We start from the raw sequence: 110714 nt of genomic DNA on the forward strand, positions 1-110714 counted from the left end.
CCGCGCCGGACGCGGTCGCCGTCCTCAGTCCTCGTGCCGGAACGGCAGGTGCTCGCCGAGTTGCTCGACGGCGCTCTCCACATAGGCCCGCTCGTGGTCGAGATAGTCGCCGATGGCGGCGGCGAGCCGCGAATCGGCGATGTCGTGGACCGAATAGGTCGTGGTGGGACGATAGCCGCGGGCCAGTTTGTGCTCGCCCTGGGCGCCGGCCTCGACGCGCTTCAACCCCCGCGCCAGCGCGAAGTCGATCGCCTGGTAGTAGCAGACCTCGAAATGCAGGAACGGGTGCTCCTCGATGCAGCCCCAGTTGCGGCCGTAGAGGGCATCGTCGCCGATGAAGTTGATGGCGCCCGCCACGTAGCGCCCGGCGCGCTTGGCCATCACGAGCAGGATGCGGTCCGCCATTGCGGCGCCGATCTCCGAGAAGAAGCGGCGGTTGAGATAGGGCCGGCCCCACTTGCGGGATCCGGTGTCCATGTAGAAGGCGTAGAAGGCGTCCCAGTGGTCCTCGCGGATGTCGGACCCCGTCAGTTGCTCGATGGTGATGCCTTCCCCCAGGGCGTCCTTGCGCTCCTTGCGGATGTTCTTGCGCTTGCGCGAGGCGAGGGCGGCGAGGAAGTCGTCGAAGCCGGCGTAGCCCTCGTTGACGAAATGGAACTGCTGGTCGGTGCGCTGCAGCCAGCCCAGGGCGCCGAAGCTGTCCCACTCGGCCTTGGTCAGGAAGGTGGCGTGCGTCGACGAGGCCTTGACCTCCTTGCGCAGCGCCCGGAGCCCGGCCGCGAGGGCGGCGTGGAGCGCCTCGGTGTCCTGGCCGGGCGCCACCAGGAAGCGGCGGCCGGTCGCCGGCGTGAAGGGCACGGCGACCTGGAGCTTGGGATAGTAGCGCCCGCCGGCGCGGCTGTAGGCCTCGGCCCAGGAATGGTCGAAGACATATTCGCCCTGCGAATGGGTCTTGATGTAGGTGGGCGCCGCCGCGACGAGGCGCCCTGCCTCGTGCACCGTCACATGGGCCGGGGACCAGCCGGTGCGGCCGCCCACGGTGCCCGACGTCTCCAGCGCCTTGAGGAAGGCGTGGGCCAGGAAGGGGTTGAAGCGCTCGCCGGACCGGTCGGCGGCCCCGTCCGTGGCCGGCGCGGGCGGGTTGGCGCAGAGGTCCCAGTCGGCGGCCGGGATGGCGGCGATGGACGTCGCGACCTGGATGGTGATCGGTGAGGTCATGAGCGCCTTCGATCTCTTGGCGGGCGATCCCCGGCGCGGGGCGGGTGCGGCGACGCCGTCGCGGCACCGGCACCCCGGCCCGGAGGAGGCCGGCCGCCGCGCATGCGGACGGCCGACCCCGCCATCATGGTCCCGCCGAACGGCCGGGCGTCAAGGCACGAAGCCCTCGAACACCATCTGATCGGCCCAGTTTGCGGCGCGTTGCCGCTGCTCGGGCGTGCGCACCGTCCAGGTCATCACCGGCAGGCCGACCGCGACGCGGCACAGGTGAGGCACGGCATGGGGCAGGTCGCCGACCCGGTAGGACAGGAAGTCCGGCCTCGTCTCGGCGAAATGCAGCATGGCGGCGAGGTCGCGCTTGAGAGCCGGGGACAGAGCCGCCCAGTCCGGATCGTCGTAGTCGGCCTCCGCCACGATGCCGAGCGGGTTCTGCAGGCCGCGCCCGCGCAGATGGGCGACGACGGCGGGGTCGAAGCTCTTGAAGGCGAGGGGACCCGCAGTCTCCGCCGCCACGGCGGCGGCCCGGTCGGCGAGGCGCATGTCGCCGTCGAACCGGCTCTTGATCTCGCAGATCACCGGCACCCGGCCGGCGACGAGGGCGAGGAAGGCGGCCAGTGTCGGGATCGTGTCGCGGCTGCCGGCGAGAGGCAGGGCGCCGAGTTCAGCGGCGCCGTGCTCCCCGATCGGCCCCGAAGCCTCGGTCAGCCGATCGAGGGTGAAGTCGTGGAACACCACGGCCTCCCCGTCCGCCGTGAGCTGAACGTCGCATTCGACGGCGAATCCCTGCGCGACGGCGGCCAGGGCCGACGCGGGCGCATTCTCGATCCGCCCGGCCGCCCGGTCGTGCAGGCCCCGATGCGCGATGGGGCGCCGGACCAGCCACTCGGGCGCGGGGCGGCGCTCCGTCACGGCCGGACGCTGAACAGCGCTTCCACCTCGACGGCGCAGCCGAGCGGCAGCGAGGCGACGCCGACCGTGGAGCGCGCGTGGCGTCCCTTGTCGCCCAGCACCTCGACCATCAGGTCCGAGGCGCCGTTCATGATGAGCGCGAGGTCGGTGAAATCGGGGGCGGCATTGATGAAGCCGCCGAGCCGCACGCAGCGCTCGATCCGGTCGAGGTCGCCGAGGGCGGCCTTGGCCTGGGCCAGCACGTTGACGGCGCAGTTGCGGGCCGCCGCGCGGCCGGCGTCGCCCGAAACGTCGGCGCCGAGCTTGCCCCGGTGGGCGGAATCGAGCTTGCCGTCGGCGCCGAGCGCGAGTTGGCCGGAGATCACCAGCGTGTCGCGTCCCAGGACATAGGCGACGTAATTGGCCACCGGCGCCGCCGCCTGCGGCAGCGTGATGCCGAGTTCGGCCAGTCGGGCTTCGATCGTCCCCATGATGCGTCTCCTGCATGGCCCTCCGCGGGCCGCTGACGGCTCCCCTCTAGAGCTTTATGGTGGGGAGGGGAACGGCCACGTGGGCCGACGCCGCCGGGCGCCACGCCATCTCAGTTCCGCCACGTCCCGCCCCGATGCTCGGGGACCCCGATGGAGAGTCCAGCGTGAACCGCCTTTCGTCCGCCAGCCTGACTGCCCTCGCCGCCTGGGCGATCCTCGCCGGCGCCGCCCGCGCCGAGGATGCGCCCGTGACGATGGCGGTGCACCACGCGGTCTACAAGCTCTCGCTCCTGTCCGGGAAGGGCAGCAACGCTCCCGCGTCGGCCTCCGGCGTGATCGACTTCGACTTCACCGGGTCGCGCTGCGACGGCTACACGTCCAACCTGCGCCAGCTCGTCGAACTGCAGCCGGCGGAGGGCGACTCGAAGCTGAACGACGTCCGCAACAACACCTTCGAGGACGCGGCCGCCACGCAGTTCACGTTCAAGACCACGTCGTCGACCGACGGCGATGCCGCCAGCGACGTGGCGGGCCGGGCGGAGCGGGACGCGGACGGCAAGATCGCCGTGACGCTGAAGACCCCGGCGGGCCACGCGAGCTTCCCCGCCGAAGCGCTCTTCCCCATCCAGCACATGCGCAGGATCATCGCGGCGGCGGAACACGGCGACAAGATCCTCTCGGCCGAGGTCTACGACGGCTCCGATACCGGGCTGAAGCTTTATCACACGCTCACCGTGATCGGTGCCCCCATCACCAAGGCGCCCGACGACGCCGCCGCCAAGGTGGCCAGCCTGAAGGACGTGCGGCGCTGGCCGGTGGTGATCAGCTATTTCGCCGGCGACAAGGACCAGCCCGACTACGTGCTCTCGTCGGACCTCTACGAGAATGGCATCTCGCGGGCGCTGAAGCTCGACTACGGCGATTTCGTGCTGTCCGGCGTGCTCGACCAGCTGACTGTGGGGGCGCCGGCGGCCTGTGACAAGTGACGGGCGATCAGCGTCGGGACAGGCGGTCGTGCGCCGCCACGACGGCTTCGGGAGCGAGGCCTGCATCGGCGGCGAAGAGCAGCAGCAGCGGTTCGTCCGCCACGAGGTAGTCCATGACGCCGAGCAGGAAGGCGGGATCCGCCGCCGCCCCGCGCAGGTCGCCCGGACCGAGGCCGGACAGCGCGAGGAACCGCTCGGCGTGTTCGGGATTACTCGCAATGAATGTTAAGGCTTGAATGGCAAGCAAGTCGGGGTCGACGCCCGGCGACGTGCGCCGTGTGTGACCGTGGTGGCTGTTTGTCATGATTGCGCTTTTCCAGTGCTCGATTGATTCACGATAGGCTATCGCTGTCAGACCGGAACCGGCCCTTCGGCGAGGTTCGTCCCACAACGCGCAGGCGTGAAGCCAGCGAGGCGCCGAGACCCATGTCGAAAACGGTTCTGATCGTCGAAGACAACGAACTCAACATGAAACTCTTCAGCGACCTGCTGGAGGCGAACGGCTACGCCACGGTCCAGACCCGGAACGGCGTGGAAGCCGTGGGGTTGGCCCGCCAGCACCGGCCCGACCTGATCCTCATGGACATCCAGCTGCCGGAAGTGTCCGGCCTGCAGGTCACGCAATGGTTGAAGGACGACGACGACCTGCGCGCCATCCCGGTCATCGCCATCACGGCCTTCGCCATGAAGGGCGACGAGGAGAAGATCCGGCAGGGGGGCTGCGAGGCCTATCTGTCGAAGCCGATCTCGGTCGTCAAGTTCCTCGAAACGGTGCGCAACTACCTCGGCGACGCTTGAAAGGCTCTCCTTTATGACGGCGCGAATCCTGGTCGTCGACGACGTCCCCGCCAACGTGAAGCTGCTCGAAGCGCGCCTGTCGGCCGAGTATTTCGAGGTGCGGACGGCGGCCAACGGCTTCGACGCGCTGCAGCTCGCCGGGCGGAGCGGCTTCGACGTCATCCTGCTCGACGTGATGATGCCGGGGCTGGACGGGTTCGAGGTCTGCCGACGGCTGAAGTCCGATCCCGTCACCGCCCACGTCCCCGTGGTGCTGGTGACGGCGCTCGACCACACGGCGGACCGCGTGCGGGGGCTCGAGGCCGGCGCCGACGACTTCCTCACCAAGCCGGTGGACGAGCTCGCCCTCGTGGCGCGCGTGCGCTCGCTGGCGCGGTTCAAGCAGGTGGTCGACGAGTTGCGCCGGCAGGTCGAGGCTTCGGGCACGCTGGGCCTGCAGCCAGGGTCGAAACTCGGCGCGCTGGTCGAGGAGGGCGGCCGGGGCCGCGTGCTGCTCGTCGAGGACCGGGCGGCCTCCGCCGAGCGGCTCGTCGCCTCCCTGTCGCAGAGCCACACGGTCGACCTCGCCGGCGAGCCCGACGATGCCCTATTCCGGGCGGCGACGGGCGGCTACGACCTCGTCGTCATCAGTTCCGCGCTCAAGGGCTACGACGCGCTGCGGATCTGCAGCCAGATCCGCTCGCTCGAACGCACCCGTGACCTGCCGATCCTCCTGCTGGCGGAGCCCGACGATCGGGCCCGGATCGTGCGCGGGCTCGACCTCGGCGTGAACGACTACCTGCTGCGCCCCGTCGACCGCGACGAGCTGATGGCGCGCGTGCGGAGCCAGCTGCGCCGCAAGCGCTACGCGGACCGCCTGCGGGAGATCATGCAGGCCTCGCTGCAGATGGCCGTCACCGACCCGCTCACCGGCCTGCACAACCGGCGCTACCTCGAATCGCATCTCGGCGGCCTCATCGATGCCGCGGCGGACGGCGACAAGCCGCTGTCCCTGATGATCCTCGACATCGACCACTTCAAGTCGGTCAACGACACCTACGGCCACGACGCCGGCGACGAGGTCCTCAAGGCCTTCGCCGAGCGCGTCAAGACCGTGATCCGCGGGGTGGACGTGCTGTGCCGCCTCGGCGGAGAGGAGTTCATCATCGTCATGCCCGACACGAGCCTCGAGGTCGCCGGCCGGGTCGCCGAGCGCGTGCGCCAGAGCGTGGGCGGGACCGCGTTTCCCATCGACAAGGGCGGCCGGCACATCCCCGTCACGGTGTCGATCGGCATCTCCGAACGCCGCAACGGGCGTGAAGCGGATGCCATGATGAAGCGGGCCGACCGGGCTCTCTATCAATCGAAGGCCCTGGGACGCAACCGCGTGTCGGCGGACGCGGCCTGATGCACCCCTCGGCCGTGCCGGATCACACCGGCTCGGGTTTTTCCACCCCGAATTCCCCGTCGCGCCAGAGACTTCTTGACTCCCGGTCAGATCGTGTAAAGGTTTAGCCCGTATTCTCCTGAATGTCGCCGGACGGGCTCGATGCCGCAGCGAGGCGGGTGAGGTTGACGGTGGCGACGCCGTCTTCGAATACCCTACGGAGTGCTCAGGTCCGCCGCATCTCCTGGGTCCGTGGGGTCGGCCGGTTCGGAAGTGGCTAGAGTGGCCTCCTCGTATGCCACTTCCGACCGGCCACCAGTTTTCAGCGCATGGAAAAAGCCGCCCGAACCATCGGGCGGCTTTTTTCATGCGCGGCGATCGGCGGTGCGGAAGCACGCCGATGTGGTCGACGGTCGCCGCCCCGATCCGGCAGGGCCGGACCGGAGAGACGAGAGCCGTATCGGCTTTCTCCGAGTCGCCTCGGCGACTCCAAGCCGATGAAACCGCTCTCGATTCGAAGTTGGAGCGAATTCGCCGAAGGCGAAAACGCTCAAGGAGTCACTTGATCTTGGTTTCCTTGAACTCGACGTGCTTGCGCACGACGGGGTCGTACTTCTTGAAGGTGAACTTGTCCGTCTTGGTGCGGGCGTTCTTTTCGGTGACGTAGAAGAAGCCGGTGTCGGCGGTCGACAGCAGCTTGATCTTGATGGTGGCGGCCTTGGCCATGACTCGTCCTCGCGCGGTGCCGTCACCGGGGCGACGGGAGATGGATTTCGAACAACAGAGAGAGCCGCGCCGGCCCTCAAGCCACGCGGATCATCCGGCCGACACTAGTCGGTGAAGCCGCGATGTCAACCGCGACTCGGCCGGCGGCCGGGCCGGCACTTCACCGGGTGCGGCGCGACTTCCGCCGCCAGGGCAGGGGTTCGCCGGCCGCCGCACCGCTCGGCCGGCGCGGCGCTCCACCGTCCCGCGGGCCGCGGCGTCCCCGCTGACCGCCCCCCACGATCTCGAACCGAAGGGCGCCCGCCACGGGCGCGGCCTCGACGAGGCGGACCTCGACCGTGTCGCCGAGCCGGAAGGTGGTGCCGGTGCGGGTGCCCACCATGGCGCGGCCGGGCTCGTCGAAGGAGAAGAACTCGTCGCCGAGATGGGCCGCCGGCACGAACCCGTCGGCGCCCGTGTCGACGAGGCGCACGAAGAGCCCCGCCCGGGTGACGCCGGACAAGCGGGCGTCGAAGACCGCCCCGATCTTCTCGGACAGGAACCCGGCGATCAGCCGGTCCGTCGTCTCGCGCTCCGCCGCCATGGCGCGGCGCTCGGCCGCCGAGATCCGCGCCGCGACCTCGCCGAGCTCCTTCGCCGTCATGTCGGGCAGGCCGTCCCGCCCGAACCCCAGGGCACGGATCAGTGCGCGATGCACGACGAGGTCGGCGTAGCGACGGATGGGCGAGGTGAAATGGGCGTAGCGGCGCAGGTTCAGGCCGAAATGCCCGTAGTTCTCGACCGCATATTCCGCCTGGGCCTGGGACCGCAGCACGACCTCGTTGACGAGGTGCTCGTGCTCGGTGTCCTTCACGCGCCCGAGGATGCCGTTGAACTGCGCCGGGCGCAGCACCTGCCCCTTGGCGAGCTTGATGCCCATGGTCTGCAGGAACTCCGACAGGGCGTTCAGCTTGGTCAGTGAGGGCTCGTCGTGGACCCGGTAGACCAGAACCTGGCGCTTCTCCTCCAGCGTTTCCGCCGCCGCCACGTTGGCGAGGATCATGAACTCCTCGATCAGCCGGTGCGCGTCGAGGCGCTCCGGCACGACGACGCGGTCGACCGTGCCGTCGGGCTTGAGCACGAGCTTGCGCTCGGGCAGGTCGAGGTCGAGCGGCGAGCGCTCCTGCCGGGCCCGGGTGGCGAGGCGATAGGCGTCCCAGAGCGGCTTCAGCACCGGTTCGAGCAGCGGCGCCGTGGTGTCGTCCGTCGCACCGTCGATGGCGGCCTGGGCCTGGGCGTAGCTCAGCTTCGCCGCCGACCGGATCATGACGCGGTGGAAGGTGTGACGCCGCTTGTGCCCATCGGCCGACAGGACCAGCCGCACCGCCAGGGCGGGCCTGTCCTCCAGCGGCCTCAGCGACCCGAGGTCGGTCGAGACGCGCTCCGGCAGCATGGGAACCACACGGTCGGGGAAATACACCGAATTGCCCCGCTCCACGGCCTCACGGTCCATGGCGGAGCGCGGTGCGACGAGGCTGGCGACATCGGCGATCGCCACCGTCACCACGGTGCCGCCGACATTGTCGGGTGCCGTGTCGGCGGCCGCGTGGACGGCGTCGTCGTGGTCCTTGGCGTCGGGCGGATCGATGGTGATCAGCGGCAGGTCGCGCCAGTCCTCGCGACCCTCGAGGCCGGGCGCCTGCACGGCCGCGGCTTCCGCCAGCGTGTCGGGCCGGAACACGTGCGGGATGCCGTGTGTGAGGATCGCGATGGTGCTGACGGCCTTCTCGCCGCTGAGCGAGCCCAGGCGTTCCGTGACCCGAACGGCCTGCAGCCCCTGAACCCGCTGGCGCCCGATCGGCTCGATCGAGACGAGCTCGCCGTCCTGAGCGCCCTGGGCGTCCTCGATCGGCAGGAAATAGACCTCGGACGCGTTCTTCTTGTCGACGGCCTGCACGCGGAGGCTGTCGTCGCGGCCGACCCGCACCATGCCGAGCAGGCGGGCGCGGTCGCGCGCGATCATCTTGACGACGCGGCCCGTGAAGGCCGGATCGTCCGGGCCGGCATCCGGCGTGGGCTCGAGCCTGAGCAGGGCGCGTTCGCCGACACCGGGGACAGGGTGGCCGGGCCGGTGCAACTTCGGCACGTGGACCAGGATGCGGGGCGCCGGCCCGTTCTCCGCCACGTCCCACTCGATCGGCTGGGCGACGAGGTCGCCGTCGGTGTCGCGCGTCACGATGTCGGCCACCACCATCGTGGGCATGGCCCCGCCGGCCCGCTTGGCGGACCGGCGCCGCTCGATCTGGCCCTCGTCTTCCAGCTCGCGCAGCATGCGCTTCAGCTCGACGCGGTCGCTGCCCTTGATGTTGAAGGCGCGGGCCACCTCGCGCTTGCGGCTCTTGACGACGGATCCCTTGCCCTCGGCGATCAGCGCCGCCTCGCTCGCCATGAAGGCGAGGATCTCGGCCTTGCTGGGCAGGGCTGGGCCCGTGCTGGTCTTGGTCTTGGGCATCGGGTCGCGGTCTGTCTCGGTGTTCACTGCCACCAAGATAGGGGCGGCGGCCCGGAAAAACGAGCCGGGGGACGCCACGCCGCGCCGCCGCCGTCCCCGGGCGCGCCGGTCACGCCGACTTCTTGGCCCGCGCGGGAGCCGCGGCCTTGGCGGCAGCTGCGGCTTTGGCCGGTGCCTTCTTGGCCGGAGCCTTCTTGGACGTAGCCGTCTTGGATGCGGTTTTCTTGGCTGCACCCTTCTCGGCGACGCCTTCGGTGGCGCCGTCCGCCGCCACCGGCTTGGCGGCAGCCTTCTTGGCGGGCGCCTTCGTCGCGACCTTCTTCTTGCCGGGCGAGAGGCCGTTCTGTTCTGCCTTGGCGGCGATGAGCCGGAGGGCGTCGTCGAGCGTCAGGGCCGCCGGGTCGGAGCCCTTGGGCAGAGTCGCGTTGACCTTGCCGGCATTGACATAAGGGCCGAAGCGCCCCTCGCGCAGCGTCACCGAGCCGCCGTCGGGATGCTCGCCCAGCACCGTGCCGGAGGGCGCGGCGCCACCGCGCCGGCCGCCGCGGCCCTCCTCCTTGGCCACGATGAGGTCGATGGCGCGGTTGGCGCCGATCGTCAGCACGTCGTCCTCGCCGTCGAGGTTGGCGTAGGTCTTGCCGTGCTGAACGTATGGGCCGTAGCGCCCGATGCCGGCCAGGATCGGCTCCCCGGTGGCCGGGTGCTTGGCGACCGGGCGCGGCAGCGACAGGAGGGTCAGCGCCGTCTCGAGGTCGACGTCGGCCGGCTTCATGCCCTTGGGCAGCGACGAGCGTTTCGGTTTCTCGCCCTCGCCGAGTTGCAGGTAGGGGCCGAAGCGCCCGTCCCGCAGCGTGACCTCGAGGCCGGATTCGAGGTCGGTCCCCAGCAGCCGCTGCCCGGGCTTGTCGCCGTCGCCCAGCGTCGTGGCGTTCGGGTCGGCCGACAGGGTGCGGGTGAACTTGCACTCGGGATAGTTCGAGCAGCCCACGAAGGAGCCGAACTTGCCGAGCTTCAACGACAGGCGGCCGTCGGCGCAGACCGGGCAGGCCCGCGGGTCCGAACCGTCCGCCTTGGGCGGGAACACGAGCGGCGCCAGCACCTCGTTGAGGTTGTCGAGAACCTCCGTGGTGCGCAGCTCCTTGGTGTCGCCGATCGCGGCCGAGAAGTCGCGCCAGAAGTCGCGCAGCACCTGGCGCCAGTCGATCTCGTCGTTGGAAACGCGATCGAGGCTTTCCTCCAGCCCGGCCGTGAAATCGTAATCGACCCAGCGCTCGAAGAAGGATTCGAGGAAGGCCGTCACCAGCCGACCCTTGTCCTCGGGGATGAGCTTCTTCTTCTCGAGCCGGACGTATTCGCGGTCGCGCAGCACGGCGAGCGTCGCCGCGTAGGTGGAGGGCCGGCCGATGCCGAGCTCCTCCATGCGCTTGATCAGCCCTTCCTCCGCGTAGCGCGGCGGCGGCTCGGTGAAGTGCTGGTCGGCGGCGATGCGCTCCCGGCCGAGCGTTTCCCCGGCCGCCATGGCGGGCAGCTTGCCGTCCTGGTCCTCGTCGTCGTCGTCGACGCCGTAGAGCGTGAGGAAGCCGTCGAAGCGCACCACCTGGCCGCTGGCCCGCAGGTCGAGCTTGCGGCCGCCCACTTCGGCGGCGATGTCCACCGTGGTGCGCTCGAGCTCCGCCGATTCCATCTGGCTCGCCACCGTGCGCTTCCACACGAGCTCGTAGAGCTTCAGCTGTTCGGCATCGAGATAGGCCGCCATGTCGCGCGGCAGGCGCGACAGGTCGGTCGGCCGGATGGCCTCGTGCGCCTCCTGGGCGTTCTTGGCCTTGACGGTGTATTTGCGCGGCACCTGCGGCAGGTAGCGCTCGCCGTAATTGTCGCCGATGACGCGGCGCGTGCCCGCGATGGCCTCGGGCGCCATGTCGACGCCGTCGGTCCGCATGTAGGTGATGAGGCCGGTGGTCTCGCCCCGGATCGTCACGCCCTCGTAGAGCTTCTGGGCGATCTGCATGGTGCGGGCGGGCGACAGGCCGAGCTTGCGCGACGCATCCTGCTGCAGCGTCGAGGTGCGGAAGGGCGGGAAGGGGTGGCGCTTGACGGGCTTGGCCTCGACGCTCGCCACCGTGTAGCGGGCGGCTTCCAGCGCGGCGCGGAAGTCCTGCGCCTCGCTGCCGGTGCCGATGTCGAGCCGGGTGATCTTGCGGCCGTCGGCGCCCACCAGCCGCGCCTCGAAGGCCACGCCGGCGGCGGTGCGCAGATGCGCCACCACCGACCAATATTCACGCGCCCGGAACTCCTCGATCTCGCGCTCGCGGGCGCAGACGAGCCGCAGCGCCACCGACTGGACGCGGCCGGCCGAGCGGGATCCCGGCAGCTTGCGCCACAGGACCGGCGACAGGTTGAAGCCCACGAGGTAGTCGAGCGCGCGGCGCGCCAGGTAGGCGTCGACCAGGGGCTGGTCGAGGTCGCGCGGGTGCAGCATGGCATCGCGCACCGCCGATTTGGTGATGGCGTTGAAGACGACGCGCTCGACCTTCTTGTCCTTCAGCACCTTGCGGGCGCGCAGCACTTCCAGCACGTGCCACGAGATGGCTTCGCCCTCGCGGTCCGGATCGGTGGCGAGGATGACCTTGTCGGAGCCCTTCACGGCCCGGACGATCTCCGACAGGCGCTTGGCGGCCTTGTCGTCGACCTCCCATTGCATGGCGAAGTCCTGCTCGGGATCGACGGAACCATCCTTGGCGGGCAGGTCGCGCACGTGGCCGAAAGAGGCCAGCACCTCGTAGTCGCTGCCGAGATAGCCGTTGATGGTCTTCGCTTTCGCCGGGGACTCGACGATGACGACGTTCATGGATGGGGGATCCTCGGTGGTCCGCGGGGCGGGCATGCGGGGCGGCGGCGGCGCGGTCGGCGAAAATGGGCGAGGGGTTCGTCCAAGTCAAACCGGGCCGGGGCACGGTCCGCAGATGGGAGCCTCAGCCTGGAGTGGCAATCCCGCCCCGATCACGACCGGTGCGGCGCCGCGGGGACCTCGGGCAGGATGGGGCGCGTCGCCGGCCCGGCGAAGCGGCTGCGACGCTGCAGCCAATCCGTCATCGGCCGCTCCACGCCGCGGTGCAGCGCCAGCGCCGTGCCCAGGGCCGCCGCGCAGGCGAGCCCGAGGTAGAGCCCGGGCGCGACGCCCGCCGGCATCAGCCCGACCCAGGCGCTCCGCAACAGGCGCACCGCGAAAGGGTGCGACAGGTACAGGCTGTAGGAGGCGTCGCCCACCACGGCCAGCGCCAAGACCGGCCCGCTGCGCCTCCACGGCGGCCCGAGCACGCAGCCGGCGACGACGAGGGCGGCGGGCAGGCCGGCCGAGGCCCAGGCGGGCAGCAGGGCCTCGGCCCCGGCCAAGGGGCCGAGCGCCACCGCGCCGGCGGCGCCCAGCGCCACCGTGGCGGCGGCCTGGCGGGCCGTGAGCGCGAGGCCGCGCTCGGCCGCGAGGCCGAGCCCCAGCCCGAACAGGAACTCCAGCAGCAGGCCGTCGGTCCACACCGCGACGGCGGCCACCGGCGCCGGCACGAGTCGCCCCAAGGCGACGAGGCCGACCATCGCGCCGGCCAGGACCGGCAGCGCGCGCCGCCGCGGCAGCAGCATGGCGAGCGCGAACAGGAGATAGAAGAACATCTCGTAGTCGAGCGTCCAGCCCTGGCCCAGGACGGGACGGATTTCGCCCCCGGCCCGCGCGACGGGCACGAACAGGTAGCTGCCGAGGACGACGGCCGGCCCGCCCGGCGGCGTGTTGAGCAGCCCGGGCGCGACCGCGGCGCCGATGAGGACCAGGCTGGTCAGGAGCCAGTAGAGCGGCACCACGCGGATCAGGCGGCGCACCGCGAAGGTCGCGGCACCCCGGGCCGAGCCGAAGCCGCGGGCCGTGCGCAGCATGATGAAGCCCGAGATGACGAAGAAGATGTGGATGCCGAAGCCGAAGTCGAAGAAGCGTTCCGGGGCCGGCACCGGCAGGCCCGCCCGGGCCGCGATCGCGCCGGCGTCGTAGGCGGCGTGATGCACCAGCACGAGCAGCGCCGCGACGGCGCGGAGCACCTGCAGGGACAGCAGCGGCGTGCGGGGCTGAAGGGGGGGTGGTGCGGCGATGGTGGCCTCGCGCTGCGGTGTCGGCTCGGCGGGTCCGAGCCGCGCCGTCGCGCACCGCCCCGTGCGGTGCGCGTTGCCGTACCGTGGAATGCCCCATAAGATCCAGTCGGCAGAGTGTCGGGAACGCGCGATGAACGAACCGGGTCTAGCTGAACTCGCGTCCCTGGTGCTGGGCTACGGCCTGGGTTCGATCCCGTTCGGCCTGCTCATCACGCGCGGCGCCGGCACCGCCGACATCCGATCGATCGGGTCGGGGAACATCGGCGCCACCAACGTGCTGCGCACCGGGCGCAAGGACCTCGCCGCGCTCACGCTGGTGCTCGATGCGCTGAAGGGCACGCTCGCCGTGCTGCTGGCGCGCCATCTGGCCGGCGACGCAGCCGCCATCTTCGCCGGCATCGGGGCCTTCCTGGGCCACATCGTCCCGGTCTGGCTCGGCTTCAAGGGCGGCAAGGGGGTCGCCACCTACCTCGGTTGCCTCATCGGCCTGTGGTGGCCGGCGGCGCTGGCCTTCGCCGCCGTGTGGCTCGGCGTGGCCTTCGCCACCCGCTTCTCCTCGGCGGCGGCGCTGGTGGCGTCGGCGGTCGCCCCGCTGCTCTTCTTCCTGACGGGCCAGATCACGGACGGCGCTGCCCTCGGCCTGATGACGCTGCTGCTGTGGTGGAAGCACCGGGCCAACCTGTCGCGCCTGCTGCAGGGCACCGAGAGCCGCATCGGCGCCAAGGCGTGACGGCCGGGCGCACCGTCCGGGTCCGTCGGTGACGCCGGGCCGGCGCGACCTCGACGAGGCGGAGGCGCTCGATTGGCTGCGCCTCATCCGCAGCGAGAATGTGGGGCCGCGCACCTTCAAGACGCTGCTCGACCGCTACGGTTCGGCCGGCGCCGCCTTGAAGGCGCTGCCCGGGCTGGCCAAAAAGGCGACGTCGCGCGCCATCACCGTCTGCTCGGCCGCCGAGGCCGAGGCCGAATGGCTGCGGGCGCGCAAGCTGAACATCCGCTTCGTGGCGCTGTGCGAGGACGCCTATCCCGAAGCGCTCCGCGCCATCGACGCGCCGCCCCCACTGCTGGCGGTGGCGGGCCGGGTCGACGTCCTCGCAAGGCCCATCGTCGGCATCGTCGGGTCGCGCAACGCGTCGGCGACCGGGCTGATCCTCACCGAGCGGCTGGCGCGGGGCGTCGCCGAGGCCGGCTATGTCGTGGCCTCCGGGCTCGCCCGGGGCATCGACGTGAAGGCCCATATGGCGACGCTGGACACCGGAACCGTCGCGGTGCTGGCGGGCGGGCACCTCCACATCTACCCGAGCGAACACGAGGGCCTGGCGCGGCGCATCTGCGAGCACGGGGCCCTCGTGTCCGAGATGCCGCTCGGCTGGGAGCCGCGCGCGCGGGACTTCCCGCGCCGCAACCGCATCGTCGCCGGCCTCGGGCTCGGCGTCATCGTGGTCGAGGCGAGCCGGCGCTCGGGCTCGCTCATCACGGCGCGGTTCGCCAACGAGCAGGGCCGCGACGTGTTCGCCGTCCCCGGCTCGCCGCTGGACCCGCGTTCGGAGGGGACCAACGACCTCATTCGGCAGGGCGCGACGCTCTGCACCTCGGCCGAGGACGTGGTGGCCGCCCTGGCGCCGCGCCGCGACGCGAGCCCCGAAGCCCTGGGCGAAGCGGACCGGGCCGAGCCCGAGGGCGAGCCGCTCTGGGACGAACTGGACCTCTTCGGCGACGCAGCGCCCGAGGCGGCGGGCGGCCGGGCCCAAGCCTTCGCGGAAGCCGATCCGCCCCGGCGGCCCGAGCCCAGGGCCGGCGACGGAGCCGACGCCGGGGCCGGCACCGACGCCACGGGCCGGCTGGCGGCGCTGCTCGGCCCGGCTCCGGTCTCGGTCGACGAGCTCATCCGCGCCTCCGGGTTGCCGCCCCGCGCCGTACAGGCGGCGCTGGTGGAACTCGAACTCGCCGGCACGGTGGCGCGCCACGAGGGCAACCGCGTCGCCCGCCGCATCGAGCCGGCGGCGTGACCCCCGGGGCGACGCGCCCCCCTAGGCCCCGGACCGCAGGGCCTTGGCCATCCGCTCGGCTTCGACGCGCGCCATGTCGAGCAGGTAGCTGATCGTCCGGAACTGCGGCCGGCGGGCGAGGTGCCGCAGCTCCCCGCACATGTCGGCGATGTAGTCGCAGAGCTGCTCATCCGTGGGCGGTCCCGAGGCGGAAGGCGGGGTGACCGGGGGGCGAGCGTTCATCGCAGGCTGTCTCACGCAATCAGAGGCTGTGTTCATCGCGTTCACTAACGCGATGATATACGCAACCTTTTAGTGCGTCGATCTTCGTGTGCAACGTCTATTTTCGTAGACGCAGGTCGGGATTTCAAGAAGGAGTTGTGGTGCGGCCGAGGCTGGCGAGGCGGTCCAGGACACCTTGAAGGATGTAGGCGGCCGCCATCCGGTCCACGACCTCGGCACGCCGCGCCCGCGAAGCGTCCTGGTCGATGAGGGCCCGGGTAACGGCGGCGGTGGACAGCCTCTCGTCCCAGAAGGCGAAGGGCAGGCCCAGGATCGGATGCGCCTGCCGCACGAAGGCGCGCGTCGACTGGGATCGCGGCCCCTCGGACCCGTCCATGTTGAGCGGCAGGCCGATCACCAGGGCGACGACGGCGTTCTTGACCATCGCGCCGCGCAGTTCCTCAACGTCGCGGGTGAACTTGGTGCGCCGGATGGTGTGGAGCGGCGAGGCGATCCGGCGCTCGACGTCGGACACCGCGATCCCGATGGTCTTGGTGCCGAGGTCGAGCCCCATGAGGCGCTGGTTGCGGCCCAGCAGGGCGGGAAGATCCCGGATCTCGATGACGGCACTCATGGGGCTCCCTCCGGCGGCTCCGCGCCGCGCCGCCGTCCTAACCCGGCGCGCGCCGGGCGCCATCGTTGATTCACGCCTCCGCGCGGTGATAGAAGCACGCCCTGATCCTTCTCCACCGCGGAACCAGCATGTCCATCGATCAGGCGACCGTCCGCCGCGTCGCCCAACTCGCCCGCATCACGCTTGCGGAGGGCGAAGTGGCGCATCTCCAGGGCGAGATCAACGCCATCCTGTCCTTCGTGGCGGAACTCGACGGCGTGGACGTGACCGGCGTCGAGCCCATGACCTCCGTGCTGCCGATGCGGTTGAAGCGGCGGGCCGACGCCGTCACGGACGGGGGCATCGCGCCGCTGATCGTGGCCAACGCCACCGCGAGCGAGGACCACCTCTTCGCCGTGCCCAAGGTCATCGAGTGAAACCCGGGCGGGGCTCGGCCGCCGCCCGTCTCCGCCACCCGCCGCCGAACCCCGTCCCCACCGCCGGTCGCGTGGCCGCCACACCAGAGATCCCATGTCCGACCTGACCAGCCTGACCCTCGCCGAGGCGCGCGACGCCGTGAGGTCCAAGCGCCTGTCCTCCCGCGAACTGACCGAGGCGCATCTCGCCGCCATGGCGGCGGCGCGCCCGCTCAACGCCTTCATCACCGAGACGCCCGACCGCGCTCTCGCCATGGCGGACAGAGCCGACGCCCGGGTGGCGCGGGGCGAGGCGGGCCCGCTCGAAGGACTGCCGCTCGGCATCAAGGACCTCTACTGCACGGAAGGCGTCCAGACCACGGCCGGCAGCCGCATCCTCGAAGGCTTCGTGCCGCCCTACGAGTCCACGGTGTCGTCGCAGCTGTGGCGCGACGGCGCCGTCATGCTGGGCAAGCTGAACCTCGACGAATTCGCCATGGGCTCGTCCAACGAGACCTCGTATTTCGGGCCGGCCGTGTCCCCCTGGCGCAAGCCGGGCTCCAATGCCGGGCTGGTTCCGGGCGGCTCGTCGGGCGGCTCGGCGGCTGCGGTCGCGGCGCGCCTGTGCCTCGCCGCCACCGCCACCGACACGGGCGGCTCGATCCGCCAGCCCGCGGCCTTCACCGGAACGGTCGGCATCAAGCCCACCTACGGCCGCTGCTCGCGCTGGGGGGTGGTGGCCTTCGCATCCTCGCTGGACCAGGCCGGCCCGATCACCCGCACGGTGCGCGACGCCGCCATCATGCTGGGGTCGATGGCGGGCCACGACCCGAAGGACTCGACCTCCGTCGACATCGCCGTGCCCGACTACGAGGCCGCCGTCGGGGCGTCGGTGGCCGGCAAGGTGATCGGCATCCCGCGCGAATACCGCATCGACGGCATGCCGGCCGAGATCGACGCGCTCTGGGCCGAGGGCATCGCCTGGCTCAAGGCGGCGGGCGCCCGGGTCGTCGACATCGCGCTGCCCCACACGAAATACGCGCTTCCCGCCTACTACATCGTGGCGCCGGCGGAAGCCTCCTCGAACCTCGCCCGCTACGACGGCGTGCGCTACGGGTTGCGCGTCCCCGGCCGCGACATCGCCGAGATGTACGGCAACACCCGTGCGGCCGGCTTCGGCGCCGAAGTGCGGCGCCGCATCATGATCGGGACCTACGTGCTCTCGGCCGGCTATTACGACGCCTACTACCTCAAGGCGCAGAAGATCCGGACCCTGGTGCGCCGCGACTTCGAGACCGCCTTCGCCGACGGCGTCGACGCCATCCTGACGCCTGCCACCCCCTCGGCCGCCTTCGGGCTCGGCGAGAAGGGCGGCGACGACCCGATCGCCATGTATCTCAACGACGCCTTCACCGTGACGGTGAACATGGCGGGCCTGCCGGGGCTCTCGGTGCCGGCCGGCCTTTCGGCCGACAAGCTGCCCCTCGGCCTCCAACTCATCGGCCGTCCCTTCGAGGAAGAGACGCTCTTCGCGCTCGCCGAAGTCATCGCGCGTTCGGCGCCGGCGATCGACCTGCCGTCCGCCTGGTGGTCCGCCACCGCTCCCGCCGCCCATCGATAGGCCGCCCGCCATGGCAACTGCATCCGACTCGAAGCTCATCAAGGGCGCGACCGGCGATTGGGAGATCGTCGTCGGCATGGAGATCCATGCCCAGGTGGCGTCGCGCTCGAAGCTCTTCTCCGGCGCCTCCACGGGCTTCGGCGCGGAGCCGAACAGCCAGGTCTCGTTCGTCGACGCCGCCATGCCGGGCATGCTGCCGGTCATCAATGAGTTCTGCGTCGCCCAGGCGGTGCGGACCGGCCTCGGCCTGAAGGCCCAGATCAACCACCGCTCGGTCTTCGACCGCAAGAACTACTTCTACCCGGACCTGCCGCAGGGCTACCAGATCTCGCAATTCAAGCACCCGATCGTGGGCGAAGGCGAGGTGCTGGTCGACGTGACGCCGGAGCGGCAGATCCGGGTCGGCATCGAGCGGCTGCATCTCGAGCAGGATGCCGGCAAGTCGACCCACGACCAGTCGCCCAACCAGAGCTTCGTCGATCTCAACCGGTCGGGCGTCGCCCTGATGGAGATCGTGTCGCGGCCCGACATCCGCTCGGCCGACGAGGCCAAGGCCTATGTGGGCAAGCTGCGCACCATCCTGCGCTACCTCGGCACCTGCGACGGCGACATGGAGAAGGGGAGCCTGCGCGCCGACGTGAACGTGTCGGTGCGCAGGCCGGGCGAGCCGCTTGGCACCCGCTGCGAGATCAAGAACGTCAATTCCATCCGCTTCATCGGCCAGGCGGTCGACACCGAAGCCCGGCGCCAGATCGGCATCCTCGAGGACGGCGGCGTCATCCAGCAGGAGACGCGGCTCTTCGATCCCGGCCGGGGCGAGACGCGCAGCATGCGCTCCAAGGAGGAAGCGCACGACTACCGCTACTTCCCGGACCCGGACCTGCTGCCGCTGGAGTTCGACCAGGCCTATGTCGACGCGCTCGCGGCGGACCTGCCCGAGCTGCCCGACGCCAAGAAGGCCCGGTTCGTGGCGGATTACGGCCTGTCGCCCTACGACGCGACCGTGCTGGTGGCCGAGCGGGACCTCGCCGCCTTCTACGAGCGCGCCGTCGCGGTCGGCGAGGGGCGCGACCCCAAGCTGGTGGCCAACTGGGTCACGGGCGACATCGCCGCCTATGCCAACGCCGTCGGGCTGCCGGTGCATGCGACCGAGATCACGCCCGAGCAGGTGGCGGGCCTCGTCGACCTCATCGTGGACGGCACGATCTCGGGCAAGATCGCCAAGGACGTGCTGGCGCTGATGGTGGGCGAGGAACGCGGCGCCGCACCCCGCGACATCGTCGAGCGACACGGGCTGCGCCAGGTCACCGACACGGGCGCCATCGAGGCCGCGGTCGACGCCATCATGGCGGCCAACCCCGACAAGGTCGCCCAGGTGCAGGCCAAACCCACCATGCTGGGCTGGTTCGTCGGACAGGCCATGAAGGCCACGGGCGGCAAGGCCAACCCGCAGGCCGTCAACGCCGTCCTGAAGGGCAAGCTCGGGATCTGACGGCGCGGCGGCCGGCAAGGGCCGTACCGGCTTTCTGCGAGCCGCCTCGGCGACTCCGCGCCGACGGAACTGCTCTCGATCCGAAGGCGGAGCGCCTCCGCAGAAGGCGGAACCGCTCTAGCTCCGCCGCGGCACGGACCGCCGGAGCCCAACGGCAAAGCGGCCGGGGAAAGCCCCGGCCGCGTGAGTTGGATTGAAGGGCAGGGGGCCGCCGGGCGGCGTCACTTCTGCGCGAGGCAGTTCCGCGAGAACTCTTTCCAGGTGCCCGAAGCGGTGCCGGCCCGCTTTATGTTGTTCCACTGGTGGCCGCATTCGTTCATGCGCGCCCGGGCGGCGACGCTACGCGACCCTGCATCTCCGTCCTGGCCGGCGGCAGGCGCACGTGGCGCCGCGGCGGGAGCTTCCGGGGATCGGGTCGGCACCGGGGCGCCATGCGGCGTGCCTGGCCCGGAGGCAGGCCCGGGCGAGGCGGCCCGACCCTGGCCCACCATGAGGGCCAGCGCGACGACAGCGACGGCTCCGACCTGGCCCCATCCGGACGCGGCGCGGGACGGCGCTGCGTCCCACGACGGATCGGACGACGTCATCATTCAGACGGCGCTGCGGGGACGGGGGCCGAAGCCTTGTGGGCGGCCGGGATGCCGGTGCCGCCATGAGCGGCGTCGGGCTTGATGGTCGCGGCCTTGCCGACCCCGGTCTCCGAGGTATTGGCGGTCTTGGCATCCTCGCGCGTCCATTTCTGGCCGCCGCACAGGATATAGGCCACGCAACCCTTCAGCTCGACCTGATTCTTGCTCAGGATCTTCAGCGTGGCGTCGTAGGTCTTGCCATTGGTGGGGTTGTACACCGTCCCCTTCCAATAGTCGTCCTCGGGCTTCATGTTGATGAGCTGGAGGCCGAGCAGGGGCCGCTTGCGCTTGACCTCGTCCTCGTTCTCCTTGTCGAGCCTGAGCGCGCCCTTGGCGTCGTTCGGCTCCTTCATCCAGAAGATGTTGCCGCAGAGCTTGTCACCGCAATGGGTGATGTGGATCTGAGATTCGTTCTTCTCGGTGGCCCAATAGCCGGTCGGATCTTCGGCCGCCCTGGCCTGGCTGATCCCCATGAGGCTCATGCCGAGCAGCCCGAGAACGGAAAGATAATTCGCCCTGACCATCATCACCCTGTCACTCTTCAGCGGGACCCACGACGCTGGCGGAGACGGAGGGATTCGAACCCTCGATAGGGCTTTACAACCCTATAACGGTTTAGCAAACCGCCGCCTTCAGCCTCTCGGCCACATCTCCGTCTTGCCCGTCTAAGGACAATCTTCGCGCTCGCTGGAGCGAGGCCACCTATGCCCCACCCTGCCGCGCTTTGCAAGGTTGGTCTTCGATTCGGGCGAAAGCAGGAAGGCGACGTGGAGCCGGTGAGGCAGGCTATCGCCTCCGCGGCGCCGTGCAGGCCGGGCGCCCGGGGCCGCCCGGCCCGTCCGGACATGCCGGGGATCCGGGGCCGCCCAGGCCCGATCCGCCGCCCGGCCCGCGCCGTCCGGAGCGGCCCGCCGCAAAAGCCCCACGCAAGTTCGCCTTCTCCCGTTCCTGAACTGCCCTAACGGAAGCATTTCCTTTCCCTAAGTGTAATCGTTGCGAGAATGTCACATGATGGGCTCAAAGCCCCCTTGAGGCGGTTTCGAGGCAATCTTGCGTTTGTCGAATCTCGGGGCCCGAGTATGTTGGCTCGGCGGAGGGGAAACGCCCCACGCATTCGAAGGCCCGAGGGTTAACGCTGGTCGCCTCAAACGGACGACCGATAAAAGGCGAGTGACGCGGGTCCAGAATCAGGGAGCACGGGGCGCTAAAGGTTCGATGCGGCTTTGGAGACAGTCTGATCTCGAGAGTGCTGCGGGTCACGAAGCAACACCATTCCCGTTGGGTCATTCATACTGGAGGTTTGACGATGAAGCTCGGTAAGAGCCTTCTTCTCGGTTCGGCGGCCGCATTCGCTGTCACCGTTGGCGCCCAGGCTGCCGATCTTCCCGTTCGGAAGGCAGCGCCTGTTGATTACGTCCGTGTCTGCGATTGGACCGGCGCAGGCTTCTTCTACATCCCTGGCACTGATACCTGCCTTCAGATCAGCGGCTTGATCCGCGTCGAAGGTGCGTTCATCAACAACTCCCGTCAGTTCTACCCGACCGCCACCATCGGCCAGGCCACCCGCCTCGTCGCTGCCGGCTCGATCATCCCGGGCCGCAACGAGGACACGTCGGGCTTCTTCGCCCGTGGCCGTCTCGCCGCCGACGCCCGCACGCAGACCGCCTACGGCACGCTGCGCACCTACGTCCGCTACCAGATCGATCGCCTCCAGGGCGTGTATCAGGGCGGCGGCTCGGCCGGCGGCGCCAACACCTTCGCCAACCAGGGCGGCAACCTCGCCTATCTGGACAAGGGCTTCATCCAGTTCGCCGGCATCACGGCCGGTCGCGTCCAGTCGTTCTTCGACTTCTACGCCGACAACTACAACTACGAAGGCATTGCCAACTCCGACTTGAGCAACAACGTCTTCGCCTACACCTACACGGGCGCCGGCGGCTTCTCGGCCACGTTCGCCGTCGAGGATCACAACCAGCGTAACGACGGCATCGGCTCGGTCACGGGCGGCACCTTCGGCGTGGCTTCGGCGGCGCAGTACGGCGGCGAGACCATCCCCGACCTCGTCGGCCAGATCCGCTTCGACCAGGCCTGGGGTGCGGCTCAGCTGAGCGCCGCCTACCACCAGATCAACACCGTGGCGGGCGCCTTCGCCGGCACCAACGGCCAGGGCTTCGCCAGCAAGGACGACGACGGCTTCGCCGTGCAGGGCGGCATCCAGCTCAAGCTGCCGATGCTCGCCGCCGGCGACGACCTGTGGATCCAGGGTGCCTACCAGAACGGCGCGTACCTCTACCAGGACTCGGTCGGCTACGCGAACGCCGGCTTCCAGTCGCGCTTCCTCGGCGGCTTCCAGCACATCGACCATGACGCCATCGCCATCGGCGTCCCGGGCAGCACCACCGGAGCCTACACGCTGGCCAAGAGCGAAGGCTTCTCGGTCATGGCTGCCATCAACCACTACTTCACGCCCAACTTCCACGACGTGCTGTTCGCCTCCTACGAGCAGTCCAGCTACGGCCGCGCGAAGAACATCGACTGGACGCTCGGTGGCCTCGGCGACATGAGCGAATATCGCATCGGCAACCAGTTCCTCTGGGATCCCGTGAAGAACCTCGAGTTCGGCGTCGAGGTGTTCTACGCCCATATCGACCAGACGCTCGCCCACAACCCGGGCCAGGCCGCGACGGCCCTGCCGGTCGGCATCAGCAAGAACCCCGACGGGTTTGAGGCTCGCCTCCGCGTCGAGCGCGACTTCTAAGATCCCATCGGATCGACGACACGAAGCCCGGCGGTGCGAACCGCCGGGCTTCGCCGTTTGGGCGGCCCATCGCGGCCGGGCCCGCGAGACCCTGCAGGTCGCGTTCGAGCTCGCGCGGGGTGCCTCGCCGTCGGGCCTCGAGCCGTCGTTCCTTTGTTTCCGCAACGAGAGGCGGTCTCCTGGCGCATTTGAGCGAAATGCGCAGCCGACCCTTCACCTCCGGCCTGTTCATTCTCTGAGATGGCCATGCCCGGAGAGGACTCCGCCGACCGTTCCACCGAGGACGGCCGGTTTCGCGTGCCGAAGCCGAAAGCCAACACCGTGACCCACCTGTTCGGGCGGAGATCCGTCGTCGTGGCGGCGGTCCTCGGCACCTGCGCCCTGTTCCCCGCCCGGGCCCAGGAGGCCCAGGACGACGGCAACCGCATGCTGGTCCAGCAATGTCCGACGGTGAAGGCGAAGCTCGACCGGGCCTTCTCGCGGCGCCCCGATTTCGCCTCGATCGGCGACGCGGCGAACGAGCGCATCGCCGAATGCCAATATTACCGGGAGCTCGGCGAAGCGGTCGAGGAGGGCTACACGGCCTTCGGGCTGTGCCGGGACGCCGGAGCCGCCGGCATCGCGGCGAAGAAGTCGGAGCTCAGGGCGATCCTGTCCCGGATCCGGCAGGCTGCCGTCCACACCTGCGACGGCTGACGCCGGCTTGTCGCCCCCCGACGCCTCCGGTACCGTCCCGCCGCATCCTCCGAAGGGACATCATGCGCGTTCTGGGCATCGAGACCACCTGTGACGAATCCGCCGCGAGTGTCGTCGCCTGGCGCGAGGACGGCAGGGGCGACATCCTGTCGAACGAGGTGATGAGCCAGATCGCCGACCATGCCGCCTTCGGGGGCGTCGTGCCCGAGATCGCGGCCCGTGCCCACGTCGAGGTGATCGACCGGCTGGTGGAGCGCGCGGTGGACAAGGCGGGCCTGAGCCTCGAGGACGTCGACGGCATCGCCGCCGCCGCCGGGCCCGGTCTCGTCGGCGGCGTCATGGTGGGCCTCACCACCGCCAAGGCGCTGGCGCTGGCGCTGCGCAAGCCGCTCATCGCCGTGAACCACCTCGAAGGCCATGCCCTGACGGCGCGGCTTACCGACGGCGTGGCCTTCCCCTATCTCCTGCTGCTCGTGTCGGGCGGCCACACGCAGCTCATCGCGGTGCGGGGCGTCGGCGACTATCGCCGCCTCGGCACCACCGTGGACGACGCCGTCGGGGAAGCCTTCGACAAGACCGCCAAGCTCCTCGGGCTGCCCTATCCGGGTGGACCGTCGGTCGAGCGCGCCGCCGAGACCGGCGACCCGGCCCGCTTCGCGCTGCCCCGCCCCATGCTGGGACGCGCCAAGCCCGACTTCTCCCTGTCCGGACTGAAGACCGCCGTGCGCCTCGAAGCGGAGCGCGCGGCACCGCTGAAGCCGCGCGACGTGTCCGACCTCTGCGCCTCCTTCCAGGCGGCGGCCGTCGACGTCCTGATCGACCGGACGCGGGCCGCCCTGCGGCTGTTCCGGGACGTCGCCGGCCACCCCAACGCCATCGTGGTGGCGGGTGGCGTCGCCTCGAACCTGTCGATCCGCAGCGCCTTCGTGCGTTTCGCGGGCGAAAGCGGCATCCGCCTCGTGCTGCCGCCGGCGATCCTGTGCACCGACAACGGCGCCATGATCGCCTGGGCCGGGATCGAACGGCTGCAGCTCGGTCTCGTCGACGACCTGACGGTGCCGCCACGGCCACGCTGGCCGTTGGACCCGACGGCCGAACGGGTCGGTGGCGGACGCGCCTGATGGGGTTCCGGCACGTCGCCGTCCTGGGCGCCGGCGCCTGGGGCACCGCGCTGGCCAATGTGGCGGCCCGCCCGGGCCGGGCCGTGACGCTGTGGTCGCGCGATGCCGCACTCGCCGCCGAGATGGAAGCATCACGCGAGAACCGGCGCTCCCTGCCGGGCGTCGGGCTCGCCGACGGCGTCCTGCCCCGTGCCGATCCTGCCGAAGCGCTGGCCGAGGCCGACCTCGTGCTGATGGTGGTGCCGGCTCAACACCTGCGCGCCACGCTGGCAGCCCTGCCGCCGTTCCCGCCGGACCTGCCCGTCGTGCTCTGCGCCAAGGGGATCGAGGCCGCGACGGGGCTGCTGATGAGCGAGGTGCTGGCGGCGGCCCGGCCCGGCCAGCCGGTGGCGGCCCTTTCGGGCCCGAGCTTCGCCGCCGACGTCGGCCGCCGGCGCCCCACGGCCGTGACGGTCGCGGCCGCCGAGGCCGAACTCTCGCGCAGCATCGCCGAGGGGCTGTCCGGCCCCGCCTTCCGCCTCTACCATACCGACGACCTCCTCGGCGTCGAGATCGGGGGGGCCGCCAAGAACGTGCTCGCCATCGCCTGCGGCGTCGCGGCCGGCATGGAGCTCGGCGCCAGCGCGGCGGCGGCCCTGACCGCCCGCGGCTTCGCCGAACTCACCCGTTTCGGCCGCGCCAGCGGCGCCCGGTCCGAGACGCTGATGGGGCTTTCGGGCCTGGGCGACCTCGTCCTGACCTGTGCGTCGGTGCAGTCGCGCAATTTCGCCTTCGGCCACGCTCTGGGGGCGGGTGCCTCCCTGGCGGCGGCCGCGGCGGGGCGCCTGGCCGAGGGCGTCGCCACCGCGCCGGTGCTGTGCCGGCTCGCGCGGCAGCGGGGGGTCGACATGCCGGTGGCCGAGGCCGTCGCCGCCCTCGTCGCCGGGCGGACGACGCCGGGCGCGGCCCTGGACGCCCTGATGGCCCGCCCGGCGCGCGCCGAAGGCGACGCCTGACCCCGTCCCGCCGATTTCCGGAGAGAGTTCCCCCATGGCGCATTGGCTGGTGAAGAGCGAACCCGCGAGCTGGTCCTTCGCCCGGCAGGTCGAGGCCGGTGCCGCCGGCACCTTCTGGAACGGCGTCCGCAACCACGTCGCCAAGCAGTATCTCATGGCCATGCAGGTCGGCGAGCAGGCGTTCTTCTACCATTCCAACGAGGGCAAGGCCGTCGTCGGCATCGTCGAGGTGATCAAGCCCTATTACCCGGACCACACCGACGAGAGCGGCAAGTTTGGCATGGTGGACCTGCGGGCCGTGCGGGACCTGCCGCCCGTCTCGCTTGACCGCATCAAGCGCGAGCCGCGCCTCGCCGAGATGGTGCTGGTCAAGAACTCGCGCCTGTCGGTGCAGCCCGTGACCGATGTCGAATGGGACGTGGTGCTGGAGATGGCAGGCGAGAGCAGATCCGAGGAACAGGCGGAGCGGTGAAGCCGTTCCCCGTCGCGTGCCCCCGCACGCGGGTGCAGGAGTGGCTTTCCCTGGCTCGCCTCGGCGAGTCGAAGCTGCTGAAACTGTTCTCGATTCTGAGTCGGAGCCGAATCGCCGGACGCGAAAGCGCTCCAGCCGGGAGTGAGGCGATGGCGACGATGTCCAACAGACTGGCGCTCTGCGCCTGCATCATGCTGCTGGCGGCTCCGGCGGCCGGCGCCGACATCGACAGGGTCCCGCACGGGGCTCGGGTCCGCCGCCTGACCGTGCATCCGAGCGCCGTGGTCCCGCCGGCGGCGCCCCTCGGCGTCGCGGTCGCGCCCGGCATCGTGGTCCAGACGCCCTTCACGCTCGTGGTGGGAGACCCGGACCGCGTCGTCCGCCTGCCGCATGAACTCGGCCCGGACGGGACCTACGACGACGCGGCGGGCCTCGTGCGCTCCATCGACGGCACGCCCTGCGGCGAGGCCTGCACGCGGCGCGCCCTGGTGCGTTGGGGCTACGCGCCCGCCGACTGACGCCGCCGTGGCGCCGTCGAGGAGCGGGCCCGCCGCGCCGCGGCACCGGCCCCGTGGTCCCGTCGGAGACGGCCTCGACCGCCTCAGATGAACTTCAGCGCCTTGAGGCTGCTGTGGCCGTGCCGCCCCACGATGAGGTGGTCGTGGATGGCGATGCCCATCGGCTTGGCGATGGCGATGATCTCGTGGGTCATGCGGATGTCGGCGGTCGAGGGGGTCGGGTCTCCCGACGGGTGGTTATGGACCAGGACGAGGGCGGTGGCGCCGAGTTCCAGCGCACGGCGCACGACCTCGCGGGGGTAGACGGGCGTGTGGTCGACCGTGCCGCGTCCCTGGACCTCGTCGCCGATCAGCATGTTGCGCTTGTCGAGGAACAGGATGCGGAACTCCTCCTGCTCGTTGAACGCCATGGCGGCGCGGCAATAGTCCAGCACCTCGGTCCAGGAGCCGAGCGTGGGGCGGGCCTTGACGATGCCGCGGGTCAGGCGCCGGGCCGCCGCTTCGACGACCTTGAGGTCCGTGATGGCGGATTCGCCGAGGCCCGGGATCTCGCGCAGCCGCTCGGGCCGGGCCGCGATCGTCTCGGCGAAGGAGCCGAAGCGCGCGATCATGGCCTTGGCGAGGGGCTTGACGTCGCGGCGTGGGATGGCCCGGAACAGGATCAGTTCCAGGAGTTCGTAATCCGCCACGCCGGCGTCGCCGACCGCATTGAACCGCTCGCGCAGCCTGTCGCGGTGGCCGGCATGGGGCTGGTCCTCCGGCCGGGCGTCGGCGCGTGCGGCGCCGTCGCCTCGGCTCATGCGGTGGCGCTGGCGCCGGCCTCGGCATAGGGGGGATGGTGCAGGCCGGCCGGCGACAGGGTGAAGATTTCGCAGCCCGTCTCCGTCACCCCCACGGTGTGCTCGAACTGGGCCGACAGCGACCGGTCCCGCGTCACCGCGGTCCACCCGTCGCCCAGGACCTTCACGTGCGGGCGGCCGAGGTTCACCATGGGCTCCACGGTGAAGAACATGCCGGGCTTGAGCACCACGCCCTCGCCGCGCCGGCCGTAATGCAGGATGTTGGGCTCGTCGTGGAACAGCCGGCCGATGCCGTGCCCGCAGAACTCCCGCACGATGGTGCAGCGTTCCGCCTCGGCGAAGTCCTGGATGAGGGCGCCGATGTCGCCCGTGGTCGCGCCGGGCTTGACGGCCGCGACGCCGATCATCAGCGCCTCGTAGGTGACCTCGATGAGCCGCTCGGCACGGCGCGGGACCTCGCCGACCGTGTACATGCGGGACGAATCGCCGTGCCAGCCGTCGACGATCAGGGTCACGTCGATGTTGAGGATGTCGCCCGAGCGCAGCGGCTTGTCGTCCGGGATGCCGTGGCACACGACGTGGTTCAGCGACGTGCAGATGCTCTTGGTGAAGCCGCGGTAGTCGAGCGGCGCCGGATAGGCGCCGTGCGCCACGGCGAAGTCGAACACCAGCTTGTCCAGCGCCGCCGTCGTGACGCCGGGGCGCACCTCCGGCACGAGGAGGTCCAGTGCTTCCGCGCAGAGACGCCCGGCACGCCGCATGCCCTCGAAGGCGGCGGCGTCGTGGATCTTGATCTGGCCGTTCTTGCGGCCCGGCGATGTCGAAGCTTCGACGAAGGTCATGGAGTCCCGAGCGCGTGGGGGAGGTGAGCCCGAAGGCGTTGGCGGCGACGATAGCCAATCGCGATGCCGACTTCAAACGCCGATAGCCCGGGACGACGGGGGGAGGGGCGGGCGGGATGCGCCGGGCTTGCCAAGGCCGCCGGGTTGCGTGAGACAGGGCCGATGACGCCCAGAGCCTCGAACGACCTTTCCGCCTTCGGGCGCCACGCGCCCCGGGGCTGGCTGGCCGGCCTGGTGCGGACGGCGCGGCTGTGCGGCACCGACTGGGCCGGCAAGCGCCTCGCCTTCGCGCTCCGGGCCGTCGGCGTCCGCGCCCTCGGCGGCCAGCCGCTCGACGTCGAGACGCTGGGGGCCCGCATGCGGCTCTATCCCGGCCACAACGTCGCCGAGAAGAACCTGCTCTTCACGCCGCAATATTTCGACCCCCAGGAGCGCCGCTTCCTCGCCGCACGCCTCGGAGCCGACTTCGTCTTCATCGACATCGGCGCCAACGTCGGCGGCTACGCGCTCTTCGTCGCCACGCTGGCCGGCCCGGGCGCCAGGGTCCTCGCCATCGAGCCGCAGGGCGACATCTTCGAGCGCCTGTCCTTCAACATCCGGCAGAACAGCTTCCCGTCGATCAAGGCGCTCGAACTCGCTGTTGCGGACTGCGACGGCGACGTGACGCTGTTCATCGATGCCAAGAACAAGGGCGAGACTTCCATGCGGCTCGTCGGCACGCACGGGCTCGGCGCCTCGGTGCGTGTGCCCGCCAAGGCGCTCGCCAGCATCGTGGCCGAGGAAGGCTTCGCGCGCATCGACGCCATCAAGCTCGACGTCGAGGGCGCCGAGGATCTCATCCTCGAGGCCTTCTTCCGCGACGTCGCGGCGCGGCTCTGGCCGCGGCTGCTCATCGTCGAGGACGCGCCGGGCCGCTGGGCCATCGACCTGCCGGCGCTCATCGCCCGGCAAGGCTACGCCGTCGCGCTGAAGACCCGCACCAACGTCATCTACGAGCGCCCCTGGACCAGCGGAGACTGAACCATGTCCACCCCCGTGACGGCCGCCATCCTAGTGATCGGCGACGAGATCCTGTCGGGCCGCACCAAGGACAAGAACATCGGCACCATCGCCGACGTCCTCATGGCCATGGGCATCGACCTGCGCGAGGTGCGGATCGTGCCGGATGTCGAGGAGGAGATCGTCGCGGCGGCGAATGCGCTGCGCCGCCGCTACACCTACCTGTTCACCACCGGCGGCATCGGTCCCACCCACGACGACATCACCGCCGACAGCATCGCCAAGGCCTTCGGCGTCGGCATCTCGGAGCGGCCCGACGCGATCGCCATGCTGCTGGAACGCATCAAGCCCGAGGACCTGAACGAGGCCCGCCGCCGCATGGCCCGGATCCCCGACGGGGCGGACCTGATCCGCAACGACGTGTCGAAGGCGCCCGGCTTCATGCTGGACAACGTCGTCGTGATGGCGGGCGTACCGGCCATCATGCAGAACATGCTGGACAATGTGGCGCCGCGTCTCGCCGGCGGCACCCGCATGGTGTCGCGCTCCATCGACGCCGCGGGCCTGCCCGAGGGGGCCTATGCGGCGGGGCTCGGCGCGCTGGCCAAGGCCCATGCCGAGGTGTCGATCGGCTCCTACCCGTCCTTCTCGCCGGACGGCTTCCGCAACCAGATCGTGGTGCGCGGCCGGGACGAGGCGCGCGTCGCCGCCGCCGCGGCCGCCGTGGAAACCCTGCTGGCGGACTTGCGGGGCGACGCGGTTCCGGTGTAGCGCCCACGCTTCGCCGCGGGACCGAGACGGAGGGCCGACGATGAGTGACCACGCCAGCAAGGCTTTCCCGGTCTCCTGGGACCAGTTCCATCGCGACTGCCGGGCGCTGGCCTGGCGGCTGTCGGCGGCCGGGCCCTTCGACGCCCTGGTGGCGATCACCCGCGGCGGCCTCGTGCCGGCCGCCATCGTGGCGCGCGAGCTCGGCATCCGCACCATCGAGACGGTCTGCATCGCCAGCTACCACGACTACGAAACGCAGGGCGGCCTGCAGGTGCTGAAGGGCGTGTCCGACGCCGTGCTGAACCTCGGCGATGGCGCCAAGGTGCTGGTCATCGACGACCTCGTCGACACCGGCAAGACCGCCAAGGAGGTGCGCGACATGCTGCCCAACGCGCATTTCGCCACCATCTACGCCAAGCCGCTCGGCCGCCCCCTGGTCGACACCTACGTCACCGAGGTGAGCCAGGACACCTGGATCTATTTCCCCTGGGACATGGGCCTCGCCTTCCAGGAGCCGCTCGCCACGGGGCAACGCGGCTGAGGCCGGTCCCGCATCCCGACCGGAGCTGGCGCGCTTCAGCGACGGCATGACACGCGCCGGCTCAGGCGAGCCGGACGGGGACGGGCGGGGTCCGACCCGTCGGCGCGTCCTCGGCGAAATCCCCCGGCTCACGCCGCCGGACGGCGGCTTCGCCACAGCCTCGAGGCCGAGACGGGGCGCCGCCTGCCATCCACCGCCGCGAGATGGCCCGTCCGTCTATCTCCCGTCAGCACCCGATGGTAATGGGCACCCAGGTACCACCGGCGTTGATTCGGCTGGAGATGGGCAGTGACGAAGATCTCAAATCGTAACTTCAATCCACAGGTCGACTACAGGCCTGTTTTCATCCCGGTCTGTGTCGTTGTCTCCGTCATCATCAGCATTCTCGCTTGGGTTCATTTCACGCCTGTATTGCCGGCGACCGACCTGGATAGCTCCTGGCGATGGGGCATCGACGACGCATCGTTGCGGCACCTGTCCTTCGGTCGAGATATCGTCTTCACCTTCGGGCCACTCGGCTTCCTATATGCAGGCCTGCACGATCCAGGCCACGATACGCTCTATGTCGTCCTGTCGTCGCTGTTCTGTTCGGGGCTGGTCTCGGGGTTCGTGCTGACGGCCACGCGAGGCCGCAAGCCCTATCTCCTTCTTCTCCCGGTGCTGATCGCGAACCTCGCCGTGAGGGATGCGGCACTGTTCGCCGTGCCCATCTCCCTCGTGTTCGCGTCCTGCCGCGGCAACCCACCGACGCTGGCTTGGGCGATCGGCATCATCCTCGTCGCCCTGGTGGACGGCCTGCTGCCGCTCATCAAGGGGACCGCCACACTGCCGGTGGGCTTCTGCACGGCGCTTGCCGTCGTGGCTCTCTTCCCCCGCAGGCCCGGTTGGGCCGTCGCCCTTCCGGCGATCACGGCCGCCACGACCCTCCTCGCCTGGGTCGGCTCCGGGCAGGCTCTGGCGAACCTGCCCGTCTACCTGTCGCGCCAGTCGGAGATCGCCCGCGGCTACACGGAAGCGATGTCGGTCTGGGGAAACGCCGCGGACCTCGTCGTCTACATCCCCGTGGCGCTCCTCCTGGCCACCCTGGCCTATCGCGCGAATCCGGAGCACCGTCTCGTCAGGGCCCTCGCGGTCCTCGGGATCTGCACCGTGGTGCTCAAGGCCGCCTTCGTGCGCCATGACGGCCACGGCTTCATCGCCGGCTCCAGCCTGGGCCTGATCGGGCTCCTGGTGTTCCTCCACGACGACGCGCGCGGGGCCGCGCTGGGACTCGCCTCCGGGCTCCTGGCCTGGGCCATGATCGCCGGCACCTATGTTCCGGCGGATGTCCGCACGGTGCTATCCACCTTCGCCACGGTGGTCTCCGACTCGGCTTCGGGCCTCGCGATGCGGGTCGGCCATCCCGACAGGCTCTTTGCCGACTACAGCGCCCGCAAGGCTGCCCTGAAGCAAGCGCTCAACCTCCCGCAGCTGTCCGGGACGGTCGACATCTACCCGACCGACACCGGCGCCCTGCTGGCCTCAGACCTCGACTGGCATCCTCGCCCGGTGATCCAAAGCTATTCCGCCTACACTCCGACCCTGGCGGCGCTCAATGCCCGCCACCTGGAAGGCAAGGACGCACCCGACACCGTCCTGTTCAGCGTGGGCCCCATCGACGGCCACTACCCCAACCTCGAGGATGGCGCCAGTTGGCCGGGGCTGCTGTCCCACTACGACATTAAGGGCCGCGCCGACGCCTACGTCGTCCTGCAGCGCTCGTCGACCGACCACCATGCCAGGATCGGGACGGAGATCTCGCGCGGCACTTATGCCTTCGACACGCCGATCAGTCTTCCCGGGGCGGTGCCCGACATCTGGGCCACGTTCAAGTTCCACCCGTTGAAGACCGGGCAGCTTCTTTCGGTCGTCTTCAAGCGCCCGTCCCTGTTCATGGACGTGACCTTCGTGACGGGGGACCACGAACGTTTCAGAATGGTCGCCGGGATGGCGGAAGGCTTCCTGCTGTCGCCCTCGATACGCTCTGCCGACGACTTCGTGGCGCTGGCGGCCGGTGACGAGGAGAGCCTGCACGACCTCGAGGTCCAGTCGATCAGCCTGCACCAGGCTTCCACGTACCCCTTCTGGGGCGCCACCTTCGATCTCGTGCTGGCGCCGCTGACCGTCGAGCCGCACCCCGAAGAGGGGCATTGACAATGTGGCCGCCGGGCCGTCGTCGCGCCGGTGGTGCGCGCTGGGGGACTCGAACCCCCAAGCCCGGAGGCGGGGGATTTTAAGTCCCCTGCGGCTACCAATTTCGCCAAGCGCGCTGAAGCGCCGCGAGGAGTAGCACGGCCGTCCCGAGGCGGGAAACCACTTTCCAGGTCACGGGCGCCGACAGCGCCGACGGTGGTGTTGCGGGTTGCCGGCCGGACACGCCTAAGGCGGGCGCCGGCCTTGAGTCGAGACGTCGGCCCCACGGGGGAGGGCGGCCCTCCTAAGGCGTAGCGCCCGTCACTTCAGCCAGCCTTTGGCGCGTCCGTCCGCCAGGAGGGCGCGGGCGTAGTCCTCGGAGGACAGGCGGAAGCTGCCGTGCTTGCGGAAGGCGCGCCCGTCGGCCTCGGCCTGGGCGTAGGCCGCGCAGATGGCGACCTCGTCGCCGTCGTGCAGGCGGTGCAAGGTCCGCATCAACTCGCGCTGGTGCTCTGTGGCTGTCGCTGGCATGGGGGTCAGATATCTTATGATGATGGCGAGCGCCATCCTGACCGTGGGTTCCGCCGTCGGCGGCGGCACTCGGCCCGATGACCGCCAAGCAACGCGGGGCCGGGCCGGTCGGTTCGCCCGGAGGCACGCCGGCGCGGCAGCCGCGGATCCGGCATTTCCCCGCACGTCTCTCCTTCCGCCCGTCGGGATCCGTAGCCGAGCTGAGGGCAGCCTCGGTACACCGACGGCCCATCGCAACATCCCCTCGCCACTCGCCAGGATACATCGTCGGACGCGCGGCGTTTGACAGTCCGAGATCGGCGTTGTTTTCTGGGATCGTCGTCTCGACGATAGGGATCACCCGCGACACTCGGCGGAGGGCACATGGGCTACGCTTCCTACGGCGGCTACTACGGCTATGGTGGAGCCTACAGCTACTACGGCTATGGCGGCTCTTACGGCTACGGTGGTTATTACGGGTACTATGGCTACGGCGGCTACCTCGGCTATTACGGCTACGGTGGTTACCTCGGCTACTATGGCTATGGTGGCTATCTCGGCTACTACGGCTACGGTGGCTATTATGGATATGGTGGCTACTACGGTTACGGCGGCTACTACGGCTATGGTGGCTACTTCGGCTACTACAGCGGGTTCCTCGGGTACTACGGCGGCTATGGCGGCTACGGAGGCTATTACGGCTTCGGCGGCTACGGAGCCTATGGCTACTACTGAAGCCCGGACGGGGTCGGGCAGCTTCGCCTGACCGTCGAACACCAGCGCGACGCCTCCGCCTCGGGCGGACGCGTCGTGGCGAGCGCAGAGGGACGTCGCGGAGGATGTGCCGCGACGTCCCGGCGGGTTGCGGCTATTCCGCCGCCGCGAGGTAGAGTTCGTCCCAGATCCGGGCGAGGTCGTCCTTGGGCACGCCGACGAGATCGATGCGGTCGTGGGCCATCAGCCTCACGCCCGGCACGTTGTATTTGACCGCCACCTCGGCGATGCGCAGCAGCTGCGCGGGCGTGCAATGGCCGTCCGCGGTGTCGGGCACCAGCGAAAAGGTGCCGTCCTCCAGGATGCGGGCCTGGACGTGGCCGTCGAGGCGCGACGGCTCGTCCGGGACCTCGGGCGCGACGGCCAGCGGGGGCGCCTGGTCGGCGAAATAGGCCGTCAGCGCCTCGACCTGCCCCCTGCAGGACCCGCAGCCCATGCCGGCCCGGGTCGCCGCCATGACGGCGGCGGCGTCGCGGTGCCCGCACGCGACCGCGGCCCCGATGGCGCCCTTGGACACGCCGTTGCAGTTGCAGACGCGCGCCTCGGCCGGCATCTCCTCGGGCGACACCGCCTGGGGCGCGGCGCCGAGGTCGAAGAGCAGCGCCAGGCGCTCCTCGGGCAGGGGGGCGTCGCGGTCGAAGGCCTGCATCAGGTAGGCGGCTTTGGAGATCTCCCCCATCAGGATGCCGCCGACGAGCCGCCCGTCGCGCACGATGAGCTTCTTGTAGGTGCCGCGCTTCGGCTCGGCGAACTGGATCACCTCGTCGTGCTCGTCCTTGGGCTCGGTGATGCCCATGGAGGCGAGTTCGACGCCCATCACCTTCAGCTTGGTGGCGAGCTTGGAGCCCTGGTAGGCGGCCTGCGCGTCGTGGCCCGTGACGTGGTCGGCGAAGACCTTGGCCTGGTCCCACAGGGGGGCGACGAGGCCGTAGACCTTGCCGCGGTGCTGGGCGCATTCGCCGACCGCGTAGACGGAGCGGTCGTCGATGGACTGCATGTGGTCGTTGACCACGATGGCGCGCTCGACGGTCAGTCCCGCCCGCAGGCCGATCTCGCTGTTGGGCCGCACCCCGGCCGCCACCACCACCATGTCGCAGTCGATCGTCGTCCCGTCCTTGAAGGCGAGGCCCGACACGCGGTCCTCGCCGAGGATCTCGGTCGTGGCCTTGCCGGTGTGGACGTGCAGGCCGAAGCCTTCCATCGTCCGGCGCAGCATGCCGCCGCCGGTGGCGTCGAGCTGCAGTTCGAGGAGGTGGCCGGCGAGGTGCACGACGTGCGATTCGCAGCCGAGGCCGCCGAGCGCCCGCGCGGCCTCGAGGCCGAGGAGCCCGCCGCCGATCGTCACGGCCTTGCGGGCCGTCCGGGCGAAGGCCGCGATGCCGTGGCAGTCGTCCAGCGTCCGGTAGGCGAAGAGGCCCGGCTTCATCCGCCCGTCGGCGTCCATCGCCCCCTTGAAGGGCGGCACGAAGGCCTTGCTGCCCGTGGCGATCAACAGCACGTCGTAGGGTTCCACCGTGCCGGCCGCCGACCGCACCGTCTTGGCGGCGCGGTCGATCTCCACGACGCGGTCGCCGCTGTGCAGTTTGACGCCAGTCTCTGCGTACCAGGCGGGCGTGTTGATGAGGATGTCGTCGGCCGTCTTGGATCCGTTGAGGATGCCGGAGAGCAGGATGCGGTTGTAATTGCCGTAGGGCTCGTCGCCGAACATGACGATGTCGAACAGGGCATCGCCGCCGCGCGCCAGCACGTCCTCCACGGCCCGCGCTCCGGCCATGCCGTTGCCGACCACCACAAGCTTGCGTTTCGTCATCGGATGCGCGGTCCCGGGCCTGGATGGTCGCCGAGCGGGATTTTGCGAAACTCGTGCCAGGGCGGGTGCGGCTTCAGGGCGGCGGAGCGTCGCGCACGATCCGCACGGCGCAGACCTTGAACTCGGGCATGCGCGAGATGGGGTCGAGCGCCGCATGGGTGAGGGCGTTCGCCGACTGCCCGTCGCCCCAGTGGAAGGGCACGAAGAGCGTGTCGAGCCGGATGGCGGGCGTGAGCCGCGTCCGAACCGCGATGGAGCCCCGGCGCGTCGTCAGCCGCGCCATGTCGCCTTCGGCGAGCCCGAGGCCGCGCGCCGTTTGCGGATGGATCTCGACGAAGGCGGAGGGCTCGGCGGCGGCCAGCTCCGGCACCCGGCGGGTCTGGGTGCCGGACTGGTACTGGCCCATGACGCGCCCGGTGGTCAGCCAGTAGGGGAAGTCGTCGTCCGGCACTTCGGCGGCCGGGCGAGGCTGCACGGCGGCGAAGCGCGCCCGCCCGTCCGGCGTGGCGAATCCGTCGAGGAACAGCCGCGGCGTGCCCGGATGGTCGTCGTCGGGGCAGGGCCAGAAGACGCCGTCCTCGGCGGCGATCCGCGCGTAGGAGATGCCGGCATAGTCGGCGAGGCCGCCGCGGCTGGCACGGCGCAGTTCCGCGAAGCCCGTCTCGGCGTCGGCGGAGAAGTCGGCCGCGCAGCCGAGGCGGCGTGCCAACGCCTGGAGAACCTCGGCATCGGTCCTGACCCCCGGGGGGGGCGCCTGGGCCCGGGCGCGGCGCAGCACGCGCCCCTCGAGGTTCGTCATGGTGCCGTCCTCCTCGGCCCATTGCGCCGTGGGCAGCACCACGTCGGCGAGCGCCGCCGTCTCGGACAGGAACAGGTCCGACACCACCAGGAGTTCGAGGCCGCGCAGGTTCTCCGCCACGCGGGCCGCGGCCGGCGACGACACGACGACGTTCGACGCCAGCACCATCAGGGCCTTGACGGCGCCGCCCGGCGCCGTGGCGTCGAGGAGTTCGGTGGCCGAAAGGCCGGGGCCGGGCAGGGATGCGGGATCGACGCCCCAGACGGCGGCGACCTCGGCGCGGTGCCGGGGGTCGGCGATCTTGCGGTAGCCGGGCAGCTGGTCGGCCTTCTGGCCGTGCTCGCGCCCGCCCTGGCCGTTGCCCTGTCCCGTCAGCGTCCCCCAGCCGCACAGGGGCCGGCCGGCCTTGCCGAGCGCCAGCGCGAGGTTGATGAAGGCCGACACGTTGTCGACCCCCTGGCTCTGCTGTTCGGGCCCGCGCCCGGTCAGCACCATGGCGGTGGCGGCCTCGCCGAGGATGTGGGCCGCCTCGACGATCTGGCGTTCCGGCACGCCGGTGATGCGCTCGACGCGGTCGGGCCAGTGCTGGGCGGCGATGCGCCTCACCGCCTCGAACCCGCTGGTCCGCGCCGCGATGAAGTCCGGGTCTGTCAGCCCGTCGCGGATCGCGACGTGGAGGAGGCCCGCCGCCAGGGCACCGTCGGTGCCGGGCGTCGTCTGCAGGTGCAGCGTCGCGCGCTGGGCCGTGGCGCTGCGGCGGGGGTCCACCACGATCAGCCGCCCGCCGCGCGCCCGCTGCGCGTCGAAATACTGCATCAGGGGCGGCATCGTCTCGGCGGGGTTGCTGCCCGCCACCAGGATCGCGTCGGTCTCGGCGATGTCGGCCATGGGGAAGGGGAGCCCGCGATCGATGCCGAAGGCGCGGCTTCCGGCCGCGGCGGCCGACGACATGCAGTAGCGGCCGTTGTAATCGATGTTGGCGGTGCCGAGCGCCACGCGGGCGAACTTGCCCAGGAGATAGGCTTTCTCGTTCGTCAGCCCGCCGCCGCCGAACACGCCCACGGCGTCGGCGCCGTGACGGGCCCGGATGTCGCGGAACCGCGCCGCGACGAGGTCCAGCGCCTCGTCCCAGCCGGCGGCCCGCAAGGGCCCGCCCTTGGTGTCGCGGATCAGCGGCGTCGTCAGGCGCTCGGGCGAAACCAGAAGCGCCGCCGCCGTCCAACCCTTGCGGCAGAGGCCGCCCTTGTTGGTCGGGAAATCCCGGGCCGCGACGCTGAAGCGCCCTTCGGCGTCGGGCACCAGCGTCATCCCGCACTGCAGCGCGCAATAGGGACAATGGGTGTCGACCGGCACCGGGGCGGGGTCGTTGAGGGCTGCGGCCTGCGAGGGGGCCGGCGCGCCGGGATGATGGTTCATGGGCCTGCCGTTGTCGGGGCGCGACGCCCGCCCGCGCACCGCTGCAACGGCCGTGCCATGCGCCGCCCTGCCCGAGGCCGGCGAGACCGGCGACACCCGCCCCGGCGGCGTGCTATCCCGGTCCCATGGCACTCAGACCTTCGGCTCGGTCGAGCCCCCGCGGCAGGACCGCCGCCCCCACCATCTTCGACGCGCCGACCGGCGGGGCGCCGGACGAAGCCGCCGCCGGCGAGGGCGGCCGCCTGTCGAACGCCCCGGAAGTCAGCGTCTCCGAACTCTCCGGTGCGTTGAAGCGCACCGTCGAGGAGCGGTTCGGATACGTCAGGGTGCGGGGCGAGGTGTCGAACTACCGGGGACCGCATTCCTCCGGCCACGCCTATTTCTCCCTCAAGGACGAGGGCGCCCGCATCGACGCCGTCGTGTGGCGCACGAGTTTCTCGCGCATGCGCGTCAAGCCCGAAGAGGGCATGGAGGTGGTGGCGACCGGCAAGATCACGACCTTTCCGGGCAAGTCCGCCTACCAGATCGTCATCGAATCGCTCGAACCCGCCGGCGTCGGCGCCCTCATGGCCATGGTGGAGGAGCGGCGCCGCCGCTTCGCCGCCGAAGGATTGTTCGATCCCGCCCGCAAGCGCGCCCTGCCGTTCCTGCCGGGCGTGGTCGGGGTCGTCACCTCGCCGACCGGCGCCGTCATCCGCGACATCCTGCACCGCATCGCGGACCGGTTCCCCCGGCGCGTGCTGGTGTGGCCCGTGCGGGTGCAGGGAGACGGCAGCGCCGAAGAGGTGGCCCGCGCCATCCGGGGCTTCGACGCGCTCGGCCCCGGCGACCCGCTGCCGCGCCCCGACGTGCTCATCGTGGCGCGCGGCGGCGGCTCGCTCGAAGACCTGTGGGGGTTCAACGACGAGGCCGTGGTCCGGGCCGCCGCCGCCTGCGGCATCCCGCTCGTCTCCGCCGTCGGCCACGAGACCGACTGGACGCTGCTCGACCACGTCGCCGACCTCCGCGCCCCCACGCCGACCGGCGCCGCCGAGATCTGCGTGCCGGTGCGGGCCGAACTCGCCGTCGGGCTCGACCGGCTCGGCGCCCGCCACGGGTCGGCCATGCTGCGGCGGATCGCGTCCGGGCGCGACGCGCTCCGGGCCAGCGCCCGCGCCCTGCCGTCCGGGCCGGACCTCCTGGCCGAGCCGCGCCAAAGGCTCGATCGGGCCGCCAGCCTGCTGCCGGCCGCCCTGCGCCGGGGCGCCGACGCCCGGCGGCTCGCTGTGGCCCGCGCCGGCACTCGCCTCGCCGGCCAATCCCCGGGGGCGCGGCTGGCGCGGGCGACCGAGCGGCTGTCCGGCCTCGATGCCCGCCTGGCGCGCGCCGCGGCCCTGCTGCAGGAGCGTCGGCGCCAGCGGCTCGAGACCGTGGCGGCGCGGCTCGGCGCCGCGTTGAAGGGCCGCGCCGCCCTGGCCCTGCAGGAAAACCGGAGCCGCAGCCTGCGCGTCGGCGTGCTGGGCGAGCGCCTTCGCGGCGCGGCGGCCCGCGGCAACGAGCGCCGCGTCACCCGCCTCGGGGGCCTGGGACAGCTGCTCGGATCTCTGGGCTACCGGTCGGTCCTGGAGCGCGGCTTCGCCCTCGTGCGCGACGAGGCCGGCCAGCCGCTGCGGTCCGCCGCCGGCGTGGCACCGGGAGCGCGGCTCCGCATCGACTTTGCCGAGGATGCGCTGGCGGTGACGGCGCTGGGGCCGGGCGGGGCGGAACCCCGGCGGGACGGCGGCGGCGGGCGCGGAAGCGGCGGCGGAGGGCCCGGCGGCGGCGGCGAGGTCGAACCCCCCGGGCCGGCCGCTCCGGAGCGGCCGGCGGCGCGCGTCCGGCGACCCAAGCCTCCGGCCGCACCCCGCCAGGTCCGGCCGGCACCGCCGGGGCAGGGAAGCCTGTTCTGACGACGCTGCCGCGGCGGGCGTGCGGCGGTCGCCCCGCGGGCGGCCTCGTCACTCGGGCGCGATGATCTCGTCCTCGCGATGCACCGTGGCCAGGGCCTCGGGCCGCACGGCCCGGCGGGTCACGATGCCGGGGCGGAGCCGGCGCTTCGTGCGCCGGCCATGGCTGTCGGCGGAGCCCGCGGCCGCGCCCCAGGCTTCCGGCCCGTCGTTGCGCTCGATGAGGGCGGGCAGGCCGAAGAAACCGGCCGAGGCCCGCCATTCCGCCCAGATGCGGCTTTCGTCCAGGGCTTCGTCGAGCAACACCGACAGATCCGGGTCGCGGTGCGCCAGGCGCAGCTCGTAGACGAAGCCGCCGTTCTCCCCGGACCTCACCCCGACGCAGACGCCGCGGTAGGCGGACACCGGCACGGACAGCCGCATGGCGATGCCCCGGTAGCTCCGGTCGATGGTGACGCGGTCGCGGGACAGCAGCACGCTGCGCCGGCGGTTGTCGGCGCGGCTGTCGCAGGCCTGCAGGACTTCGGGAGCCGGGGCGGCCGCGCCGCGGGCGTCGATGCTGGCGGCGATCCGCGCGAAGATTCCGGCAGTGGCAGGACTGGTCATGGGACGTCTCGCATGGCTACGGCCGCCTCGGCGGCACCTGTTCGATGAGCCCGAGTGTTCGCCGCAGCGTTACCGGACCGTTATTCGAAGTTTACTGAAACTGTGGTGGGTCAGTGCCCTCCGTTGCAGTCAGACTAGGTTCATGGCGGCCCGCAAAGCCCTAACGGGCGTGCTTAAGCTTCAGTGAAACGGCACTGATCGAGGTGGATCGGCCGGGATGGTGTCGAAATCGTCGACGCGATCGCCCGGATTGCGCTGTTCGGGGGAAGGTCCACGCAGGGGCTGCCCCGCGCGCTTGCACGCCCCCGTCCCCCCGCGCTATGCCTCGCGGGAGGCCGACCGGCCCGTCCCTCCCCGCAGCAACGCGATCGGCGCCGTGGCTTCCATCTCACCTTCCGACTCGCGCGCCGTCCTCGAACTCCTGCGCGACGCCGCGCGCGTGGCCGGCGACATGGCGATGGACTTCTTCCGCCACGGGGCCGCGACGGCGGCGCGGGTCGATTTCAAGGCCGGAGGATCGCCCGTCACCGAGGCCGACCTCGCGGTGGACCGCTACCTGCACGACCGGCTGCGGGCGGCCGTGCCCGGCGCCTCCTGGCTGTCGGAGGAGACGGCCGACGACCTCGACCGGCTGCTGCACGACCACGTGATCGTGGTCGACCCGATCGACGGCACCCGCTCCTTCGCCGCCGGGGACCCGCATTGGGCGGTGTCGGTGGCGCTAGTCAGCCACGGCCGCCCGGTGGTGGGCGTCGTGCACGCGCCGGCCCTCGCCCAAACCTATGCGGGGGCGCTCGGCCTCGGCGCCTGGGTCAACGACAGGCCCGCCAGGGCGTCGGACCGGGCCGAGCTCGCCGGAGCCAGCCTGTCGGCCCCCAACGGCTTCATCAAGCCCCTGGCCCGGGCCGTGCCGGTGGCGCTCGTGCCGCGCATCCCCTCGCTCGCCTGCCGCTTCGCCGCCGTGGCGGGCGGCGGCCTCGACGCCGCGGTGGCGTCGCCCGATTCGCACGATTGGGACCTCGCCGGCGTCGACATCGTGCTGCACGAGGCCGGCGCCCAGCTCACCGCCGCCGACGGGCGGCCGCTGCTCTACAACCAGCGCGTCCCGCGCCACCGCACGCTCTACGCGGCGGGGCCGAACCTCCACGCGGCGCTGCTGGCCGCCGGGCGGCGCACGCTCGGCGGCGCCGGCTGAGCCGCGCCCGCATCCGCTCCCAACCCCGGAGGCCACCCATGGACCAGCAGACCAAGCCCTTGCTCCACCTCGTCTTCGGCGGAGAACTCGTCGACATCGGCGGGACGGAGTTCCGCGATTCCGCCAAGCTCGACATCGTCGGCATCTTCCCCAACTACGCCGCCGCCGTCGTGGCCTGGCGCGCCAAGGCCCAGGCCAGCGTCGACAACGCCAACATGCGCTACTTCGTCGTGCACCTGCACCGCTTCCTCGACCCGTCGGCGATCGCGGGCGCCAAGCCCTGAAGACGCCGACGCTCCTCAAGACGGCCGGGCGCGCCCGGCCCGTCATCGAGACCGCGGGCGCGCTCGCCAGCGCCTACCTGCGCCTCGTCCGGCGCACCAACAGCTTCGTCCAGGAGCCGCCCGGCTTCGTCGACGCCATCGCGCCGGAGCTCCCCGCCATCGTGGCCATGTGGCACGGCCAGCACTTCATGGTGCATTACGCCTGGCCGCCGCGGGCGCGGGTCGCCGCGCTGATCTCGCGCCACGAGGACGGGGAGATCAATGCCGCCATCCTGCGGCGCATGCGGGTCGAGCCCATCCGGGGTTCCGGCGGCAAGGGTGCCGTGAAGACGCGCCTGCACGGCGGCGCCGCGGCCCTGCGCGCGATGGCGCGCAGCCTCGGGCAGGGGCGCACCGTGGTGATGACGGCCGACGTGCCGAAGGTGTCGCGCCGCGCCGGCCTCGGCATCGTCACGCTGGCCCGCCTCACCGGGCGGCCCATCTACCCGATCGCCGTGGTGACGAGCCGCCGCTTCGATTTCCGCTCCTGGGACCGGGCCAGCATGGGCAAGCCCTTCGGCCGCGGCGCCATGGTGCTGGGCGATGCCGTCCGGGTCGCCCGCGACGCCGACGACGCGGCCCTCGAGGTGGCGCGTTGCGCCGTCGAGACGGGCCTCGACGCCGTCCACGCCCGCGCCTACGCGCTGGTGGGAGCGCGGGACCCGGGAGCGCGGGATCCCGATGCCATCGATCCCGAGGCCATCGATCCCGAGGTTTGGGATCGCGCCTCGCCATGACGGCTTCGCCGCTCTTCGCCGCCTACCGGGCCGCCACCGTCGCGCTGGAGCCGGCGGGCCGCCCCTTCCTCGCCTGGCGGCTCGGCCGCGGCAAGGAGGATGCGGCGCGCGTCGGCGAGCGCCTCGGCCATGCCGGCCGGCCACGCCCGCCCGGGCGCCTGGTCTGGCTCCATGGCGCCAGCGTGGGCGAGGGCGTCTCGCTGCTGCCGCTGATCGACGCCCTCATGGCGCGGGGCTGCAACATCCTGCTCACCACCGGGACGGTGAACTCCGCCCGCGTGCTGGCGGGGCGCCTGCCGGGCGGTGTCATCCACCAGTTCGCCCCGCTCGACCTGCCGGGGCCGGTGCGGCGCTTCCTCGGCCACTGGCGCCCGGACCTCGCCGTCCTGGCCGAATCCGAACTCTGGCCCAACCTGGTCGATGGGCTGCACCGGGCGGCGGTGCCGCTGGTGATGGTCAACGCCCGCATGTCGGAGCGCTCGGCGCGGCGCTGGTCCCGGGCGCCGGGCTTCATCGGCGCCCTGCTGGGCCGCACGGCGCTGTGCCTGTGCCAGTCGGAGGCCGATGCCGCCCGCTACCGCGCGCTCGGCGCCGCGCGGGTCGCGGTGGCGGGGCTGCTGAAATACGACGTGCCCGCCCCCGCCGCCGATCCCGAGGCGGTGGCGCGCTTCACCGCCGCGGTCGGGCCGCGCCCGGTTTGGGTCGCGGCCTCGACCCATGCCGACGAGGAAGCGGCGCTGTTCGACGCGGAGGCGGCGCTCCGGCGCGACGTGCCGGACGTGCTCACCGTGGTGGCGCCGCGCCAGCCGAACCGCGGCGCCCCGCTGCTCGCCGAGGCGCACCGGCGCGGCATCACGGCGGCCCTGCGGTCCCGCGGCGACGCGATCCACGCCGGCACCGCCTTCTACATCGCCGACACGCTGGGGGAACTCGGCCTGTGGTACCGCGCCGCCGACCTCGTCTTCGTCGGCAACTCGCTGGCGGCGCCCGGCGGTGGCCAGAACCCGATCGAGGCGGCCCGGCTCGGCTGCGCGGTGCTGCACGGCCCGCACGTGGCCAATTTCGCCGACGTCTATCCGGCGCTCGATGCGGCGGGCGGGGCCGCGCCGGTGCTGGATGCCGGGCACCTCGCCGAGGCCGTGGCGACGCTGCTGGGCGACCCGGCCCGCCTCCGCACCATGGCCCGCGCCGCCGCCGAAGCCGTCGAGGGGCGGGGCGGGGCGACGGCGCGCACCGCGGAAGCGCTGGCCCCCTATCTCGGGGTGGCGGCGTGAGGCCCGGCCGCGCGCCCGCCTTCTGGTGGCGCGCCCGCCCCGGCGCCCTCGCCCTCGCGCTGGCCCCGGCGGCGGCGCTCTATGGCGCGGTCGCGGCCCGCCGCATGGGGGGGGCCGGCACCCCGGTGGGCCTGCCCGTGGTGTGCATCGGCAACTTCGTCGCCGGCGGGGCCGGCAAGACCCCGGTGGCGATCGAGATCGCCCAGCAGCTTCTCGCGGCCGGCCACGAGCCGGCCTTCGTGTCGCGGGGCTACGGGGGCCGAGGCGCGCCCGGCCCGGTGCGGGTCGATCCGGCCCGGCACGCCGCGGCGGAGGTCGGCGACGAGCCCCTGCTTCTGGCCCGGACGGCGCCCTGCTTCGTGGCCCGGGACCGCGTGGCGGCGGCGCGCGCCGCCGCCGCGGCGGGCGCCACGATCGTGCTGATGGACGACGGGCTGCAGAATCCCGCCCTCGCCCGGAACCTCGCCGTGGCGGTGGTGGACGGCGCCGTCGGTGTCGGCAACGGGCTGTGCCTGCCGGCCGGACCGCTGCGGGCGCCGCTCGACCGTCAATGGCCGGCGGTGGACCTCGTCGTGGTGGTCGGCGCCGGCCATGCCGGCGAAAGCGTCGCGGCCGAGGCGGCCCGGCGTCGCAAGCCTGTGCTCCGCGCCAGCGTCGCACCGGACACGCGCGCCCTGCGGCGGCTCGCCGGCCGGCCGCTCCTCGCCTTTTCGGGCATCGGGCGGCCCGGCAAGTTCTTCGACACGCTCGCCGAGGCCGGGCTGCGGACCGTGGACAGGATCGCCTTCCCGGACCACCACGCCTTTTCGGCGCGGGACCGCGAGCGTCTCCTCGCGGCGGCGGCGGCGGCCGGTGCCACCCTGGTGACGACCGAGAAGGACCGGATGCGGCTGCCGGACGGCTTCGCCACCGAGGTCCTGCCCATCAGGCTGGCCTTCGACGATCCCGAAACCCTCGGCGAAACCTTGGGCCGCCTGGTGTCGGCGCCCGGCTGAGCGTGGGGCCGGAGCGGCCTCCGGATCCTATCGGACTCGTGCCTGCAAACCGTCAGGGCAGGGCGATGCCGAGCCGGGTCATCTTGGCCTGCGGGGACGCGTAGGCTTCCTGCAGGGCGACGTTCCAGTAGCGGAGATCGTCGAGCGGGATGGGGACGCCGGTGACGGCGCAGCGGACGAAGGAGCCCGGGCGGATCACCCGGAACTCTCCGTCGCCGTATTCGAGCTCGGCTTCGGTGGCGGCGACGGGGCGGCGCTCGTAGCGATTCATGAGACCAGGGGGTTAGGATCGGGACGTCGACGGTGCTTACGCCGATTGGATTCGCTTGAACAGGGTCGGGTCGGGGCTTGACGTTAGGTCATTTTGAACGCTGTCGCCGGCTCCTCGTCACCCGGACGGCGGGGCTGAGCGTGCAGGCTCGACCGCTCCGATACGACGGTGGCACGAGGGTGGACGTCCCGCTTGCCGAGGTTTCCCGAGTTGCCGGAGCCGTCGCTCCTGCAAGGAACCGGTCGGCGCCGTCCTCCTCTCCTGGCGCGTCAGCGCCGACATGGTGGCGGCACCGCGCCGGGGAACACCTTTCGGGACGGACCGGGGCCGACCCGGAGGTGCGGGCGCCGCCATCGCTCTTCCGGTGGCGCCCGCACCCGCGACGGCTACTCGAGCACCCGTTCAGCCTGTGCCTTGTCGAACGCATTCTCCCACTTCGCCACCACGACCGTCGCGACGCAGTTGCCGATGATGTTGGTGATGGCCCGGGCCGCGTTGGTGAACCGATCGACCCCGAGCAGGAGGACGATGCCGGCCACCGGGATCTGGTTCATGGAGGCGAGCGTCGCCGCCAGGGTCACGAAGCCCGCACCGGCGACGCCCGCCGATCCTTTGGACGTCAGCATCAACGTCAGCAGGATGACGACCTCCTGCCCGATGGTCAGCGGGGTGTTGGTGGCCTGTGCGATGAAGATGGCGCACATGCCGAGATAGATCGACGTGCCGTCCGCGTTGAAGGTGTAGCCGGCCGGCATGACCATGCCGACGACGGATTTGGCGCAGCCGAGACGCTCCATCTTGACCAGAAGCGGCGCCAGGACCGCTTCCGACGACGCGGTTCCGAGCGTGATCAGGATCTCCTCGCGGATGTACCGCATCAACTTGAAGATGTTGACCCCGGCCGACTTCGAGATGCCGCCCAGCACGACGACCACGAAGAGAATGGACACCCCCCACACTTCCCCGGTGAGCTGCGCCAGCTGAACCAGGCTGCCGATGCCGTACCGGCCGATCGTGTAGGCGATGGCGCCGAGCGTCCCGAGGGGCGCCAGCTTCATCACCATCCGGACGATGCCGAACAGCCCGTGCAGGACGAGGTCGAGCATGTCGACCAGCGGCTTCGCCCGGTCACGGAAGCCGGCGAGCGACAGTCCGAACAGGACGCCGAACAGGATGATCTGGAGGATGTTGCCGCGGGCGAAGGCGCCGACGACGCTCGTCGGGATGATGTTGAGCAGGAAGTCGACGGCGGACAGGTGCTGGGCCGTCGTCGCGTATCCGGCGACCGCCTTGGCGTCGAGCGTCGCGGCGTTGACGTTCATGCCGGCCCCGGGTCGGAGGAGGTCGACCGCGACGAGCCCCATGATCAGCGAGACCGTCGAGACGACCTCGAAATAGAGGAGCGCCTTGGCGCCGACCCGGCCGACCTCGTGGATGTCGCCCATGCGGGCGATGCCCACCACCACGGTTCCGAAGATGATGGGCGCCAGCGCCATCCGGATCAGCATCACGAAGCCGTCGCCGAGCGGCTTCAGGGCTGCGGCGGTATCGGGCAGCCAGACGCCCAGGACGACGCCCAGGACGACGGCGACCAGCACCTGCAACCAGAGGGGTCCGAACCGGCTGCGCCGGACAGGACGCATGGTGCTGATGTCGTCTTCAGCCCCCGCGGGAGGGCGTGCATCGCCGAGCGATGCCGACGCGGTGTCTGTGATGGCCATGACGCATCACGCTGCCAGGTCGCGCATGACCTTGATCAGGTCACTCTTGCCCTCGAAGCCGATGCCGGCCAGTTCCGGCATGACGATGTGGCCGTTCTCGACCCGCACCCCGTCCGGGAAGCCACCATAGGGCTGGAACAGGTCGGGATAGCTCTCGTTGCCGCCGAGCCCGAGGCCCGCCGCGATGTTCAGCGACATCTGGTGGCCGCCATGCGGGATGCAGCGCGACGGCGACCACCCCGCCACCTCCAGGCATGCGAGCGTGCGTTGGTATTCGCACAGTCCATAGGACAGGGCGCAGTCGAATTGGAGCCAGTCGCGGTCCGGCCGCATGCCGCCGTAGCGCAGCAGGTTGCGGGCGTCCTGGTGGCTGAACAGGTTCTCGCCCGTCGCCATCGCGCCCGGGTAGAACTCGGCGAGCGCGGCCTGGAGCGCGTAGTCGAGCGGGTCGCCCACCTCCTCGTACCAGAACAGCGGATAGTCCCTCAGCATCTTGGCGTAGGCGATGCCCTGCTCCAGCGTGAGGCGGCCGTTGGCGTCGACGGCTAGCTGCCCTTTGCCGTCCAACTCCTTCAACACGCCCTCGATGCGCGGCTGGTCCTCGGCGATGCCGTTGCCGATCTTCATCTTCACGACGGTGTAGCCGCGGTCCAGATAGGAACGCATCTCGGCCCGGAGTTGCTCGATGCCCTTGCCCGGGTAGTAGTAGCCGCCGGCCGCATAGACGAAGACCCTGGGATCCGCCTCCCGCCCATGGCGCTCCGCCAAGAGGCGGAACAGGGGCTTGCCGGCGATCTTGGCGACGGCGTCCCACACCGCCATGTCGATGGTGCCGACCGCGACCGAGCGTTCGCCGTGACCCCCCGGCTTCTCGTTGCGCATCAGGGTGGCCCAGATCCGGTCGGGATCGAGGTTGTCGCCTCCGTCGTTCAGCAGGCTCCTGGGATCGGCGTCCAGCAGTCGAGGCGCGAAACGCTCTCGGATCAGGCCGCCCTGGCCGTAGCGCCCGTTGGAGTTGAAGCCGTAGCCGATCACGGTCCGCCCGTCGCGCACGACGTCGGTCACGACCGCCACGAGCGACAGCGTCATCTTCGAAAAGTCGATGTAGGCATTGGCGATGGACGAAGCGATGGGCGCCGTCACTTCACGGACGTCGACGATCCTCATGGCATTTGCTCCCTTTGACTGTTGCCCCGACCTTGCCTTTCACCCGGCCCCATGGGCCAATGCCGATCTCCTTGAAATGCATGCGCGTCCGGCATGACCCTCGATCTGGCCTACCTCCTCGACTTCAAGGCGCTGGTCGAGACCGGCAGCTTCTCGCGCGCCGCCTCCATCCGGAACGTGACCCAGCCCGCCTTCAGCCGCCGCATTCGCGCGCTCGAGGACTGGACGGGCACGCCGCTGTTCCATCGGGGGAGCACCCCCGTCACCCTCACCCAGGCAGGCCAGGCCATCGCGCCCGCCTTCGAGACCGGTCTGCGGGCGTTGATGCAGGGGCAGGCCGACGCGCGTGCGGCCGCCGCACGAGCGACGACGGCGCTCCACTTCGCCGCCACCCACGTCCTGTCCTTCAGTTTCTTTCCTGTCTGGCTCCGCAGCCTCGAAGGGGGGCAGCCCCTCGAAGCGGTCCAACTGTCGTCCGACAGCTTGAGCGCCTGCGAGGCCCTGATCCAGGAGGGACGGGTCCAGTTCCTCCTGTGCCACCGGCACGAAGCCGTCCCGGTCCGGCTGGATCCGTCGCGCTTCCGATCGGTCCGGATCGGGGCCGACACGCTGTCCCTGGTCGCGTCTCCCGACCTCGGACGGGGATCCGAGGTCGGGTCGTCGGATGGCGATCCCGGATCGGTGCCGTATCTGAGCTACAGCGAGCAGTCCGGCCTCGGACGGATCGTGGCGTCGGCTCGGCCGGAGCTCAATGCCGGGTTGGTCCGGCATTCGGTGTTCAGCTCCCACCTGGCAGCGTCGCTGAGAAGCATGGCCCTGACCGGGCGCGGGGTGGCGTGGTTGCCGCGCAGCCTGATCGAGGAGGATCTCGTCGAAGGGCGGCTGCGTCTGGCGGGGGCGCCGTCGCTCGACATCGACGTCGACATCGTCCTGTTTCGCGCGGCACATGGGATCGGCAAGGCCGCCGAGCATTTCTGGGCGCGCATGGTGTGACGGCGGCTTCGCAGTGACGGCGTGCTGTGGCGCGATGCCCGTGTCGCGCCCCGTCTCCGACCGGGCGCTCCAGGGTGGAACGACCTCGGTCGTTCCGGGGGTGACGCCGGTCATCCGATGGGGAGGCGACGTCGTCGTCCACGCCGCGCCACCCCGCTCGCTGGCAGCGCCACGCGGGTGACGGTCGCGCGTCACCGTTACCCTTTGGTGTGAGATCTCGTGGTTGTCTCAGCGCCAGGGACCGGGTCCGCTCGATCTCGGGTCGCGGCGACCTTCGACGGAGCGGGCATGGAACACGAGAAAAAGATCGAGGCGAGCGCTGGGCGCGTCGAGGACAGTGCCGACCGGCGGACCATCCTCGCCGCCAATCGCACCGTGTTCGCGGCGGAGCGGACCTATGCCGCCTGGGTCCGTACGGCTCTCGTGGCCCTGGCGAGCGGTGTCGGCGCGAAGGCGACCCTGCATGGGGTCGTTCCCGAGTGGGTCATCATCCTGGCGGGAACCGTGCTGGTCCTGTTCAGCGCGTTCTGCTTCGGGGCGGCGGTCTGGCGCGAGATCGACACCGGGGCCATCGACCCTCACCCGGAGGTCCGGCGTCTGCCACGCGTCCTCCTGATCGCGGTGAACGTCCTGCTCGGAGCCGTCTCCATCGCCGCGCTGGTCGGGATCTGGTTCGGGCAAAGCCGCTGACGATACGCGGACCGAGCGTCTCCGCATCGCACCGCAGGCACGCTCCGGCATCGAATCGGTGGTCTGACCTGCCGTCTGCAGCTGCCATCTCGGCACGTGGTGGCACGTGGCAGAGACAGCCCAGATCGGACACAGGCGCGTGGGCCCGCCTGCGTCAGCCTGGGACCCACGGCGAACCGAACACAGGCGGCGGATGTCCCAGTCCCAAGCCGCTCAGCGACGCCCGAACAGCCGCTCGATGTCGGACAGCTTGAGCTCGACATAGGTCGGGCGGCCGTGGTTGCACTGGCCCGAGCCGGGCGTGCGCTCCATCTCGCGCAGCAGCGCGTTCATCTCGTCCGGCAGCAGGCGCCGGCCCGCCCGCACCGAGCGGTGGCACGCCATGGTGGCGAGGTAGTGGTCGAGCCGGCGCTCCAGCGGCAGGGCGACACCGTCCGCCTTGATGACCTCGGCGAGATCCTTGACGAGCCGCAGCACGTCGGCGTCGCCCAGCACGGAGGGAACCTCGGTCACGGCGACGGCGCCCGGCCCGAAGGGCTCGAGGCCGAGGCCGAGGCCCGCCAGCGCTTCGGCCTCGTCGAGCAGCACGGCCGCGACGTCCGGCGGCAGCTCCACGACGGCCGGGATCAGCATCATCTGCCGGCCGATGCCGCCCTCGGCGCGGGCCCGCTTCATGCGCTCGTAGACCAGGCGCTCGTGGGCCGCGTGCTGGTCCACGATGACGATGCCGTCGTGGGTCTGCGCCAGCAGGTAGGTCTCGTGGAACTGCGCCCGGGCGGCCCCGAGCGGCGCATCCTCGTCGGCGACCGCCGGCGTGGCGGCGGGTTCGTGCACCCGCACGTCCGCCGAGGGCTCGGATGCGAAGCTCGCCTGGGCCGGTTCGGCGAAGCCGCCGACCGATGGCCCGTCGCCGGACCGCGGCCCGTAGCCGGCGGGCGCGCCGGCCGAGCGCCGCGGATCCCAGCCGCCGGCCGGCCGCGGCGGCGCCCGATAGCCGTGGCCGAAGCTCCGGGCCCCGATGGCGTCGAGCGTGCGGGCGCCGCCCCGGGTCGAAGCCCGGTGGAGGGCGCCCGACAGCGCGTCGCGGATGGCCGAGACCACGAGGCCGCGCACCAGGTTGGCGTCGCGGAACCGGACCTCCGCCTTGGCGGGATGGACGTTGACGTCGACGGCGCGAGACCCGCAGGCCAGGAACAGGGCCACGACGGGAAACCGCCCCTGCGGGATGTGGTCCATGTAGCCGGCGTAGAGCGCGGAGGCGAGCAGCTTGTCGCGCACCGGCCGGCCGTTGACGAAGAGGTATTGGCCGTCGCGCGTGCCGCGATGGAAGGTCGGCAGCCCGACGAAGCCCGTCGCGGCGACGCCCTCGCCGTCCGAACTCTCGCGTTCGGCCCGCAGCGGCAGCGCGTTGTCGACGAAGTCGTCGCCGACGATCTGGGCGATCCGCGTCAGGCGCCCCTCGTCGTCCTCCCCGCAGGCGAGGTAGTCGAAGCCGATGGCCGGCGTCCCCTCGAGCGACAGGTGGATGGCGGGATTGGCCATGGCGAGGCGGCGCAGGGCGTCGGCCACCGCCGAAGCCTCGGCCCGGTCGCTCTTCAGGAACTTCAGGCGTGCCGGGGTGGCGCCGAACAGGTCGCGCACCTCGACGGTCGTGCCGGGGCCGCGCGAGGCGGGACGGACCGGGGACGCGATGCCGGCATCGACCGAGACGGCGTGGGCGCGGTCGGCCGCCGCCGAGCGGCTGGTGATGTCGAGCCACGCCACCGAGCCGATCGACGGCAGGGCTTCGCCCCGGAACCCCAGCGTGGCGATGTCGAGCAGGTCGCCGTGCGGCAGTTTCGAGGTCGCGTGGCGCTCGATGGCGAGGGCGAGGTCATCGGCGTCCATGCCGCAACCGTCGTCGGAAACGCGGATCAGCGCCCGACCGGCCGATTCGATGCGCACCGCGATGCGGCGCGCCCCGGCATCGACCGCGTTCTCGACCAGTTCCTTGATGGCGGAGGCGGGGCGCTCCACCACCTCGCCGGCGGCGATGCGGTCGATCAGGATCGGGTCGAGGCGGCGCACCGGCATGGGGGCTATGTCAGGCCGGCCGCGCGGGCCGTCAAGGGCGACGGTCCCGTTCTCCCCAGACCGACGTCGCCGAGCCCGGCCCGGCCGGGCGTTGCCGCCTCAGCCCTGCCGGGCCAGCATGTCCTTGACGATGCCGCTCGCCTTGCCGAAGTCGATGCGGCCGGCGTGCTTGGCCTTCACGGCCGCGATCACCTTGCCCATGTCCTTGGGGCCGGCCGCGCCCGTCTCGGCGATCGCCTCGGCGATGGCGGCCCGGGTGCCGGCCTCGTCCATCTGCTGGGGCAGGAACTCCGCCAGCACGGCGACCTCGTCGCGCTCCTGGGCGGCGAGCTCCTCCCGGCCGGCCGCTTCGTAGGCCACGATCGAATCCTGGCGCTGCTTCACCATCTTGCGCAGGACGGCCTGCTCGTCCTCCTCGGTCATCTCCTTGCCGAGGCCGCGCGCCTCGATCTCCCGGTCCTTCATGGCGGCGCCGATGAGGCGGATGGCGCCGAGGCGCTTCTTGTCGCCGGCCTTCATGGCCTCCTTCATGAGGGTGGGAAGCTGTTCACGCATTGGGGGTTCTCCGGCCCGACGCCGCCGCCGGGGCGCGCCCGCGATTGACCCATCGCGGCACGGTCTCTAACGATGCGACATCATTGCAAGTCACGACAGGGCGGGAGCGATCGGGCGCGGGCGGGGAGCCGCCGCGCCGGCATCGTCCGCCGCAACGCGGGTGTAGAACGCCGATGAGCGACCGACAAGACGCCACCGCGGGCTGGACCGATCCCGTTCCGACCGCGCTCCTGGTGCTGGCCGACGGCACCGTACTCGAGGGCACGGGCTTCGGCGCGACCGGCTCCGCCGTCGCCGAGGTCTGCTTCAACACCGCCATGACGGGCTACGAGGAGATCCTGACCGACCCGTCCTACTCGGGCCAGATCGTCACCTTCACGTTCCCGCACATCGGCAACGTCGGGGTGAACGAGCAGGATGTCGAGACGCTGAACGCCGCCGCCGAGGGCGGGGTGCGGGGCGTCGTCCTGCACGCCGCCATCACGGCGCCGTCGAGCCACCGCGCCCAGAAGCCGCTCGACCAATGGCTCAAGGCCCGCGACATCATCGGCATCGGCGGGGTCGACACCCGCGCCCTCACGGCACTGATCCGCGACCGGGGCATGCCCAACGCCGTGATCGCCCACGATCCCGGTGGCCGCTTCGACGTCGCGGCGCTGAAGGCGCAGGCGGCCGGCTGGCACGGCATGGACGGCACCGACCTCGTGCCCGGCGTGACCTCGGCGCAGCGGTCCGAATGGGACGAGACGGTGTGGAGCCTCGAGGGCGGCTTCGGCCGGCAGGAGGCGCCGAAGCATCGCGTCGTCGCCATCGACTACGGCATCAAGCGCAACATCCTGCGCCTCCTCGCCGATGCCGGCTGCGCCGTCACCGTGGTGCCGGCCACCGCCACCGCCGAGGAGATCCTGGCGCTGCGCCCCGACGGCGTGTTCCTGTCGAACGGGCCCGGCGATCCGGCCGAAACGGCGCGCTATGCCGGCGCCGTCATCCGCGAGATCGTCGACCGCAGGGTGCCGACCTTCGGCATCTGCCTCGGCCACCAGCTCCTGGCCCTGTCGCTCGGCGCCAGGACGGTGAAGATGCATCAGGGCCACCACGGCGCCAACCACCCGGTGAAGCACCAGGACTCGGGCCGGGTCGAGATCGTGTCCATGAACCACGGCTTCGCCGTGGATCCGAAGAGCCTGCCGCCCGAAGCCGTCGAGACCCACGTGTCGCTCTTCGACGGCAGCAATTGCGGCATCAGCCTGTCGGACCGGCCGGCCTTCTCGGTCCAGTACCATCCGGAGGCCTCGCCCGGCCCGCACGACAGCCTCGGCCTGTTCCGCCGCTTCGTCGACCTCATGGAGGCCGACAAGGCCGACACTTCAGCCGACACGCCGGCCGAGCCGCGCTGACCCTCCGGGCCTCACGTCCGGTGAAGGCCCGATGAACGCCGCGCTCAGGCTCGGTTCAAACCGGGACGCCCACCTTTTCCCTGCGATCCCCCGGGATCCAGGGAAAAGGTGAAGAAGATGTCACACCGCATCGCGTGTCTGTCCGCCGTCGCCGCCTCGCTCCTGTTGGCCGGCCTTCCCCGTCCGGCCGCGGCCGCCGACTATTACGACGAGGGCCGGGGGCCGTCGGTGTTCCACGGCCGCGGCGCCGGGGACGACGGCGAGGATGCCATCGCGCCCCGCCGCCCCCGCGGCGGCCCCGGCCCGGTCGTCTTCGACGAGCGCGACCCCGGACGGCGATTCGGCCCCGGCTTCCCCCGCCGCGAGGCGGACTTCGGCCCCGGCGAGGGTCGCGGCTTCGGCCCCGGCGGGCCGGTGCTGGTGGAACGCCCGGCTTTCCGCTACGGGCCGGGCTTCGAGCGCCCCTTGCCCGCCTACGGCGTCGTCGAGCGCCCGCTGCCGCGCTACCGCGCCGTGGCGGCCCCCATCGCCGCGGACGCCTACGACGACGGCTACGGGGCGCCGGACGTCGGCTGCACCGTCGAGCAAGCGCAGTCGACCACGCCCGCCGGATGGCGCAAGACCGTCACGCACCGCACCTGCTACCGCCGCTGACGGCGCGCGCCCGCATCCAGCCTGGCGCCGGCCGCGGCGTCAGAGCCGGCTGAGGAACCCGGCGAAGACCATCAGGCCCTCGGGCCAGGGGCCGTGGCCGGAGTCGCTGTTGATGTGGCCGGCATTGCCGGCGTCGATGAAGGCCGAGCCCCAGGCCGCCGACAGCGTCGCGGTCTCCTCGATGCCCGAATAGGGGTCGTCCTGGCTGCCGACGAGCATGCTGCGGAACGGCAGCGGATCGGTCGGATAGGGGCGAAAGGACGGGTCCACGGCGGGGATGCCGATCAGCGCCGTCTCGCCGGGCGGCGCCACCAGAAAGGCGCCGGCGAGCCGGCCGGTGGCGGCGAGGCGCGGCGCCGCCCGGACCAGGGCGACCACGCCGAGACTGTGGGCGATGGCCACGACGGGCCGCTCGCAGCGCTCCGTCGCCGCCACGATGCGGGCTTCCCAGGCCGCCGCCTCGGGCCGGTCCCAATCGTCCTGCTCGACCCGCAGGGCGTTGGGCAGCTTGGCCTGCCATCGGCTCTGCCAATGGTCGGGGCCCGAGCCGCCGAGGCCCGGGATGATGAGAAGGTCGGTGTCGCGGCTGCGCATGACGGTCGTGTTTCGATCGATGTCGGAGAACGGCACGACCTTGACGCGGCAGGCCCTCGCTGTCGAGGTGCCCTCGCTGTCGAGGTCGTCGGCGGCCGTCGTGGCGCCGGGGGCTGTCCCTCGGGACCCGCTTCGGTGGTTCCGCGTTCGGGGCCTGAAGGAGTTCGCCATGATCAAGACCGCCGCCGCCCTCGCCCTCGCCGCCGTCCTCGCGGCGGGGACCGCCGAGGCCCAGACCGCCAATTCGGCGCCCACCTCCGGCTCGAGCGTCGGGGGCGGCAACGTGAGCCGCACCCCGCCCTCGGTCGGCGCCACCGGGGCCGCCGGATCGGGACAGGCCGCCGCCGCCCCGACGCCCCTGGATCGGGCCCAGGAGCACCGGGCCCAGAAGACGACGTCCTCGGTCTGCAAGGGCTGCTGAGGGCGGGCGCGCGGGCACGGCGCCTTCGCCGGCCGTGTCGCATCGCGGCGAGGTCGGCGTCGCTCCGGTGCTAGACGGCGGCACCGTCAGGTCCGAGATTGCCGCGGACCGCCCGGAGCCCCGATCCCTTGCGATTTTCCCTCGCCAACCTGATCCGCCAAAGCTTTGCCGGCCACCAGGGCTGGCCCGCGCAATGGCGCGACGCCGCGCCGAAGCCCGCCTATGACGCCGTCATCGTCGGCGCGGGCGGCCACGGGCTGGCCACGGCCTATTACATGGCGGCCGAACACGGCCTGCGGAACATCGCCGTGGTGGAGAAGGGCTGGCTCGGCGGCGGCAACACGGGCCGCAACACGACCATAATCCGCTCGAACTACCTGTGGGAGGAGAGCGAGGCGCTCTACAACCACGCTCTGACGCTGTGGCAGGATATGTCGCAAGTCTTGAACTACAACGTCATGTATTCGCCCCGTGGCTGCATGATGTTGGCCCACAACATCCACGACGTGCAGGTGTTCAAGCGTCACGTTCACGCGAACCGCCTGGCCGGCATCGACAACGAGTGGCTGTCGCCCGACGAGGCGAAGGCCTTCTGCCCGATCCTGAACACCTCCGAGCATATCCGCTACCCGATCCTCGGCGCGACGCTGCAGCGCCGCGGCGGCGTGGCGCGCCACGATGCCGTCGCGTGGGGCTATGCCCGTGCCGCCTCGGCGCTCGGCGTCGACATCGTGCAGAACTGCGAGGTCAAGGGCATCACGCGCGACGCTTCCGGCGCCGTCTCGGGCCTCGACACCACCCGCGGGCCGATCGCGACGAAACGCGTCGGCGTGGTGGCGGCCGGCAACACCAGCCACGTCATGGCCATGGCGGGGGTGAGGCTGCCGCTCGAAAGCTACCCGCTGCAGGCGCTCGTGTCCGAGCCCGTGAAGCCCATGATGCCCTGCGTGGTCATGTCGAACACGATCCACGCCTACATGTCGCAGTCCGACAAGGGCGAACTCGTGATCGGGGCCGGCACTGACGCCTATGTGAGCTACAGCCAGACGGGCGGGCTCCACATCGCCACCCACACGCTGGACGCGATCTGCGAGCTGTTCCCGATGGTGCGGCGGCTGCGCATGCTGCGCAGCTGGGGCGGCATCGTCGACGTCACGCCGGACCGCTCGCCCATCATCGGCAAGACGCCGGTCCCGGGCCTGTTCGTCAACTGCGGCTGGGGCACGGGCGGCTTCAAGGCGACACCGGGGTCCGGCAACGTCTTCGCCCACACGGTGGCGACGGGCGAGCCCCACCGGATCAACGCCCCGTTCACGCTGGACCGGTTCCGCACCGGTCGGCTGATCGACGAGGCGGCGGCGGCGGCCGTGGCGCATTAGCGGCCCGCCCTCCCGTCCAGCCCATGACCCTTCCTTCGCTTTCCCCGCGGGCCGCTCCCCGCGTCGCGCCGGGTGACCCGATGCTGCTGATCCCCTGTCCCTTCTGCGGCCCGCGCCCCGAGCTCGAGTTCCGCAACGCCGGCCACGCCCACGTGACGCGCAACCCCGCGGTCGACGACCCGGCCTGGGCCGAGACGCTGTTCTTCCGCGACAATCCCAAGGGGATCATGGCCGAGCGCTGGCGCCACGTTTCCGGCTGCGGCCGTTTCTTCAACGTGCTGCGCGACACGGTGAGCGACGCCATCCTGGCGAGCTACAAGGCCGGCGAGCCCCGCCCGGACGTGCCCCTGCCCGGGCCGGAAGGCGAGGCCCCGCGCATCGGTGCCGGCGACGAGGTGGCGCCATGACGGGCGAACACCGCCTGGCGCGCGGCGGACGCGTCGACCGCGCCCGGCCGCTGCGCTTCACCTTCGACGGTCACGCCTACGAGGGTTGCCAGGGCGACACGCTGGCGTCGGCCCTGCTCGCCAACGGCGTGCACCTCGTCGGGCGATCCTTCAAGTACCACCGGCCGCGCGGCTTCCTGGCGGCCGGCGCCGAGGAGCCGAATGCCCTCTGCACCGTGGCGCGCGACCGGGCCCGCACCGAGCCGAACCTGCGCATGACGCAGGTCGAGCTCTACGAAGGCCTCGTGGCGTCGAGCCAGAACAGCTGGCCGGCGCGGGGCTTCGACCTCGGCGCCGTCAACGACCTTCTGTCGCCGCTCCTGGGCGCGGGGTTCTACTACAAGACCTTCATGGGGCCGCGCTTCGTCAAGGGCACGACGCTGTGGGCCAAGCTGTTCGAGCCCGTGATCCGCCGCGCCGCCGGCCTCGGCGTGCCGCCGAAGGAGGCGGACCCCGACCATTACGCAAACCGCTTCGCCCATTGCGACGTGCTGGTGGTGGGCGGCGGGGCGGCGGGCCTCGCCGCCGCCCTGGCGGCCGCCAGGGCCGGGGCCCGCACCATCCTGTGCGACGAGGGCGCCGAGATGGGCGGCGCGCTGCTCTGCGAGCCCGACGCCACCGTCGACGGGATGCCGGCCGCCGCATGGGTCGCCGCCACGCTGGCCGAACTCGCCCGGCGCGGCGCGACACTGCTGCCGCGCACGCAGGGCTTCGGCTATTACAACCACAATTTCGTCGCGCTGGCCCAGCGCCTGACCGACCACCTGCCGCATGTGCCGGCCGGCGCGCCGCGCGAGCGGCTCTGGCAGGTGCGGGCGAAGCGCGTCGTGCTGGCGACGGGCGCGGCCGAGCGCCCGCTCGTCTTCCCCGACAACGACCGGCCGGGCGTCATGCTGGCCGATGCCGCCCGGGCCTACCTGCAGCGCTACGGCGTGAAGCCCGGCACCCAGGCGTTGGTCGTCACGGCCCACGATGCCGCCTACCGGACCGCCCTCGCCCTCGCGCGCGCCGGCGTCAAGATCGCCCGCATCGTCGACACCCGGCCGCGGCCCGCCGGCCCCGGCCTCGAAGCCGCGCGCGCCGCCGGCCTGCCCGTCACGGTGGGCGGCACGGTCGTCGGCACCACCGGGTCGCTGCGCGTGTCCGGCGCCATGGTGGCGCAGGCGTCGGGGACAGGTGCCACCGATTTCGAGACGGTGCCCTGCGACCTCCTGCTCATGTCGGGCGGCTTCACCCCGGCCGTCCACCTCTTCTCGCAGTCCCGCGGCAAGCTGCGCTTCGACGCCGAAACCCAGCGCTACCTGCCGGGCGACCCCGCCCAGGCGCAGGCCTCGGTGGGCGCCTGCGCCGGCAGTTGGGGCCTCGCGGCGGCGCTCGACGAGGGCTCGGCCGCGGGCGCGGCGGCCGCCGGCTCCGGCGCGGGCCGCAGCCACGCCGTGACCGGCGACCATGCGGGCGAGGGCGGCGGCATCCTGGGTGCCCTGCCGCACGGCCGCGACCCGGCCCGCGTCAAGGCCTTCGTGGATTTCCAGAACGACGTCACCGCCAAGGACATCAAGCTCGCCGTGCGGGAAGGCTTCCGCTCCATCGAGCACGTCAAGCGCTACACCACGACCGGGATGGCGACCGACCAGGGCAAGACGTCCAACATGAACTCGCTCGCCATCGCGGCGGGTGCGCTCGGCCGGACGCTGCCCGAGGTCGGCCTGACGACGTTCCGTCAGCCCTACACGCCCGTCACCTTCGGCACCTTCGCGGGCGCGGCGCGCGACGACCTCTTCGACCCCGTGCGGCGCACCCCCATCCACGATCTCGCCGCCGCCCAGGGCGCGCGGTTCGAGGATGTCGGGCAGTGGAAGCGCGCCTGGTACTTCCCGGAGGCCGGCGAGGACCTGCATGCGGCGGTGGCGCGCGAGGTCCGGGCCACGCGCGCGGTGGCGGGGATCTTCGACGCCTCGACGCTCGGCAAGATCGAGGTCGTGGGGCCGGACGCTGCCGAGTTCCTGAACCGCCTCTACACCAACGCCTGGACCAAGCTCGCCCCCGGCCGCTGCCGCTACGGCCTGATGCTCGACGAACCCGGCTTCGTCATGGACGACGGCGTGGTGGGCCGGCTCGGGCCGGACCGGTTCCACGTCACCACGACGACGGGCGGCGCCCCGCGCGTGCTGAACCACATGGAGGACTACCTCCAGACCGAGTTCCCGGAGCTGAAGGTGTGGCTCACCTCGGTCACGGAGCAATGGGCCGTCATCGCCGTGCAGGGCCCGCGGGCGCGCGACATCGTGGCGCCGCTGGTCGAGGGCATCGACCTGTCGGCCCAGGCCTTCCCCCACATGGCGATCCGCGAGGGCCGCATCTGCGGCGTGCCGACCCGGCTGTTCCGGGTGTCCTTCACGGGCGAACTCGGCTTCGAGGTCAACGTCCCGGCGGACTATGCCGCCGCGGTCTGGCAGGCGCTGTGGGAGCGCACGGCGGCGCTCGGCGGCACCGCCTACGGCACCGAAGCCATGCATGTGATGCGGGCCGAGAAGGGCTACGTCATCGTGGGGCAGGAGACGGACGGCACCACCACCCCCGACGACCTCGGCCTCGGCGGCATGGTGGCGATGAGCAAGCCCGACTTCGTGGGCAAGCGCTCGCTCGCGCGGCCCGACCTCGTGGCGCCCGGCCGCAAGCAGCTCGTCGGCCTCGCCATCGAGGGCCGGACGGTCCTGGAGGAGGGCGCGCAGATCACCCCCACCGCCGACCCCCCGGTCGGCACCCACGCCATCGGCCATGTCACCTCCGCCTATTGGAGCCCCACCGCCGGGACGCCGATCGCCCTGGCGCTGGTCGAGAACGGCCGTGCCCGCACGGGCGAGACCGTCTTCGTGCCCATGCCGGGCGGCGCCATCGCGGCCCGCGTCGTGGGTCCGGTGTTCCACGACCCCGAGGGGAAGCGCCTCAATGGCTGAGCCGACGATGACGATGGCGGCCCGGGCGCTCCCGCCGGGCGCCGGGGCTCTGGTGTCGGTGGCGCTCGTGCCCCCGGCGACGCGCCTGTCGTTCCGCGGCGGCCCGGACGCGGCCGAAGCCTGCGCGGCGGCCTTCGGCTGCGACCTGCCGCGCCGAGCCTGCCGCGCCGCCGCGACCGAGGCGCGGGCGGCGCTGTGGCTGGGACCCGACGAGTGGCTGCTCCTGGCGCCGGAAGCCGAGACGGCCGCGCTCGTGGCCGCGATCGGCGCCGGGCTCGCCGCCGTGCCGCATGCGCTGGTGGACGTCTCGCACCGGCAGGTGGGGTTCGCCATCGCCGGCACGCAGGCGGCGACGCTGCTCAACACCGGCTGCCCGCTGGACCTCGACCCCGCGGCCTTCCCGGTCGGGATGTGCACCCGCACGGTGCTGGCCAAATGCGACGTGGCGCTGTGGCGCCGGGGGGTCGACCTGTTCCGGCTGGAGGTCAACCGCAGCTTCGCCGACTATGTGGCCGGCTACCTGAGGGTCGCCGAGCGCGGGCTCGGCTGACCGGCCAGGTGGATCAGCCGGTCCATCAGCCGAACCGTTCCGTCCGGATCGTACCGGCGGGCAGCCCGGCATCGACGGCGAGGTCCGACGCGGCCTCGACGAAGCCGCCCGAGCCGCAGATGAAGGTGTGGCGGGGCGGCGCCGGCAGGCGCGACAGGGCTTGGGACAGGAGGTCGGCGTCGAGCCGACGCGCCGCGCCCTCGCGGCTCAGCGCCAGGACAAGGTCGAAACCCGGCTCCGTCCGGGCGCGCGTCTCGAGTTCGTCGAGGCACAGGGCTTCGGTCCGGGTCCGCGCCGCATAGACCAGCACGGCGGGCACGTCCGGTGCCGCGGCGGCGCGCTCGCGCAGCATGGCGAGCAGCGGCACGAGCCCCGAGCCTCCGCCGATGAGCAGCAGGGGCCCGCCATCGGCGGGCGCCCACGAGAAGGGCAGGCCGGCCGGGCCGCGCAGCTCGATCTCGTCGCCGGGCGCGGCGACCTCGTGGAAGAAGCGCGACACCTCGCCGTCCTCCGCCAGCGCGACCAGAAGGTCGACGGTGCCGCGCTGCGAGGGGGGCGAGGCGATGGAATAGAAGCGCTGGGCCGTGTAGCCGTCCGGCGCCGTGAGCCGCAGCTCGACATACTGGCCCGCGCGCTGCGGCGCCGGCCAATCCACGGCGAAGCGGAACAGCGTCACCGTGTCGGTGACGGGCTCGCGCGCCACGATGGGGACCGGCGCGAAGGCGAGCCGGGCCGGAGCGTCGTCGAGGCTCACGCGGGCCCGTGCCCGGCACCCTCGCGCGCCGCGAACCCCGCCTGGGCGTCCGGCGAGGCTTCGGTCTGGTGGAGGGCCTTCCACTCCGCATAGGGCATCCCGTAGACCTTCTCGCGCCCGTCGTCGCGCTCGAGCGGCAGGCCCCGCTCGTTGGCGGCTTCGGCATACCAGTTGCCGAGGCAGTTCCGGCAAAAGCCGGCGAGGTTCATGAGGTCGATGTTCTGGACCTCGGGATGTTGGCGCAGATGCGCGACGAGGCGCCGGAACACGGCCGCCTCGAGTTCCGTCTGCATGGCGTAGTCGATCTCGTAGTCCATGGGCGACACTCCTCACAGCGCCGCGAGGCGGCGCCCGGGCCCCGTGCGGGGCGGAAAGACCTCGATCTCGTGCATGTCGGGACGGCGCAGGATCGGCGCAAGCAGCCGGGCGAGCCGCCGCCCCCAGGCCGCCGCGGCCTCGTCCGTGGCCATGAGGTCCTGGCGGACCTCGACCAGCACGTTGGGATAGCCGTTCCGCGTCGCGTGGGTGTCGATCGTGTCGCCCGGCAGGGCGCCGTCGTAGGGTTCGTTGTCGCCGACCCGGTCCTGCCAGGGCTGCAGGTCCGGCTCGGCCTTCAGGGCTTCGAAGAGCGGCGCGGCGAGGCGCGGGTCGTTGTCCCAGAGCAGCCCGACGTGCCAGGGCCGCGGCACGTCCTTCCAGGCCGGCGTGAAGCTGTGCATGGACACGATGGCCGGCACCGTGCCGGTCGCCGCCATGCGGGCCAGCGTGTCCGCCACGGCGTCGTGGTAGGGGCGGAAGAAAGCGGCGCGCCGGCGCTCGATCTCGGCCTCGTCGATGCGGGCGTTGCCGGGAACGATGGCGCCGTCGCTGAGGCGCATCACGAGGGTCGGGTCGTCGGGCCCGCGGTTCGGGTCGATGAGCAGGCGCGAGAACGTCGTCAGCAGCGCCGGCGCCCCCAACGCCTGCGCCATGGCCTCGGTGGCGCGCCGCGCCCCGATGTCGTAGGCGATGTGGCGGGCGAATTGCGCCTCCGGCAGGCCCAGCCGGCCGTAGGCGGGGGGCAGGGCATTCGATGCGTGGTCGCAGAGCAGCAGCAGGCCGCCGTCGAGCCGCCCTTCGATGCGGCGCACCGGCGGGACGGGATCGGCGTCGCTCGTCTGCAGGCTGGCTAAAGGCATGGTCCTGGCCTATGGGGAACGCGGGGAGGGGCCGGGCGACCATAGAGTCGCCGGGATCTCAGGACCATAAGGCATTCGCCGCGCCCCGCGCCTCCGCGCGGGCGGCCCGGCCCGCGCGGTTGTTCGATGTCAAACTCCGAGGTGTCCGCGCTGCCGTCCCCCGCCGCCACGCCCGCCGCCGTTCGCGCCCTGGCGCTGCGCCCCCGCTTGGCCTTCGGGATGGTGGTCCTGATGGCGGCCGCGCTCGCCATGAGCATCTCGCCGAGCCTCGTTCGCCTCGCCGACGTCGGTTCCTTCGCCAGCGCCTTCTGGCGCGTCGCCCTGGCGCTGCCGCTGCTGTGGGCGTGGATGCGCCACGACGAGGCCAAGGCCGGGGCCGCCGCCCGGCGGGTCTCCTTCGCCCGGCCCACGGTGCTGGCGGGGCTGGTCTTCGCCGGGGACCTGATGTTCTGGCACATGTCCGTGATGCGGACGACGGTGGCCAACGCCACGTTCTTCGCCACCTGCGCGCCGATCTGGGTCGTGCTGTTCGGCTGGCTGCTGCTCGGGCATCGCGTCGGCCGGCCGGTGCTGGTCGGGCTCGGGTTCTGCGTCGCCGGCGGCGCCGCGCTGGTGGCGCAGAGCTTCGCCTTCGACCCCGCCCATGCGCCGGGCGACGGCCTCGCCATCGTCACCGGCGTGTTCTTCGGCCTGTATTTCCTCGCCGTCGCGGCGGCCCGCGACCACGCCGGCGCGGCGCGCGTCACCTTCGAGCTCAGCCTCGTGGCAAGCGGCGTGCTGCTCGTCCTCGCCCTGGCGCTCGAACCCCAGCTGATCCCTCGCGGCCCGGCCGGTTGGGGCGTGCTGCTGACCCTCGCCGTGGTGAGCCACGCGGGCGGGCAGGGGCTGCTGTCGGTCGCGCTCGGCCTCCTGCCGGCCTCCTTCTCGTCGCTGGTGATCTTTCTCGAAGCCGTGGCGGCCGCCGGCGTCGCCTGGGCGGTGCTGGGCGAGGCGGTCAGCCCCGTGCAGGCGCTCGGCGGCCTCGCCATCCTGGCCGGCATCTGGATCGCGCGCCCGCGGTCCGCCGCCCCGTCGCCGGCCGGGGCTCCGGTCCCGGCCGCCCCCCTGACCTCGTGAGATCCCGATCCGCCATGCGCCTTCCGATCGTCTCCGCCGCAGTCTTTGGGGCCGTCCTGGGTGCCGCGTTGGCCCTGTCGGCGCCGGCCCGCGCCGATTTCCGCGTCTGCAACAACACGGCGAGTCGCGTGTCGCTCGCCATGGCCCACACGGACGGCGCCGCCTGGGTGTCGGAAGGCTGGTGGAACCTCAAGGCCAGCACCTGCGAGACGCTGCTGCGGGGCGCGCTGGCGGCCGAGTTCTATTACGTCTACGGCATCGACGAGAGCGGCGGCGAGTGGAAGGGCAAGGCCTTCATGTGCACGCGCGACCGCGAGTTCCGCATCGACGGCCGCCAGGACTGCTTCGTGCGGGGCTTCGACCGCACGGGTTTCCTCGAGATCGACACCGGCAAGGACGCCAAGGACTGGACCGTGCAGCTGACCGATCCCGGAAAGCCGGGCGCCCCGCCGACGACGCCCGCCGCGGCCGCCACCACGGCGCCGGCGACGCCCGCTCTTGCCGGAGTTCCGGCCCCGACGACGCCGGCGCCGGCCGCCGCGCCCTGAGGGCACGGCGGGGAACGCTGGCCCTACCGGGATTCACATCGGACGGACCCCTGCGAGGGCCCGTCCGCACCGGAGCGCCGCCGCCCGCGGCGGCGGTTCCGGGACCTGGCCCGTCGCTCCGCGGCGCGCCCGACCCGACATTCTTGGGGGGATAAGCATGAGACGAATGCGCCGCGTGAAGATCCTGGCGACGCTGGGGCCGGCCTCTCAGGACCCCGCCGTCCTGGCGCGGCTGTTCGAGGCCGGCGTGGACGTGTTCCGCATCAACATGAGCCATGCCAGCCACGACGGCATGCGCGAGCGCGTGCGGGCCATCCGGGCGCTGGAAACGCAGTACGGCCGCCCGGTGGGCGTCCTGGTCGACCTCCAGGGTCCCAAGCTGCGCGTCGGCCAGTTCGCCGACACGGGCGTCGAACTGGTGAAGGGCGACACGTTCACGCTCGACGCCGACCCCACGCCGGGCGACGCGCGCCGCGTGCACCTGCCCCATCCCGAGATCCTGCGCGCCTTGCGCCCCGGCCACGTCATGCTGATCGACGACGGCAAGGTGAAGCTCCGCGTCGTCGAAGCCGCGCCCGACAGGGCGCTGGCGGTGGTCGAGGTCCCGGGCCGGATCTCGAACCGCAAGGGCGTCAGCCTGCCCGACACCGAGATCCCGGTCTCGGCCATGACGCCCAAGGACCGCTCGGACCTCGACGCGGCCTTGAACGAGGGTGTCGACTGGATCGCGGTGTCGTTCGTGCAACGCGCCGACGACGTCGCCGAGGTGAAGAAGATCGCCCGCGGCCGCGCCCTGGTGCTGGCCAAGATCGAAAAGCCCCAGGCGATCGCCCGGCTCGACGAGATCATCGAGATGTCGGACGCCCTCATGGTGGCGCGCGGCGATCTCGGCGTCGAGATGCCGCTCGAAAGGGTGCCGGGGCTGCAGAAGCGCATCTGCCGCATGGCGCGCCGCCTCGGCAAGCCCGTCGTGGTGGCGACCCAGATGCTGGAATCGATGATCACGTCGCCGGTGCCGACGCGCGCCGAGGTGTCGGACGTGGCCCAGGCCGTGTTCGAGGGCGCCGATGCCGTGATGCTGTCGGCCGAATCGGCCTCGGGCCAGTTCCCGGTCGAGGCCGTGGCCACGATGAACCGCATCGCCGAGGAGGTCGAGCGCGACCCGCTCTACGCCGGCATCATCGCGGCGCAGCGCGCCGAGCCCGAGCGGACCGGCGCAGACGCCATCGCGCATGCGGCCCGGGACATCGCCGAAACGCTGGACCTCAAGGCGGTGGTGGCCTGGACGGCGTCCGGGTCGACGGGCCTGCGCATCGCCCGCGAACGGCCGACCGTGCCGGTACTGGCGCTGACGCCTCACCGCGAGGCGGCCCGCCGTCTCTGCCTCGCCTGGGGGCTGCACCCCGTCGTGACCGAGGACGCCCGCAACGGCGACGACATGGCGAACCGCGCCTGCCGCACGGCCCTCGACGAGGGCTTCGCCAAGACGGGCGAGCGCGTGATCGTGATCGCGGGCTTCCCCTTCGGCTCGCCCGGCGCCACCAACAACATCCGCATCGCCTTCGTGGGGCAGGGCGACTGACACCGCCCGAGGGCAAGGCTGGAGCGCGTCGCCGTCGGCGCTCCAGCCTAGGACGAAGGCTCCGCCACCTCGCCGTCGACACGCCGCGGCGCCGAAGCGCGGACCTGCCGGGCGGCTTCAGTTAAGCCGAGCTACCGACGACAAGTCGACAGCCTCGCGCGCCTCGAGACCGCCGTTCGAATGGACCGGCACCGCCTGCTCGAAGGGGGAAGCGCGCGGGTCGCCGTCACACCACCACGGTGGCGGACTTGGGCTCGCCCCTGGCCTCGAGGGCGGCGATGCGCCGGCGCAGTTCCTCGTTCTCCTCCCGCGCCAAAGCCGCCATGTCGCGGACGGCCTCGAATTCTTCGCGCGTCACGACGTTCATGCCGCTGAGGATGCGCTCGACCTGGGTCCGGACGGCGGTCTCGGCCTCGCGCTTGACACCGTTGGCGACGCCCGCCGCGTTGGTCATGAGGCTGGCGAAGTCGTCGAAGATGCGGCCGCGGGTCTGGGGCATGCTGTGTCCTCCTCGTCCTGAGATCAGGAGGACGACATGGCTCCGCTCGCGCTCCCCCGCAAGGTGGGGCGGGTCATTCGTCCTCGCCGAAGCGGTTGGCGACGAGGGCGGCCAAGGCTTCCACCACGGCGGTGGCTTCGCGGCCCGTGGCCGACACCGTGATGGAGGTGCCGCGGCCGGCCCCGAGCGTCAGGATCCCCATGATCGACTGGCCGCCGACGGTTTCGCCGCCGCGCGTCACCGTAACGTCGGCGTCGTAGTTCTCGACGCACTGCACGAACTTGGCCGTCGCGCGCGCGTGGAGGCCCTTGCGGTTGACGATGGCAAGGTCGCGCGTCACGGCCGCTCCCGCCGCCCCGCCCGTGATCGCCGGCCCGCCATCCTCCATCGGCTCACTTCCCGTTCAGCACGCGGCTGGCGATGTTGATGTACTTGCGCCCGGCTTCCTGGGCCTGCGTCACGGCGACTTCCAGGCTCGACACGTCGCGCACGGAGGCCAGCTTGATCAGCATCGGCAGGTTAATCCCCGCCACGACCTCGACCTTCGTGCGGTCCATCACCGAGATGGCGAGGTTCGAGGGCGTGCCGCCGAACATGTCCGTCAGCAGCACGACGCCGTGGCCCGAATCGACGCTCGCCACGGCGGCGACGATGTCCTGCCGCCGTTGCTCCATATCGTCCTCGGGACCGATCGTGATGGTCTCGATGGCCCGTTGCGGCCCCACGACGTGCTCGAGCGCGGCGCGGAACTCCGTCGCAAGGTGGCCGTGTGTCACGAGCACCATACCGATCATTGCAAGCTACCGCTCATGCCTTCGCCGGAAAGATGCCTGCCCGACCGTTCAGCCGCGGCGCTATCTTGTGCATCGCGGCAGGCTTGGCAAGCGAAATGCGGGCACCATCACGCCTGACCGCAGGATGCCGCGAGAACACTTAAGATAAGAACCACCGCGTCGGGCGTCGATGCCTCGGCGGCGACGGCGAGGCGGGGCAGGACGACGCGGGAGATCTCGCAGCGCCGCGCGTCCGGCTGCGGCAGCCGTTCCGGCCAGCCCGCCACGAGGTCGACCACCAGAACCAGCGCGCAGGCGGGCTCGTGCGCGACGGGCAGGATGCCGAACCCGCGTCGCTCGGCGAGTCCCGCCAGGGCCGGGTGGGGGCGGGCCACCAGTCGGTCGCCGTGGCGGGATACCAGGGCCCGGTCGTCGGCCACGAGGCTGGCGAAGGTCCCGTCCCGCCGCGCCGCATCCACCAGCGCCAGGGCGAGCCGGGTCTTGCCGGCCCCCGACCCGCCGCGGATCAGCAGCCCGGCCTCGCCCACCACCAGGGCGACGGCGTGGAGGTTCAGGGCGCCGACGACGGCATCCGGTCCGCCGCTCACCCGCCCTGCCGCATGCGGGGAAGCCAGACGGTGAAGCGCGCGCCGAGGACGCGGGGCTCGTCGGCCGCCTCCTCGGCGCCATCGCCGGGGCTGTCCTCGCCCGACACCGCGGCCTCCTCCGGCCGGTCGCCGGGGGCCACGCGGTTGACGGCCCAGATGCGGCCGCCGTGCGCCTCGATGATCTGGCGCGAGATCGACAGGCCGAGCCCGGAATTCTGCCCGAAGCCCTGGTTGGGCCGGTCCGTGTAGAAGCGCTCGAAGATGCGCTCGAAGGCGTGGGCTGGGATGCCCGGGCCGTCGTCGTCGACCACGATCGCGACGCCGTCCTCCCCGTCGTCCTCGTCGAGCCGCGCCGGCCGCACCGCCACCCGCACGGTCCCGTCCTCCTCCGAGAAGGACCGGGCGTTGTCGATGAGGTTGTTGACCACCTGCCCGAGACGCGAATCGTGCCCCAGCACGCGATAGCCCGGGCCGTCCTGTCCCGGCGCGGGCAGGGCGACGCTGAAGGCGAAGCGTACGCCGTCGTCCCGCTCGACCTCGTTGGCCACGGTCACCACGGTGCGGACCAGGGCGGCGACGTCGAGGCCCGCCGTGCGGTTGCGGGCGAGTTCGGCATCGAGGCGCGACGCGTCAGAGATGTCGCTGATCAGCCGGTCGAGCCGGCGGATGTCGTGCTGGATGATGGCGGTGAGGCGCCCGCGCGATTCTTCCGACTTGATGCGCGGCAGCGTTTCCACGGCGGAGCGCAGCGACGTCAGCGGGTTCTTGAGCTCGTGCGCCACGTCGGCGGCGAAGCTTTCCGTCGCTTCCATGCGGGAGTAGAGCGCCTTCGTCATGTCGCGCAGCGCCCGCGACAGGTGGCCGATCTCGTCGGCCCGGGCGGTGAAGTCCGGGATCTCTTCGCGCGAATCGACCCCGCGTCGCACCCGTTCGGCGGCCTCGGCGAGGCGGCGGATGGGCCCGGCGATGGTGCCGGCGAGGAAGAGCGACAGGACGAACATCACCCCGGCGGCGACCAGGAACACCCGGAACAGGGCCCAACGGTCGGACGCGATGATCTTGTCGATGTCGCCCGGCTGGGTCGACAGCAGCAGGGCGCCCCGCGTCACCCTGTCGGTGCGCACCGGCACCGCCATGGATACGATGGTCTGGCCCTTGGCGTTGACCCGCACGATCCACCGCGTCTGCCCCTTTAGCGCGTCGGCGACCTCGGGCAGCTCGCCCTCGCCGATGTTGCGGCTGTCGTCGACCGCCGGGGCGACGGGCTTGGCGAAGCGCCGCCTGACGGCGCTCCAGGTCCGTTCGAACACCGAGAGCTCGCCGGCCGCCGGCTGGTTGCGACCGCGGCGCTCGGCACCGGTGGGCAGGGCCATGTCGCGGGTGTCCACCACGCGCACGCCGGCACTGTCGTAGATGCGGGCACGCGTGCCGGTCGGCGACACCAGGCGCTTCAACACGGGACCGATGCGGCTCGGGTCGATGGAAAATTCGAAGGCCGAGGGGTCCTCGTCGGCGGGGGGCGGCGCGGCGGCGCGGCCCGGCGAAGCGGGGCTCGGCGTGGCCTGCAGCAGCTTCTCGGGATCCACCGTGAGGGAAGTGTCGTCGGCGCTGGCCGAAGCCCCGATGGCGGCCGCGATGATCTCGCCCTGGGTCTGCAGGCTCTGTACCCGGGCGTCGATCAGCCCTTCGCGGAACTGGTTGATGTAGAGGAACAGCACCAGCAGGGCGACGAGACCGCCGAGGTTCAGCACGACGATGCGGCGGGTGAGCGAGGACGAGATCCGCACCGAAACGCTGCGCAGGGCCATGCGCAGGCGGAGGCCGATCGAGCGGCGGATGCGGCGCGGGCGGCTGCGGCCCGGCGGGCGGCCGCCGATGCGGCCCTGGCCGGCCGCGCGACGGAGGGGCGAGGCCGTCATGTTCGGGTGATCCTCGTGCTGGGCGTCAGGCCGGTGCTCCCGGAGGTCCTGCGGGACGCGCGGCTCAGCTTCGGGCTCGGGCGGGTCTCCGGCCCACCGGCCCGTCCGGTGCCGGGTGGCGTCACGCTTCCTTGAAGCGGTAGCCGACGCCATAGAGGGTCTCGATCATCTCGAAGTCGTCGTCCACGACCTTGAACTTCTTGCGCAGCCGCTTGATGTGGCTGTCGATGGTGCGGTCGTCCACGTAGACCTGATCGTCGTAGGCGGCGTCCATGAGGGCGTTGCGGCTCTTCACGACGCCCGGCCGCGTCGCGAGCGCCTGCAGGATGAGGAACTCCGTGACGGTCAGCACCACCTGCTCGTTCTTCCACGTGCAGGTGTGGCGCTCGGGGTCCATCTTGAGGTTGCCGCGCTCCAGCAGCTTGGCTTCGGATTCCTTCTGGGCCGCCGCCTCCTTGGGGTTGGCGCGGCGCAGAATCGCCTTGACCCGCTCCACGAGCAGCCGCTGCGAGAAGGGTTTGCGGATAAAATCGTCGGCGCCCATCTTGAGGCCGAACAGCTCGTCGATCTCCTCGTCCTTCGAGGTCAGGAAGATGACGGGCAGGTCCGATTTCTGGCGCAGGCGCCGCAGCAGCTCCATCCCGTCCATGCGCGGCATCTTGATGTCGAAGATGGCGAGGTCGGGCGGGTTGGTCTTGAGGCCGTCGAGCGCCGTGGCCCCGTCGGTGTAGGTCTGCACCCGGTAGCCTTCCGCTTCGAGCGTGAGGGACACGGAGGTGAGGATGTTGCGATCGTCGTCGACGAGGGCGATGGCCGGCATGATGTTCTTCCGGGACAGCTGAAACGAACGCGCCGACCGGTCCGGGGCCGAAGCAGGGTGCCGCGAGGCGGCAGGTGACTTGCGAGCCATACTAGGCCGAAATGTGACGTGACGCGAGCTTTCTCGTTGACAGTAGCGTGCAGGCCGCAGGTGGATCGGCCTGTTTTGCACGCGCGATGCCACCGATCCGTTCACCCCCGGTGCAGGAGGAGGCAACCAGACTGACCTTCGTCGATTAGGAAATGACAATGCCTGCAACCTCGGGGGAACCTCGCTTGAAGCGTCTCATGATTTCGATCGCCGCCGTTTCGGCGATGCTGTCCACAACGGGCGAAAGCTTCGCCCAGCTCCGCGACCCGGGCGACGCGCCAGCCGGAGCGATCATCGGCGGCGTCGTGGGCGGCGTCCTGCTGGGCCCGGAACTGAGGCGCGAACGCCGCATCGAGATGCTGCGCCGCGAGCGCTGGCACCGCCTGCATCCCTTCCGTCCCTATCCGGGCGGCCCCGGGCCGGGGTTCGGGCCGGGACCGGGCTTCGACGGACCCGGTCCGGGCGGTCCCGGTTTCGCCGGGCCGCGCGGCGCTGGTGGCTTCGGCGAAGGGCGTCCGGGCGGCGAGGGCCAGCGCCTGCAGGGGCAGGGCGGCGAAGGCCAGCGCCAGCAGCAGGGCCAGGGCGAAGGCCAGCGTCAGCAGCAGGGTCAGGGCGAAGGCCAGCGTCAGCGCATGCAGGGCCAAGGCGGCCAGCAGGGCCAGGGCGAAGGCCAGCAGCGCCAGCGCATGCAGGGGCAAGGGCAGGGCCAAGGCCAAGGCGAGGGCCAGCAGCGCCAGCGCATGCAAGGCCAGGGACAAGGGCAGAGCCAGGGACAAGGCCAGGCTCCGGGCGGCCAGCAAGGTCAGCGCCGGCCGCAGGGTCAGCGGCCGGGCGAGCCCTATCCGGGCGCCGATGCCGGTGGGGTTCCGGCCAATGCCATGGGGACCGGGCGCCAGCCCTGACGCCATGATCGGCCCCGTCGGGCCTTGACGAAGCGACACGGCGCCCCGTCTCTTGCACCGTCCGGCCCGAGCGGCCGGTCGGGCCGGGAAGGGTCGCCGATGGACGAGACAGAGTTGGCGCGGCTGCGCGCCCGATACGCGGGCGGGACCGGCGGCGAGATCCACGATCCGGCGTTTCGCCGGGTGGCGGCCGCCCAGTTTGACGGCGACCGGCGCCTCTGGCCTTTTGCCGGGATCGCGACCCTGTGCGGCGCGCCCTATCGGCCCGAGGCGGTCGATCTGCCCGATTTCGGCGGCCTGCAGGCCGTCCTGGTCGGGGTGCCGATGGATCTCGGCGTCACCAACCGGGCCGGGTCGCGCTTCGGGCCGCGGGCCGTGCGCGCCGTCGAGCGGATCGGCCCCTACGAACACGTGCTGCGCCGCGCGCCGCTGTCCGACATCCGGGTGGCGGACATCGGCGACGTGACGATGCGGTCCCGCTTCTCGCTCGAAGACTGCCACGCCGACATCGAAGCCTTTTTCTCGCGGCTGGTGCGGGCCGGCGTCGTGCCGCTGGCCGTGGGCGGCGACCATTCCATCTCGGGCTCCATCCTCAAGGCGGTCGGCGCCGCGCGGCCGGTCGGGATGGTGCATGTCGACGCCCATTGCGACACGTCCGGCCGCTACGAAGGCTCGAAGTTCCACCACGGCGGACCCTTCCGGGAAGCCGTGCTGGCGGGCGTGCTGGATCCCCGCCGGACCATCCAGATCGGCATCCGGGGCGGGGCGGAGTATCTGTGGGAGTTCTCCTACGACAGCGGCATGACGGTGGTGCATGCCGAGGAGATGACCGGGCTCGGCGTGCCCGCCGTCGTGGCGATGGCCCGCCGCGTCGTGGGGGACGGGCCCGTCTACGTGTCCTTCGACGTCGACAGCCTGGATCCCGGCTTCGCGCCCGGGACCGGCACGCCGGAGGTCGCCGGCCTCACCCCGCGCGAAGCGCTGGAGCTGCTGCGCGGGCTCGACGGTCTCGACATCGTGGGGGCCGATGTGGTCGAGGTCGCGCCGCAGTACGACCCCACCAGCAACACGGCCCAATGCGCCGCCCAGGTCCTGTTCACGCTGCTGAGCCTCGCGGCGCCCGCCATCGCGGCCCGATCGGTCGCCTGCTGACGGGCGGCGGGCAGGGCCCGCTCAGGGGCCGGCGAGCTTGGGTTCCGTCACGGCGAACACCATCACGGCGCGGGTGCCCGCATCGGCGTCCTCGTAGGTCACCGTCGTGTTGAGCTTGGACGCCATGGCCTTGATGATGGTGCGCCCGATGCCGCTCGATGCCGCGCCGGAGCGCACCTCGCCGCCCTCCGTCTTGCCGACGCCGTCGTCGGCGACGGTCAGGCGGTAACGGCCGTCGGGCTCGTCGGCTTCGAGCCGCACCCGCACCGGGCCGCTGCCGCCCGGGTAGGCGTATTTCAGGGCGTTGATGACGAGTTCCGTGACGATTACCCCGATGGTGACGGCGCTGTCGGCGTCGATCATCACGGCGGCGGCGGACAGCGAGAGCTGGTTGCGGGGCGACGACCCGTCGCTCGATTCGCGAAGGTCTTCGACCAGGGCCGACAGGTAGCTGTCCAGCGCCACGGCCTTCACGTCGTCGGAGGTGTAGAGCCGCCGGTGCACCTGGGCGATGGCCAGCACCCGGCGGTTCGCCTCGTTCAAGGCGTCCCGGGTCTCGGCCGAAGCCGATCCGTTGGCCTGCAGGTGCAGGAAGGCCGCTACCAGCTGCAGGCTGTTGCCGACACGGTGGTTGACCTCGCGCATCAGCACCTGCCGTTCCGCCGCCAGGGCTTCGAACCGGTCGCGGGCTTCGACGATCGCGCGGTCGGCCGCCTCCTTCTCGCGGCGCAGGACGACACCGGCGACCGCCGAGCGGACCGCCGCTTCGAGCAGCTCGACGAACTCGCCCCCGACGTCCTTCACGACGTAATCGGTCGCGCCGGCCTTCAAGGCCGAGACCGCGATGCGGCTCTCGCTCGTGCCGGTGACGAAGATGACGGGGGGCGGGTCGGGCAGCGCCCGGATCGCGTCGAGGACGTCGAGCCCGTCCCGGCCCGGCATGTAGTGGTCGAGGGCCACGGCGTCGAAGCCGCCCGCGGCGAGGCGGACGAGGCCGGCGTCGCCGTCCTGCGCGGTCTCGACCCGGTGGCCGAGCCGGCCGAGCTGGCGCTGCACGAAGCGGCCGAGCGCCGGGTCGTCGTCGATGTAGAGGAGGCTGTGGCCCGTCGCGGAGCCGGAGACGGCCGGACCGGTCAAGGGTCCCGCGGCGACGTCGGGGGGAGGCTGCGTCTGGGCGGCGCCCGCCGCATCGGGTCCGCTCACGGTCAGACTTGCTCGGGCATCTGGATCACGGACAGGAACAGCCCCAGTTGGCGGATCGCTTCGGCGAAGTTGTGATAGATGAGCGGCTTTGTGATGTAAACGTTGCAACCGAGATCGTAACAGCGCTCGATCTCGGCCTTGTCGTCGGTCGTGGTCAGCACGATGACGGGCGCGCGGCGGAAGCGCTCGTCGGCCTTGACGCGGCGCAGGATGTCGACGCCGCTCATGTCCGGCAGGTTGAGGTCGAGCAGGATCATGAAGGGTTGGTGATCGGCGCGGGTCACGCCGTCCCCGCCGAACAGGAAGTCGATGGCGCTGGTGCCGTCGCGCAGGTGCAGTATTTCGTTGGTGACGCCGGCCCGGCGGATGTTCTTCTCGATCAGGCGGGCGTGGCCGTCGTCGTCTTCGATCATCAGGATCGAGACGGCCTGGGTGAGCGCCATCATGCTGCGGCTCCGTAGGGCTCCAGGGGCAAGGTCACCGTGAAGGTGCTGCCCTGTCCGGGTGTCGAGGCGAGATGTATGGTGCCGCCGAGCTGGCGCACCAGCGTCTTCACATGCGCGAGGCCGATGCCGTCGCCCGGCCGGTCCTGCGGCCCGGACCGGCGGAACAGTTCGAAGACGCGCGCGTGGTCCCGGTCGTCGATGCCGCGGCCGTTGTCGGCGACGCGGAAGGTGGCGCGCCCGTTCGCCACCTCGGCCGTCACCGCCACGGTGCCGGGCACGCCGGGACGCAGGTATTTCACGGCGTTGTCGACGAGGTTCGAGAACACCTGCTCGGCCGCGATGCGGTCGATGGCGAGGCGCGGCATGGGCCCGACCGCCACGGTGGCGCCGGCCGACTGCGCCCGGTGGGCCACGCCGTCGGCGATGGAGCGCATCATCGCTTCCATGTCGACGCTTTCGGGCGCGAAGACGCGCGTGCCCTGCCGCGCCAGCAGCAGGATGGCCTTGATGAGCCGGTCCATCTTGTCGATCGAGGACTTGATAAAGCCGATGGCCTCGTCGAAGTCCTCCCGCACCGTCTCGGGGAGGGCCGACGAATCGGGGAAGATCGTGTCCCGCAGGCGCTGCAGCTCGGAGGTGAAACCCATGATGTTGACGAGCGGGGCCCGCAGGTCGTGGCTCACGATATAGGCGAAGCGCTGGATCTCGGCGTTGCTGTCCTGGAGATCGGCGGTCCGCTCGGCGACGCGCTGCTCCAGCCGCCCGTTGGCGGCGGCGAGGGCGGCGCGGGCCCGGTAGACCTCGCGGTTGGCCTGGGCTTCGACCCGGCCCTGCCGGCGCACCAGGGCCATGAAGCCGACCAGGGCCGCGGTGGCGGCGACCGGGAACGGCAGGAACAGCCAGAGCCAGGACAGCCAGGCGGTGCCCACCGCGGCCTCGCTGTAGGAGACCGTGACGACGAGGGGCAGGTCGCCGACGCGCTGGTAGAAGCCCACGCGGCCGGGCGTCGGCTCGTAGCGGCCGGCCATGGGCTCGGCGGTCGCCATGGCCTGCATGGCGGACATGGAGGTCGGCGTTCCGGCCGGCGCCTCGGGGAGCCGCACGAGGATGCGGCCGTCGTCGACCCGCACCAGCGCGACATGGGCGTCGTTCGGCAGGGACAGCCGGCGCCAGTAGGTGCCGAAATAGTCGAGGTCCGCCGTGGCCGCCGCCATGCCGCGGAAGTGCCCGTCGGCATCGCCGAGGCGGCGGGCGATGAGGAACGACGGCTTGCCGGTGACCCGGCCGACGATCGGGTCCCCGATCACGAGGCCGGTCGCGCCGTCCCGAGCCGCCGCGAAGGCCGGGCGGTCGCCCAGGTCGACGCCGGGCGCCGGGAACGCCATGGTGGCGAGGCGCAGGCGGCCCGCGGCATCGGCGAAGAGCAGGTCGCGGATGTAGGGCAGGGCCTCGGAGGTCGTGCGCATCTCGGCCCAGAGCGCGCGCGACCCTGCGGCCTCGTCCCAGGGCAGGTCGCCGAGCGACAGGCTCGCGGTGCGCAGGGCGAGGTCCGCCACCTCGAACAGGCGCGATGCATGGTCGGCCAGTGAGAAGGCCGCGCCCTGGGCCACGGTGCGGGCCTCGCGGAAGGCGATGTCGCGCTCGCGATGGACGATGAACCCCGACGTGACGACGATGAGGGCGAAGCCGCAGGCGCCCATGGCCAGCGTGATGCGGTTCACCGAGGAGCGGGGCCAGCGGACCAGGCGAGGCCGGGCGGTGCGTTCCAACATGGCGTCTCGGCTGAATATGGCGGGCTGACGGGGCAAGTGGCGGGGCCTTGAGACGGGCCTTGGGGACGGGCCGTCCCCTTACCAGCTTTCGCCGTCCGGCCAAAACATGCCGGCTTCCCCGCCTGTACCGCAATCTGCGGCGTCTTGACAGGGCCAGGCACGGGCATTAGGTCAGGGCCGCGCTTGGCACTCTCCTCGGGGGAGTGCTAACAGCCGCGCCAGGATCAGGTTCTGCGGATGGCGCGCCGTATAGCACGGCGGCCTCAACTCACGAACAGGAACGCTTCCATGAATTTCCGTCCCCTGCACGACCGCGTGGTCGTCAAGCGCCTCGAAGGCGAAGAGAAGACCAAGGGCGGCATCATCATCCCGGACACCGCCAAGGAGAAGCCCCAGGAAGGCGAGATCATCGCCGTGGGCCCCGGCGGACGCGACGAGAGCGGCAAGCTGACGCCCCTCGACGTGAAGGCCGGCGACAAGGTGCTGTTCGGCAAGTGGTCGGGCACCGAGGTCAAGATCGATGGCCAGGATCTCCTCATCATGAAGGAGAGCGACATCATGGGCGTGGTGGGCTGAGCCGACGCTGCTGAGGCCGCGCGCGGCGCTTTCGCCCGCACGGCCCGCCAGGTCCGCCTTCCACGTTCCCCTCTCACATCCAGGAGTTCAGTCACATGGCTGCCAAGGACGTACGTTTCTCCTCCGACGCCCGCAACAAGATGCTGCGCGGCGTGGATATCCTCGCCGACGCCGTGAAGGTGACGCTCGGCCCCAAGGGCCGCAACGTCGTGATCGACAAGAGCTTCGGCGCGCCCCGCATCACCAAGGACGGCGTCACCGTCGCCAAGGAGATCGAGCTCGAGGACAAGTTCGAGAACATGGGCGCCCAGATGGTGCGCGAAGTGGCCTCGAAGACCAACGACAAGGCCGGTGACGGCACCACCACGGCGACCGTGCTGGCCCAGGCCATCGTCCGCGAGGGCGCCAAGTACGTCGCGGCCGGCATCAACCCGATGGACCTGAAGCGTGGCGTCGACCTCGCCGTCGAAGCCGCCATCAAGGACATCAAGGCCCGCGCCAAGAAGATCGCCTCCTCCGACGAAGTCGCCCAGGTCGGCACCATCTCGGCCAACGGCGACAAGTCGATCGGCGAGATGATCGCCCAGGCGATGCAGAAGGTCGGCAACGAGGGCGTCATCACGGTCGAGGAAGCCAAGACCTCCGAGACCGAGCTCGACGTCGTCGAGGGCATGCAGTTCGACCGCGGCTACCTCAGCCCCTACTTCATCACCAACGCCGAGAAGATGGTCGCCGAGCTCGACGACCCCTACATCCTGATCCACGAGAAGAAGCTGTCCTCGCTCCAGGCGATGCTGCCGGTCCTCGAGGCGGTGGTGCAGACCGGCAAGCCGCTGGTGATCGTGGCCGAGGACGTCGAGGGCGAGGCGCTCGCCACGCTCGTCGTCAACAAGCTGCGCGGCGGCCTCAAGGTCGCGGCCGTCAAGGCCCCAGGCTTCGGCGACCGCCGCAAGGCCATGCTCGAGGACATCGCGATCCTCACCCAGGGCCAGATGATCTCCGAGGAGCTCGGCATCAAGCTCGAGTCCGTGACGCTCCAGATGCTGGGCCGCGCCAAGCGCATCCGCATCGACAAGGAGAACACCACGGTCATCGACGGCGCCGGCAAGAAGGAAGACATCGACGCCCGCATCGCCCAGATCAAGGCGCAGATCGAGGAGACCACCTCGGACTACGACCGTGAGAAGCTCCAGGAGCGCCTGGCCAAGCTCGCGGGCGGCGTCGCGGTGATCCGCGTCGGCGGCTCGACCGAGGTCGAAGTCAAGGAGAAGAAGGACCGCGTCGACGACGCCCTCAACGCGACCCGCGCGGCCGTGGAAGAAGGCATCGTGCCCGGCGGCGGCACCGCCCTCCTGCGGGCCAAGAAGGCCGTCCTGGCGCTCAAGAGCGACGTGGCCGACGTCCAGTCGGGCATCAACCTCGTCGCCAAGGCCCTCGAAGCCCCGATCCGTCAGATCGTCGAGAACGCCGGCGTCGAAGGCTCGATCGTGGTCGGCAAGATCGGCGAGAACAGCTCCGAGACCTACGGCTTCAACGCCCAGACGGAGCAGTATGTCGACATGATCCAGGCCGGCATCGTCGACCCCGCCAAGGTCGTCCGCACCGCCCTGCAGGACGCCGCCTCCGTGGCCGGCCTCCTCATCACGACCGAGGCGATGGTCGCCGAAGTGCCGAAGGACAAGTCCGCCTCCATGCCGATGGGCGGTGGCGGCGGCGGCGGCATGGGCGGCATGGACTTCTAAGACGTCCTATCCGCTCGGAGGTCCGAGCCGCCGGGCGTGTGTCGGCCACTCACCGACACACGCCAGGTCTTGAAGGCCAGCCCCGTCATGGGCTCCGGCGCCACACCCTCGGGAGCGATCCCGGGGGTGTCGTCGTTCGCGGCACCACCCGGCCTTCGGACCGGCGCGGCGGCATGGGGGCGCGGGGACGGACCCCGACATGACGAAGCCCTCCCCGGTGACCGGAGAGGGCTGCAGGCCGAAGCCGTGACGGTGTGGTTATGGAGCTGGCGGGAAGCCGGGTGCGGCCGCGCCGCGGCTCAGTTGCGTTCCCACATCATGATGCTGCCGAGATCGCCCATGGCGTGCCACTCGGGGCGGCCGACGTCGCCGGTGGATTCGATGGCCATCAGGTTGGCGATGGCGGTGCGGGCGCGGTTGACGCGGCTCTTCAGGGTGCCGAGGGCGCAGCCGCAGATCTGGGCCGCCTCCTCGTAGGCGAAACCCGAGCCGCCGACCAGGATCAGCGCTTCGCGCTGTTCGGGTGGCAGCTTGGCGAGGGCGCTACGCAGGTCCTGCAGGTCCATGTGGCCGTTCTGTTCCGGCACCGAGACGAGGCGAGCCGCCATCGTGCCCTCGGCATCCTCGACCTCGCGGCGGCGCTTGCGGTATTCGGAATAGAAGACGTTGCGCAGGATCGTGAAGAGCCACGCCGACATGCTGGTGCCGTGCGTGAAGGAGTTCTGGTTGATCCAGGCCTTCATCAGCGTCTCCTGCACGAGATCGTCGGCACGGTCGCCATTGCCGCAGAGCGAGAAGGCGAAGGCGCGCAGGCTGGGAATGGTGCCCAGCATCTCGTCCTTCAGCCGCTTTGCGGCCGCCTCGCCGGACAACGCCTCGGTTTCGCCGGTCTGGGCCTCTCCGGTAGGCGTGCTCATGACGGTCTTCCCTGATGACGCTGGAACGCCGCCCCGAAACGCTCGCGAGACGGAAGGCAGGCCGGAGATGCGATGACGCGTCCCGATGGCTGCCCGGAGTCGGGGAGGCGGCGGGGCGCCTTCACCGCGCCCGATATTGGATCGTTCAGAGGCGAAATCAACCCATCACGACCGGGTCGGCGCGAGCTTGCCCGTCAAAATCGGGGCCGCGGTCGGCTGGCCCGTCGGGGAACCGCCGGAGGCCTCCATCGTCACCGCATAGGTGGCACCGGCCAGGACCGCAGGGTCGTAGCCCGTCAGCGTTTCCGCCGCGCCGGCGCGAGCCGCCACGACGCCGAGCGAGCGCGGCGCGCCGAGTGCGGGATCGATGATCCAGAGTTCATAGGCCCGGCCCGCGGGCGCCGAGGCCAGCAACGGCGTCACGGTCAGGCGCCGCGCCGCGAGGTCGATGTCCAGCACCATCGTGGGCGCACCCGGCTCCCGCTGCAGCACGGCGGTGAACCGCGCCGACCCTGGGGTGACGGGACGGACCTCGCGCAGCGCCACCCAGCCGAGGAGCGAGGCCGCCAGAAGCCCGAGCCCGCCGGCCGCCGCCTGCCAGCGGCGCAGGCGACGGCGCAGCACGGCGGCGGCATCGACGACGCGGGACTGTGCCGCGCCGGCGCCGGCATCCGGCCCGAAGAGGCGCGCCATCACGGCGTCGCGGACTGCCGCGGGAGGGGCGAGGTCGGGGATGGCCGCCGTCAGGGGGGCGAGCCGGTCTTCCCAAACCGCCACGGCCGCCGCCAGGCTCGCGTCGCCCTCGAGGCGCGCCGCGACCGACGCGCGCTCGTCCGCATCGAGCGTCCCGAGGACGTATTCGGCGGCGAGCAGGTCCCTGTCGTCGGGGTCGGTCATTGGCGCAAACAGAGTCTCAGCTGGAGCAGGCTGCGGTGCAGCCAGGTCTTGATGGTCGGGACGGGGCGGCCGTAGCGCCGGGACAGGTCTTCCCGGCTGCAGCCCCGGTAGTAGGCGAGGAGCACGGCCTCGCGCTTCTCGGCGTCGAGCCGGTCGAGGCAGGCCATCAAGGCCCGCAGCCGCTCGTTGCCCACCATGGCGTCGAGGGCATTGGCCTCCTCCGACGCCACGTCGAACCCCTCCGGCAGGGTCGAGACCGGGGCGGCTTTGGCACGGCGGAGGTCGTCGAGCGCCCGGTTCCGGGCGACGGCCGCCATCCAGGCGATCGGCGATCCCTTGGCCGGGTCGAAATCTCCGGCGCGCTCCCAGATTCGCGCGTAGACGTCCTGCAGCGCCTCGTCCGCCAGGCTGCGGCGCACCAGGATGCCGACGACGACGCCGTAGAGCTTGGCGCTCGTGACCCGATAAAGGTCCTCGAAGGCGTCTCGATCGCGTGCCGCGACCCGCCGCATCAGATCGACGAGGTCACGCCTCTGTTCCAACATCGAGCGTCCATCCCGGCCCTGGCGCTCCGCGGCGAGCGGGACGACGGTCAAGCCGGACGCAACGCTAATGGCCGGCCTCCTGGCTGCCAAGCCCGACACCGCCCGCGATCCACACATGATGAGGGCCCGAGCCGCCGATCTCTCCGCCCGACGCCGCGTCCAGAGGCCTCATCCGGCGTTCCGCATGGCCCGCAGGGCCGCGACGGCGAGGCCCAGCCAGCCCGCCATCAGGCACAGTCCGCCCGTCGGGGCGGCCAGCGGCAGCGGGCGCCAGGCGGCGAGGCCCGCCAGTGCGAGTTCGCCACCGAAGAGCGTCGCCCCGAGCGTGAGCAGGCCCAGCACGGCGACGAGGAGGCTCGACGTGCGGCCGAGGGCGACAGCCATCCCGCTGGCGGCCACGACGGCCGCGGCGTGGAGAAGCAGGAACTCGGACGCGGTCCTGGCGAGGTCGTTGCCGCCGCCATGGGCGGCCGCCGCCCCGATCCCGACGCCCGCCGCCCCCATCAGCCCGGCCGCCGCGACGAAGGCCAGGGGCCACCGGAGGCGTGCCTTCGGGGCCGGGGAGACCGCGGTCGATTCGGTGGGCGCGGGGCGGTCGAGCATCGGATCTCCGATCAGCTGGCCGGCAGCAGCACCTTGTCGATGACGTGCACGACGCCGTTCGACTGCATCACGTCGCCGGTCGTGACATTGGCCACGTCACCCTTGGCGTCGGTCACCGTCAAGCCCTTGCCCTTCTTCATGACCGTGAGGGTCTCGCCTTCGACGGTCTTCAGTTCGGCCTTGCCGCCGCCGTCCTTGACCTGGTTCAGCAGGTCGGCCGCCGTCAGCGTGCCGGGGACGACGTGGTAGGTCAGGATCGCCTTCAGCTTGTCGACGTTCTCGGGCTTGAGCAGGGTGGCGACGGTGCCCTTGGGCAGCTTGGCGAAGGCGGCGTTGACCGGCGCGAAGACCGTGAAGGGGCCGGGGCTGGCCAGCGTGTCGACGAGGCCCGCGGCCTTCACGGCGGCCACCAGGGTCGTGAGGTTCTTGGCGGCGCTGGCGTTCACCGCGATCGGCTTGTCGGCATACATCGGGGCGCCGCCGACCTTCGGGTTGGCGAAGGCGGTCGCGGGGACGACCGCGAGCGACAGGGCGACGGCGAAGCCTGCGAGGACGTGGCGCTTCCCATGGACGTTGGACATGTCGTTCTCCGAGATGGTTTGGACCCCTGTCTGGCGGGGGACGGTGCAGTTACGGGAATGGAGAGGCCGAGTTTCAATCCGCCCGCGATTTATCTCGCGCGAGGGGCTCGTTCACCCTGTCGGCGGGGATCGCTCGCCCGTCGCGGCCCGAAGGCGCAGAGTCGCGCTCCAGTGCGAGAGTCTTCCAGCGCGAGTGCCCGTCGCCATGGCGTCAAGCCCAACGTCCCTCACGGTCGTCATCGTGGTCGACCATGCCCACGTCACCGGCGGGCAGGCGCGCGTCGCCTTCGACAGCGCCATCGGGCTGAAACGCCGGGGCCACGACCCCATCGTCTTCGCTGCGTCCGGGCCGGTCGCGCCCGAACTCGACGCGGCGGGCATCCGCACGGTCTGCCTCGGCCAGCGGGACCTCGTGGGCAACGGTTCCGTCCTGGCCGCCGCCGCCCAGGGCATCTGGAACGCGCGGGCGGCTTCGGCGCTCGGCGAACTGCTCGCCGACGTGCCGCGGGACCGCAGCCTCGTCCACGTGCACGGCTGGGCCAAGGCGCTGTCGCCATCCATCGCGGCCCCGATCGCCGCCTCCGGCCTGCCGGCGCTCTACACGCTGCACGAATATTCGCTGATGTGCCCCAACGGCGGGCTGTTCAACTACCGCACCGAGGAACCCTGCCGGCTGAAACCGCTGTCGGCGGCCTGCTGGGCGACGGATTGCGATTCGCGCAGCTATGCCCGCAAGCTGTGGCGCGGCGCCCGCCACGTCGTGATGGACCGGGTCGCGCACCTGCCGGACTGCTTCTCCGACATCGTGACGATCTCGCGCTTCCAGTCCGAAGCCGTCGGCCATCTCCTGCCGGCGTCGGCACGCGTCCACCTCGTGTCGAACCCGATCGGCGTCGCGCCGCAGGGCCACAAGCCCGCCGGGCCCGTCGGCCCCCTGACCTTCGTGGGGCGCATCTCGCCCGAGAAGGGGCCGCTGCTCTTCGCCGAAGCCGCGCGGCGGGCCGGGATCGAGGCGCTCTTCGTGGGCGACGGACCGCTGCTCGGCGAGTTACGGTCCCGCTATCCCGAGGTCAGGACCGTGGGCTGGCAGGACCCGGCCTCCGTCCATCGCTACCTCCGGGAGGCCGGCGCGCTGGTGTTCCCGTCGATCTGGTACGAGGGCCAGCCGCTCACCGTGCTCGAGGCCAAGGCGCTGGGCACGCCCGTCATCGTGTCGGACGGCTGCGCCGGCCGCGAGGCGATCGAGGACGGCGTTTCGGGTCTCTGGTTCCGCCGCAACGACGTCGACAACCTCGCGCAAGCGCTGCAGCGGTTCGCAGGCGCGGATGTCGCCGCCATGTCCCGCGCCGCCTACGACGATTATTGGGCGGCGCCGGCCACGCTCGACCGGCACGTCAACGCCATCGTGGCGCTCTACAGCGGCCTGCTGCCGGCCGGCACCGGGGTCGCCGAGGCTGCGGAGCGGCTCAGCGCCTGAGCGGGGCCGGCCTGGCGCTCGCGCCAGCGCACCCGGGCCGTCTCGATGCCCCAGACCGCGCCCAGCATCAGGAACACGTGGCGCCAGTGGTCGATGTCGATCTGAAAGCCCTGGAGCAGGAACACCATCAGCGAGGGCCAGAAGACCTGGGCGGCGCGGCGGTACGGCGAGGCCACCCAGGCGATGCGGAAGCCGATGTAGGTGGTGAGGCCGACGAGGGCCAGGAAGGCGAAGCCGCCGAGCCAGCCGTAGGACGCGAAGGCATTGACGTAGGAATTGTGCGGCTCGAGCCCGAAGATCAGACGGAAGCGCAGCGGGCCGAAGCCGTTGACGCGGTCGAGCAGCATCGGGATCGAGCGGATCTGGTTGCCGAACCGGCCCGTCACGCCCTCGTCGTAGTCCTGCTCGAGCGCGGCCCGCTGCAGGAAGAAGCTCCGGGTGCCGGGCATCGCCAGCAGCACGACCAGCACCAGTGCCGCGATGCCGGCGGCCAGCAGCGTCATGACGATGATGCGGCGGCGCAGCTTCGGCTCCGCGCTGGTCAGGTAGGCGAGGGCGATGCTGAGCAGGGTCGCCACCAGGAAGGCGCCCCAGGAGCCGCGCGAGAAGGAGAGGAAGATGCCCGCCACCACGACGAGCAGGGCGGCGCCGGTCGCGACGACGTGGCGGGTGCGCCCCAGCACGAGCGTCTGGATGTAGTAGACCGCCCCCATGATGAGGTAGGAGCCCAGCACGTTGGGATCCTTGAACGTGCCCGAGGCGCGCCCGTAGCGCGAGAACAGGTCGCCGAGCCCGGCCACGCCGAAATAGCCGGCGATGCCGCACAGGGCCGCCAGGACCGTGCTGGCGGCGTAGAACTTCAGCACGATCTCGGTCCGGCGCAGCGTGTCCTCGGCGAAGAACAGCGCGAAGACCAGGGTCGTGACGGCGAGGTAGAGCGACTGCAGCATGAACAGCGTCGGCTCGGGCTCGACGATGTAGGGGATGAGGCCGATGAAGCCGCCGATGTTGTAGAGGCTGATGAGGGCGAAGAAGGGCAGGAAGGTGCGGTGCACCTTGAAGCCGCCGAGGAACCAGATCGGGATGGCCACCAGCGAGGCGAAGTCGTAGGGCGAGGGCTCGATGATCGCCACGGCGCCGCAGAAGACGAAGAGCGCGAAGCTGCCGTTCACGAGGCGCCCATAGTCGGCCCGTAGCGCCGGGGCGGGCAGGGCTCCCCGGCCGCCGGCCGCCGCCGTCTCAATAGGCATTTTCGGTCTTGATCAGTGCGAAGGGCGTGATGAGCAGGATGTAGAGGTCGAAGAACAGCGACCAGTTCTCGATATAGGCGAGGTCGTGCTCGACGCGGCGCTGGATCTTGACGGGCGTGTCGGTTTCGCCGCGCCAGCCGTTGATCTGCGCCCAGCCGGTGATGCCGGGTTTGACGCGGTGGCGGGCGAAGTAGCCGTCGACCACGTCGTCGTACTGGCGGTCGGCGGCCTTGGCGTGCACCGCATGCGGCCGGGGCCCAACGAGGGACAGGTTGCCCTTGAACACCACGTTGAACAGCTGCGGCAGCTCGTCCATCGAGGTCTTTCGGATGAAGCGGCCGACCCGGGTCACGCGCGGGTCGTCGCGGGTCACCTGCTTGGCGGCGGCGAAGTCGAGCTTGTCGACGTACATCGAGCGGAACTTGTAGACCTCGACCGCCTCGTTGTTGAAGCCGTAGCGCTTCTGCTTGAACAGCACCGGACCGCGCGAATCGAGCTTCACCGCGATCGCGACGGCGAGCAGCAGGGGCGACAGCACGACGAGCGCCAGCGCCCCGACGACCCGGTCGAAGATGGTCTTCATCACGACGTCCCAATCGGCGATGGGCTTGTCGAAGACGTCGAGCACCGGGACGGAACCGATGTAGGAGTAGGAGCGGGGCCGGAACTTCAGCTTGTTGGTGTGGGCGGCGAGGCGGATGTCGATGGGCAGCACCCAGAGCTTGCGCAGCATGGTCAGCAGGCGCTGCTCGGCGGTGATCGGCAGCGTGAAGATGATGAGGTCGATGCGGGTGTGGCGCGCCAGGGCGACGAGGTCGTCGACGTTGCCGAGCTTGGGATAGCCGGCGACGACGTCGGGCGAGCGGGCGTCGGTGCGGTCGTCGAAGACGCCGCAGATGCGCAGGTCCGTGTTCTGCTGCTTGGACAGTTCTTCCAGCAGGGCGGCGCCGGCCGGCCCGCCGCCCACCACCACGGTGCGCCGGTCGAGCCGGCCGGTGCGTGTCATGTGGGCGGTGACGATCGACAGGATGCCGCGCTCCACCAGCAGGGCGCCGAGCCCCAGCCCGTACCAGCCCACCATCCACACGCGCGAGAATGTGGCGTCGAGCTTGAGGAAGAAGATCACGCCGAGCGCCGCCATGACGACGAGGCTCCAACCGCCCGCGATCCGGAAGCCCTGGTAGATGGGTGCCCGGAACGCCGCCACGTTGTTGATGCGCAGGGCCTGGAAGACCAGGATGGCCAGGGCCGCCATGGCCGGGATGGCGACGTCGTAGGCCAAGCCGTAGCCGACCTGGGGCACCACATAGGCGAGGTGCACCAGCACGCCGGTGGCGCAGAGCAGGCCGAATTCGGTGGCGCGGGCCAGGCCGGCGAGCACCAGGGGGGAATAATGCGGCCGCGCGTCGAGGGGCCCCATGGTTTCCGCGAGGGTGGCGAGGATGTGGTCCGCGCTCCCGGATCCCCCATGGGCCTCGGCGTCCGGGACGGCAGGGGCGGCACCCATCTGCCGGACGTCGTCCGGCGTGAAGGCGGCCGCGCTCATCTTCGAGAGTTTCACGGGTGCTGCCTCAGGGGGAAAGGGCGATTTCGGAGTGGCGTCCCACGGTCGGGCGGTCCCGGGCCGCGAGGGCATCGCGGTAGGCCGACACCACTGTGTCGACCATGGCGGTGATGGAGAAGCCGTCGTGCACGAAGGCCGCGAGCTCCGCGGCCTCCTTGGCCCGGCGCGCGGGGGCCGCCGCCAGCGCCGCCGTCATGGCGGCGACGAGCCGCTCGACGTCGTCGGGCGGTATCAGCCGGCTCCGGTAGGGTCCGAAGATCTCCGGAATGCCGCCGACGTCCGTCGAGATCAGCGGCAGCCGGGCCGCGGCGGCTTCCAGCACCACGTAGGGGAGCGATTCGGCCCGCGACGGCACCACGAGGGTCCGGCCGAGCGTGAAGGCCTGTCGGGCCGGCAGCGGGCCGGTGAGCGTGACGCGTCCCGACAGGCCGAGGTCGACCACCAGCCTTTCCAGCGCGTCCCGGTCCGGTCCCGAGCCCACCAGCACGGCGCGCGGCGTCGTCCCGGAGCGCCGGCCCACGGCCTGGATCGCGTTCAGGAGGACGTCGATGCCCTTGGCGGCCCGCAATTCGCCGACGTAGAGGAAGTCGGCCGCGTCCGGTGCCGCGACGACCGGCTCGAACTCGTCGTCGGCGATGCCGTTGTGCACGACGCGCACGAGGGCGCTCGGCTCCCCGACGACCGCACGGTACCGGGCGCCGATGAAGGCGCTCTCGAACAGGAGCAGGTCGGTGCTGCGGCCGAGCAGGCGCTCGACCGCCATGTAGAGGCGATGCACGTGGGTGCCGGGGCGGTGGTTCACGCTGCCGCCGTGCGGCGTGTAGGCCCGCACCGAGCGCCCGCCGCCGGGCAGCAGGCCGGGCAGCCGGGCGAACACGCCGCCCTTGGAGCCGTGGCCGTGGACCACGTCGGGCCCGGCGTCCCGCAGGCGTCGCAGCACGTGCATCAGGGCGGCGGCATCGGACGGGTTGGGGTTGCGGTGCATGGGCACCCGGGACAGCCCGAGGGCGAGGCTTGGCGCGAGGTCGCGCAGGGTGCGGTCGGCGTAGTCGCCGCCCGTGTTGGCGTCGACGATGAGGCCGACGGCATGGCCGCGGCGGGCCTGCTCTCGGCTGAGGTCCAGCACATGCCGGTAGAGGCCGCCCAACGGCGCCCGGAGCACGTGCATCACCCTGAGCGGAGCATGATCCAGGCCGCGCTGGTGCGCCATCGTTGAGCCTCGCTGTTGCGACGGCCCACCATGGCGAGCAAATGTTAAAAGAAGCGTTCCTCGACGTTGATCGTGTCGCCGGGCCTCACCGGATAGGCCAGCGGGACCCGGGCCGTGACCTGGACGCCGTTGATCATGCGGGTGATGTTGGCGGAGTTCCGGTCGGCCCGGGGACCGAAGCCGCCCGCCACCGCGATGGCCTTCTGCACCGTCATGCCGTTGATGAACGGGTACTGGCCGGCCGTCGTGATCTCGCCGAGGACGAAGAAGGGCCGGTAGGCCTCGACCTCGATGGCGACGTGCGGATCGCGCAGGAACCCGCCGCGGAGTTTGGTCTCGATGGCGTGCTGGGCGTCCGCCGTGGTCAGCGCGCCCACCGGCACGTCGCCGATCAGCGGCATGGAGATCATGCCGGAGCCGTTGATGGCGTAGGAGTTCGAGAGCGCGTCCTGGCCGAAGACGATGACCCGGATGCGGTCGCCGCTGGCGAGCGTATAGGGGGCCGTCAGCTGTGCCTTGAAGACGTCGGTGCGATAGACCGGGTTGGCACAGCCGGCGAGCGCGGCAGCGCCGGCGAGGCAGAGGGCTAGGGCGAAACGGCGCATGATACGGCCCGGGCGTGAGGCCCCGACGATTCGTCGCGGCGGAAGAGAACTGAGGCCATCGATAGTCCGTTAGGGTTAACGAAACCCAAAACGCACCCGGCCGCCGGGGTTCGGTCGTCCCGGGTGGTGCGCCGGCACGGCCGCCGGAACCGTCCGCGGCATCATCGCAGCCGCCACCCCTTGCCCGCGACACGCCCGGAGAGCTAGACGCTTGGACGTTCTCGTGCCGGGGCGATGCGCCTTGCCCTCGGGACGAGCCCGACATCGCGGCGGACGGCCCTTCGCCCGATCCAGACCCCCCAGTATCGTGTTCCCGCCATGCCCTCGTTCCGCACGATCCGCAACGTTTCCCACCCGGCCGAGCGGATGTTCGACCTCGTCGCCGACGTGGAGAAATATCCGGGCTTCCTGCCGCTGTGCCAGGGGCTGACGGTGCGCCGGCGCTCGACCCTCCCGGACGGGCGGGAGGTGCTGGTGGCCGACATGCGGGTGGGCTTCAAGGCGATCCGGGAAAGCTTCACGAGCCGCGTCACGCTCGACCGCCCCGCCAACATCATCACGGCCGAATATATCGACGGCCCGTTCCGTTCGCTCGAGAACCGCTGGACCTTCCGCGACAGGCCGCCGGGCGACGGTTCCGCCGGCTGCACGGTGGAGTTCTTCATCACCTACGAGTTCAAGAGCCGCATGCTGGGCCTGCTCATGGGGTCGATGTTCGAGGGCGCCTTCAGCCGGTTCGCCGAAGCCTTCGAGCAGCGGGCCGACAAGGTCTACGGCTGAGACGACGAGGCGCCGGGCCGCCGATGCCTCGTCCGTGAGCCGGCACCCCCCTACGGCGCCAGGGCCGCCTCGAAGAGCTCCAGCGCCTGGGCCACGGACGCCAGCCTGACCGCGCCGCGGCCGATGTCGCCGAAGCGGCGCTCCACGGCCCGGACGGCGCCGCCCCGGCGGGCGCAGGCGAAGTGGACGAGGCCGACCGGCTTCGTCGCGCTCCCCCCGCCCGGGCCGGCGATGCCCGTGATGGACACGGCGAGGTCGGCGGCGGACCGGGCGAGCGCGCCCTGCGCCATGGCGCGGGCCACGGCCTCGGACACCGCGCCCTCGGCCGCGATGAGGCCCGGGGGCACGTCCAGCATCTCGGACTTGGCCGTGTTGGAATAGGTGACGAAGCCCCGCTCGACCGCCGCCGAGGAGCCCGGGACCTCGGTCAGCAGGGCGGCCACGAGGCCTCCGGTGCAGGATTCGGCCGTGGCCAGGAGCAGGCCGCGGCCGCGCGTCGCGGCGACGAGGTCGGCGGCGCGGCGGATGAGGTCGTCCGGGAACACGATCAGTCCGCCGCGGCCGGCAGGCGGACCGTGGCGAGGCCCCAGGCCACGATGCCTTCGCCCCGGCCCGTGAAGCCCATCCTTTCGGAGGTCCCTGCCGTCACCCCGACCCGGTCCGGCGCGATGCCGGCGATCTCGGCGATGCGCTTCTGCATGGCGTCGCGGTGGGGGCCGATGCGCGGCGCCTCGCACACGATGGTGGCGTTGATGTTGGCGATGACGCCGCCCCGCGCCCGCACCCGTTCGGCGGCGTGGCGCAGGAAGCGATCGGAGGAGGCTCCCTTCCACTGCATGTCAGAGGGCGGGAAATGCGACCCGATATCGCCGTCGCCGATCGTGGCCAGCAGCGCGTCCGTCAGGGCATGCAGCACCACGTCGGCGTCGGAATGGCCGCTCAGCTTGTGGGTGTGCGGGATGCGGATCCCACCGAGCCAGACGTGGTCGCCCTCGACGAAGGCGTGGACGTCGAACCCTTGTCCGGTCCGGATGTCGGCGAGGGTCGGCTGCAAGCGGCGCTCCGCGGCTTTGAGGTCGGCTGTGGTGGTCAGTTTGACGTTGGCGGCGTCGCCCGCGAAGACCGTCACGGCATGGCCGGCGAACTCCGCCACGGCGGCATCGTCCGTGAGGTCGTGGCGGCCCTCGGCCGCCGCCCGGGCGTGGGCGTCGCCGATCAGCCCGAAGCGGAAGGCCTGCGGGGTCTGGACCAGCCTGAGGCCGGACCGGTCCGGCGTGCCGGTGATGCGGCCGTCGGCGTCGATGGCCTTCACGGTGTCGAAGACCGGGCAGCCCGGCACGGCGGCGCCGGACCGCCCCGCCGCCATGGCGCGGTCGACGAGGTCGTCGGTCGCGAAGGGCCGGGCGCCGTCATGGATCAGGACGACGTCGTCCGGTCCGGCGCCACGGGCCGCCAGGGCTTCGAGGCCCGCCCGCACGCTGTCCTGCCGGGTTTCCCCGCCGACGACCGGCGCCGCCAGCCCGTCGAGGCCGGCGACGGCGGCGTCGTAGAGGTCGCGGTCGTCGGCGTGGATCACCGTCACGACGGAGCCGAGGTCGGAGCGGCGCAGGAAGGCCGACAGCGTGCGGGCGAGGATGGGGCGGCCGGCGAGGGCGCGATACTGCTTCGGCAGGCCGGTCCCGGCCCGGGATCCGCGCCCGGCCGCCACGACCAGCACGTGAGTACGTTCCATCATCGACCTGCCGGCCTCCTCTTCGGCCCCCTCTTTCCCGTCTTTCGGCCGCGAGGTCAAACCGGCGCGACCCCGGCCGGGCGGCCTTGCCGCGCCGCGGCACTTGACTACAATGCGGGCAGCCATTCGGACTGGCGTCGAAAGCGGCATCGGGCCATGGCCGATCCGGCGCGCCCGTCCCCGACCCGCGAGACGCGACCGCCATGCCAGGACAGCCACACCCGTGATCGCGTCCACCCCTGCTTGCGGGTCCGGTCCGACGTTGGACGGGGCGCCGCTCCGGATCGGCGGCCTCGTGCTGTCGGGTCGGGCCTTCCTGGCGCCCATGGCGGGCGTCACCGACGTCGGCATGCGCCGCGTCGCGCAGCGCTTCGGCGCCGCGCTGACCGTGTCCGAGATGGTGGTGGGCGACCACCTGGCGCGGGGCGAGGCGGCGAGCCTCGCCCGCGCCATGGGCGCCGGGCTCGCCCCGCATGTCGTGCAACTGGCCGGCTGCCGGGCGGAAGCGCTGGCCGAGGGGGCGAGGGCCGCCGAGGACGGCGGCGCCGCCGTCATCGACATCAACATGGGCTGCCCGGCCAAGAAGGTGACGGGCGGGCTCGCCGGTTCCGCCTTGATGCGCGACCTCGACGCCGCCGTGAGGCTCATCGCCGCCACGGTGGCGGCGGTGTCGGTGCCGGTGACGGTGAAGATGCGCCTCGGCTGGGACGAGGCGTCCCTCAACGCCCCCGAACTCGCCCGCCGCGCCGCGGCCGAGGGCGTGGCCCTGGTCACGGTGCACGGCCGCACCCGCCAGCAGTTCTACAAGGGTCGCGCCGATTGGTCGGCCGTCGCGGCCGTGAAGCGCGCCGTGCCGGTGCCCGTGGTGGTCAACGGCGATTGCCTGTCGCCCGCCGATGCCCGGGCCATGCTGGCGGCGTCGGGCGCCGATGCCGTGATGGTGGGACGGGCGGCGGTGGGCCGCCCTTGGCTGGTCGGCGCCATCGCGGCCGCGCTGCGCGGCGAGGTCCCGGTCGTGCCGAGCCTCGCGGCCCGGCGCGAGGCGGCACTCGACCATTTCGACGCGCTGCTGTCTGTTTTCGGCGCCGCGCAGGGCAACCGCCACGCCCGCAAGCACCTCGTCGCCTATGCCGAGCATCGGCTCGACGAGGTGCCGGATGCGGCCGGGCAGGCGGCCGTCCTGGCGCTGCGCACCGCCATGGCGACCAGCGACGACCATTGCGCGACGCGGGCGGCCCTGGCGCGCGTCTTCGACATCCCGGACAGGGTGGGGATCGCCGCATGAGCAAGCCAGGCCCGCGCACGGATGCCGCCTCCCGCGACGGCTTCGCCCAGGCCAGCGAGGTCATGAACCTGCTGCCGCACGCCGTCCTGACCGTCGAGGCCGACGGCACAGTGGTGGACGCCAACGCGGCCGCCGAGTCCTTCTTCGACATGAGCCGCGCCATGCTGCGGCGGCATCGCCTGGCCGAGATCGTGCCCTTCGCCTCGCCGCTCCTAGCGTTGCTCGACGAGGCGGTGAAGCGCGGCACGGCGCTCAACGAGTACCAGGTCGACCTCGGCAACCCGAAGCTCGGCCCGGACCGCGTCGTCGACATCCACATCAGCCCGGTGCCCGAACCGCGCGGCCGCATGATGGTGCTGCTGCAGGAACGGTCGATTGCCGCAAAATTCGACAGGCAGCTGACGCATCGCGGTGCAGCCCGCTCAGTTTCTGCGCTCGCCGCCATGCTGGCCCACGAGATCAAGAACCCGCTGTCCGGCATCCGCGGCGCCGCCCAGCTGCTGGAAACGGCGGTGGGCGACGAAGACCGGGCGCTGACGCGGCTGATCTGCGAGGAGACCGACCGCATCGTCAAGCTCGTCGACCGCATGGAGGCCTTCTCGGACCTGCGGCCGATCGAGCGGGAAAGCGTCAACATCCACGCGGTGCTCGACCACGTGAAGCGCGTGGCGCTGGCCGGCTTCGCCCGTCACATCCGCTTCGCCGAAACCTACGACCCCTCGCTGCCCCCGGTCTTCGGCAACCGCGACCAGCTCATCCAGGTGTTCCTCAACCTCGTCAAGAACGCCGCCGAGGCGCTCGGCCCCGACACGATCGACGGCACGATCGAGCTCACCACGGCCTTCCGGCCCGGGGTGCGGCTGCGCACGCCGGGCTCGCCCACACCCGTCAGCCTGCCGCTGGAGTTCTGCGTGCGCGACAACGGACCGGGCGTGCCCTCCGACATCGCCGCCCACCTCTTCGACCCCTTCGTCACGACCAAATCCTCGGGAACTGGCCTTGGACTTGCTTTGGTGGCGAAGGTGATCGGCGACCACGGCGGCACCGTGGAATGCGAGTCCTACCCGCGCCGAACGACCTTCCGCGTCCTCCTGCCCATGTTCGCCGCGCGCGACGGACGGGGCGGCGGCGGGGCGTGAAGGTCCGGCGCACAGCGTAAAGGAAGTTCCGGCGATGAACGGCCACATCCTCGTTGCCGACGACGACACCGCCATCCGCACCGTCGTCAGCCAGGCGCTGTCGCGGGCCGGCTACGACGTGCGCACCACCGGAACGGCGGCGTCTCTGTGGCGCTGGGTCCAGGCGGGCGACGGCGACCTCGTCATCACGGACGTGGTCATGCCGGACGAGAACGCCTTCGAATTGCTGCCGCGCATCAAGAAGCTGCGGCCGGACCTGCCCATCATCGTGATGAGCGCCCAGAACACCTTCATGACGGCCATCAAGGCGTCGGAGCGCGGCGCCTACGACTACCTGCCCAAGCCCTTCGACCTGAAGGAACTGGTGGCGATCGTCGGCCGCGCCATGGCGGAACCCCGCCAGAAGGACACGGTGCGCGACGAAGAACTCGACGCCATGCCGCTGATCGGGCGGTCCACCGCCATGCAGGAGATCTACCGGACGCTGGCGCGGCTGATGCAGACCGACCTCACCGTGATGATCTCGGGCGAGTCGGGCACCGGCAAGGAGCTGGTGGCGCGGGCGCTGCACGATTACGGCAAGCGCAAGTCCGGTCCCTTCGTGGCCATCAACATGGCGGCCATCCCGCGCGACCTCATCGAATCCGAACTGTTCGGACACGAGAAGGGGGCGTTCACGGGCGCAAATACGCGCTCGGCTGGCCGCTTCGAGCAAGCTGAAGGCGGAACGCTGTTCCTCGACGAGATCGGCGACATGCCGATGGAGGCGCAGACGCGGCTGCTGCGCGTGCTGCAGCAGGCCGAATACACCACCGTCGGCGGCCGGACGCCCATCAAGACCAACGTCCGCATCGTCGCCGCCACCAACAAGGATCTGCGGGTGACGATCCAGCAGGGGTTGTTCCGCGAGGACCTGTTCTTCCGGCTGAACGTCGTGCCGATCCGCCTGCCGCCGCTGCGCGAGCGCGCCGAGGACATCCCCCACCTCGCCCGCCATTTCTTCACCGCCGCCGCCGCCGAAGGCCTGCCGCTCAAGCACATGGATTCGGGCGCCCACGAGCGGCTGAAGCGCTATCGCTGGCCCGGCAACGTGCGCGAGCTCGAGAACCTCGTGCGGCGCCTCGCCGCCCTCTACCCGCAGGAGGTCATCACGGCCCCGCTGGTGGAGGCCGAACTCGGTCTGAACCGCCCCAACCAGGCCATGGTGCCGAATTCCGAGATCGCGACCGGCCCGCTCGGCGCCGGCGGCCTCGAGCTGGCGCCGGGCACGGCCGACGAGGGGGGGCTGATGGGCGCGGTCGAACGGCACCTCGCCGAACTGTTCGCCAAGCACGGCGAGGACCTGCCGCCGCCGGGGCTCTACCACCGCGTCCTGCGCGAGCTGGAAGTCCCGCTGGTGTCGGCGGCGCTGGCCGCCACGCGCGGCAACCAGATCAAGGCCGCCGAGATGCTCGGCCTCAACCGCAACACTTTGCGCAAGAAGGTCAGAGAACTCGACATCAAGTTGATGCGCCTGCCGCGCTGACGCGGAGGTCCGCGACCGCCGGCGCGAAACAGCGCGGGCGGCGCCCTGAATTCGTCGCAATCCGGCAACAGTGCTGTATAAATGCAACGGCCGGCCTCGCCGAGTCGCGCAGCGGCATCGCGGCGGCCCCGGTCGACAGCGGGGGCCGCCGCTGAACGGATGGACGCGCTTGACGGAGCAGACGGGCAGGGAAGCCGCCGAACACCGATCGGCGCGGCGGGCCGACCGACGGTTCAACCTCCGCATCGCGCCTTTCGTGGTGGGGTTGGCGCTCGTCTCGGCCCTGGCGAGCTTCGCGGTCTTCACCGGCTACACGCCGATCCTGCCCACCGACCCCGTCGTCGTCGACGTGTTCCTGGCCGATGCCGTGATCGCGCTGGTGCTGTTCCTGCTGGTGGCGGTCGAGGCCTGGAAGCTGATCGTGGCCTGGCGCACCAAGCAGGCCGGCGCCCGGCTGCACGCCTACATCGTCGGGCTCTTCACCATCACGGCCGCGGTGCCGGCCGTCATCATGGCGGTCGTGGGATCGGTCGCGCTCGACCGCGGGCTGTATCCCGCCTTCGTGGACGACGTCGGGCGCTTCATCGCCGAAACCAGCACGGCCGCCAAGCTGATCCGCTCGAAGCAATGCGACTCACTCCAGCGCGACGCCGACCTCGCGGCGGCCGACCTCGCACGGGCGCGGGTCGGCTACACGGACCGCAACTTCTTCCAGAACTTCTTCGATTCGCGGGTGCAGTCGCTGGGATTCACCACCGCCGTCATCATTGACGGCAACGCCAAGGTGGTCGAGCGGGTGGAGACCGGCAAGCCCGCGCAGATCGTCCGGCCGAGCGCCGCGGACTTCCAGGACGCCCGGACGGCGGCCCCCGGCGATCAGGTCTGTTTCCGGCCCGACAAGGACTCGAGCAGCTTCGTCGTGCTGCGCTACCTCCCCACCTTCGACGGCAACTTCCTCTATGTCGAGCGGCCGCTCGACCCCTTCACCATCGGCTTCCGACAGCATGCCGAGCAGATCAACCAGCTGTTCGGCCTCTTCGACGCGCATCGGCGCTCGATCCAGGTGGCCTTCATCGTCATGTACGGGCTGCTCGCCGCCATCATGCTGCTGTCGGCGATCTGGCTCGGCCTGTCCTTCGCCAACCTGCTCGTGGCGCCGATCCGCCGCCTGATCAACGCCACCGACCAGGTCTCGTCCGGCAACCTATACGTCCAGGTCCCGGTCCGCCGCTCGGAGGGCGACCTCGCCCGGCTCGGCGAAACCTTCAACAAGATGATCTCGGAGCTCCGCCTGCAGCAGAACCGGCTGATCGCGGCGAGCGAAACCATCGACGAGCGGCGCCTCTTCACCGAAGCGGTGCTGTCGGGCGTGCCGGCCGCCGTCATCGGCGTCGACGCCAAGGGCGACGTCACGGTGGTGAACCCCTCGGCGCAGAAGCTGCTCGACGGCGTCGCCCCGGCCGGCGCGCCCGTGATCGGGCGCGCCCTGTCCGGGATCGTGCCGGAACTTGCGGACCTCCTGTCGGATTCACGCTCCGGACGGCAGCGGCTGCAGCAGGGCCAGGTGACCCTGGCCCGCGGCAGCCGCGAGCGGAGCTACAACGTGCGCGTCACGAGCGAGCTCAGTGCCAAGGCGGAGCGCAACTTCGTCGTGACGCTGGACGACATCACCGACCTCGTGGCGGCGCAGCGCACCTCGGCCTGGGCCGACGTGGCGCGCCGCATCGCCCACGAGATCAAGAACCCGTTGACGCCGATCCAGCTCTCGGCCGAGCGCCTGAAGCGGCGCTACAGCAAGGTGATCACCGAAGGGCGCGACGTCTTCGACCAGTGCACCGACACGATCATCCGCCAGGTCGAGGACATGAAGCGCATGGTGGACGAGTTCTCCTCCTTCGCCCGCATGCCGAAGGCCATGCTGGCCGAGGACGACCTCGCCAAATGCGTGGGGCAGGTGGCCTTCCTGATGCGGGTGGGCCATCCTGACGTAGCGATCGAGGAGGACCTGCCCGGCACCCCCATGATCGCCCGCTTCGATCGGCGCCTGCTGTCGCAGGCCCTGACCAACATCGTCAAGAACGCCACCGAAGGCGTGGCGGCCCACATGGCGACGCTGCCGCCCGAAGCGCGCGAGCCCGGCCGGGTCGCCGTCAAGCTGCACGCCGGCGCCGACGGGCAGGCCGTCATCGACGTGGTCGACAACGGCAAGGGATTCCCGGCCGAGAACCGCCAGCGCCTGCTCGAACCCTACATGACGACGCGCAGCGAGGGCACCGGGCTCGGCCTCGCGATCGTCGCCAAGATCCTCGAAGACCACGGAGGCGGCATCGAGTTGCTCGATGCGCCGGGCCATCGCGGCGCCCACGTGCGCCTGCATTTCCCCATCGACACGCCGACCCCGTCCGAGGCCGCCACGGCGCCGGGCCCGGTCAGCGAGAAAGCCTGAGAACCCGCCATGGCCACCGACATCCTGATCGTCGACGACGAAGCCGACATCCGCGAACTCGTGTCGGGCATCCTGTCGGACGAGGGGCACGGCACCCGGACCGCGAAGGACGCCGACGACGCCCTGTCGCTGCTGGCGGCCCGCCGGCCCCATCTCATGTTCCTCGACATCTGGCTGCAGGGCTCGCGCCTCGACGGGCTGCAGCTCCTCGAGATCATCAAGGACCAGCATCCGATGCTGCCGGTGGTGATGATCTCGGGCCACGGCAACATCGAGACCGCGGTCTCCGCCATCCGGCTCGGCGCCTACGACTTCATCGAGAAGCCGTTCAAGGCGGACCGGCTCGTGCTGGTGGCCGAACGGGCGCTCGAAACCTCGCGCCTGAAACGCGAGAACACCGAATTGAAGTCGCGCTCGCTCACCGCCGACCGGGTCGTCGGGCGCTCGACCAGTGCCAACCAGTTGCGCCAGGTCGTCGACAAGGTGGGGCCGGCCAACTCGCGCGTGCTGATCGCGGGCGCGCCCGGCACCGGCAAGGAGCTCACGGCGCGGATGATCCACGCGGGGTCGAGCCGGGCCGGCTCGCGCTTCGTCGTCATCAACGCCGCCACCATGCTGCCCGAGGCCATGGAGACGGAGCTCTTCGGGGTGGAAGGCCAGGAGGGCAGGGGACGACAGGTCGGCGCTCTCGAGGAGGCGCACGGCGGCACGCTCTTCATCGACGAGGTCGCCGACATGCCGCGCGAAACCCAGAGCCGCATCCTGCGGGTGCTGGTCGACCAGAACTTCCAGCGCGTCGGCGGCACCGCGCGGGTGCATGTCGACGTCCGCATCATCTCGTCGACGGCGCGGGACCTGCCGGCGCTGATCGCCCAGGGTGCCTTCCGCGAGGATCTGTTCCATCGCCTGGCCGTGGTGCCGGTGCGGGTGCCGGCCCTGTCGGAGCGCCGCGACGACATCCCCGAGCTCGTCGCCTTCTTCATGGAGCAGGTGTCGGCCAACACCGGCCTGCCGCGGCGCAAGATCGGCGCCGACGCCATGGCGGTCCTGCAGTCGCATGACTGGCCCGGCAACATCCGTCAGTTGCGCAACAACGTCGAGCGCCTGATGATCCTCGCGGCCGGCGATGCCGACGCCGAGATCACCGCCGACATGCTGCCCTCGGAAATCGGCACGCTGGTGCCGGCCACGCCCAACGGGGCGGGCGGCGAGAAGCTGATGAGCCTGCCGTTGCGCGAGGCGCGCGAAGTCTTCGAGCGGGAATACCTGGTGGCGCAGATCAGCCGATTCGGCGGCAACATCTCGCGCACCGCCGAATTCATCGGCATGGAGCGCTCCGCGCTGCATCGCAAGCTGAAGTCCCTGGCGATCGACTGAGGCCGGGACCGCCACGGCGACGGGTGGACAGCCCGCCCCTAAGTTTGTCTTGCGACTTGGCCGCGATCCTGCCTCTAATGCGGCAGGATGCAGGCGGTCCGGCGAGATGCGGGACGGCGTTGGCGCGGCTGTCCGCCAGGGCGGCACCCGCGCTCAGGCGAAGCCGGCACCGTGGAGACGCCCGGACCGACGCCCCACCGCGGGGCGGCGATCGGTGTCGGGCCACGGAGCCGGGCCGCGGCATCGAGACCGCGAACAGGCGGCGACGAGCAGTGGACAGGACCATGGCGGCTGAACGAACACAAAACCTGCAGGACACGTTCCTCAACTACGTGCGCAAGAACAAGGTGCCGCTCACGATCTTCCTGGTCAACGGGGTGAAGCTGCAGGGGGTGGTGACCTGGTTCGACAATTTCTGCGTCCTGCTGCGTCGCGACGGCCACTCGCAACTCGTCTACAAGCACGCCATATCGACGGTGATGCCGGGTCAGCCCATCCAGATGTTCGAGTCTCCCGAGGACGTGCCTGCCGCGGCGCCGGTCTCGGCCGAACGTCCGCGGTGAGGTCGGGCCGGTTCGGCAGGGGATCCTCCACCGGAACACGCGCTTGAAGCAGAAGCAACAGGACGGCGGCGTCGACGCCGTCGAGAAGACAGCCGCCGAGACGACGCCGACCCTCGTGGTCGGTCCTTATGCGAGCGGGCGAGGCGCCTCGGCCCGGGACACGCGTTCGTCAGAGGCCCGCATCGCCGAAGCCGTGGCGCTCGGCGACGCCATCGACCTCGACGTGCGCCGCGGCCTGGTCGTCAACCTCGGCACCGTCCGGCCCTCCACCTATCTCGGCAAGGGCAAGGTCGAGGAACTGGCGGAGATCTGCCGTGAACTCTCCATCGGCCTCGTCGTCATGGATTGCGCGCTCTCGCCCGTGCAGCAGCGAAACTTGGAAACGGCCTTCGGCACCAAGGTGATCGACCGCACGGGGTTGATCCTCGAGATCTTCGGCCGGCGGGCCAGGACCAAGGAAGGCACGCTCCAGGTCGAACTCGCGCATCTCGCCTACCAGAAGTCACGCCTCGTGCGCTCCTGGACCCATCTCGAACGGCAGCGCGGCGGCTTCGGCTTCCTTGGCGGCCCGGGCGAGACCCAGATCGAGACCGACCGCCGCCTCATCGAGGAGCGCATGGCGCGGATCGAGCGCGACCTCGACCACGTCAAGCAGACGCGCGCCACCAACCGCAAGACGCGCGTCGAGGTGCCGTTCCCGACCGTCGCGCTGGTCGGCTACACGAACGCCGGCAAGTCGACCCTGTTCAACCGCCTGACGCGGTCGGCGGTGTTGGCCGACGACATGGTGTTCGCCACGCTGGACCCCACCTTGCGGGTGCTGAAGCTGCCGCACCGGGGCAGGGTGATCCTGTCGGATACGGTGGGCTTCATCTCGGACCTGCCCACCATGCTGGTCTCGGCCTTCCGGGCGACGCTCGAGGAAGTCGTGTCGGCCGACGTCATCCTGCACGTGCGCGACGTCGCCCACGAGGACACCCAGGCCCAGAGCGCCGACGTGCTCGCCATCCTGCACGAACTCGGCGTCGATGCCGAGGACCGGGAACGCGTCATCGAAGTCTGGAACAAGGCCGACCTGCTCGACCCGGACCGCCTCGCCGCGACGCTCGACGCCGCCGCCCACAAGCGGGCCGACGAGCGGCCGGCCGTCGTCTCGGCCCTGGCCGGCACGGGCGTCGACGTCCTGCTGGACACGATCGAGCGGCGCCTGGCCACCCACGCGACATCGCTCAACGTCGACCTCGACCCGAGCGATGGCCGGGGCCTCAACTGGCTCTACGAGACGACCGAGATCCTATCGCGGGCCGACGACGAGGACGGCACGATCCACCTCACCGTGCGGGTCGCGCCCGAGCGCATGGAGCGGGTGCAGAACCGCTTCCCGACGGCGGCCCGGGTCCCGGTCGGGTAGCGCTCCTCGCCAGCGTGTCGGGGCGTCAGGGCGCGGGGCGTTCGGACGCCTTGGCCTCACCCCACAGCGCCTCCATGGCGTCGAGGTCGGCCTCCTGCAGGCTCGAGCCCCGACGGGCGAGTTCCGACTCGATGTGGCCGAAGCGGCGCTCGAACTTGGCGTTCGCACCCGTCAGGGCGGTCTCGGGATCCACGTCGGCGTGGCGGGCGAGGTTGGCCACGGCGAAGAGCAGGTCGCCGATCTCGTCCGCCATGGCGCGAGGGTCGCCGAGCGCGGCCTCGATCTCGGCCGTCTCCTCGCGGATCTTGGCGAGGACGGCCCGCGGGTCGTTCCAATCGAAGCCGACCGTCGCGGCCACCCGCTGCAGCTTCACGGCGCGGGGCAGGGGGGCGAGGCCGGTGCCGACCCGGCCGAGCAGGGCAGACACCGCCTGCTCGGCCGGCTCGCCGCGCCCTTGCCGGGCGGCACGGTCCCGGGCGGCACGTTCGGCCTTCTCCTCGGCCTTGATGCGGTCCCAGCCCGCCTTCACCTCCTCGGGCGTGAGATCGGTCCGGTCGCCGAAGATGTGGGGATGGCGTCGCACGAGCTTGGCCGTGATGGCCTCGACGACACCGCCGAAGTCGAAGCTGCCCTCCTCCTCGGCGATGCGCGCCTGGAACACGACCTGGAGCAGCAGGTCGCCGAGTTCCTCGCGCAGGTCCTCGCGGTCGCCGCGCGTCACGGCGTCGGCCACCTCGTAGGCTTCCTCGATCGCATAGGGGGCGACGCTGGCGAAGGTCTGGGCGAGGTCCCAGGAACAGCCCGTGGTGGGGTGGCGCAGCGCCGCCATGATGTCGATGAGGCGGGCGATGTCGCGGGAGGGTGTCATGCTGGCGAAGCCTGTGCGAGACGCGACGATGCCCGCGGAGGGCATCCGCGGGCATCGGTCGTTGCGGTGGGGCCGCGCTGCCGGGCGATTGCCGGGCAGTGCGGCTCCGCGGGGCGTCAGTCGGCCGAGATCGACAGGGCTTCACGGCCCTTCGGGGTATCGACGACGCGCATCGACACGGGCTGACCCTCGGCGAGGTGCGACAGGCCGGCCGGGCCCAGGATGGAGATGTGGACGAAGATGTCCTTGCCGCCATCGTTGCTCGACACGAAGCCGAAGCCCTTGGTGTCGTCGAACCACTTGACCTTGCCGGAGACCTGGACGGCCGTCGACGGATCGGGGGCGCGACGGGCCGGGCGCGGGCTGTCGAAGGACCGCTGCGGGGCGCGCTCAACGGCGCCGGTCGTGTCGACCTCGACGACGCGGGTGACCTGGGCGCCCTTGGCGCCGCTGCCGACCAGCACCTTCAACTTGGCGCCCGGGGGAACCGTCTCGTAGCCGGCGGACTGGATGGCGCCGATGTGCAGGAAGGCGTCACCCTGGCCGTTGGACAGCTCGACGAAGCCGAAGCCCTTGTCGGCCTTGAACCACTTGACGACTGCGTCGACAGTGGGGCCAGCCGGGGGTGCGGGCATCATGTCGCCGCCGCCGCCGAACCCGCTCGGTGCGCCGCCGAACGGGCGCGAAGCCGGCCGGGACGGGCGGGACTCGTAGGGGGATGACGGCATGTCGTCGTCGAAGCCCCGCTTCCTCGGTCCCCGGAAATCTCTACCTTTGCTCATGTCGCCAGCTCGTCTTTGCCTTCAACCTAACCGCCCGCACCGTGACCCAGTCGCCGACCCAACGTCGTCGCATGTCGGATCACGTCTCTCACACCCGCGACGCACCGTGTCGCGAGCCCTCAGCGTACAACCGTGGCAGGGCGTTGTCTTCACATAACCCCAGCCAAAGCAAACCCGCCTTGGCATGCGCCTGCTCACCCTCAATGCCATCGGCGGCGCACAAGGCCGGCAGCACTCCGTATCCCCTTCGGGAGACCATGACGACGTGGGAGGGGGACCACCGGGGCCCACATCTTGAGGGGACGCTAGCGCATTTCAAAAGCCTTCGCCACCGCTATTGCGGGATGGGATCTCGGGATTTTAGCGCCCGTCAAGGGGGCGTGGAGGATCTCTCGTCGACGGCGAGGCTGGCGCCGGACCGTGTCGCGCGGGCCGGTCCGCAGCGACGACGGCCCATCGGCGGGCGCGGAGCCCATGCCGATTCGAGCCGAACCCGAAACGCGCCCGTAATCAGCCGTTTGGGTCGCGATACCGCTTCGACGGTCGCTCGACGGGACGCAGGCGGCCAAGCCGTCGCCGGCCGAGGAAGCCTTCCGCCTCACGCCCCGTACATGCGGTTCAGCGTCGGGCTGATCGTCACCTCGTTGAGGCACACGCCCGCCGGGCGGGTGGCGACGAAGAGGATCAGGGCGCCGAGGTCCTCCGGTTGCAGCATGGCGGCGCGGTCCTCGGCGCTCGGCGGCACGGGACGCCGATCGAGGATCGGGGTCGCGACCTCCGCCGGCAGGATCGCGGTCGAGCGGATGCCGTTGCGGAACTCCTCGACATTGATGCTCTGGCTCATGGCCACGACGGCGTGTTTCGCCGCCGTGTAGGCGGGGCCGCTGACGGGACTGATGTGGCGACCCGCCCAGGAGGCCGTGTGGATCAACACGCCGTCGCGCGCGCGCCGCATCGGCACGAGGGCCGCGGCCGCGCAGTAGAAGGCCGCCGACAGGTTGCCCTGCAGCACCGTGTCGATGCTGCCCGGCGTCAGGTCGCGCCAGGCGCGGGCCGCGATGTTGAGGCCGGCATTATTGACGAGGAGGTCGAGCCGCCCGAAGCGCCGCTCGATCCCCGCCACGATCTCGCCCGCCGTCTCGGGGCGGGTCAGGTCGCCCGGCATCGCCGTCGCGGTCCCGCCCGCCGCCGCCACGCGGGCCGCGACGGCCTCGAGCGGTTCGGCGCGACGCCCCGTGAGCACGAGGGCAGCACCCGCGGCGGCGAGGGCGAGGCAGGCCGCCTCGCCGATGCCGCTGCCCGCCCCCGTCACCCAGGCGATCTTGCCACCGAGTTCGGCCATGCCCCCACCCCTCCTCGCCGTTCAGTCCGGATATTTCGCCGTGCCCTTCGCGTCGGGCACGGTGTCCTTATGGACCGGCGTGTCGCGCTTGGCGTGCTCGCCCGTGTCCTTGTGCTTCGTGCCGGGCTGCTGCGGTGTCTCGCCCTTGCGCGGCGTGTGGTTGCCGCTGCCGGCCTCGCCCTGCTTGCTCATGGTGATCTCCCTCGACAGGACCGCGGCGGTGCTCCACCCGATCCCGCTTCGCTCCCGCATGGCGCCGAGCAGGGCGACGTGGGATCGTCCACGCGGCCCGGCTCGGCGTCGGGCAGGGAGAACGGACGCCACGGACGGGTGTTCCGCCGTCACGGGGGCGGCAGAAAATCCACCTTGATGCTGTCCGCCGCGGCGCCGCTGATCTGCACCGTGGCCTGCCCGGCCGCGAGAACGAAGCGCACGCTCTTGCGCACGTTGGGGCAATCCCGCTGGCCCGAGGAGGCCGAGGAGCGCAGCTCGCGCCCGTCCTGGATCACGTCGATCCAGGCCTCGTCCGAGAGGGTGATCTGGTAGGTGCCGGCGACCGCGACCGGTGGTGTCCTGAAGGCGGCCCCGAAGGTGCCGCCCTTGGGCTTGCGGCCGGGGGGGCGCTCGAATCCCGCATCGGCCACCGGCTTCAGCTTGACGATGGCGGGGTCCATGATGCCGGGCAGGGGCTTGCCCGGCTCGACGACCTGCAGCCCCGGCGTACCGAAGGCGGACCGCTCGCGGTCCACCGGCCACTTGAACTTCGCGCAGCCGCTCGCGTCCTGGGCGGCTGCGGTGCCGGCCGGCAGGGCGGCGAGAAGCGCCAGCATCGGCAGGAGGGGCGGGCGACGCGGCATCTCAGTCGACCGCCACCATGACGTCCGACGCCTTGACCACGGCGAGGGCCGCCTCGCCGACCTTGAGGCCGAGCTCGTCCACCGCCTCGTTGGTGACCGAGGCCGTGACGATCACGCCGCCGCCGATGTCGATGCGGACATGGGCCGTGGTCTGGCCCTTGGTCACCTCGACGATCCTGCCCTTCAACTGGTTGCGTGCACTGAGCCGCATGGCGATGCCTCCGAATGTCCCGCGCGACGACTAGGCCGGAATCGCCGCCATGTCATCCGGGCGTGGCGCCAGAACGCCGCCGAGCAGCGTCGCCACGACCTGGCGCTTCGCGGCGGCGAAACCCGCGTCGTCGAGCGGCACGCCGCCGTTGAGGGCCGTGATCTGGTGGGCGAAGTCGGCGTAGTGCTGGGTGGCGGCCCAGATCATGTAGAACAGGACCTTGGGGTCGAGGGGGCGGAGCTGCCCGTCGGCGACCCAGCCCTCGACGATGGCGCCGCGCTCCCGCACCCAGGCGGAAAGCGTCGTGTCGAGGAAGTCCCGGATGACGGGCGCACCGCTCATCACCTCGCGGGCGAAGATGCGCGAGCCGAGCGGCCGGTCGCGGGCGAGGTCCATCTTGCCTTCGATGTAGCGGGTCAGCGCCTCGACGGCCGTCGGCGCCGCGTCGAAGCCCCGGGCGGCGTCGAGCCAGGCCGCCAGCACGCCCTCGACGACCCGCCGGTAGAGCGCCTCCTTGGTGGCGACGTAATAGTGCAGGTTGGCCTTGGGCAGGCCGGCCCGCGCCGCGATGGCGGCTGTCGTGGCGCCCTCGAAACCCTTCTCGGCGAACTCCGCCTCGGCGGCGCGCAGGATCGCTTCTTCGAGGTCCGCCCGCCCTGCGGACGGCCGCTCCGGCACCGATTTCCTCGACGACATGATGGTTTGACCGCTCGGAAAAACTGACGCTAACTGGGCGCCGGGCGCCGTGGTTCCGGCGGCGCGCAACGCCGCGAGACCCTTCATGCCAGATCTGTCCAACCTCCGCATCGACGGCGCGCGCCTGTGGGACAGCCTGATGGAGATGGGGCAGATCGGCGGCACCCCGAAGGGCGGCTGCAACCGCCTCACGCTGACGGACGTCGACCGGCGCGGCCGCGACCTCTTCGCGCGCTGGTGCTCGGAGGCCGGCCTCGCCATGACGGTCGACGCCATGGGCAACATGTTCGCCCGCCGGGCCGGAACCGAGGCGGGCCTGCCGCCCGTCATGATGGGCAGCCACCTCGACACCCAGCCGACCGGCGGCAAGTTCGACGGCGTGCTCGGCGTGCTGGCGGGGCTGGAAGTGCTCCGCTCCCTCGACGACCTCAACATCCGCACCCGTCACCCGATCGAGGTCGCCAACTGGACCAACGAGGAGGGGTCGCGCTTCGCCCCCGCCATGGTGGCGTCGGGGGTCTTCGCCGGCGCCTATACGCTGGAGCAGGCCTATGCGATCCGAGACCGCGACGGCAAGGCGCTCGGCGACGAGCTGGAGCGCATCGGCTTCAAGGGCGAGGCGCCCTGCGGCGGCCGTGCCATCCGCGCCATGTTCGAGCTGCACATCGAGCAGGGCCCCATCCTTGAGGACGAGGGGATCGACATCGGCGTGGTCACGCATGGCCAGGGGCAGCGCTGGTACGAGGTGACGCTGACGGGGTTCGAGAGCCATGCCGGCTCGACCCCCATGCCGCGCCGCCGCGACGCGCTGGTCGGGGCGGCGAAGGTGGTCGAGCTCGTCAACCGGGTCGGCCTCGATCACCCGCCGCTGGCGGTGTCGACGGTCGGCATGCTCCAGCCCTATCCCGGCTCGCGCAACGTCATCCCGGGCCAGGTCTTCCTGACCTGCGAGTTCCGCCACCCCGAGGAAGCCGTGCTGGTCGCCATGGACCGGGCGCTGCGGGACGGGATCGCCGCCATCGCCGCGGAGGCGAAGCTCGACGTCGAGATCAAGCAGGTCTTCGACTACCCGCCGGTTCCCTTCGACGAGGGCTGCGTCGGCGCCGTGCGCCGCGCCGCCGAGCGCGGCGGCTTCAGACATCGCGACATCGTGTCGGGCGCCGGGCACGACGCCTGCTACATCGCCCGCGTGGCGCCGACCGCCATGATCTTCACGCCCTGCGTGGGCGGCATCAGCCACAACGAATCGGAAGAGATTTCCCCGGCCTGGGCCAGCGCCGGCACGCAGGTGCTGCTGCACGCCGTCCTGGAGATCGCCGAAGTCGTGGACTGAGCCGGCGCCGGCATCGGGGTTTCAACACGGAGGGACGCATGTCGACGGTCATCAGGGGCGGCACGGTGGTGACGGCGGCGCGGAGTTTTCCCGCCGACGTGCTGGTCGAGGACGGCCGGATCGCGGCCGTGGGGACGGACCTCCGCGGCGACAGCACGATCGACGCCGCGGGCTGCCTGGTGATGCCGGGCGGCATCGACCCCCACACCCATCTCGAGATGCCCTTCATGGGCACGACCACGGCCGACGACTACGCGAGCGGAACCCGGGCGGCCCTGGCGGGCGGCACCACCATGGTGGTGGACTTCTGCATCCCGTCGCACGGCCAGAAGCTGATGGACGCCTGGGCCGACTGGGACCGTCGTTCCGCGACGGCCGCCACGGACTACGCCTACCACATGTGCATCGTATCCTGGTCGGAGGCGATCCGGGCCGAGATGGCGGAGGTGGTGGCCAAGGGCGTCACGACCTTCAAGCATTTCATGGCCTACAAGGGCGCCCTCATGGTCAACGACGAGGAGATGTTCGCCTCGTTCAAGCGCTGCGCCGAACTCGGCGCCATGCCGCTGGTCCATGCCGAGAACGGCGACGTCGTGGCGGCCCTGCAGGCCGAGCTGCTCGCCGCCGGCATCACCGGGCCGGAAGGCCACGGCTATTCGCGCCCGCCCGCCGTCGAGGGCGAGGCCGCCAACCGCGCCATCATGCTGGCCTGGCAGGCCGGCGTGCCGCTCTACGTGGTCCACACCTCCTCGATCCCGGCCCACGAGGCCATCCGCCGGGCCCGCGCCAACGGCCAGCGGGTCTACGGCGAGCCGCTGATCCAGCACCTGGTGCTCGACGAGACCGAGTACCTCCATCCGGACTGGGACCATGCGGCGCGGCGCGTCATGTCCCCGCCGTTCCGAGACAAGCTGAACCAGGACGACCTGTGGAACGGGCTGCGGGCCGGCTCGCTGCAGGTCGTGGCCACCGACCATTGCGCCTTCACGACCGAGCAGAAGCGCTTCGGGCGGTCGGACTTCACCAAGATCCCCAACGGCACGGGCGGCCTCGAAGACCGCATGCCGGTGCTGTGGACGCGCGGCGTCGGGCAGGGGCGGCTGACGCCCGAGGAGTTCGTCGCCGTCACCTCCACCAACATCGCCCGCATCCTCAACCTTTACCCGCGCAAGGGCTCGGTCGCGGTCGGGGCCGATGCCGATCTCGTGGTCTGGGACCCGAAGGCCCGGAAGACCATCACGGCGGCCGCGCAGGTCTCCGCCATCGACTACAACGTCTTCGAGGGCGTGGCCTGCGAGGGCCTGCCGCGGGTCGTGCTGTCGCGCGGCGAAGTCGTGGTGGAGGGCGGCAAGGTCCTGGCCGAGCCTGGCCGGGGCCGCTTCGTGCCGCGCCAGCCCTTCCCGGCCGAAGCCCGGGCGCTGCGCCGCTGGCACGACATCACGGCGCCGAAGGCGGTCGCCCGCTGATGGGCGTCGCCGTCGTGCCACCCAGGGCCGGTTCGGCGTCGGCGTCGCCCGCCGCCGGCGCTCCGGCGCCCGCCGCCGGCGCTCCGGCGGCCGTGGAGGCGCGAAACCTGTCGCTCGTCTTCGACACCGACGACGGCCCGGTCCAGGCCCTGTCGCATGTCGACCTCACGATCCGGCCGGGCGAGTTCGTGTCGCTGATCGGGCCATCGGGCTGCGGCAAGACCACCCTGCTGCGCGTCATCGCCGACCTCGAGACCGCAACCGGCGGGACCCTGACGGTGAAGGGCATGAGCCCGCGCGACGCGCGGCTCAGGCGCTCCTACGGCTACGTCTTCCAGGCACCGGCTCTCTATCCGTGGCGCAGCGTCGCCCGCAACGTGGCCCTGCCGCTGGAGATCATGGGCGTGCCGCGGGCCGAGCGGCGGCGGCGCGTCGAGGCCGGGCTCGACCTCGTCAACCTCGCGGGCTTCGGCAACAAGTTCCCCTGGCAGCTGTCCGGCGGCATGCAGCAGCGCGCCTCCATCGCCCGCGCGCTGTCCTTCGACCCCGACCTGCTGCTGATGGACGAGCCCTTCGGCGCGCTGGACGAGATCGTGCGCGACAAGCTCAACGACCAGCTGCTGCGCCTGTGGGACCGCACCGGCAAGACGGTGGTCTTCGTCACCCATTCGATCCCCGAGGCCGTGTTCCTGTCGACCCGCATCGTCGTCATGTCGCCGCGGCCGGGCCGGGTGCACGACATCGTGGACTGCGACTTCCCCCGCGACCGGACGCTGGACATCCGCGAAACCCCGGAGTTCCTGCGCGTCGCCCACCGCGTCCGGGAGGGGCTGAGGGCCGGCCACGCCTATGTCGACTGAGGCGGCGGGATCGACGCCGCTGCGGCGGCGGCGCCCCAGCCCCGCGAGGGCGTGGCACGGCGTGGCGACCCGGGCGACCCCGGTCGTCGTCGTGGTTCTGGCCGTCCTCGCCGCCTGGTACGTCGCCGCCGTGGCGATGAACGCCGACCTGCAGCGCCAGGCCTTCGACACGGCCGGCACGGCCGATGCCGCCTGGCCGGACTTCGTCGCCGGGACCTGGTCGCAGGCACACCCGCGCCTGCCGGCCCCGCACCAGATCGCCGGCGAGATCGGCCGCTCGGTCTTCGCCGTGGCGCCGACCTCCAAGCGCTCGCTCGTCTACCACGCCGGCATCACGTTGGAGGCCACGGCGCTGGGCTTCCTGCTCGGCGGCCTGTTCGGCTTCGGGCTGAGCCTCCTCGTCGTCCATGCGCCGAGCCTCGACCGCGGCCTGATGCCCTGGATCGTGGCGAGCCAGACCGTGCCGATCGTGGCGCTGGCGCCCATGATCGTGGTGATCCTCGCCCAGGTCTCGGTCACGGGCCTGCTGCCCAAGGCCGTGATCGCCGCCTATCTGTCGTTCTTCCCCGTGGCGGTCGGGATGGCCAAGGGCCTGCGCTCGTCCGACCCCCTGCACGTCGACCTGATGCGGACCTATTCGGCCTCGCGGCCCCAGGTGCTGCGGCTCCTGCGCCTCCCCGCGAGCCTGCCCTTCCTGTTCGCCAGCCTGAAGGTCGGGGTGGCGGCGAGCCTCGTCGGCACGGTGGTGGCCGAGGTCACCAAGAGCGAGGACGGGGGCCTCGGCGCCCGGCTTCTGGCCGGCTCCTACTACGGCCAGACCGTGCAGATCTGGGCGGCGCTGCTCGTCGCGGCGCTGTGCGGGGCCGGCCTCGTCGGCCTCGTGTCGGGCGTGGAACGCCTCGTGCTCGGGCGCTTCGGGGGCGGCCGGTGAGCGGCCTCGCCTGGCTCGGCTGCGCGGCGGTGTGGCTCGCCGCCTGGGGCCTCGTCGAACTCATCGTCCGGCGCGGGCCCCGACGCGGCTTCGCCGGGCGCGCCGCCGCCGTCGCCGTCCCGCTGATCTTCGGCGCCACGGTGCTGTTCTGGTGGGAGGCGCTGGTGCGGGGCTTCGCCGTGCCGGCCGTGATCCTGCCGCCGCCCTCCGCCATTGCGGCGCGCATCGTCGCTTCCCCGGCGATGCTGGCGGCCGACTTCGCCCAGACCATGAAGGGCCTGGCGGCCGGCTACCTCATCGGCTGCGGCGGCGGGATCCTGGTGGCGGTCGCCATCGACCGTGTTCCCTTCCTGCAGCGCGGGCTGCTGCCGCTCGGCACGCTGGTGTCGGCGCTGCCGGTGGTGGGCGTCGCCCCCATCATGGTCATGTGGTTCGGCTTCGACTGGCCGTCCAAGGCCGCCGTCGTCGCCGCCATGACGTTCTTCCCCATGCTGGTGAACTGCAACGCCGGCCTCGGCGCCACGACGGCGCTCGACCGCGACCTGATGAGCACCTACGCGGCCTCCTACGCGGCGACCCTGTGCAAGCTCCGCCTGCCGGCCGCGCTGCCCTTCGTGTTCAACGGGCTGAAGATCTGCACCACGCTGGCCCTCATCGGCGCCATCGTGGCGGAGTTCTTCGGCACGCCGATCGTCGGCATGGGCTTCCGCATCAGCGCGGAGGTCGGCCGCATGAACATCGACACCGTCTGGGCCACGGTCGCCGTGGCGGCGCTGTCGGGATCG

General features: G+C 71.4%; 108 protein-coding genes and 2 tRNA genes (1 of these 110 only partly in view). 54 read left to right on the top strand and 56 right to left on the bottom strand.

Features of this window, described 5'->3' with window-relative positions:
- Nucleotides 1-24 precede the first annotated feature (24 nt).
- The 3 genes from D3272_RS10835 to D3272_RS10845 all read right to left on the bottom strand — a co-directional run bounded on the left by D3272_RS10835 (nucleotide 25) and on the right by D3272_RS10845 (nucleotide 2597).
- Entirely contained in the window at nucleotides 25-1218 is a 1194-nt protein-coding gene (locus D3272_RS10835; protein ID WP_129219188.1) for a GNAT family N-acetyltransferase, read from the bottom strand.
- Nucleotides 1219-1368: 150 nt separating this feature from the next.
- On the bottom strand, nucleotides 1369-2127 hold the full coding sequence (locus D3272_RS10840; protein ID WP_129219189.1) for a glycerophosphodiester phosphodiesterase family protein: 759 nt from the start codon (nucleotides 2125-2127) through the stop codon (nucleotides 1369-1371).
- Nucleotides 2124-2597 carry a RidA family protein gene (locus D3272_RS10845; RefSeq protein ID WP_129219190.1) on the bottom strand — a complete coding sequence of 158 codons (474 nt, stop codon included), beginning with the start codon at nucleotides 2595-2597 and terminating at the stop codon, nucleotides 2124-2126. Before D3272_RS10845 ends, D3272_RS10840 begins: the two co-directional genes overlap by 4 nt.
- Nucleotides 2598-2761: 164 nt before the next feature.
- On the opposite strand from D3272_RS10845, the gene D3272_RS10850 reads away from it, so the two are divergent.
- Nucleotides 2762-3583: a cell envelope integrity EipB family protein gene (locus tag D3272_RS10850; protein WP_245496495.1), complete on the top strand. Its 822-nt coding sequence runs from the start codon at nucleotides 2762-2764 to the stop codon at nucleotides 3581-3583.
- Between the two features lie 7 nt (nucleotides 3584-3590).
- Here D3272_RS10850 and D3272_RS10855 read toward each other — a convergent pair whose 3' ends face one another.
- Entirely contained in the window at nucleotides 3591-3830 is a 240-nt protein-coding gene (locus D3272_RS10855) for a DUF3572 domain-containing protein (protein WP_245496496.1), read from the bottom strand.
- 179 nt (nucleotides 3831-4009) lie between these two features.
- Between D3272_RS10855 and D3272_RS10860 the strand changes: the two genes are divergently transcribed.
- On the top strand, nucleotides 4010-4381 hold the full coding sequence (locus D3272_RS10860) for a response regulator (protein ID WP_129219193.1): 372 nt from the start codon (nucleotides 4010-4012) through the stop codon (nucleotides 4379-4381).
- 13 nt (nucleotides 4382-4394) lie between these two features.
- Nucleotides 4395-5768 (top strand): PleD family two-component system response regulator, encoded by a 1374-nt coding sequence (locus tag D3272_RS10865; protein WP_129219194.1) that lies wholly within the window; start codon nucleotides 4395-4397, stop codon nucleotides 5766-5768.
- 537 nt (nucleotides 5769-6305) lie between these two features.
- Here the strand turns inward: D3272_RS10865 and rpmG are convergent.
- The 4 genes from rpmG to D3272_RS10885 all read right to left on the bottom strand — a co-directional run bounded on the left by rpmG (nucleotide 6306) and on the right by D3272_RS10885 (nucleotide 13047).
- Nucleotides 6306-6473 carry a 50S ribosomal protein L33 gene (gene rpmG / locus D3272_RS10870; protein ID WP_129219195.1) on the bottom strand — a complete coding sequence of 56 codons (168 nt, stop codon included), beginning with the start codon at nucleotides 6471-6473 and terminating at the stop codon, nucleotides 6306-6308.
- A 160-nt stretch (nucleotides 6474-6633) separates the two neighbouring features.
- Nucleotides 6634-8964, bottom strand: a complete 2331-nt coding sequence (rnr, locus tag D3272_RS10875; protein WP_129219196.1) for a ribonuclease R — start codon at nucleotides 8962-8964, stop codon at nucleotides 6634-6636.
- 109 nt (nucleotides 8965-9073) lie between these two features.
- Nucleotides 9074-11812, bottom strand: a complete 2739-nt coding sequence (gene topA, locus D3272_RS10880; RefSeq protein ID WP_129219197.1) for a type I DNA topoisomerase — start codon at nucleotides 11810-11812, stop codon at nucleotides 9074-9076.
- Nucleotides 11813-11964: 152 nt separating this feature from the next.
- On the bottom strand, nucleotides 11965-13047 hold the full coding sequence (locus D3272_RS10885; RefSeq protein ID WP_165361309.1) for an acyltransferase family protein: 1083 nt from the start codon (nucleotides 13045-13047) through the stop codon (nucleotides 11965-11967).
- Nucleotides 13048-13228: 181 nt separating this feature from the next.
- Here D3272_RS10885 and plsY point away from each other — a divergent pair, with 181 nt between their 5' ends.
- Together plsY and dprA are read left to right on the top strand one after the other, a co-directional pair.
- Nucleotides 13229-13828, top strand: a complete 600-nt coding sequence (gene plsY / locus D3272_RS10890; protein WP_129219199.1) for a glycerol-3-phosphate 1-O-acyltransferase PlsY — start codon at nucleotides 13229-13231, stop codon at nucleotides 13826-13828.
- 28 nt (nucleotides 13829-13856) lie between these two features.
- Nucleotides 13857-15107, top strand: a complete 1251-nt coding sequence (gene dprA / locus D3272_RS10895; protein WP_129219200.1) for a DNA-processing protein DprA — start codon at nucleotides 13857-13859, stop codon at nucleotides 15105-15107.
- A gap of 21 nt (nucleotides 15108-15128) precedes the next feature.
- Here the strand turns inward: dprA and D3272_RS10900 are convergent, their stop codons facing one another.
- Entirely contained in the window at nucleotides 15129-15329 is a 201-nt protein-coding gene (locus tag D3272_RS10900; protein WP_129219201.1) for a hypothetical protein, read from the bottom strand.
- 124 nt (nucleotides 15330-15453) lie between these two features.
- On the bottom strand, nucleotides 15454-15942 hold the full coding sequence (gene ruvX, locus D3272_RS10905) for a Holliday junction resolvase RuvX (protein WP_129219202.1): 489 nt from the start codon (nucleotides 15940-15942) through the stop codon (nucleotides 15454-15456).
- 128 nt (nucleotides 15943-16070) lie between these two features.
- On the opposite strand from ruvX, the gene gatC reads away from it, so the two are divergent.
- From gatC to gatB, 3 genes are all read left to right on the top strand, one after another.
- Nucleotides 16071-16358: an Asp-tRNA(Asn)/Glu-tRNA(Gln) amidotransferase subunit GatC gene (gatC, locus tag D3272_RS10910; protein ID WP_129219203.1), complete on the top strand. Its 288-nt coding sequence runs from the start codon at nucleotides 16071-16073 to the stop codon at nucleotides 16356-16358.
- A 94-nt stretch (nucleotides 16359-16452) separates the two neighbouring features.
- Nucleotides 16453-17958 carry an Asp-tRNA(Asn)/Glu-tRNA(Gln) amidotransferase subunit GatA gene (gene gatA, locus D3272_RS10915; RefSeq protein ID WP_129219204.1) on the top strand — a complete coding sequence of 502 codons (1506 nt, stop codon included), beginning with the start codon at nucleotides 16453-16455 and terminating at the stop codon, nucleotides 17956-17958.
- Nucleotides 17959-17968: 10 nt separating this feature from the next.
- A complete protein-coding gene (gatB, locus tag D3272_RS10920; RefSeq protein ID WP_129219205.1) occupies nucleotides 17969-19450 on the top strand; it encodes an Asp-tRNA(Asn)/Glu-tRNA(Gln) amidotransferase subunit GatB in 1482 nt (493 codons plus the stop codon).
- A gap of 586 nt (nucleotides 19451-20036) precedes the next feature.
- Here the strand turns inward: gatB and D3272_RS10925 are convergent.
- Both D3272_RS10925 and D3272_RS10930 read right to left on the bottom strand, forming a co-directional pair.
- Nucleotides 20037-20606 (bottom strand): DUF2147 domain-containing protein, encoded by a 570-nt coding sequence (locus D3272_RS10925; protein WP_129219206.1) that lies wholly within the window; start codon nucleotides 20604-20606, stop codon nucleotides 20037-20039.
- A 33-nt stretch (nucleotides 20607-20639) separates the two neighbouring features.
- Nucleotides 20640-20733, bottom strand: a tRNA-Ser gene (locus D3272_RS10930).
- A 652-nt stretch (nucleotides 20734-21385) separates the two neighbouring features.
- Between D3272_RS10930 and D3272_RS10935 the strand changes: the two genes are divergently transcribed.
- From D3272_RS10935 to D3272_RS10960, 6 genes are all read left to right on the top strand, one after another.
- Nucleotides 21386-22837 carry a porin gene (locus D3272_RS10935; RefSeq protein ID WP_129219207.1) on the top strand — a complete coding sequence of 484 codons (1452 nt, stop codon included), beginning with the start codon at nucleotides 21386-21388 and terminating at the stop codon, nucleotides 22835-22837.
- A 246-nt stretch (nucleotides 22838-23083) separates the two neighbouring features.
- Nucleotides 23084-23533 (top strand): hypothetical protein, encoded by a 450-nt coding sequence (locus tag D3272_RS10940; protein ID WP_129219208.1) that lies wholly within the window; start codon nucleotides 23084-23086, stop codon nucleotides 23531-23533.
- A 62-nt stretch (nucleotides 23534-23595) separates the two neighbouring features.
- Nucleotides 23596-24654: a tRNA (adenosine(37)-N6)-threonylcarbamoyltransferase complex transferase subunit TsaD gene (gene tsaD, locus D3272_RS10945; protein ID WP_129219209.1), complete on the top strand. Its 1059-nt coding sequence runs from the start codon at nucleotides 23596-23598 to the stop codon at nucleotides 24652-24654.
- Nucleotides 24654-25649 carry an NAD(P)H-dependent glycerol-3-phosphate dehydrogenase gene (locus D3272_RS10950; RefSeq protein ID WP_129219210.1) on the top strand — a complete coding sequence of 332 codons (996 nt, stop codon included), beginning with the start codon at nucleotides 24654-24656 and terminating at the stop codon, nucleotides 25647-25649. The genes tsaD and D3272_RS10950 overlap by 1 nt, the downstream gene beginning before the upstream one ends.
- A 34-nt stretch (nucleotides 25650-25683) precedes the next feature.
- Nucleotides 25684-26121: an EVE domain-containing protein gene (locus D3272_RS10955; protein WP_129219211.1), complete on the top strand. Its 438-nt coding sequence runs from the start codon at nucleotides 25684-25686 to the stop codon at nucleotides 26119-26121.
- 158 nt (nucleotides 26122-26279) lie between these two features.
- Nucleotides 26280-26639 (top strand): hypothetical protein, encoded by a 360-nt coding sequence (locus tag D3272_RS10960; RefSeq protein ID WP_129219212.1) that lies wholly within the window; start codon nucleotides 26280-26282, stop codon nucleotides 26637-26639.
- Nucleotides 26640-26722: 83 nt separating this feature from the next.
- Here D3272_RS10960 and radC read toward each other — a convergent pair whose 3' ends face one another.
- Nucleotides 26723-27439 (bottom strand): RadC family protein, encoded by a 717-nt coding sequence (gene radC, locus D3272_RS10965; protein WP_129219213.1) that lies wholly within the window; start codon nucleotides 27437-27439, stop codon nucleotides 26723-26725.
- Nucleotides 27436-28281 carry a type I methionyl aminopeptidase gene (map, locus tag D3272_RS10970; protein WP_129219214.1) on the bottom strand — a complete coding sequence of 282 codons (846 nt, stop codon included), beginning with the start codon at nucleotides 28279-28281 and terminating at the stop codon, nucleotides 27436-27438. Before map ends, radC begins: the two co-directional genes overlap by 4 nt.
- A gap of 162 nt (nucleotides 28282-28443) precedes the next feature.
- On the opposite strand from map, the gene D3272_RS10975 reads away from it, so the two are divergent.
- The 4 genes from D3272_RS10975 (at nucleotide 28444) to D3272_RS10990 (ending at nucleotide 32785) form a co-directional block, all read left to right on the top strand.
- Nucleotides 28444-29301: an FkbM family methyltransferase gene (locus tag D3272_RS10975; protein WP_129219215.1), complete on the top strand. Its 858-nt coding sequence runs from the start codon at nucleotides 28444-28446 to the stop codon at nucleotides 29299-29301.
- Nucleotides 29302-29304: 3 nt separating this feature from the next.
- Nucleotides 29305-30051, top strand: a complete 747-nt coding sequence (locus tag D3272_RS10980) for a competence/damage-inducible protein A (RefSeq protein WP_129219216.1) — start codon at nucleotides 29305-29307, stop codon at nucleotides 30049-30051.
- 40 nt (nucleotides 30052-30091) lie between these two features.
- A complete protein-coding gene (gene gpt, locus D3272_RS10985) occupies nucleotides 30092-30592 on the top strand; it encodes a xanthine phosphoribosyltransferase (protein WP_129219217.1) in 501 nt (166 codons plus the stop codon).
- Between the two features lie 465 nt (nucleotides 30593-31057).
- Entirely contained in the window at nucleotides 31058-32785 is a 1728-nt protein-coding gene (locus tag D3272_RS10990; RefSeq protein ID WP_129219218.1) for a hypothetical protein, read from the top strand.
- A gap of 31 nt (nucleotides 32786-32816) precedes the next feature.
- Here D3272_RS10990 and D3272_RS10995 read toward each other — a convergent pair.
- Together D3272_RS10995 and D3272_RS11000 are read right to left on the bottom strand one after the other, a co-directional pair.
- Nucleotides 32817-32901 (bottom strand) — tRNA-Leu (locus D3272_RS10995).
- Nucleotides 32902-33085: 184 nt separating this feature from the next.
- On the bottom strand, nucleotides 33086-33295 hold the full coding sequence (locus tag D3272_RS11000) for a hypothetical protein (protein WP_129219219.1): 210 nt from the start codon (nucleotides 33293-33295) through the stop codon (nucleotides 33086-33088).
- Nucleotides 33296-33658: 363 nt separating this feature from the next.
- Here D3272_RS11000 and D3272_RS11005 point away from each other — a divergent pair, with 363 nt between their 5' ends.
- Complete coding sequence (locus D3272_RS11005) at nucleotides 33659-34009, top strand: spore coat protein (protein WP_129219220.1); 351 nt, start codon at nucleotides 33659-33661, stop codon at nucleotides 34007-34009.
- Nucleotides 34010-34142: 133 nt separating this feature from the next.
- Here D3272_RS11005 and D3272_RS11010 read toward each other — a convergent pair whose 3' ends face one another.
- Both D3272_RS11010 and D3272_RS11015 read right to left on the bottom strand, forming a co-directional pair.
- Nucleotides 34143-35858, bottom strand: coding sequence for an FAD-dependent oxidoreductase (locus D3272_RS11010; protein ID WP_129219221.1), 1716 nt, complete (start codon nucleotides 35856-35858; stop codon nucleotides 34143-34145).
- 73 nt (nucleotides 35859-35931) lie between these two features.
- Nucleotides 35932-38073: a molybdopterin oxidoreductase family protein gene (locus D3272_RS11015; protein ID WP_129219222.1), complete on the bottom strand. Its 2142-nt coding sequence runs from the start codon at nucleotides 38071-38073 to the stop codon at nucleotides 35932-35934.
- Between the two features lie 125 nt (nucleotides 38074-38198).
- Here D3272_RS11015 and xseA point away from each other — a divergent pair, with 125 nt between their 5' ends.
- Complete coding sequence (xseA, locus tag D3272_RS11020) at nucleotides 38199-40001, top strand: exodeoxyribonuclease VII large subunit (RefSeq protein ID WP_129219223.1); 1803 nt, start codon at nucleotides 38199-38201, stop codon at nucleotides 39999-40001.
- A gap of 48 nt (nucleotides 40002-40049) precedes the next feature.
- Here xseA and D3272_RS11025 read toward each other — a convergent pair whose 3' ends face one another.
- Nucleotides 40050-40604 (bottom strand): DUF6101 family protein, encoded by a 555-nt coding sequence (locus D3272_RS11025; RefSeq protein WP_129219224.1) that lies wholly within the window; start codon nucleotides 40602-40604, stop codon nucleotides 40050-40052.
- Between the two features lie 376 nt (nucleotides 40605-40980).
- On the opposite strand from D3272_RS11025, the gene D3272_RS11030 reads away from it, so the two are divergent.
- The 5 genes from D3272_RS11030 (at nucleotide 40981) to lpxK (ending at nucleotide 45128) form a co-directional block, all read left to right on the top strand.
- Nucleotides 40981-41799 (top strand): 3'(2'),5'-bisphosphate nucleotidase CysQ, encoded by an 819-nt coding sequence (locus D3272_RS11030; RefSeq protein ID WP_245496497.1) that lies wholly within the window; start codon nucleotides 40981-40983, stop codon nucleotides 41797-41799.
- A gap of 38 nt (nucleotides 41800-41837) precedes the next feature.
- On the top strand, nucleotides 41838-42083 hold the full coding sequence (locus D3272_RS11035; RefSeq protein ID WP_129219226.1) for a DUF4170 domain-containing protein: 246 nt from the start codon (nucleotides 41838-41840) through the stop codon (nucleotides 42081-42083).
- A gap of 167 nt (nucleotides 42084-42250) precedes the next feature.
- Entirely contained in the window at nucleotides 42251-42859 is a 609-nt protein-coding gene (locus D3272_RS11040; protein ID WP_245496507.1) for a lysophospholipid acyltransferase family protein, read from the top strand.
- Nucleotides 42856-44133 carry a 3-deoxy-D-manno-octulosonic acid transferase gene (locus tag D3272_RS11045; protein WP_129219227.1) on the top strand — a complete coding sequence of 426 codons (1278 nt, stop codon included), beginning with the start codon at nucleotides 42856-42858 and terminating at the stop codon, nucleotides 44131-44133. The genes D3272_RS11040 and D3272_RS11045 overlap by 4 nt, the downstream gene beginning before the upstream one ends.
- A complete protein-coding gene (lpxK, locus tag D3272_RS11050; protein ID WP_129219228.1) occupies nucleotides 44130-45128 on the top strand; it encodes a tetraacyldisaccharide 4'-kinase in 999 nt (332 codons plus the stop codon). The genes D3272_RS11045 and lpxK overlap by 4 nt, the downstream gene beginning before the upstream one ends.
- Nucleotides 45129-45180: 52 nt before the next feature.
- On the opposite strand, the gene D3272_RS11055 is transcribed toward lpxK, so the two are convergent.
- The 3 genes from D3272_RS11055 to D3272_RS11065 form a co-directional block, all read right to left on the bottom strand.
- On the bottom strand, nucleotides 45181-45399 hold the full coding sequence (locus D3272_RS11055) for a DUF2093 domain-containing protein (RefSeq protein ID WP_129219229.1): 219 nt from the start codon (nucleotides 45397-45399) through the stop codon (nucleotides 45181-45183).
- A 386-nt stretch (nucleotides 45400-45785) separates the two neighbouring features.
- A complete protein-coding gene (gene dctA / locus D3272_RS11060; RefSeq protein ID WP_129219230.1) occupies nucleotides 45786-47042 on the bottom strand; it encodes a C4-dicarboxylate transporter DctA in 1257 nt (418 codons plus the stop codon).
- An 84-nt stretch (nucleotides 47043-47126) separates the two neighbouring features.
- Nucleotides 47127-48287 carry a mandelate racemase/muconate lactonizing enzyme family protein gene (locus tag D3272_RS11065; protein WP_129219231.1) on the bottom strand — a complete coding sequence of 387 codons (1161 nt, stop codon included), beginning with the start codon at nucleotides 48285-48287 and terminating at the stop codon, nucleotides 47127-47129.
- Between the two features lie 93 nt (nucleotides 48288-48380).
- Between D3272_RS11065 and D3272_RS11070 the strand changes: the two genes are divergently transcribed.
- Together D3272_RS11070 and D3272_RS11075 are read left to right on the top strand one after the other, a co-directional pair.
- Entirely contained in the window at nucleotides 48381-49280 is a 900-nt protein-coding gene (locus D3272_RS11070; protein ID WP_129219232.1) for a LysR family transcriptional regulator, read from the top strand.
- 288 nt (nucleotides 49281-49568) lie between these two features.
- Nucleotides 49569-49970, top strand: a complete 402-nt coding sequence (locus tag D3272_RS11075) for a YidH family protein (protein WP_129219233.1) — start codon at nucleotides 49569-49571, stop codon at nucleotides 49968-49970.
- A gap of 213 nt (nucleotides 49971-50183) precedes the next feature.
- On the opposite strand, the gene mutL is transcribed toward D3272_RS11075, so the two are convergent.
- Together mutL and D3272_RS11085 are read right to left on the bottom strand one after the other, a co-directional pair.
- Nucleotides 50184-52043: a DNA mismatch repair endonuclease MutL gene (mutL, locus tag D3272_RS11080; protein WP_129219234.1), complete on the bottom strand. Its 1860-nt coding sequence runs from the start codon at nucleotides 52041-52043 to the stop codon at nucleotides 50184-50186.
- A gap of 99 nt (nucleotides 52044-52142) precedes the next feature.
- Entirely contained in the window at nucleotides 52143-52598 is a 456-nt protein-coding gene (locus D3272_RS11085; RefSeq protein ID WP_129219235.1) for a GatB/YqeY domain-containing protein, read from the bottom strand.
- Between the two features lie 173 nt (nucleotides 52599-52771).
- Between D3272_RS11085 and carA the strand changes: the two genes are divergently transcribed.
- Together carA and D3272_RS27270 are read left to right on the top strand one after the other, a co-directional pair.
- Nucleotides 52772-53995, top strand: coding sequence for a glutamine-hydrolyzing carbamoyl-phosphate synthase small subunit (gene carA, locus D3272_RS11090; RefSeq protein ID WP_129219236.1), 1224 nt, complete (start codon nucleotides 52772-52774; stop codon nucleotides 53993-53995).
- 117 nt (nucleotides 53996-54112) lie between these two features.
- Entirely contained in the window at nucleotides 54113-54649 is a 537-nt protein-coding gene (locus D3272_RS27270) for a hypothetical protein (protein ID WP_165361311.1), read from the top strand.
- 39 nt (nucleotides 54650-54688) lie between these two features.
- On the opposite strand, the gene D3272_RS11100 is transcribed toward D3272_RS27270, so the two are convergent.
- On the bottom strand, nucleotides 54689-55243 hold the full coding sequence (locus tag D3272_RS11100) for an RBBP9/YdeN family alpha/beta hydrolase (protein WP_129219237.1): 555 nt from the start codon (nucleotides 55241-55243) through the stop codon (nucleotides 54689-54691).
- A gap of 169 nt (nucleotides 55244-55412) precedes the next feature.
- On the opposite strand from D3272_RS11100, the gene D3272_RS27275 reads away from it, so the two are divergent.
- The 5 genes from D3272_RS27275 to D3272_RS11125 all read left to right on the top strand — a co-directional run bounded on the left by D3272_RS27275 (nucleotide 55413) and on the right by D3272_RS11125 (nucleotide 60996).
- The gene (locus D3272_RS27275; RefSeq protein WP_165361312.1) at nucleotides 55413-55664 is read left to right on the top strand and encodes a hypothetical protein; all 252 of its coding nucleotides are present in this window, start codon (nucleotides 55413-55415) and stop codon (nucleotides 55662-55664) included.
- 128 nt (nucleotides 55665-55792) lie between these two features.
- Nucleotides 55793-57043 (top strand): sarcosine oxidase subunit beta family protein, encoded by a 1251-nt coding sequence (locus D3272_RS11110; RefSeq protein WP_129219239.1) that lies wholly within the window; start codon nucleotides 55793-55795, stop codon nucleotides 57041-57043.
- A gap of 80 nt (nucleotides 57044-57123) precedes the next feature.
- Complete coding sequence (locus tag D3272_RS11115) at nucleotides 57124-57450, top strand: sarcosine oxidase subunit delta (protein ID WP_129219240.1); 327 nt, start codon at nucleotides 57124-57126, stop codon at nucleotides 57448-57450.
- Nucleotides 57447-60446 (top strand): sarcosine oxidase subunit alpha family protein, encoded by a 3000-nt coding sequence (locus D3272_RS11120; RefSeq protein WP_129219241.1) that lies wholly within the window; start codon nucleotides 57447-57449, stop codon nucleotides 60444-60446. The genes D3272_RS11115 and D3272_RS11120 overlap by 4 nt, the downstream gene beginning before the upstream one ends.
- Nucleotides 60439-60996 (top strand): sarcosine oxidase subunit gamma, encoded by a 558-nt coding sequence (locus tag D3272_RS11125; protein WP_207210189.1) that lies wholly within the window; start codon nucleotides 60439-60441, stop codon nucleotides 60994-60996. Before D3272_RS11120 ends, D3272_RS11125 begins: the two co-directional genes overlap by 8 nt.
- 25 nt (nucleotides 60997-61021) lie before the next feature.
- On the opposite strand, the gene D3272_RS11130 is transcribed toward D3272_RS11125, so the two are convergent.
- From D3272_RS11130 to D3272_RS11140, 3 genes are read right to left on the bottom strand one after another with little or no spacing between them, the layout of a single operon-like run.
- Nucleotides 61022-61750, bottom strand: a complete 729-nt coding sequence (locus D3272_RS11130; protein ID WP_245496499.1) for an FAD-binding oxidoreductase — start codon at nucleotides 61748-61750, stop codon at nucleotides 61022-61024.
- A complete protein-coding gene (locus D3272_RS11135) occupies nucleotides 61747-62067 on the bottom strand; it encodes a DUF1244 domain-containing protein (protein ID WP_129219242.1) in 321 nt (106 codons plus the stop codon). The genes D3272_RS11130 and D3272_RS11135 overlap by 4 nt, the downstream gene beginning before the upstream one ends.
- A gap of 12 nt (nucleotides 62068-62079) precedes the next feature.
- Nucleotides 62080-62928 carry an N-formylglutamate amidohydrolase gene (locus D3272_RS11140; protein WP_129219243.1) on the bottom strand — a complete coding sequence of 283 codons (849 nt, stop codon included), beginning with the start codon at nucleotides 62926-62928 and terminating at the stop codon, nucleotides 62080-62082.
- A 126-nt stretch (nucleotides 62929-63054) separates the two neighbouring features.
- Between D3272_RS11140 and D3272_RS11145 the strand changes: the two genes are divergently transcribed.
- The 3 genes from D3272_RS11145 to pyk all read left to right on the top strand — a co-directional run bounded on the left by D3272_RS11145 (nucleotide 63055) and on the right by pyk (nucleotide 66174).
- Nucleotides 63055-64044, top strand: a complete 990-nt coding sequence (locus tag D3272_RS11145) for a DMT family transporter (protein ID WP_129219244.1) — start codon at nucleotides 63055-63057, stop codon at nucleotides 64042-64044.
- Between the two features lie 14 nt (nucleotides 64045-64058).
- Complete coding sequence (locus D3272_RS11150) at nucleotides 64059-64592, top strand: DUF1036 domain-containing protein (protein ID WP_129219245.1); 534 nt, start codon at nucleotides 64059-64061, stop codon at nucleotides 64590-64592.
- 157 nt (nucleotides 64593-64749) lie between these two features.
- Nucleotides 64750-66174, top strand: coding sequence for a pyruvate kinase (gene pyk, locus D3272_RS11155; protein WP_129219246.1), 1425 nt, complete (start codon nucleotides 64750-64752; stop codon nucleotides 66172-66174).
- A gap of 226 nt (nucleotides 66175-66400) precedes the next feature.
- Here pyk and D3272_RS11160 read toward each other — a convergent pair whose 3' ends face one another.
- The 7 genes from D3272_RS11160 to D3272_RS11190 form a co-directional block, all read right to left on the bottom strand.
- The gene (locus D3272_RS11160) at nucleotides 66401-66673 is read right to left on the bottom strand and encodes an accessory factor UbiK family protein (protein WP_129219247.1); all 273 of its coding nucleotides are present in this window, start codon (nucleotides 66671-66673) and stop codon (nucleotides 66401-66403) included.
- Nucleotides 66674-66746: 73 nt separating this feature from the next.
- The gene (locus D3272_RS11165) at nucleotides 66747-67061 is read right to left on the bottom strand and encodes an HPr family phosphocarrier protein (RefSeq protein WP_129219248.1); all 315 of its coding nucleotides are present in this window, start codon (nucleotides 67059-67061) and stop codon (nucleotides 66747-66749) included.
- Between the two features lie 4 nt (nucleotides 67062-67065).
- Nucleotides 67066-67467, bottom strand: coding sequence for a PTS sugar transporter subunit IIA (locus tag D3272_RS11170; protein ID WP_129219249.1), 402 nt, complete (start codon nucleotides 67465-67467; stop codon nucleotides 67066-67068).
- 107 nt (nucleotides 67468-67574) lie between these two features.
- Nucleotides 67575-68054 carry an HPr kinase/phosphorylase gene (locus tag D3272_RS11175; RefSeq protein WP_245496500.1) on the bottom strand — a complete coding sequence of 160 codons (480 nt, stop codon included), beginning with the start codon at nucleotides 68052-68054 and terminating at the stop codon, nucleotides 67575-67577.
- On the bottom strand, nucleotides 68051-69973 hold the full coding sequence (locus D3272_RS11180; RefSeq protein ID WP_129219250.1) for a stimulus-sensing domain-containing protein: 1923 nt from the start codon (nucleotides 69971-69973) through the stop codon (nucleotides 68051-68053). The genes D3272_RS11175 and D3272_RS11180 overlap by 4 nt, the downstream gene beginning before the upstream one ends.
- Nucleotides 69974-70094: 121 nt before the next feature.
- Nucleotides 70095-70793, bottom strand: coding sequence for a response regulator transcription factor (locus tag D3272_RS11185; protein ID WP_129219251.1), 699 nt, complete (start codon nucleotides 70791-70793; stop codon nucleotides 70095-70097).
- A 191-nt stretch (nucleotides 70794-70984) separates the two neighbouring features.
- Nucleotides 70985-71791, bottom strand: a complete 807-nt coding sequence (locus tag D3272_RS11190; protein ID WP_129219252.1) for a hypothetical protein — start codon at nucleotides 71789-71791, stop codon at nucleotides 70985-70987.
- Nucleotides 71792-71884: 93 nt separating this feature from the next.
- Between D3272_RS11190 and speB the strand changes: the two genes are divergently transcribed.
- Entirely contained in the window at nucleotides 71885-72937 is a 1053-nt protein-coding gene (gene speB / locus D3272_RS11195; RefSeq protein ID WP_129219253.1) for an agmatinase, read from the top strand.
- A gap of 21 nt (nucleotides 72938-72958) precedes the next feature.
- Here speB and D3272_RS11200 read toward each other — a convergent pair whose 3' ends face one another.
- From D3272_RS11200 to D3272_RS11210, 3 genes are read right to left on the bottom strand one after another with little or no spacing between them, the layout of a single operon-like run.
- Entirely contained in the window at nucleotides 72959-74140 is a 1182-nt protein-coding gene (locus tag D3272_RS11200; protein WP_281010823.1) for a sensor histidine kinase, read from the bottom strand.
- 2 nt (nucleotides 74141-74142) lie between these two features.
- A complete protein-coding gene (locus D3272_RS11205; RefSeq protein WP_129219350.1) occupies nucleotides 74143-74583 on the bottom strand; it encodes a response regulator in 441 nt (146 codons plus the stop codon).
- The gene (locus tag D3272_RS11210; RefSeq protein ID WP_129219254.1) at nucleotides 74583-76358 is read right to left on the bottom strand and encodes a sensor histidine kinase; all 1776 of its coding nucleotides are present in this window, start codon (nucleotides 76356-76358) and stop codon (nucleotides 74583-74585) included. Before D3272_RS11210 ends, D3272_RS11205 begins: the two co-directional genes overlap by 1 nt.
- 288 nt (nucleotides 76359-76646) lie before the next feature.
- Between D3272_RS11210 and groES the strand changes: the two genes are divergently transcribed.
- Together groES and groL are read left to right on the top strand one after the other, a co-directional pair.
- Nucleotides 76647-76934: a co-chaperone GroES gene (gene groES, locus D3272_RS11215; RefSeq protein ID WP_129219255.1), complete on the top strand. Its 288-nt coding sequence runs from the start codon at nucleotides 76647-76649 to the stop codon at nucleotides 76932-76934.
- Between the two features lie 95 nt (nucleotides 76935-77029).
- Complete coding sequence (groL, locus tag D3272_RS11220) at nucleotides 77030-78676, top strand: chaperonin GroEL (RefSeq protein WP_129219256.1); 1647 nt, start codon at nucleotides 77030-77032, stop codon at nucleotides 78674-78676.
- A gap of 299 nt (nucleotides 78677-78975) precedes the next feature.
- On the opposite strand, the gene D3272_RS11225 is transcribed toward groL, so the two are convergent.
- The 5 genes from D3272_RS11225 to D3272_RS11245 all read right to left on the bottom strand — a co-directional run bounded on the left by D3272_RS11225 (nucleotide 78976) and on the right by D3272_RS11245 (nucleotide 82219).
- Nucleotides 78976-79593, bottom strand: a complete 618-nt coding sequence (locus D3272_RS11225) for a sigma-70 family RNA polymerase sigma factor (protein ID WP_129219257.1) — start codon at nucleotides 79591-79593, stop codon at nucleotides 78976-78978.
- A 165-nt stretch (nucleotides 79594-79758) separates the two neighbouring features.
- Nucleotides 79759-80490, bottom strand: a complete 732-nt coding sequence (locus tag D3272_RS11230) for an anti-sigma factor (RefSeq protein WP_129219258.1) — start codon at nucleotides 80488-80490, stop codon at nucleotides 79759-79761.
- Nucleotides 80487-81035 (bottom strand): sigma-70 family RNA polymerase sigma factor, encoded by a 549-nt coding sequence (locus D3272_RS11235; protein ID WP_129219259.1) that lies wholly within the window; start codon nucleotides 81033-81035, stop codon nucleotides 80487-80489. Before D3272_RS11235 ends, D3272_RS11230 begins: the two co-directional genes overlap by 4 nt.
- A 168-nt stretch (nucleotides 81036-81203) precedes the next feature.
- Entirely contained in the window at nucleotides 81204-81638 is a 435-nt protein-coding gene (locus D3272_RS11240; RefSeq protein ID WP_129219260.1) for a DUF423 domain-containing protein, read from the bottom strand.
- An 11-nt stretch (nucleotides 81639-81649) separates the two neighbouring features.
- On the bottom strand, nucleotides 81650-82219 hold the full coding sequence (locus tag D3272_RS11245; RefSeq protein WP_129219261.1) for a fasciclin domain-containing protein: 570 nt from the start codon (nucleotides 82217-82219) through the stop codon (nucleotides 81650-81652).
- A 205-nt stretch (nucleotides 82220-82424) separates the two neighbouring features.
- Between D3272_RS11245 and D3272_RS11250 the strand changes: the two genes are divergently transcribed.
- Entirely contained in the window at nucleotides 82425-83696 is a 1272-nt protein-coding gene (locus D3272_RS11250) for a glycosyltransferase family 4 protein (protein ID WP_129219262.1), read from the top strand.
- Here D3272_RS11250 and D3272_RS11255 read toward each other — a convergent pair.
- The 4 genes from D3272_RS11255 to D3272_RS11270 are packed head-to-tail and all read right to left on the bottom strand — an operon-like array spanning nucleotide 83633 to nucleotide 88325.
- On the bottom strand, nucleotides 83633-84946 hold the full coding sequence (locus D3272_RS11255; protein WP_129219263.1) for an O-antigen ligase family protein: 1314 nt from the start codon (nucleotides 84944-84946) through the stop codon (nucleotides 83633-83635). The genes D3272_RS11250 and D3272_RS11255 overlap by 64 nt on opposite strands.
- Nucleotides 84936-86492, bottom strand: a complete 1557-nt coding sequence (locus D3272_RS11260) for an undecaprenyl-phosphate glucose phosphotransferase (RefSeq protein WP_245496509.1) — start codon at nucleotides 86490-86492, stop codon at nucleotides 84936-84938. Before D3272_RS11260 ends, D3272_RS11255 begins: the two co-directional genes overlap by 11 nt.
- 25 nt (nucleotides 86493-86517) lie before the next feature.
- Nucleotides 86518-87720 (bottom strand): glycosyltransferase, encoded by a 1203-nt coding sequence (locus D3272_RS11265; protein WP_129219264.1) that lies wholly within the window; start codon nucleotides 87718-87720, stop codon nucleotides 86518-86520.
- Between the two features lie 44 nt (nucleotides 87721-87764).
- Complete coding sequence (locus D3272_RS11270; RefSeq protein WP_129219265.1) at nucleotides 87765-88325, bottom strand: polysaccharide biosynthesis/export family protein; 561 nt, start codon at nucleotides 88323-88325, stop codon at nucleotides 87765-87767.
- Nucleotides 88326-88643: 318 nt separating this feature from the next.
- On the opposite strand from D3272_RS11270, the gene D3272_RS11275 reads away from it, so the two are divergent.
- On the top strand, nucleotides 88644-89105 hold the full coding sequence (locus tag D3272_RS11275; protein ID WP_129219266.1) for a type II toxin-antitoxin system RatA family toxin: 462 nt from the start codon (nucleotides 88644-88646) through the stop codon (nucleotides 89103-89105).
- A 50-nt stretch (nucleotides 89106-89155) separates the two neighbouring features.
- Here D3272_RS11275 and D3272_RS11280 read toward each other — a convergent pair whose 3' ends face one another.
- Nucleotides 89156-89653, bottom strand: a complete 498-nt coding sequence (locus D3272_RS11280) for a CinA family protein (RefSeq protein ID WP_129219352.1) — start codon at nucleotides 89651-89653, stop codon at nucleotides 89156-89158.
- Nucleotides 89653-90840 carry a bifunctional 2-C-methyl-D-erythritol 4-phosphate cytidylyltransferase/2-C-methyl-D-erythritol 2,4-cyclodiphosphate synthase gene (locus D3272_RS11285; RefSeq protein WP_129219267.1) on the bottom strand — a complete coding sequence of 396 codons (1188 nt, stop codon included), beginning with the start codon at nucleotides 90838-90840 and terminating at the stop codon, nucleotides 89653-89655. The genes D3272_RS11280 and D3272_RS11285 overlap by 1 nt, the downstream gene beginning before the upstream one ends.
- 259 nt (nucleotides 90841-91099) lie before the next feature.
- Here D3272_RS11285 and dusB point away from each other — a divergent pair, with 259 nt between their 5' ends.
- From dusB to hflX, 7 genes are all read left to right on the top strand, one after another.
- On the top strand, nucleotides 91100-92122 hold the full coding sequence (gene dusB, locus D3272_RS11290) for a tRNA dihydrouridine synthase DusB (RefSeq protein WP_281010847.1): 1023 nt from the start codon (nucleotides 91100-91102) through the stop codon (nucleotides 92120-92122).
- The gene (locus D3272_RS11295) at nucleotides 92119-93261 is read left to right on the top strand and encodes a two-component system sensor histidine kinase NtrB (RefSeq protein WP_428977984.1); all 1143 of its coding nucleotides are present in this window, start codon (nucleotides 92119-92121) and stop codon (nucleotides 93259-93261) included. Before dusB ends, D3272_RS11295 begins: the two co-directional genes overlap by 4 nt.
- 34 nt (nucleotides 93262-93295) lie before the next feature.
- Nucleotides 93296-94786 carry a nitrogen regulation protein NR(I) gene (ntrC, locus tag D3272_RS11300; RefSeq protein WP_129219269.1) on the top strand — a complete coding sequence of 497 codons (1491 nt, stop codon included), beginning with the start codon at nucleotides 93296-93298 and terminating at the stop codon, nucleotides 94784-94786.
- 169 nt (nucleotides 94787-94955) lie between these two features.
- On the top strand, nucleotides 94956-97232 hold the full coding sequence (locus D3272_RS11305; protein WP_129219270.1) for a sensor histidine kinase: 2277 nt from the start codon (nucleotides 94956-94958) through the stop codon (nucleotides 97230-97232).
- Between the two features lie 9 nt (nucleotides 97233-97241).
- A complete protein-coding gene (gene ntrX / locus D3272_RS11310; protein WP_129219271.1) occupies nucleotides 97242-98609 on the top strand; it encodes a nitrogen assimilation response regulator NtrX in 1368 nt (455 codons plus the stop codon).
- A 284-nt stretch (nucleotides 98610-98893) separates the two neighbouring features.
- Nucleotides 98894-99172 (top strand): RNA chaperone Hfq, encoded by a 279-nt coding sequence (gene hfq, locus D3272_RS11315; protein ID WP_129219272.1) that lies wholly within the window; start codon nucleotides 98894-98896, stop codon nucleotides 99170-99172.
- Between the two features lie 43 nt (nucleotides 99173-99215).
- Nucleotides 99216-100583 (top strand): GTPase HflX, encoded by a 1368-nt coding sequence (gene hflX, locus D3272_RS11320; RefSeq protein ID WP_207210190.1) that lies wholly within the window; start codon nucleotides 99216-99218, stop codon nucleotides 100581-100583.
- 25 nt (nucleotides 100584-100608) lie between these two features.
- On the opposite strand, the gene mazG is transcribed toward hflX, so the two are convergent.
- The 7 genes from mazG to D3272_RS11350 all read right to left on the bottom strand — a co-directional run bounded on the left by mazG (nucleotide 100609) and on the right by D3272_RS11350 (nucleotide 105339).
- Entirely contained in the window at nucleotides 100609-101451 is an 843-nt protein-coding gene (mazG, locus tag D3272_RS11325) for a nucleoside triphosphate pyrophosphohydrolase (protein WP_129219274.1), read from the bottom strand.
- Between the two features lie 116 nt (nucleotides 101452-101567).
- Nucleotides 101568-102233, bottom strand: a complete 666-nt coding sequence (locus D3272_RS11330; RefSeq protein WP_129219275.1) for a cold-shock protein — start codon at nucleotides 102231-102233, stop codon at nucleotides 101568-101570.
- 598 nt (nucleotides 102234-102831) lie between these two features.
- Nucleotides 102832-103575 (bottom strand): SDR family oxidoreductase, encoded by a 744-nt coding sequence (locus D3272_RS11335; protein ID WP_129219276.1) that lies wholly within the window; start codon nucleotides 103573-103575, stop codon nucleotides 102832-102834.
- A 21-nt stretch (nucleotides 103576-103596) separates the two neighbouring features.
- Complete coding sequence (locus tag D3272_RS27280; protein WP_165361313.1) at nucleotides 103597-103767, bottom strand: hypothetical protein; 171 nt, start codon at nucleotides 103765-103767, stop codon at nucleotides 103597-103599.
- A gap of 149 nt (nucleotides 103768-103916) precedes the next feature.
- Nucleotides 103917-104432, bottom strand: coding sequence for a hypothetical protein (locus D3272_RS11340; RefSeq protein WP_129219277.1), 516 nt, complete (start codon nucleotides 104430-104432; stop codon nucleotides 103917-103919).
- Between the two features lies 1 nt (nucleotide 104433).
- Nucleotides 104434-104643 carry a TOBE domain-containing protein gene (locus D3272_RS11345; protein WP_129219278.1) on the bottom strand — a complete coding sequence of 70 codons (210 nt, stop codon included), beginning with the start codon at nucleotides 104641-104643 and terminating at the stop codon, nucleotides 104434-104436.
- Nucleotides 104644-104673: 30 nt separating this feature from the next.
- Entirely contained in the window at nucleotides 104674-105339 is a 666-nt protein-coding gene (locus D3272_RS11350; protein ID WP_129219279.1) for a TetR family transcriptional regulator C-terminal domain-containing protein, read from the bottom strand.
- An 85-nt stretch (nucleotides 105340-105424) separates the two neighbouring features.
- On the opposite strand from D3272_RS11350, the gene D3272_RS11355 reads away from it, so the two are divergent.
- From D3272_RS11355 to D3272_RS11375, 5 genes are all read left to right on the top strand, one after another.
- Complete coding sequence (locus D3272_RS11355) at nucleotides 105425-106672, top strand: Zn-dependent hydrolase (protein ID WP_129219280.1); 1248 nt, start codon at nucleotides 105425-105427, stop codon at nucleotides 106670-106672.
- A 38-nt stretch (nucleotides 106673-106710) separates the two neighbouring features.
- Nucleotides 106711-108138, top strand: coding sequence for a dihydropyrimidinase (hydA, locus tag D3272_RS11360; RefSeq protein WP_129219281.1), 1428 nt, complete (start codon nucleotides 106711-106713; stop codon nucleotides 108136-108138).
- Nucleotides 108138-108998: an ABC transporter ATP-binding protein gene (locus D3272_RS11365; protein WP_129219282.1), complete on the top strand. Its 861-nt coding sequence runs from the start codon at nucleotides 108138-108140 to the stop codon at nucleotides 108996-108998. The genes hydA and D3272_RS11365 overlap by 1 nt, the downstream gene beginning before the upstream one ends.
- A 61-nt stretch (nucleotides 108999-109059) precedes the next feature.
- On the top strand, nucleotides 109060-109929 hold the full coding sequence (locus tag D3272_RS11370) for an ABC transporter permease (RefSeq protein ID WP_245496501.1): 870 nt from the start codon (nucleotides 109060-109062) through the stop codon (nucleotides 109927-109929).
- Nucleotides 109926-110714: the 5' portion of an ABC transporter permease gene (locus tag D3272_RS11375; protein WP_129219284.1), read on the top strand. 78 nt of this gene lie beyond the right edge of the window; 789 of the gene's 867 nt are visible here — the first part of the coding sequence; its start codon is at nucleotides 109926-109928; its stop codon lies off the right edge, out of view. The genes D3272_RS11370 and D3272_RS11375 overlap by 4 nt, the downstream gene beginning before the upstream one ends.

Origin of the sequence: Lichenibacterium ramalinae, assembly GCF_004137085.1 — a bacterium.
Lineage (GTDB): Bacteria > Pseudomonadota > Alphaproteobacteria > Rhizobiales > Beijerinckiaceae > Lichenihabitans > Lichenihabitans ramalinae.

Excerpts from the sequence above, each read along its gene's own strand:
- rnr (WP_129219196.1), bottom strand. The coding sequence starts at position 8,964 with ATGCCCAAGACCAAGACCAGCACGGGCCCAGCCCTGCCCAGCAAGGCC.
- D3272_RS11265 (WP_129219264.1), bottom strand. The coding sequence starts at position 87,720 with ATGGCGCACCAGCGCGGCCTGGATCATGCTCCGCTCAGGGTGATGCAC.
- carA (WP_129219236.1), top strand. The coding sequence starts at position 52,772 with ATGAGCGACCGACAAGACGCCACCGCGGGCTGGACCGATCCCGTTCCG.
- D3272_RS11270 (WP_129219265.1), bottom strand. The coding sequence starts at position 88,325 with ATGCGCCGTTTCGCCCTAGCCCTCTGCCTCGCCGGCGCTGCCGCGCTC.
- D3272_RS10960 (WP_129219212.1), top strand. The coding sequence starts at position 26,280 with ATGTCCAACAGACTGGCGCTCTGCGCCTGCATCATGCTGCTGGCGGCT.
- D3272_RS11205 (WP_129219350.1), bottom strand. The coding sequence starts at position 74,583 with ATGGCGCTCACCCAGGCCGTCTCGATCCTGATGATCGAAGACGACGAC.
- D3272_RS11170 (WP_129219249.1), bottom strand. The coding sequence starts at position 67,467 with ATGATCGGTATGGTGCTCGTGACACACGGCCACCTTGCGACGGAGTTC.
- D3272_RS11120 (WP_129219241.1), top strand. The coding sequence starts at position 57,447 with ATGACGGGCGAACACCGCCTGGCGCGCGGCGGACGCGTCGACCGCGCC.
- D3272_RS10955 (WP_129219211.1), top strand. The coding sequence starts at position 25,684 with ATGGCGCATTGGCTGGTGAAGAGCGAACCCGCGAGCTGGTCCTTCGCC.
- gatB (WP_129219205.1), top strand. The coding sequence starts at position 17,969 with ATGGCAACTGCATCCGACTCGAAGCTCATCAAGGGCGCGACCGGCGAT.
- D3272_RS11260 (WP_245496509.1), bottom strand. The coding sequence starts at position 86,492 with ATGAGCGCGGCCGCCTTCACGCCGGACGACGTCCGGCAGATGGGTGCC.
- D3272_RS11015 (WP_129219222.1), bottom strand. The coding sequence starts at position 38,073 with ATGAACCATCATCCCGGCGCGCCGGCCCCCTCGCAGGCCGCAGCCCTC.
- D3272_RS10845 (WP_129219190.1), bottom strand. The coding sequence starts at position 2,597 with ATGGGGACGATCGAAGCCCGACTGGCCGAACTCGGCATCACGCTGCCG.
- D3272_RS11210 (WP_129219254.1), bottom strand. The coding sequence starts at position 76,358 with ATGTTGGAACGCACCGCCCGGCCTCGCCTGGTCCGCTGGCCCCGCTCC.
- D3272_RS11150 (WP_129219245.1), top strand. The coding sequence starts at position 64,059 with ATGCGCCTTCCGATCGTCTCCGCCGCAGTCTTTGGGGCCGTCCTGGGT.
- D3272_RS10900 (WP_129219201.1), bottom strand. The coding sequence starts at position 15,329 with ATGAACGCTCGCCCCCCGGTCACCCCGCCTTCCGCCTCGGGACCGCCC.
- ntrC (WP_129219269.1), top strand. The coding sequence starts at position 93,296 with ATGAACGGCCACATCCTCGTTGCCGACGACGACACCGCCATCCGCACC.
- D3272_RS11330 (WP_129219275.1), bottom strand. The coding sequence starts at position 102,233 with ATGAGCAAAGGTAGAGATTTCCGGGGACCGAGGAAGCGGGGCTTCGAC.
- D3272_RS11065 (WP_129219231.1), bottom strand. The coding sequence starts at position 48,287 with ATGAGGATCGTCGACGTCCGTGAAGTGACGGCGCCCATCGCTTCGTCC.
- D3272_RS11000 (WP_129219219.1), bottom strand. The coding sequence starts at position 33,295 with ATGCCAGCGACAGCCACAGAGCACCAGCGCGAGTTGATGCGGACCTTG.
- D3272_RS10860 (WP_129219193.1), top strand. The coding sequence starts at position 4,010 with ATGTCGAAAACGGTTCTGATCGTCGAAGACAACGAACTCAACATGAAA.
- D3272_RS11365 (WP_129219282.1), top strand. The coding sequence starts at position 108,138 with ATGGGCGTCGCCGTCGTGCCACCCAGGGCCGGTTCGGCGTCGGCGTCG.
- D3272_RS11180 (WP_129219250.1), bottom strand. The coding sequence starts at position 69,973 with ATGACGGCCTCGCCCCTCCGTCGCGCGGCCGGCCAGGGCCGCATCGGC.
- speB (WP_129219253.1), top strand. The coding sequence starts at position 71,885 with ATGGACGAGACAGAGTTGGCGCGGCTGCGCGCCCGATACGCGGGCGGG.
- D3272_RS11295 (WP_428977984.1), top strand. The coding sequence starts at position 92,119 with ATGAGCAAGCCAGGCCCGCGCACGGATGCCGCCTCCCGCGACGGCTTC.
- D3272_RS11160 (WP_129219247.1), bottom strand. The coding sequence starts at position 66,673 with ATGCCCCAGACCCGCGGCCGCATCTTCGACGACTTCGCCAGCCTCATG.
- D3272_RS11070 (WP_129219232.1), top strand. The coding sequence starts at position 48,381 with ATGACCCTCGATCTGGCCTACCTCCTCGACTTCAAGGCGCTGGTCGAG.
- D3272_RS11005 (WP_129219220.1), top strand. The coding sequence starts at position 33,659 with ATGGGCTACGCTTCCTACGGCGGCTACTACGGCTATGGTGGAGCCTAC.
- groES (WP_129219255.1), top strand. The coding sequence starts at position 76,647 with ATGAATTTCCGTCCCCTGCACGACCGCGTGGTCGTCAAGCGCCTCGAA.
- groL (WP_129219256.1), top strand. The coding sequence starts at position 77,030 with ATGGCTGCCAAGGACGTACGTTTCTCCTCCGACGCCCGCAACAAGATG.
- D3272_RS27275 (WP_165361312.1), top strand. The coding sequence starts at position 55,413 with ATGATCAAGACCGCCGCCGCCCTCGCCCTCGCCGCCGTCCTCGCGGCG.
- tsaD (WP_129219209.1), top strand. The coding sequence starts at position 23,596 with ATGCGCGTTCTGGGCATCGAGACCACCTGTGACGAATCCGCCGCGAGT.
- D3272_RS11240 (WP_129219260.1), bottom strand. The coding sequence starts at position 81,638 with ATGCTCGACCGCCCCGCGCCCACCGAATCGACCGCGGTCTCCCCGGCC.
- D3272_RS11340 (WP_129219277.1), bottom strand. The coding sequence starts at position 104,432 with ATGCCGCGTCGCCCGCCCCTCCTGCCGATGCTGGCGCTTCTCGCCGCC.
- gatA (WP_129219204.1), top strand. The coding sequence starts at position 16,453 with ATGTCCGACCTGACCAGCCTGACCCTCGCCGAGGCGCGCGACGCCGTG.
- D3272_RS11225 (WP_129219257.1), bottom strand. The coding sequence starts at position 79,593 with ATGAGCACGCCTACCGGAGAGGCCCAGACCGGCGAAACCGAGGCGTTG.
- ruvX (WP_129219202.1), bottom strand. The coding sequence starts at position 15,942 with ATGAGTGCCGTCATCGAGATCCGGGATCTTCCCGCCCTGCTGGGCCGC.
- D3272_RS11185 (WP_129219251.1), bottom strand. The coding sequence starts at position 70,793 with ATGCCGGCCATCGCCCTCGTCGACGACGATCGCAACATCCTCACCTCC.
- hydA (WP_129219281.1), top strand. The coding sequence starts at position 106,711 with ATGTCGACGGTCATCAGGGGCGGCACGGTGGTGACGGCGGCGCGGAGT.
- D3272_RS11235 (WP_129219259.1), bottom strand. The coding sequence starts at position 81,035 with ATGTTGGAACAGAGGCGTGACCTCGTCGATCTGATGCGGCGGGTCGCG.
- D3272_RS11035 (WP_129219226.1), top strand. The coding sequence starts at position 41,838 with ATGGACCAGCAGACCAAGCCCTTGCTCCACCTCGTCTTCGGCGGAGAA.
- topA (WP_129219197.1), bottom strand. The coding sequence starts at position 11,812 with ATGAACGTCGTCATCGTCGAGTCCCCGGCGAAAGCGAAGACCATCAAC.
- D3272_RS11075 (WP_129219233.1), top strand. The coding sequence starts at position 49,569 with ATGGAACACGAGAAAAAGATCGAGGCGAGCGCTGGGCGCGTCGAGGAC.
- D3272_RS11275 (WP_129219266.1), top strand. The coding sequence starts at position 88,644 with ATGCCCTCGTTCCGCACGATCCGCAACGTTTCCCACCCGGCCGAGCGG.
- D3272_RS11285 (WP_129219267.1), bottom strand. The coding sequence starts at position 90,840 with ATGATGGAACGTACTCACGTGCTGGTCGTGGCGGCCGGGCGCGGATCC.
- D3272_RS11250 (WP_129219262.1), top strand. The coding sequence starts at position 82,425 with ATGGCGTCAAGCCCAACGTCCCTCACGGTCGTCATCGTGGTCGACCAT.
- D3272_RS11350 (WP_129219279.1), bottom strand. The coding sequence starts at position 105,339 with ATGTCGTCGAGGAAATCGGTGCCGGAGCGGCCGTCCGCAGGGCGGGCG.
- D3272_RS11245 (WP_129219261.1), bottom strand. The coding sequence starts at position 82,219 with ATGTCCAACGTCCATGGGAAGCGCCACGTCCTCGCAGGCTTCGCCGTC.
- D3272_RS10835 (WP_129219188.1), bottom strand. The coding sequence starts at position 1,218 with ATGACCTCACCGATCACCATCCAGGTCGCGACGTCCATCGCCGCCATC.
- D3272_RS11085 (WP_129219235.1), bottom strand. The coding sequence starts at position 52,598 with ATGCGTGAACAGCTTCCCACCCTCATGAAGGAGGCCATGAAGGCCGGC.
- D3272_RS10925 (WP_129219206.1), bottom strand. The coding sequence starts at position 20,606 with ATGATGGTCAGGGCGAATTATCTTTCCGTTCTCGGGCTGCTCGGCATG.
- D3272_RS11355 (WP_129219280.1), top strand. The coding sequence starts at position 105,425 with ATGCCAGATCTGTCCAACCTCCGCATCGACGGCGCGCGCCTGTGGGAC.
- D3272_RS11140 (WP_129219243.1), bottom strand. The coding sequence starts at position 62,928 with ATGCCTTTAGCCAGCCTGCAGACGAGCGACGCCGATCCCGTCCCGCCG.
- D3272_RS11045 (WP_129219227.1), top strand. The coding sequence starts at position 42,856 with ATGACGGCTTCGCCGCTCTTCGCCGCCTACCGGGCCGCCACCGTCGCG.
- D3272_RS10980 (WP_129219216.1), top strand. The coding sequence starts at position 29,305 with ATGTCCACCCCCGTGACGGCCGCCATCCTAGTGATCGGCGACGAGATC.
- D3272_RS10950 (WP_129219210.1), top strand. The coding sequence starts at position 24,654 with ATGGGGTTCCGGCACGTCGCCGTCCTGGGCGCCGGCGCCTGGGGCACC.
- xseA (WP_129219223.1), top strand. The coding sequence starts at position 38,199 with ATGGCACTCAGACCTTCGGCTCGGTCGAGCCCCCGCGGCAGGACCGCC.
- D3272_RS11010 (WP_129219221.1), bottom strand. The coding sequence starts at position 35,858 with ATGACGAAACGCAAGCTTGTGGTGGTCGGCAACGGCATGGCCGGAGCG.
- D3272_RS11025 (WP_129219224.1), bottom strand. The coding sequence starts at position 40,604 with ATGACCAGTCCTGCCACTGCCGGAATCTTCGCGCGGATCGCCGCCAGC.
- D3272_RS10865 (WP_129219194.1), top strand. The coding sequence starts at position 4,395 with ATGACGGCGCGAATCCTGGTCGTCGACGACGTCCCCGCCAACGTGAAG.
- dctA (WP_129219230.1), bottom strand. The coding sequence starts at position 47,042 with ATGCGTCCTGTCCGGCGCAGCCGGTTCGGACCCCTCTGGTTGCAGGTG.
- D3272_RS11255 (WP_129219263.1), bottom strand. The coding sequence starts at position 84,946 with ATGCCTATTGAGACGGCGGCGGCCGGCGGCCGGGGAGCCCTGCCCGCC.
- D3272_RS11115 (WP_129219240.1), top strand. The coding sequence starts at position 57,124 with ATGCTGCTGATCCCCTGTCCCTTCTGCGGCCCGCGCCCCGAGCTCGAG.
- rpmG (WP_129219195.1), bottom strand. The coding sequence starts at position 6,473 with ATGGCCAAGGCCGCCACCATCAAGATCAAGCTGCTGTCGACCGCCGAC.
- pyk (WP_129219246.1), top strand. The coding sequence starts at position 64,750 with ATGAGACGAATGCGCCGCGTGAAGATCCTGGCGACGCTGGGGCCGGCC.
- D3272_RS27280 (WP_165361313.1), bottom strand. The coding sequence starts at position 103,767 with ATGAGCAAGCAGGGCGAGGCCGGCAGCGGCAACCACACGCCGCGCAAG.
- D3272_RS11125 (WP_207210189.1), top strand. The coding sequence starts at position 60,439 with ATGGCTGAGCCGACGATGACGATGGCGGCCCGGGCGCTCCCGCCGGGC.
- map (WP_129219214.1), bottom strand. The coding sequence starts at position 28,281 with ATGACCTTCGTCGAAGCTTCGACATCGCCGGGCCGCAAGAACGGCCAG.
- D3272_RS10935 (WP_129219207.1), top strand. The coding sequence starts at position 21,386 with ATGAAGCTCGGTAAGAGCCTTCTTCTCGGTTCGGCGGCCGCATTCGCT.
- hfq (WP_129219272.1), top strand. The coding sequence starts at position 98,894 with ATGGCGGCTGAACGAACACAAAACCTGCAGGACACGTTCCTCAACTAC.
- D3272_RS11055 (WP_129219229.1), bottom strand. The coding sequence starts at position 45,399 with ATGAATCGCTACGAGCGCCGCCCCGTCGCCGCCACCGAAGCCGAGCTC.
- gatC (WP_129219203.1), top strand. The coding sequence starts at position 16,071 with ATGTCCATCGATCAGGCGACCGTCCGCCGCGTCGCCCAACTCGCCCGC.
- D3272_RS11190 (WP_129219252.1), bottom strand. The coding sequence starts at position 71,791 with ATGGCGTCAGGGCTGGCGCCCGGTCCCCATGGCATTGGCCGGAACCCC.
- mazG (WP_129219274.1), bottom strand. The coding sequence starts at position 101,451 with ATGACACCCTCCCGCGACATCGCCCGCCTCATCGACATCATGGCGGCG.
- D3272_RS27270 (WP_165361311.1), top strand. The coding sequence starts at position 54,113 with ATGTCACACCGCATCGCGTGTCTGTCCGCCGTCGCCGCCTCGCTCCTG.
- D3272_RS11100 (WP_129219237.1), bottom strand. The coding sequence starts at position 55,243 with ATGCGCAGCCGCGACACCGACCTTCTCATCATCCCGGGCCTCGGCGGC.
- D3272_RS11040 (WP_245496507.1), top strand. The coding sequence starts at position 42,251 with ATGTGGCACGGCCAGCACTTCATGGTGCATTACGCCTGGCCGCCGCGG.
- gpt (WP_129219217.1), top strand. The coding sequence starts at position 30,092 with ATGAGTGACCACGCCAGCAAGGCTTTCCCGGTCTCCTGGGACCAGTTC.
- D3272_RS10975 (WP_129219215.1), top strand. The coding sequence starts at position 28,444 with ATGACGCCCAGAGCCTCGAACGACCTTTCCGCCTTCGGGCGCCACGCG.
- mutL (WP_129219234.1), bottom strand. The coding sequence starts at position 52,043 with ATGCCGGTGCGCCGCCTCGACCCGATCCTGATCGACCGCATCGCCGCC.
- D3272_RS11135 (WP_129219242.1), bottom strand. The coding sequence starts at position 62,067 with ATGGACTACGAGATCGACTACGCCATGCAGACGGAACTCGAGGCGGCC.
- plsY (WP_129219199.1), top strand. The coding sequence starts at position 13,229 with ATGAACGAACCGGGTCTAGCTGAACTCGCGTCCCTGGTGCTGGGCTAC.
- radC (WP_129219213.1), bottom strand. The coding sequence starts at position 27,439 with ATGAGCCGAGGCGACGGCGCCGCACGCGCCGACGCCCGGCCGGAGGAC.
- D3272_RS11230 (WP_129219258.1), bottom strand. The coding sequence starts at position 80,490 with ATGACCGACCCCGACGACAGGGACCTGCTCGCCGCCGAATACGTCCTC.
- D3272_RS11145 (WP_129219244.1), top strand. The coding sequence starts at position 63,055 with ATGTCAAACTCCGAGGTGTCCGCGCTGCCGTCCCCCGCCGCCACGCCC.
- D3272_RS11345 (WP_129219278.1), bottom strand. The coding sequence starts at position 104,643 with ATGCGGCTCAGTGCACGCAACCAGTTGAAGGGCAGGATCGTCGAGGTG.
- D3272_RS11335 (WP_129219276.1), bottom strand. The coding sequence starts at position 103,575 with ATGGCCGAACTCGGTGGCAAGATCGCCTGGGTGACGGGGGCGGGCAGC.
- D3272_RS11165 (WP_129219248.1), bottom strand. The coding sequence starts at position 67,061 with ATGGAGGATGGCGGGCCGGCGATCACGGGCGGGGCGGCGGGAGCGGCC.
- D3272_RS10940 (WP_129219208.1), top strand. The coding sequence starts at position 23,084 with ATGCCCGGAGAGGACTCCGCCGACCGTTCCACCGAGGACGGCCGGTTT.
- ntrX (WP_129219271.1), top strand. The coding sequence starts at position 97,242 with ATGGCCACCGACATCCTGATCGTCGACGACGAAGCCGACATCCGCGAA.